The 93,707-nt window shown below is 72.8% G+C and carries 76 protein-coding genes (1 of these 76 only partly in view); 45 read left to right on the forward strand and 31 right to left on the reverse strand.

Features of this window, described 5'->3' with window-relative positions; translation table 11 throughout:
* Together ACIP2X_RS11220 and trxB are read right to left on the reverse strand one after the other, a co-directional pair.
* Window positions 1-1,192 carry the 5' portion of a cation:proton antiporter gene (locus ACIP2X_RS11220; RefSeq protein WP_401670490.1) on the reverse strand. Its footprint begins 98 nt before the window's first position, so only the first 1,192 of its 1,290 coding nucleotides appear in the window; it begins with the start codon at window positions 1,190-1,192; the stop codon falls past the left edge of the window.
* A gap of 237 nt (window positions 1,193-1,429) precedes the next feature.
* Window positions 1,430-2,434, reverse strand: coding sequence for a thioredoxin-disulfide reductase (gene trxB / locus ACIP2X_RS11225; RefSeq protein ID WP_401670492.1), 1,005 nt, complete (start codon window positions 2,432-2,434; stop codon window positions 1,430-1,432).
* Between the two features lie 192 nt (window positions 2,435-2,626).
* Here trxB and msrA point away from each other — a divergent pair, with 192 nt between their 5' ends.
* Window positions 2,627-3,139, forward strand: coding sequence for a peptide-methionine (S)-S-oxide reductase MsrA (gene msrA / locus ACIP2X_RS11230; RefSeq protein WP_401670494.1), 513 nt, complete (start codon window positions 2,627-2,629; stop codon window positions 3,137-3,139).
* 96 nt (window positions 3,140-3,235) lie between these two features.
* On the opposite strand, the gene ACIP2X_RS11235 is transcribed toward msrA, so the two are convergent.
* The 5 genes from ACIP2X_RS11235 to ACIP2X_RS11255 form a co-directional block, all read right to left on the reverse strand.
* Window positions 3,236-4,141 carry an NAD(P)H-binding protein gene (locus tag ACIP2X_RS11235; protein WP_401670497.1) on the reverse strand — a complete coding sequence of 302 codons (906 nt, stop codon included), beginning with the start codon at window positions 4,139-4,141 and terminating at the stop codon, window positions 3,236-3,238.
* 90 nt (window positions 4,142-4,231) lie between these two features.
* Window positions 4,232-4,879, reverse strand: a complete 648-nt coding sequence (locus ACIP2X_RS11240) for an RraA family protein (protein WP_401670499.1) — start codon at window positions 4,877-4,879, stop codon at window positions 4,232-4,234.
* Between the two features lie 10 nt (window positions 4,880-4,889).
* Window positions 4,890-5,162 carry a DUF6510 family protein gene (locus ACIP2X_RS11245; protein WP_401670502.1) on the reverse strand — a complete coding sequence of 91 codons (273 nt, stop codon included), beginning with the start codon at window positions 5,160-5,162 and terminating at the stop codon, window positions 4,890-4,892.
* 75 nt (window positions 5,163-5,237) lie between these two features.
* Window positions 5,238-5,990, reverse strand: coding sequence for a ferredoxin reductase (locus ACIP2X_RS11250; protein WP_401670504.1), 753 nt, complete (start codon window positions 5,988-5,990; stop codon window positions 5,238-5,240).
* Window positions 5,960-6,559 carry a sulfite oxidase-like oxidoreductase gene (locus tag ACIP2X_RS11255; RefSeq protein ID WP_401670507.1) on the reverse strand — a complete coding sequence of 200 codons (600 nt, stop codon included), beginning with the start codon at window positions 6,557-6,559 and terminating at the stop codon, window positions 5,960-5,962. The genes ACIP2X_RS11250 and ACIP2X_RS11255 overlap by 31 nt, the downstream gene beginning before the upstream one ends.
* A gap of 205 nt (window positions 6,560-6,764) precedes the next feature.
* On the opposite strand from ACIP2X_RS11255, the gene ACIP2X_RS11260 reads away from it, so the two are divergent.
* From ACIP2X_RS11260 to ACIP2X_RS11280, 5 genes are all read left to right on the forward strand, one after another.
* Complete coding sequence (locus ACIP2X_RS11260; protein WP_401670509.1) at window positions 6,765-7,565, forward strand: alpha/beta fold hydrolase; 801 nt, start codon at window positions 6,765-6,767, stop codon at window positions 7,563-7,565.
* Window positions 7,565-8,908: a PP2C family protein-serine/threonine phosphatase gene (locus ACIP2X_RS11265; protein ID WP_401670511.1), complete on the forward strand. Its 1,344-nt coding sequence runs from the start codon at window positions 7,565-7,567 to the stop codon at window positions 8,906-8,908. The genes ACIP2X_RS11260 and ACIP2X_RS11265 overlap by 1 nt, the downstream gene beginning before the upstream one ends.
* Window positions 8,905-9,234 (forward strand): STAS domain-containing protein, encoded by a 330-nt coding sequence (locus ACIP2X_RS11270; RefSeq protein ID WP_401670514.1) that lies wholly within the window; start codon window positions 8,905-8,907, stop codon window positions 9,232-9,234. The genes ACIP2X_RS11265 and ACIP2X_RS11270 overlap by 4 nt, the downstream gene beginning before the upstream one ends.
* A 101-nt stretch (window positions 9,235-9,335) precedes the next feature.
* A complete protein-coding gene (gene sigJ, locus ACIP2X_RS11275) occupies window positions 9,336-10,325 on the forward strand; it encodes an RNA polymerase sigma factor SigJ (protein ID WP_401670517.1) in 990 nt (329 codons plus the stop codon).
* Window positions 10,322-10,780, forward strand: coding sequence for a carboxymuconolactone decarboxylase family protein (locus ACIP2X_RS11280; protein ID WP_401670520.1), 459 nt, complete (start codon window positions 10,322-10,324; stop codon window positions 10,778-10,780). Before sigJ ends, ACIP2X_RS11280 begins: the two co-directional genes overlap by 4 nt.
* A gap of 36 nt (window positions 10,781-10,816) precedes the next feature.
* On the opposite strand, the gene ACIP2X_RS11285 is transcribed toward ACIP2X_RS11280, so the two are convergent.
* The 3 genes from ACIP2X_RS11285 to ACIP2X_RS11295 all read right to left on the reverse strand — a co-directional run bounded on the left by ACIP2X_RS11285 (window position 10,817) and on the right by ACIP2X_RS11295 (window position 14,696).
* Window positions 10,817-12,256, reverse strand: coding sequence for a dihydrolipoyl dehydrogenase family protein (locus ACIP2X_RS11285; RefSeq protein ID WP_401670522.1), 1,440 nt, complete (start codon window positions 12,254-12,256; stop codon window positions 10,817-10,819).
* 63 nt (window positions 12,257-12,319) lie between these two features.
* Window positions 12,320-12,763: a VOC family protein gene (locus ACIP2X_RS11290; protein ID WP_401670525.1), complete on the reverse strand. Its 444-nt coding sequence runs from the start codon at window positions 12,761-12,763 to the stop codon at window positions 12,320-12,322.
* Between the two features lie 328 nt (window positions 12,764-13,091).
* The gene (locus tag ACIP2X_RS11295; RefSeq protein WP_401670527.1) at window positions 13,092-14,696 is read right to left on the reverse strand and encodes an FAD-binding oxidoreductase; all 1,605 of its coding nucleotides are present in this window, start codon (window positions 14,694-14,696) and stop codon (window positions 13,092-13,094) included.
* Between the two features lie 70 nt (window positions 14,697-14,766).
* Between ACIP2X_RS11295 and ACIP2X_RS11300 the strand changes: the two genes are divergently transcribed.
* Window positions 14,767-15,420: a TetR/AcrR family transcriptional regulator gene (locus ACIP2X_RS11300; RefSeq protein ID WP_401670530.1), complete on the forward strand. Its 654-nt coding sequence runs from the start codon at window positions 14,767-14,769 to the stop codon at window positions 15,418-15,420.
* Between the two features lie 40 nt (window positions 15,421-15,460).
* Window positions 15,461-16,021, forward strand: a complete 561-nt coding sequence (locus ACIP2X_RS11305) for a DinB family protein (protein ID WP_401670533.1) — start codon at window positions 15,461-15,463, stop codon at window positions 16,019-16,021.
* Between the two features lie 22 nt (window positions 16,022-16,043).
* Here ACIP2X_RS11305 and ACIP2X_RS11310 read toward each other — a convergent pair whose 3' ends face one another.
* The gene (locus tag ACIP2X_RS11310; protein WP_401670537.1) at window positions 16,044-17,234 is read right to left on the reverse strand and encodes an MFS transporter; all 1,191 of its coding nucleotides are present in this window, start codon (window positions 17,232-17,234) and stop codon (window positions 16,044-16,046) included.
* 245 nt (window positions 17,235-17,479) lie between these two features.
* On the opposite strand from ACIP2X_RS11310, the gene ACIP2X_RS11315 reads away from it, so the two are divergent.
* The 4 genes from ACIP2X_RS11315 (at window position 17,480) to ACIP2X_RS11330 (ending at window position 22,566) form a co-directional block, all read left to right on the forward strand.
* On the forward strand, window positions 17,480-19,813 hold the full coding sequence (locus tag ACIP2X_RS11315; protein WP_401670540.1) for an FUSC family protein: 2,334 nt from the start codon (window positions 17,480-17,482) through the stop codon (window positions 19,811-19,813).
* 10 nt (window positions 19,814-19,823) lie between these two features.
* Window positions 19,824-20,939: a PP2C family protein-serine/threonine phosphatase gene (locus ACIP2X_RS11320; protein ID WP_401670542.1), complete on the forward strand. Its 1,116-nt coding sequence runs from the start codon at window positions 19,824-19,826 to the stop codon at window positions 20,937-20,939.
* Between the two features lie 62 nt (window positions 20,940-21,001).
* Window positions 21,002-21,508 (forward strand): SRPBCC family protein, encoded by a 507-nt coding sequence (locus ACIP2X_RS11325; protein ID WP_401670545.1) that lies wholly within the window; start codon window positions 21,002-21,004, stop codon window positions 21,506-21,508.
* Window positions 21,508-22,566 (forward strand): LLM class flavin-dependent oxidoreductase, encoded by a 1,059-nt coding sequence (locus ACIP2X_RS11330; protein WP_401670547.1) that lies wholly within the window; start codon window positions 21,508-21,510, stop codon window positions 22,564-22,566. Before ACIP2X_RS11325 ends, ACIP2X_RS11330 begins: the two co-directional genes overlap by 1 nt.
* Before the next feature lie 7 nt (window positions 22,567-22,573).
* On the opposite strand, the gene ACIP2X_RS11335 is transcribed toward ACIP2X_RS11330, so the two are convergent.
* Complete coding sequence (locus tag ACIP2X_RS11335) at window positions 22,574-23,083, reverse strand: winged helix-turn-helix transcriptional regulator (RefSeq protein ID WP_401670550.1); 510 nt, start codon at window positions 23,081-23,083, stop codon at window positions 22,574-22,576.
* A gap of 82 nt (window positions 23,084-23,165) precedes the next feature.
* Complete coding sequence (locus tag ACIP2X_RS11340) at window positions 23,166-24,836, reverse strand: hypothetical protein (RefSeq protein WP_401670552.1); 1,671 nt, start codon at window positions 24,834-24,836, stop codon at window positions 23,166-23,168.
* A gap of 248 nt (window positions 24,837-25,084) precedes the next feature.
* Between ACIP2X_RS11340 and ACIP2X_RS11345 the strand changes: the two genes are divergently transcribed.
* The 3 genes from ACIP2X_RS11345 (at window position 25,085) to ACIP2X_RS11355 (ending at window position 30,013) form a co-directional block, all read left to right on the forward strand.
* A complete protein-coding gene (locus tag ACIP2X_RS11345) occupies window positions 25,085-26,710 on the forward strand; it encodes a multicopper oxidase family protein (protein ID WP_401670555.1) in 1,626 nt (541 codons plus the stop codon).
* 229 nt (window positions 26,711-26,939) lie between these two features.
* The gene (locus ACIP2X_RS11350) at window positions 26,940-28,511 is read left to right on the forward strand and encodes a GMC family oxidoreductase (RefSeq protein WP_401670557.1); all 1,572 of its coding nucleotides are present in this window, start codon (window positions 26,940-26,942) and stop codon (window positions 28,509-28,511) included.
* Entirely contained in the window at window positions 28,508-30,013 is a 1,506-nt protein-coding gene (locus ACIP2X_RS11355) for an APC family permease (RefSeq protein WP_401670560.1), read from the forward strand. Before ACIP2X_RS11350 ends, ACIP2X_RS11355 begins: the two co-directional genes overlap by 4 nt.
* A 20-nt stretch (window positions 30,014-30,033) precedes the next feature.
* On the opposite strand, the gene ACIP2X_RS11360 is transcribed toward ACIP2X_RS11355, so the two are convergent.
* From ACIP2X_RS11360 to ACIP2X_RS11390, 7 genes are all read right to left on the reverse strand, one after another.
* A complete protein-coding gene (locus tag ACIP2X_RS11360) occupies window positions 30,034-30,576 on the reverse strand; it encodes an SMI1/KNR4 family protein (RefSeq protein WP_401670562.1) in 543 nt (180 codons plus the stop codon).
* A 37-nt stretch (window positions 30,577-30,613) separates the two neighbouring features.
* Complete coding sequence (locus tag ACIP2X_RS11365) at window positions 30,614-41,272, reverse strand: LamG-like jellyroll fold domain-containing protein (protein ID WP_401670564.1); 10,659 nt, start codon at window positions 41,270-41,272, stop codon at window positions 30,614-30,616.
* 99 nt (window positions 41,273-41,371) lie between these two features.
* Window positions 41,372-42,613 carry a glucuronyl hydrolase gene (locus ACIP2X_RS11370; RefSeq protein WP_401670567.1) on the reverse strand — a complete coding sequence of 414 codons (1,242 nt, stop codon included), beginning with the start codon at window positions 42,611-42,613 and terminating at the stop codon, window positions 41,372-41,374.
* Complete coding sequence (locus ACIP2X_RS11375) at window positions 42,610-44,331, reverse strand: glycosyl hydrolase family 28-related protein (RefSeq protein ID WP_401670569.1); 1,722 nt, start codon at window positions 44,329-44,331, stop codon at window positions 42,610-42,612. The genes ACIP2X_RS11370 and ACIP2X_RS11375 overlap by 4 nt, the downstream gene beginning before the upstream one ends.
* Before the next feature lie 202 nt (window positions 44,332-44,533).
* Window positions 44,534-44,959 (reverse strand): peptidase M23, encoded by a 426-nt coding sequence (locus ACIP2X_RS11380; protein ID WP_401670572.1) that lies wholly within the window; start codon window positions 44,957-44,959, stop codon window positions 44,534-44,536.
* A gap of 33 nt (window positions 44,960-44,992) precedes the next feature.
* Entirely contained in the window at window positions 44,993-45,481 is a 489-nt protein-coding gene (locus ACIP2X_RS11385) for a hypothetical protein (protein WP_401670575.1), read from the reverse strand.
* 116 nt (window positions 45,482-45,597) lie between these two features.
* Entirely contained in the window at window positions 45,598-48,819 is a 3,222-nt protein-coding gene (locus ACIP2X_RS11390; RefSeq protein WP_401670577.1) for an AfsR/SARP family transcriptional regulator, read from the reverse strand.
* 265 nt (window positions 48,820-49,084) lie between these two features.
* Between ACIP2X_RS11390 and ACIP2X_RS11395 the strand changes: the two genes are divergently transcribed.
* The 6 genes from ACIP2X_RS11395 (at window position 49,085) to ACIP2X_RS11420 (ending at window position 53,470) form a co-directional block, all read left to right on the forward strand.
* Window positions 49,085-49,483: a hypothetical protein gene (locus ACIP2X_RS11395; RefSeq protein WP_401670580.1), complete on the forward strand. Its 399-nt coding sequence runs from the start codon at window positions 49,085-49,087 to the stop codon at window positions 49,481-49,483.
* 331 nt (window positions 49,484-49,814) lie between these two features.
* Window positions 49,815-50,474, forward strand: a complete 660-nt coding sequence (locus ACIP2X_RS11400; protein ID WP_401670583.1) for a M15 family metallopeptidase — start codon at window positions 49,815-49,817, stop codon at window positions 50,472-50,474.
* 171 nt (window positions 50,475-50,645) lie between these two features.
* The gene (locus ACIP2X_RS11405) at window positions 50,646-51,197 is read left to right on the forward strand and encodes an RNA polymerase sigma factor (protein ID WP_401672304.1); all 552 of its coding nucleotides are present in this window, start codon (window positions 50,646-50,648) and stop codon (window positions 51,195-51,197) included.
* Window positions 51,198-51,352: 155 nt separating this feature from the next.
* Entirely contained in the window at window positions 51,353-52,228 is an 876-nt protein-coding gene (locus ACIP2X_RS11410) for a C40 family peptidase (RefSeq protein WP_401670586.1), read from the forward strand.
* Between the two features lie 67 nt (window positions 52,229-52,295).
* Window positions 52,296-53,069 (forward strand): M23 family metallopeptidase, encoded by a 774-nt coding sequence (locus ACIP2X_RS11415; RefSeq protein WP_401670589.1) that lies wholly within the window; start codon window positions 52,296-52,298, stop codon window positions 53,067-53,069.
* The gene (locus ACIP2X_RS11420; protein ID WP_401670592.1) at window positions 53,063-53,470 is read left to right on the forward strand and encodes a hypothetical protein; all 408 of its coding nucleotides are present in this window, start codon (window positions 53,063-53,065) and stop codon (window positions 53,468-53,470) included. Before ACIP2X_RS11415 ends, ACIP2X_RS11420 begins: the two co-directional genes overlap by 7 nt.
* Before the next feature lie 86 nt (window positions 53,471-53,556).
* On the opposite strand, the gene ACIP2X_RS11425 is transcribed toward ACIP2X_RS11420, so the two are convergent.
* Entirely contained in the window at window positions 53,557-53,949 is a 393-nt protein-coding gene (locus ACIP2X_RS11425) for a hypothetical protein (RefSeq protein WP_401670594.1), read from the reverse strand.
* Window positions 53,950-54,213: 264 nt separating this feature from the next.
* Between ACIP2X_RS11425 and ACIP2X_RS11430 the strand changes: the two genes are divergently transcribed.
* Both ACIP2X_RS11430 and ACIP2X_RS11435 read left to right on the forward strand, forming a co-directional pair.
* Window positions 54,214-55,434 carry a hypothetical protein gene (locus ACIP2X_RS11430; RefSeq protein ID WP_401670596.1) on the forward strand — a complete coding sequence of 407 codons (1,221 nt, stop codon included), beginning with the start codon at window positions 54,214-54,216 and terminating at the stop codon, window positions 55,432-55,434.
* 103 nt (window positions 55,435-55,537) lie between these two features.
* Complete coding sequence (locus tag ACIP2X_RS11435; RefSeq protein ID WP_401670599.1) at window positions 55,538-55,915, forward strand: hypothetical protein; 378 nt, start codon at window positions 55,538-55,540, stop codon at window positions 55,913-55,915.
* Window positions 55,916-55,999: 84 nt separating this feature from the next.
* Here ACIP2X_RS11435 and ACIP2X_RS11440 read toward each other — a convergent pair whose 3' ends face one another.
* The 5 genes from ACIP2X_RS11440 to ACIP2X_RS11460 form a co-directional block, all read right to left on the reverse strand.
* A complete protein-coding gene (locus ACIP2X_RS11440) occupies window positions 56,000-57,232 on the reverse strand; it encodes a cation:proton antiporter (protein ID WP_401670601.1) in 1,233 nt (410 codons plus the stop codon).
* A gap of 89 nt (window positions 57,233-57,321) precedes the next feature.
* On the reverse strand, window positions 57,322-59,232 hold the full coding sequence (locus ACIP2X_RS11445; protein ID WP_401670603.1) for a glycogen debranching N-terminal domain-containing protein: 1,911 nt from the start codon (window positions 59,230-59,232) through the stop codon (window positions 57,322-57,324).
* Window positions 59,229-60,584 carry an MGH1-like glycoside hydrolase domain-containing protein gene (locus ACIP2X_RS11450; protein ID WP_401670605.1) on the reverse strand — a complete coding sequence of 452 codons (1,356 nt, stop codon included), beginning with the start codon at window positions 60,582-60,584 and terminating at the stop codon, window positions 59,229-59,231. The genes ACIP2X_RS11445 and ACIP2X_RS11450 overlap by 4 nt, the downstream gene beginning before the upstream one ends.
* Window positions 60,581-61,381, reverse strand: coding sequence for a sugar phosphate isomerase/epimerase family protein (locus ACIP2X_RS11455; RefSeq protein WP_401670608.1), 801 nt, complete (start codon window positions 61,379-61,381; stop codon window positions 60,581-60,583). The genes ACIP2X_RS11450 and ACIP2X_RS11455 overlap by 4 nt, the downstream gene beginning before the upstream one ends.
* 20 nt (window positions 61,382-61,401) lie before the next feature.
* The gene (locus tag ACIP2X_RS11460) at window positions 61,402-62,448 is read right to left on the reverse strand and encodes a zinc-binding alcohol dehydrogenase (protein ID WP_401670611.1); all 1,047 of its coding nucleotides are present in this window, start codon (window positions 62,446-62,448) and stop codon (window positions 61,402-61,404) included.
* 128 nt (window positions 62,449-62,576) lie between these two features.
* On the opposite strand from ACIP2X_RS11460, the gene ACIP2X_RS11465 reads away from it, so the two are divergent.
* Genes ACIP2X_RS11465 through ACIP2X_RS11490 form a run of 6 tightly spaced genes read left to right on the forward strand, consistent with a single transcriptional unit; the run spans window position 62,577 to window position 68,432 of the window.
* The gene (locus ACIP2X_RS11465; protein WP_401670613.1) at window positions 62,577-63,980 is read left to right on the forward strand and encodes an ABC transporter substrate-binding protein; all 1,404 of its coding nucleotides are present in this window, start codon (window positions 62,577-62,579) and stop codon (window positions 63,978-63,980) included.
* A 31-nt stretch (window positions 63,981-64,011) separates the two neighbouring features.
* Window positions 64,012-65,031 carry a carbohydrate ABC transporter permease gene (locus ACIP2X_RS11470; RefSeq protein WP_401670615.1) on the forward strand — a complete coding sequence of 340 codons (1,020 nt, stop codon included), beginning with the start codon at window positions 64,012-64,014 and terminating at the stop codon, window positions 65,029-65,031.
* 14 nt (window positions 65,032-65,045) lie between these two features.
* A complete protein-coding gene (locus ACIP2X_RS11475; protein ID WP_401672306.1) occupies window positions 65,046-65,912 on the forward strand; it encodes a carbohydrate ABC transporter permease in 867 nt (288 codons plus the stop codon).
* A 19-nt stretch (window positions 65,913-65,931) separates the two neighbouring features.
* Window positions 65,932-67,170 carry an ROK family protein gene (locus tag ACIP2X_RS11480; RefSeq protein ID WP_401670617.1) on the forward strand — a complete coding sequence of 413 codons (1,239 nt, stop codon included), beginning with the start codon at window positions 65,932-65,934 and terminating at the stop codon, window positions 67,168-67,170.
* The gene (locus tag ACIP2X_RS11485) at window positions 67,167-68,060 is read left to right on the forward strand and encodes a Gfo/Idh/MocA family protein (protein ID WP_401670619.1); all 894 of its coding nucleotides are present in this window, start codon (window positions 67,167-67,169) and stop codon (window positions 68,058-68,060) included. Before ACIP2X_RS11480 ends, ACIP2X_RS11485 begins: the two co-directional genes overlap by 4 nt.
* A gap of 21 nt (window positions 68,061-68,081) precedes the next feature.
* A complete protein-coding gene (locus tag ACIP2X_RS11490; RefSeq protein ID WP_401670621.1) occupies window positions 68,082-68,432 on the forward strand; it encodes a hypothetical protein in 351 nt (116 codons plus the stop codon).
* Here the strand turns inward: ACIP2X_RS11490 and ACIP2X_RS11495 are convergent.
* Entirely contained in the window at window positions 68,422-69,627 is a 1,206-nt protein-coding gene (locus tag ACIP2X_RS11495) for a cytochrome P450 (RefSeq protein ID WP_401670622.1), read from the reverse strand. The genes ACIP2X_RS11490 and ACIP2X_RS11495 overlap by 11 nt on opposite strands.
* A 231-nt stretch (window positions 69,628-69,858) precedes the next feature.
* On the opposite strand from ACIP2X_RS11495, the gene ACIP2X_RS11500 reads away from it, so the two are divergent.
* Window positions 69,859-70,392 carry a CGNR zinc finger domain-containing protein gene (locus tag ACIP2X_RS11500; protein WP_401670625.1) on the forward strand — a complete coding sequence of 178 codons (534 nt, stop codon included), beginning with the start codon at window positions 69,859-69,861 and terminating at the stop codon, window positions 70,390-70,392.
* Window positions 70,393-70,416: 24 nt separating this feature from the next.
* Here the strand turns inward: ACIP2X_RS11500 and ACIP2X_RS11505 are convergent, their stop codons facing one another.
* Complete coding sequence (locus tag ACIP2X_RS11505; RefSeq protein WP_401670628.1) at window positions 70,417-71,478, reverse strand: alpha/beta fold hydrolase; 1,062 nt, start codon at window positions 71,476-71,478, stop codon at window positions 70,417-70,419.
* Between the two features lie 392 nt (window positions 71,479-71,870).
* On the opposite strand from ACIP2X_RS11505, the gene ACIP2X_RS11510 reads away from it, so the two are divergent.
* Window positions 71,871-72,296, forward strand: coding sequence for an Ohr family peroxiredoxin (locus ACIP2X_RS11510; protein WP_401670631.1), 426 nt, complete (start codon window positions 71,871-71,873; stop codon window positions 72,294-72,296).
* A 326-nt stretch (window positions 72,297-72,622) separates the two neighbouring features.
* Here ACIP2X_RS11510 and ACIP2X_RS11515 read toward each other — a convergent pair whose 3' ends face one another.
* The gene (locus tag ACIP2X_RS11515) at window positions 72,623-72,802 is read right to left on the reverse strand and encodes a hypothetical protein (protein ID WP_401670634.1); all 180 of its coding nucleotides are present in this window, start codon (window positions 72,800-72,802) and stop codon (window positions 72,623-72,625) included.
* 132 nt (window positions 72,803-72,934) lie between these two features.
* Window positions 72,935-73,498 carry a CGNR zinc finger domain-containing protein gene (locus ACIP2X_RS11520; RefSeq protein WP_401670637.1) on the reverse strand — a complete coding sequence of 188 codons (564 nt, stop codon included), beginning with the start codon at window positions 73,496-73,498 and terminating at the stop codon, window positions 72,935-72,937.
* Window positions 73,499-73,616: 118 nt separating this feature from the next.
* Here ACIP2X_RS11520 and ACIP2X_RS11525 point away from each other — a divergent pair, with 118 nt between their 5' ends.
* From ACIP2X_RS11525 to ACIP2X_RS11560, 8 genes are all read left to right on the forward strand, one after another.
* On the forward strand, window positions 73,617-74,642 hold the full coding sequence (locus ACIP2X_RS11525; RefSeq protein WP_401670639.1) for an alcohol dehydrogenase: 1,026 nt from the start codon (window positions 73,617-73,619) through the stop codon (window positions 74,640-74,642).
* Between the two features lie 168 nt (window positions 74,643-74,810).
* On the forward strand, window positions 74,811-75,665 hold the full coding sequence (locus ACIP2X_RS11530) for a DUF4132 domain-containing protein (RefSeq protein ID WP_401670641.1): 855 nt from the start codon (window positions 74,811-74,813) through the stop codon (window positions 75,663-75,665).
* Window positions 75,662-80,788 carry a hypothetical protein gene (locus tag ACIP2X_RS11535; protein ID WP_401670643.1) on the forward strand — a complete coding sequence of 1,709 codons (5,127 nt, stop codon included), beginning with the start codon at window positions 75,662-75,664 and terminating at the stop codon, window positions 80,786-80,788. The genes ACIP2X_RS11530 and ACIP2X_RS11535 overlap by 4 nt, the downstream gene beginning before the upstream one ends.
* Window positions 80,789-80,823: 35 nt before the next feature.
* A complete protein-coding gene (locus tag ACIP2X_RS11540; protein WP_401672309.1) occupies window positions 80,824-81,993 on the forward strand; it encodes an AAA family ATPase in 1,170 nt (389 codons plus the stop codon).
* A 5-nt stretch (window positions 81,994-81,998) separates the two neighbouring features.
* The gene (locus ACIP2X_RS11545; protein ID WP_401670646.1) at window positions 81,999-85,643 is read left to right on the forward strand and encodes a DUF5682 family protein; all 3,645 of its coding nucleotides are present in this window, start codon (window positions 81,999-82,001) and stop codon (window positions 85,641-85,643) included.
* Window positions 85,640-87,511, forward strand: a complete 1,872-nt coding sequence (locus ACIP2X_RS11550; protein ID WP_401670648.1) for a hypothetical protein — start codon at window positions 85,640-85,642, stop codon at window positions 87,509-87,511. The genes ACIP2X_RS11545 and ACIP2X_RS11550 overlap by 4 nt, the downstream gene beginning before the upstream one ends.
* A gap of 72 nt (window positions 87,512-87,583) precedes the next feature.
* Window positions 87,584-88,144 carry a DinB family protein gene (locus ACIP2X_RS11555; protein WP_401670650.1) on the forward strand — a complete coding sequence of 187 codons (561 nt, stop codon included), beginning with the start codon at window positions 87,584-87,586 and terminating at the stop codon, window positions 88,142-88,144.
* Window positions 88,145-88,307: 163 nt separating this feature from the next.
* Window positions 88,308-89,108, forward strand: a complete 801-nt coding sequence (locus ACIP2X_RS11560) for a thioesterase II family protein (RefSeq protein WP_401670652.1) — start codon at window positions 88,308-88,310, stop codon at window positions 89,106-89,108.
* Between the two features lie 21 nt (window positions 89,109-89,129).
* Here the strand turns inward: ACIP2X_RS11560 and ACIP2X_RS11565 are convergent, their stop codons facing one another.
* Window positions 89,130-89,360: a DUF2945 domain-containing protein gene (locus tag ACIP2X_RS11565; RefSeq protein WP_401670655.1), complete on the reverse strand. Its 231-nt coding sequence runs from the start codon at window positions 89,358-89,360 to the stop codon at window positions 89,130-89,132.
* 130 nt (window positions 89,361-89,490) lie between these two features.
* Between ACIP2X_RS11565 and ACIP2X_RS11570 the strand changes: the two genes are divergently transcribed.
* The 6 genes from ACIP2X_RS11570 to ACIP2X_RS11595 all read left to right on the forward strand — a co-directional run bounded on the left by ACIP2X_RS11570 (window position 89,491) and on the right by ACIP2X_RS11595 (window position 93,565).
* Window positions 89,491-89,790, forward strand: coding sequence for an ArsR/SmtB family transcription factor (locus ACIP2X_RS11570; RefSeq protein ID WP_401670657.1), 300 nt, complete (start codon window positions 89,491-89,493; stop codon window positions 89,788-89,790).
* The gene (locus tag ACIP2X_RS11575) at window positions 89,787-90,179 is read left to right on the forward strand and encodes a VOC family protein (RefSeq protein ID WP_401670659.1); all 393 of its coding nucleotides are present in this window, start codon (window positions 89,787-89,789) and stop codon (window positions 90,177-90,179) included. Before ACIP2X_RS11570 ends, ACIP2X_RS11575 begins: the two co-directional genes overlap by 4 nt.
* Before the next feature lie 114 nt (window positions 90,180-90,293).
* A complete protein-coding gene (locus ACIP2X_RS11580; protein ID WP_401670662.1) occupies window positions 90,294-90,980 on the forward strand; it encodes a hypothetical protein in 687 nt (228 codons plus the stop codon).
* The gene (locus ACIP2X_RS11585; RefSeq protein WP_401670664.1) at window positions 90,977-91,264 is read left to right on the forward strand and encodes a BON domain-containing protein; all 288 of its coding nucleotides are present in this window, start codon (window positions 90,977-90,979) and stop codon (window positions 91,262-91,264) included. Before ACIP2X_RS11580 ends, ACIP2X_RS11585 begins: the two co-directional genes overlap by 4 nt.
* Complete coding sequence (locus ACIP2X_RS11590) at window positions 91,261-91,998, forward strand: metallophosphoesterase (protein ID WP_401670667.1); 738 nt, start codon at window positions 91,261-91,263, stop codon at window positions 91,996-91,998. The genes ACIP2X_RS11585 and ACIP2X_RS11590 overlap by 4 nt, the downstream gene beginning before the upstream one ends.
* 187 nt (window positions 91,999-92,185) lie before the next feature.
* Window positions 92,186-93,565 (forward strand): carbohydrate-binding protein, encoded by a 1,380-nt coding sequence (locus ACIP2X_RS11595; RefSeq protein WP_401670669.1) that lies wholly within the window; start codon window positions 92,186-92,188, stop codon window positions 93,563-93,565.
* The last annotated feature ends 142 nt before the right edge of the window (window positions 93,566-93,707 follow it).

The raw sequence follows: 93,707 nt of genomic DNA on the forward strand, positions 1-93,707 counted from the left end.
TGTCACTCCCCCGGCCGGACGCGAAGGCGCTCGCGGACCGCAGGGCCCGGGCGAGCAGGTGCGCGCGCCCGGCGACCACGGGGCCGAGGACGGCGAGGACGAGGACGTATCCGGCGATGAACGGCGCGAGACGGGCGTCGAGCCCCGCGCCGGCGGCCATCGCGGCCAGGATCAGCGCGAACTCGCCCCGGGCCACCAGCGTCGTGGCGATCTCGGCGGCGATGTCGGTGCCGTAGCGGTAGAGCCGGGCGACCAGGAGGCCCGCCGCGACGTTCATGGAGAGGGTCAGCGCCGCCGCGGCGGCGACCGGCACCGCGACGGACGCGAGGTCGCCCGGGTCGATGGCGAGTCCGAACGCGAAGAAGAAGATCGCCGCGAAGGCGTCGCGCAAGGGATGCACCAGCTCACGGATGCGCGGCCCCGAAGGCGTGCCGGCCAGGATCAGGCCCACCATGAACGCGCCGATGGCATCGGCGACACCGAGCACCTCACAGACCCCCGCGACGAGGACGGCCGCGCCCAGGAAGCTGATGACCAGCAGCTCGTTGTCGCGGGTGACGATCAGCCGGCCGGCCAGCCGGGTGCCGTAGCGGGCGGCGGCGGCCAGCACCAGCAGGAACGCGAACGCCTTGGCCCCCTGGAGGACCATCTCGGTGACGTCCTGGGCACCGCTGATGACGGGCTGGAGGGCGGCGAGATACAGGGCGAGGAAGATGTCCTCCACCACGATGACGCCCAGGATCAGGCGGGTCTCCGGGCGGCCGAGCCGCCCCAGGTCGATCAGGATCTTCGTGACGATCGCCGACGAGGAGATCCCGAGGACACCGGCGAGCACCAGCGCCTCCCGCACGCCCCATCCCAGGGCGAACCCGAACCCGAGTCCGGCGCCGACGTTCAGCAGGAGGTAGACACCGCCCGCGGCCAGCAGCCGTCTGCCCCCGTTCCTGAGGTCGTCGAGATGGAACTCCAAGCCCAGGTAGAACAGCAGCAGGACCAGTCCGAGCGCGGAGAGCATCTCGAAGTCGTGCGCGTCCTCGACGAGGACGAGGCCGGGTGTGTGGGGGCCGAGCAGGATGCCGGCGAGCATGAACAGCGGAATGGTCGGCAGTCCGATCCTGCCGCCGAGGCGGGCGAGGAAGGCGGCGGCCAGGAAGGCGCCGCCCATGGCGAGCAAGGTGTCAGCATGTCCCACGGGTCACCCCCTTCGGCCACACGCCGGGTCGGTCGTTCCTGGACAGACAGGGGTGGATACGTCCTCCTTCGTCGTACGCCGGGCCACCGGTCTCGAGGCGGAGCCGTCCGGCGGCCCGGGCGCGGCGTGGCTCCACGCTCGCAGGTGCCGGGACCGGGGCACCATCGGTGACGGCCCCCAGATCCGCAGGTGGGCGGCACCCAGTACCCCGATCGGGCACGGGCGGCGACGCAGGGTTCAGTGCGCGAGCTCGGCCACGGCCACGGCCTCCAGACGGGCCTCGTCCGGGGACAGGCAGTCGTCCAGCGCGGTGAGGTACCGCTCGGCGTCCAGGGCCGCCGCGCAGCCGGTCCCGGCGGCGGTGACGGCCTGCCGGTAGTCGTGGTCGACGACGTCGCCGCAGGCGAACACGCCGTTGAGGTTGGTGCGCGTGGACCGGCCTTCCACGGCCACGTATCCGGCGTGGTCCAGGGAGACCTGGTCCCTGACCAGGTCGACCCGCGGATCGTGTCCGATGGCGACGAACAATCCGGTGACGGGCATGTCGGTCTGCTGGCCGGTGTTCACGTCACGGGTGCGCACACCGGTGACCCTGTCCTCGCCGAGGACGTCGACCACCTCGTGGTTCCACAGGAAGCGGATCTTCTCGTTGCGTCGTGTCCGCTCCTGCATGATCTTCGAGGCGCGCAGCCGGTCCCGGCGGTGCACCACGGTGACGGTGCGGGCGAACTTGGTGAGGAAGTCGGCCTCCTCCAGCGCGGAGTCGCCGCCGCCCACGACCACGACGTCCTGGTCGCGGTAGAAGAAGCCGTCGCAGGTGGCGCACCAGCTCACCCCGCGCCCGGAGAGCCGCTTCTCGTTGGCGAGCCCCAGCTCGCGGTAGCTGGATCCGGTGGCGAGGACGACCGCCCTGGCCCGGTGGACGACTCCCGCGCTGTCGACGACCTCCTTGACGTCCTGGTCGAGCCGGGCCTCCACGATGTCGTCCGGGACCATCTCGGCACCGAACCGCTCCGCCTGCGTTCTCATCCTCTCCATCAGGTCCGGCCCCAGCACCGCCTCGGGGAACCCCGGGAAGTTCTCCACGTCGGTGGTGTTCATGAGCGCGCCGCCCGCGGAGACGGACCCCTCGAACACCAGTGGGCGCAGCAGTGCGCGGGCGCAGTAGAGCGCGGCGGTGTAGCCGGCCGGCCCGGAGCCGACCACGATCACTTGCCGGACGGTCTCATCCACCTTGATCACCTACCAGAGCCTGGGGAGGGGGAACGCGACCAGCCGGCAGCCGCCTCGCGGAGTCGGACCTGGTCCCGGCAGCGGACGACTCCACCATGCGCTCGTGCGCAGGGGTGCGCATCCCGTCGACGAAACCCGCTGTTCCGTCGCCGTAGGCTGGGGCTGAGGCGTAGCAGCGACGACATCACGCGGAGGACCGAGATGACTGGACAGGCACAGAGAGCCGTTCTCGCAGGAGGGTGCTTCTGGGGCATGCAGGACCTGATCCGGCGGCTTCCCGGGGTGCTGTCGACCCGCGTCGGCTACACCGGCGGAGACGTGCCCGACGCCACGTACCGCAACCACGGCACGCACGCCGAGGCGATCGAGATCACCTACGACCCCGAGCAGACCGACTACCGCGCGCTCCTGGAGTTCTTCTTCCAGATACACGACCCCACGACGAAGAACCGCCAGGGCAACGACATCGGCCTCAGCTACCGCTCGGCGATCTACTACGTGGACGCGGAGCAGAAGGCGACGGCGGAGGACACCATCGCCGACGTCGACGCCTCCGGGCTGTGGCCGGGCAAGGTCGTGACCGAGGTGGAACCGGTCGGCCCCTTCTGGGAGGCCGAGCCCGAGCACCAGGACTACCTGGAGCGCTATCCCGAGGGATACACCTGCCACTTCGTACGTCCGGGCTGGCGGCTCCCCGCCCGCGCCAAGGACTGACGGACCGGCGGTGCCCGGGCGGCCCTGTCCTGCCGTTCGCCGCGGGACGGGCCGACCGCGCGGGCACCCGGTCCCGTACCGGCCGTTCCCGGCGCGCTACCCCGTGTAGAAGTCCCGGCGCGCGGCGACGAACACCTCGACCGACTGGGCCGGGATGCCGGTGACGCCTTCGACGTCGCGGGTGGCACGGTCGTAGCGGTTCTCGCGGTGCAGCCGGGCCATGGTGAGGATGTGCTCCTCGGTGTGCGGGGGCAGGCCCACCTTGGCGAGCACCTCGGCCCGCCATTGGTCCGGCGGCATGTCCACGTACGACACCGGACGCCCGAGGGCCCGGGAGAACTCCTCCGCCATCGCGGTCATGTCCATGGCTCGGGGGCCGGTCAGTTCGTAGACGTGGCCGATGTGCGCGGCGGGCTCGCGCAGCACGGTGGAGACGACCCGGGCCACGTCGGCCACCGCGACCGGGGAGGTGCGGCCGGTGCCGAAGGGCAGCGCGATGGTGCCGTTCTCGCGGATCGACAGGGCCGGCAGCGCGGTGAAGAGCGGGTTGTCCAAAAAGGCCGTCGGCCGGACGTGCACGACCGGCAGGCCCGACCAGTCGAGCACCTGCTCGGCCAGCCAGTGCAGCCGCTGCTGATGCGACTCGGCGGTGCTGGTGGCGGTCATCTGCGACACCGTCATCTGCGACATGCCGACCAGCCCGTCCAGCTGCCCGTACTCGCGGGCCACGCTGGCCACGACGGTCGCCGCCAGCAGATGGTCCGGCGACACCGGCATCGCGAAGTACATCCGCGCGACGCCCTCCAGAGCGCGCGCGACCTTCTCGGGCCGGGTCAGATCCCCCACGACGATCTCCGCGCCGAGCGCGCGCAGCTCGTCCGCGCGCTCGTCGTCACGCCGCACCATGGCGCGCACCGGCACGCCCTGGGCACGCAGATTCTCCAGGACCGCACGGCCGACGCCACCGGTGTGGGCGATGAGTACGAGATTGCTGGTCACCATGGCTCGATCTTCCCCCTAGGTGCCGCGCCCCGCGCGCGTTCCCACGCCCGCCGGGGGGCCGCCGTACGGACCCATGACCGTGGGCGGCGGTCAGGGGCGGGCGGGGGCGTCGGGGTCGACGTCGTCGACGAAGGCCTCCTCGGTCCGGGCGATGCGGCCGGCTTCCTCGAACACCTCGACGACCTGTGCGGCGGGGACGACGACCGCGCCGGAGACGTCCGCGAACACCCAGTCGCCCGGGCGGACCGCCACGCCGGCCACGACGACAGGCCGGTCGGTCTCGTACGGCGTCACCACGTCGCCGCCCCATTTGGCGGTCTGTCCCCGGCAGTAGACCGCGAAGTCGTGGGTCGCGAGTTCGACGAAGTCCCGCAGCCGGCCATCTGCCAGCACTCCGGCCAGACCGTGCGCGGCCACGAGCGAAAGCTTCGATCCCCCTCCGAGGGACACGTCGGGATGCCCGTTGCCGGCCAGGACCAGCACCCGCCCCTCGGCGCCACCCTCGACGGCTTCGGAGAAGAGACGGGTGAAGGTGTAGTGCTCCGCCGGAAGTGCCTTCTCGCACGAGGGGAAGTACGACATCGTCAGCGCGGGTCCCAGAAGGACGCGGCCCGGCGTCGGACTCACCAGGTCGTCGATGTGGCACCGGTGACGGTGCATCCGCCCCATGGCGTCGACGACGTCGGGGGTGCGCACGCGCGAGGCGAGCTCTTGCAGGCGGTCGGTGTTGTCTGCCATGAGGTCAGCCTCACGCGGGTGTCGGGATCCTGAGATGCGCCAGTCCGCCGGCGTCGAGCCAGGTCTCGGAGGGCGTGCGGACGAGGCGCATCAGGACGCCCTCGCAGCCGGGACAGCGCAGCACGGTCCCGGGGCCGTCCAGGTAGGCGTGCGTCTGGGCGAGCAGCATCTGCTCGCCGCAGCCGCGGCAGCGTCCGGAGGCCATGGTCATGTCGGTCCCGAACAGGGTCTGCAGATCCCCCGCGGCGGCGTTGCCGTCCAGGAAGCCGGGCATCTGGGTCATGGGAATTCAGCTCCCTCGGGTCGTGACTGGGGTACGTCGGCCCGCCTGCTCGCCGCGGCCCGATCCGGGCAGGGCCTAGCCGCTGGGTCCGAACCGCTCCGTGCGGATGCGGCCCGGATGGTGGCCGAGTGCCACCAGCAGACCGGCGGCCCGCTCCACGAAGCCGGTGGAGCCGCAGACGTAGCAGGTGGGTTCGAAGTCCGGTGGCCATCCCGCGGTGGACAGGTCCGTGGCGGTGACGTGGCCGAGGGGCCGCGGCCAGTCCGGTGGGGTGGAGCGGGTGTAGAGATACGTCTTGTCGAGGCCCGGGTCGTCCTGCCTCAACTCCGGTACGAACAGCCGGTACTCGGGGCTGCGCACGGAGTACACCAACCGGAAGGGCGTACGGCTGCCGACGGCGCGGCGGGTGCGGATCATCGCCATCAGCGGCACCAGTCCGGAGCCGCCGCCGACGAGCAGGACCGGCTCCGGCTGCTCGGGCCGCCACACGAACCAGCCGCCGATCGGACCGCGCAGCTCCACCGGATCGCCCACGGCGAGGACCTCCGTCAGATACGGCGAGACCTCCCCGTCCTCGACACGCTGGACGGTCAGCTCGACACTCTCCCCGTCGGTCGCGGACGCCAGTGAGTAGCTGCGCTGGGTGCTGTAGCCGTCCTGTGCCGTGAGGCGCAGGTCGATGTGCTGCCCGGCCAGGTGGCCCGGCCAGTCCGGCACGTCGAGGACGAGTGTGTGGGCCACCTCGGACTCGGCGCGCCGATCGGTCAGACGGGCCGTCTTCCAGCGCAGCCGGTCACCTAGTCGCCTTGATACCGCTGCTCCCGCCATGGGTCCCCATAGTTGTGGTAGCCGACGCTCTCCCAGAAGCCGCGCTCCTCCTCGTCGAGCAGCTGGATGCCGCGCACCCACTTGGCGGACTTCCAGAAGTACAGGTGCGGAACCAGCAGCCGGGCGGGGCCGCCGTGCTCCGCCGGGAGTTCGTAGCCGTCGAAGCGGTACGCGATCCACGCCTGCCCGTCGAGGAGGTCCTCCAGGGGCAAGTTGGTGGTGTAGTCGCCGTAGGAGTGCACGAGCGCGTAGTCGGCGCCCGTCTCCACGTCCTCCAGCAGCAGGTCCAGGGAGACTCCCTGCCATCGCGTGTCGAACTTGGACCACTTGGTGACGCAGTGGATGTCGACGGTCGGCGTCTGGCTGGGCAACGCCAGCAGTTGTGCCCAGTTCCAGCTGTGCCGTGCGCCGGTCTCTGTGCGGATGGTGAACTCCCACGCGTCGAGGTCCACCGCGGGGGTCGGTCCCGCCGACAGCACGGGGAAGCCTTCGGTCTCGTACTGTCCTGGCGGCAGTTTGTGCCGCGCATCGCGCGCTCGACCGTGGAATCCGGGTGAGATGATCGGCATGGCGCGCCCCCATTCCCGCGATCTGCGCGCACTCGATTCTCCCGCACATCGCGTACCGCAGCATCTCCGCGACGGCACCCGCACGCCCCTCGCGCGCCCCCACGCGCCCCTCGCCGGGCCCCGCGCGTCACCGTCGTGGGCCGCGGTCACCCCTTGTCGTGACCGCCGTCCGGGCCGGTCCCGAGCGGATGGCAGGATGATCGGTATGGACATCCGCAGCAGGAACAACGTCGTGGTGACCGGGCGTCCCGACGGCCCGGTCGTGGTGCTGGCGCACGGGTTCGGCTGCGACCAGAACATGTGGCGCCTCGTGGTGCCCGCCCTGGCCGAGCACCACCGGGTGGTCCTCTTCGACTACGTCGGCTCAGGGGGCTCCGACCGGTCCGCCTGGACGCAGGAGCGCTACGCCTCCCTCCAGGGCTACGCCCAGGACGTCGTGGACGTCTGTGACGCGCTGGACCTTCGGCGGGCGGTCCTCGTCGGGCACTCGGTCAGCGCCATGGTCGGCGTGCTGGCCGCAAGGGCGGCGCCGGAGCGGATCGGGGCGCTGGTGATGGTGGCGCCCTCGCCCCGGTACATCGACGACGACGGCTACCGCGGCGGGTTCGCCGCCGAGGACATCGACGAGCTGCTGGAGTCGCTGGAGTCGAACTATCTCGGCTGGTCCTCGGCGATGGCCCCGGTCATCATGGGCAACCCCGAGCGGCCCGAGCTCGGCCAGGAGCTCACAGAGAGCTTCTGCGCGACCGACCCGGACATCGCCCGGGTCTTCGCACGGACCACGTTCCTGTCCGACAGCCGCGAGGACCTGGCGGGCGTGCGCGTGCCGACGCTGGTGCTGGAGTGCGCCGAGGACGTCATCGCCCCGCGCGAGGTGGGCGCTTACGTGCACGCGGCGATCCCCTCCTCCAGCCTGGTGACTCTCGACGCGACCGGGCACTGTCCCCAGCTGAGCGCGCCGGGGCCCACGGCGGACGCGATCCTCGACTTCCTCAAGTCCCTGTGATGCGCCCACCCGCCCAGGACCCCGATCCGTCCGGAACCGGGGACGAGACGGACATCAGCGCGGTCTTCACCTCGCTGATGGAGGACAGCGCCGAAGAGCTCTACGAGTCCGCTCCGTGCGGGTATCTCTCGACGCTGATGGACGGCACCGTCGCCAGGATCAACGCCCGGTTGCTCGGCTGGCTGGGCCTGGAACGCGAGGCGGTGGTGGGCCGGCTGCGCTTCACCGATCTGCTCACGGTCGGGGGCAGGCTCTACCACGAGACGCACTTCGCGCCCCTGCTCCGGATGCGAGGGGAGATCACCGGTATCGCCCTGGAGATGAATGTCGCCGGGGGCGGCCGGCTGCCGGTGCTGGTGTCGTCCGTGATCAAGCACAGCGGCGAAGGGGAGCCGCTGCTGATCCGCACCACCGTCTTCGACGCCACCGACCGCCGCGCCTACGAGGCCGAACTCCTGCGCCGCAAGCGGCAGGCCGAACAGGCCCGCGCCGAGGCCGAGCAGGCGCGCGCGGAGGCGGAGGCGGCGCACCGGCGGGCCGAGGCCGACCGGGCGCGGCTGGCCGACGCGCTCGCCGTGCTGCAACAGTCGTTGCTCCCGGCCTCGTTGCCGGCCGTACCCGGCATGGAGACGGCCGTCCACTACCACACCGCCTCCGCCGACCAGCTCGGCGGCGACTTCTACGACCTGTTCCCCCTCGACGGCGCCCGCTGGGGGTTCTTCCTCGGAGACGTGTGCGGCAAGGGCCCCGAAGCCGCTGCCCTGACGTCCCTGACCCGCTACACGCTGCGTGCCGCCGCTCTGCACGACGCGGCGCCGGAGGCCGCGCTGGCCACACTGAACGCGGTGCTGCACGAGCGGTACACGGCCGGCGGCGACCCCCGGTACTGCACCGCCGTCTTCGGCGTCGTCGACACCGGGGCCGACCCCGGGCGTCCCCAGGTGCGCGTCGCCTCGGGCGGCCATCCCCCTGCCCTGGTCCTGCGGTCCACCGGGGAGGTCGAGTACCTCGCCACCCCCGGTGGTCTGCTCGTCGGCGTCCTGCCGGCCGCGCCTTTCGCCACGGCCTCGACCACGCTCGGACCGGGCGACACCCTGCTGCTGTACACCGACGGCCTGACCGAGGCGCGTACCGGACCCGGCCGTGACAGCCTGTACGGCGAGGAGGCCCTGCACGCCTTCGTCGCCGCCCACGCCCCCGCCGGTCCTCAGGAGGTCGTCACCGCGCTGACCGGGCTGCTCGACAGCTTCGGCGACGGCCTCGACGACGACACCGCCCTGCTCGCCCTCGGCGTTCCCGCCGCCCGTCCGCGTCCCCGAACGGCAACGAGTCACGATCGATGAACCCTCTGAACATCACCGAACGCACCACGTCCACCGGTCCCGTCATAGCGGTCGCCGGCGACCTCGACCACGCCCACGCCGCGGACCTGCGCCAACGGGTCGAGTCGCTGGCCCTGCGACCCGGCCAGCGCCTGGTCATCGACCTGGCCGGGCTGACCTTCTGCGACTCCAGCGGCATCACCGCCTTCCTCGCCGCCCGTCAGCACGCCCTCGCCGCGGGGGCCGACGTGGTCCTGACCGCCGTCCCCGCCAACACGCTGCGGGTGCTGACCATCGTGGGCCTCGACCAGGTCTTCACCCTCCACGCCGGCGGCGCCACCGACTGAACGACCCCTTGCCACCGGGCCGTCGGGGAGCCTGGCCGTCGGAAGGCGCCCGGACCAGGACGGCTAAGCTGGAAGCGCGGGTCGAGAGGGAAGCGATGCACATGGGCGACGGGCACGCGCCCGAGCGGTGGCGGCAGGAGGATCTGCTCGGAGCCGAGTGGGAGACGCACCGCCCGGCGGTCTTCGGCGTGGCCTACCGGCTCCTGGGCAGCGTGGCCGATGCCGAGGACGTGACCCAGGACGTCTGGCTGCGGGCGGCCGGCGCGGACCTCCGCGAGGTGAACGACCTGCGGGCCTGGCTGGTGACGGTGAGCGCCCGGCGGTCGTACGACATCCTCAAGAGCGCGCGCCTGCGCCGGGAGACCTACGTCGGGCCCTGGCTGCCGGAACCGCTGCTGACGGGGCCGGACGCGGCCGAACCCGTCCTCGTCGACGAGTCGGTCGGCTCGGCGATGCTTCTGATCATGGAGGAACTGAGCCCGCCCGAGCGGGTCTCGTTCGTCCTGCACGACGTCTTCGGGGTCGCGTTCGCCCGCATCGCGGAGGTGCTCGACGTCTCCGCGCCCGCCGCCCGGCAGCTGGCCTCGCGGGCGCGCCGGCGGGTGGCCAAGGCGAAGGAGTCCGTACCGCAGGCGCCCAGGGCGGAACGTGAGCGGGTGCTGGCGGCGTTCCGTGCCGCCTACGAGGCGGGTGACCTCGCGGGTCTGGTCCGGCTCCTGCATCCGGACGCCGTCTTCGTCACCGACGGCGGGGGCGAGGTCTTCGCGGCCCGCAAACCGCTCCACGGCGGCGAGCGGATCGCCGGGGTCATGGTGCGCCTGGTGCGTCAGTGGCGCCCGGATCGCATCGACGTCGTCGAGGTCGGCGGCGAGCCGGCGCTCGTCCTGCACCGGCGCGGACGCGTCCACTGCGTCGACACGGCAGAGATCACGGACGGTCTGATCACGGTGTACCGCAGGGTGCTCAACCCGGGGAAGTTCTCCTCGCTCCGCCCGTCACACCCGGCGGGGCCGGCTCGTCTCCCTGGTGAGAACCCCGGCCGCGGTGCCCACCGTGGTGCGGGCCACATCGGTGAAGCGAAGGAATCATGACCGAGACCCAGCGCGTCAACATCGGCAAGCAGCACCCCGCCGCCTACCAGGCCCTCCTCGCCCTGTCGGCGGAGGCGGAGAGCGCGACCACGGCGGCGGGCCTCGACCCGCTCCTGGTCGAGCTGCTGAAGATCCGCGCCTCCCAGATCAACGGCTGCGCCTTCTGCCTGCGGATGCACACGCGTGACGCCCTGAAGAAGGGCGAGAACCCCGACCGGATCGCCGTGCTCCCCGCGTGGGCTGAGACCGGGTTGTTCTCCGACGTCGACCGCGCGGCGCTGCGGCTGACCGAGGCGATCACGGGCGTGTCCGACGGCCACGTGAGCGACGAGGACTACGACGCCGCCGCGGACGTCCTCGGCGCGGAGCAGATCTCCGCGGTGGCGTGGCTGGCGACGGTCATGAACGCCTTCAACCGCGTCGCGATCACCAGCCGTTACCCCGTCCGGGGCTGATCCCCCCCGCCGTGGCCCGCCGAGCCGCCGCCCGCCCTACCCGCGGTACGCCTCCAGCAGGCGCAACCACACCTCGCTGATCGTCGGGAAGGGCGGAACGGCGTGCCACAGGCGGGCCACCGGTACCTCGCCGACGACGGCGACGGTCGCGGACTGGAGCAGTTCGGCGACACCCGGTCCCACGAAGGTGACGCCGACGACGGTGCCGCGGTCGAGGTCGACCACCATGCGGGCCTTGCCGCGGTAGCCCTCCGCGTACTGGACGGCGCCGGCCACGCTCAGGAAGTCGTTGTCCACCACCCGGACCCGGCGTCCGGCGCTCTCCGCGGCCCGCGCGGTGAGGCCCACGTGCGCGACCTCGGGGTCGGAGAAGACCACCTGCGGTACGGCCTCGGTGTCGGCGGTCGTGACGTGGGCGCCCCACCGTTCCTCGTCGAGCGGTTCGCCGTGCACGCGGGCTCCGATCACGGCGCCCGCGATCCTCGCCTGGTACTTGCCCTGGTGCGTCAGCAGCGCCCGGTGGTTGACGTCGCCGACGGCGTAGAGCCAGCCGTCCTCGACGGCACCCACCCGGCAGGTGTCGTCGACCGCCAGCCAGTCTCCGGGGGTGAGGCCGACGGTCTCCAGGCCGAGGTCGTCGGTGCGGGGTGCCCGGCCGATCGCGAACAGGATCTCGTCGGTGACGAGTTGCTCGCCGTCCGCCAGGGTGACGCGGGCCTCGCCGTCGGGTCCGCCCTCCCGCGTGACGGATGTGACGGAGGCTCCGAAGCGCACGTCCACGCCCGCCTCGCGCAGTCCCTCCGCGACCAGCTCCCCGGCGAAGGGCTCCCTGCCCGGGAGCAGGACCTGGCCCCGGACGAGCTGGGTCACCTCGGCACCCAGCGCGCGCCAGGCGGTGGCCATCTCGACGGCCACCACGCCACCGCCGACCACGACGAGACGCCCCGGCACGGCGGCGGCGCTGGTGGCGTCGCGACTGGTCCACACCCGTGCCTCGGCCAGGCCGGGGAGGTCCGGCAGCGCGGCGTGGGTGCCGGTGCAGACCGCGACCGCATGGCGTGCGGTCAGGCTCACCGTGCCGCCGTCGGGGGTGGTCACCACGACCTGGCGGGGGCCGTCGAGACGGCCGTGGCCCCGCACGATGTCGACGGCGACCGAGTCGAGCCAGGCGACCTGGTCGTCGTCCTGCCAGTGGAAGACGATGTCGTCGCGGTGCGCGAGGACCGCCGGAACGTCCAGCGGCCCCGCCACCACCTTCTTCAACCCGGGCACTCGGCGCGCGTCCGCACGCGCCAGAACCGGCCGGAGCAGCGCCTTGCTGGGTTCGCACGCCCAGTAGGAGCATTCGCCGCCGAGCAGCTCGCTCTCCACGATCACGGTGCTGAGCCCGGCCGCCTTGGTCCTGTCGGCCACGTTCTCACCGACGGGGCCGGCGCCGATGACGACGACGTCGTAGGTGCGGGAGGTGTCGTCCACTGCTGCTCCTGCGTCTGTGTGCCGCGTGTTCGCGGGTCCGGTCACGGGGCGGCGCCCGCCGGGTCAGCGTCCGGGAAGCCGGGTCGTGACCTCCTGGAGCACCCAGCCGTTGCCGTCCGGGTCGCTGAACGAGGCGAACGAGCCGTAGCTCGCGCGCTCCGGCTCGGGGCCGCCGACACGCCCCTCCTCCCCCGCGTGGTGGAAGACGCCGCCGGCGTCGTGGAACACCTCGCTCATGTCGGCTCCGCGTGCGAGGAGTTCGGCGCGGGCGGCCTCGATGTCGTCGACGATCAGGTGCAGCCCCTCGGCCGAGCCCGGCGCCGCGTTCGACACCCCGTTGCCGAAGAGGACCGAGCACTGCGATCCCGGCGGCGTCAGATGCACCACGCGAAAGCCCTCGTCGCCCTCGTAGTCGACGTCCAGGCGGAAGCCCAGTCCCTCGTAGAAGGCCTTGGCACGGTCGACGTCGGACACGGGGAGGACGACCACTTCCAACTTGAGATCCATCCGGTCATCACCTTCCAGGGTGAGCACGGGCTCGTCTCCCGCCGGGGCGCCGGCCTGCTTCTCCAGGCCGAGGCGCAGCACCGCACCGGTCGCGGCGAGTTGCTACGCGGTACGGCGACCGCGCCCGCAGGACCGCCGTCGCGCGCCGGGCCGGAGCGGCGCGGCCGCCCTTCGCCGAGCGCTGTGCCGGGGGCTTCCACGGCGAGGCGCCAACCGCTCGATCAGGCCATTCCGAGCGTAGCAACATGTCCCGCCGGGTGCCTTCCGGCGAAGGGCGGCACCGCGAACGAGCCGGGACCTGACCGGCACGCGAGGGCCGCCGGCACGGTCAACCGTCCAGGAGCACGCCGGGGTTGAGGATTCCGCCGGGGTCCAGGGTGCGCTTCACGGCGCGCAGGGCCCGGGCGAAGGGCTCGGGGCGCTGGAGGTCGTAGTGGGGGCGGTGGTCGCGGCCGACGGCGTGGTGGTGGGTGACGGTGGCCCGGTGGCGGTGGAGAACCTCCCCCGCGACCGCCTTCAGGTCGTCCCAGACGGCCACCTCGTCGCCGGGCCGTCCCCCGGAGATCACCGTGAAGTAGGGGGCGGCGCCGTCGGGATAGACGTGCGTGAGGCGGCAGTTGACGATCGCCGGGTGCCCCGTCGCCTTGTGCGCGGCGGCGCCGACCTCCGTGCGGACGGCGTCGATCAGGGCGGGCAGCCGGTCCCAGGTGGTGGCCGTCTCGAAGGTCTCGGTGACGGCGCCCATCCGCGCGAGCCCGTCCCGCAGGTAGGGCATCCGCAGGAAGGCGGAACGCCAGGCGCCGACCGCTCCGTCGGCGGGCCCGCCCCGGTCCTGGCCGTCCGCGTCGGCCCGGCCGCCGTGGGCGCGGGCCAGTTCCAGTGCCTGGGAGAGGCGATCGGCCACGGGGCCGGTCGAGGACTCGAAACCGAGGACGAGCACGGCGTGGCCGTCCCGGGAGGCGCCGGAGAGAGCGGCCTCGCCGGCGTCGAGCAGCCGGCAGTTGGCGGGCGCGAGGTCGGACCGGGCCAGGGCGCGCACCGCGAGGAGCGCGGCCTGGAAGTCGGTGAAGGACACCGAGGCGGACGCCTTGTGCCGGGGGCGTTCCTGCACCCGCATCCACGCCTCGGTGATGACACCCAGGGTGCCCTCGGACCCGAGGAAGAGACGGTCCGGCGAGGGGCCCGCACCGGATGCGGGAAGCCGCCAGGAGGTGCTGGTACCGGCGGGGGTGACCACGTGGAGGGACTGGGTGAAGTCGTCGATGTGGGTCCGGCCGGTCGCGTAGTGCCCGCCGGCCCGGGTGGCCAGCCAGCCGCCGAGGGTGGAGAACTCGAAGCTCTGCGGGAAGTGACGCAACGTGAGGCCGTGCGGGCGGAGTCGGTCCTCCAGCGCGGGGCCCAGCACGCCGGCCTGGATGCGGGCGGCGCGGCTGTCGTCGTCGATCTCCAGGACGCGGTCCATGGCGGTCAGGTCCAGGGACAGCACCGCACGATGCGCGTCGCCGCGGTACTCCACGCCACCGACGACCGAGGAGCCGCCGCCGTAGGGAACGACCGCCACGCGCCGCTCACCTGCCCACTCCAGCAGGTCGGCCACGTCCTGGTCACGGGCCGGACGGGCGACCAGGTCGGGAATGCGGCCCGGCCGGCCCCGCAGGGCGCGCGCGACGTCGCGGTAGGCCTTTCCCATGGCGTGCGAGGCGCGCTCCTCGGGGTCGTACGTCACCAGGTGGCCGAGACTGCGCGGTGCCTCGGCGGCGGGCCTGCCGATGTGCAGGTCGGCCACCTCGGGCAGGGGCAGCGGCCGGGCCAGGGTGCCGGGCACGAGGGCGCCCAGCGCGACGCATTCGGCGTCGTCCGGTTGGGCGTCGGCCCACCCCCATCCCCACCACGAACGGTCGCGGGACGTGCGGGCCACGGTCTCGGCGGACATGTGCCGGCTCCTTCGTCGAGCTCACCTCGAACTTACCTGTAGGTAAATTACCTAGTGGTAAATTCTCTCCATGGCAACCCCCTCACCCCGGGCCGGCACCAAAGGCGTCCCGCGTGCCAGGCGCGAGCAGCAGATCCTCGCCGCGGCCACGGAGGAGTTCGGCCGCCGCGGCTACGAGGGCACCTCGCTCGCGACGGTCGCGGCCCGCGTCGGGGTCACCAAGACGCTGCTGCACCAGTACTTCGGCGCGAAGCACGACCTGTACCTCGCGTGCCTGGTCCCGGTCGGCGACCGGATCCTGGCGGCCGTCCGCGCCGCCATGCAGGACTCGGCCGAGGCCGCCGGGGACGGGCGCGACGGGTGGGGGCCGCCCGCACCGCTACGGGTCCTGCGCGGCCTGTTCACCGCGCTGGAGGGGCAGCGGGAGGCCTGGTTCCTGCTCCACGACACCTCGCTCCCGGCCGGCAGCGAGGCCGCCGGCCGGGCGCGCCGCTACCGGGCCGACGTCGACGCGTGCGCGGCACGGGGTACCGCCGACGTCCTGCTGGCGGCCGACTCCTTCGACCCACTGGACGCGGATGCCCTGAGCCACGCCTGGCAGGGCATGGCCACGGCCCTCGTCCGCTGGTGGATCAACCATCCCGAGGAGTCCGTGGATGCCATGACGCGGCGCTGTGCCCGGCTGTTCGCCGCGGCGCGGGACGCACTCGGCGCACCTGAATAATCGTTTGCGCGCCGGGCCGCGGCTCAGCATCGTGGGCCCGATGAGCGACAAGCCGGAGCGATGGACCCAGGCCACCGTCTACGCCGACATGTGGGTGGATCCCGACGAGGATCCCCGCAACAGCGAGGGAGCGAGCCCGGACGGCGAGTTGCCGACGCTGCGGGATTTCCTGGCCGGCTATCGCATGACCCTGCGGATGAAGTGCGACGGGCTGGGTCCGCGGGACCTGGCGCGCCGCTCGGTCCCGCCGTCGACCATGTCCTTGCTGGGACTGGTCCGTCACCTCGCCGAGGTGGAGCGGGACTGGCGCAACTGGATCCGCCCGGAGGACCCCGAACCGAAGCTGTACGGCGCCCGCGACCGCGACTTCGAGGGCGCCGTCGCGGAACAGGCGGTGGTCGACGGCGCGTTCGCCGACCTCGCCCGCGAACAGGCGGCCACCGACGAGGCGCTGCTCGGCTACACCGACCTCGGCGCGCGGGTGGGCAAGGACGGTACCTCCGTCCGTGAGCTGTGGGTCCACCGCATCGAGGAGTACGCCCGCCACTGCGGGCACGCGGATCTGCTGCGCGAGTGCGTCGACGGGCGGGTGGGCCAGTAGGCGGAAGGAGGGCGTAGGGCGCTCACGCCTCCTCGGGGACCGGCCGCCGCAGCAGATAGGCGGCGGCCGACACGACGAGCACGGTCATGCAGCCGATGAACACCAGCCCCGCGCCCTCCAGGCCGATCGGTCCCGTCAGCGCCCCCACCCCGATCACCGGCACCGAGATACCCGCGTAGGCCACCACGAACAGCGTCGAGATCACCGCCGCGCGCCGGTCCGCCGGCGAGGCGTGGGCGACCGCGGCCAGCGCCGCGCGGAACGTCATCCCCTGGCCGCCTCCGCCGACGAGCGCGCTCAGCACCACCAGCGCCAGCTGGTCCCAGTACAGCGCGCCGGCGAGCAGCGCGAGGCCGACGAGGAGCCCGGCGCAGCCCAGCGGCAGCGAACGCCGCACCCCGATCCGTCCGACGCACAGCTGGCCGCCCGTGGAGGCGAAGAAGGCCAGCGCGACGACGAGCCCGCTGACGGCGTGGTTCTGCATGTCCAGGGACTCGGCGAGGAACGCGGGGCTGACCGCCGTGAAGACCCCGAACAGCGCGAACCCCACGAACGAGGCGATCGCCGCGGGCCCGAACACCGCCCGCACCTGCGCGGGCAGAGCGGCCCCCTGGGGCCGTACGGTCCTCAGCGGCTTCCGTTCCCGCACGGTCTCCGGCAGGCGCAGCAGGACCACCACCGAGACGGCCACCAGCGCGAGGTGCACGACGAAGGGCAGCTGGAGGGGCCAGGCGGCGTACTCCGCCAGCACCCCGGCGAGCAGCGGGCCGCAGCCCAGCCCGCCCATGTTGGCGGCCGTCGCGACGAAGGTGGCCCGCGAGGCACCGCCGCGCGGTGCCAGCTCCATCACGTACGCCGTGGCGGCCCCGGTGAACAGCCCCGCGGACACCCCTGACATCAGCCGCCCCGCGTACAGCCAGCCCAGTTCCGTCGCGCACAGGAAGCACACCGCGCTCGCCGCCGCGAATCCCAGACCCCACAGCGTCACGGCGCGCCGCCCCACGGCGTCGGACGCGTTGCCCGCCAGCAGCAGCACGCCGATGACCCCGAAGGCGTACACGGCGTAGACGACGGTCACCGTGAATTCGGAGAACCCGAACTTCTCCTGGTAGAGGGGGTACAGCGGGGTCGGCAGCGTGGTGCCGGCCATGCACACCGCGAACACCGCGCCCGCGAGCGCGCACTCACGCCACCCTTGGCGAACGCCGTCCATGTCACCGACGGTAACCGCACACGGGCGGGAACGGCCCGAACGGCGCGCCTCCGCCGGGCTGCGGTCCGTTCGGGAGCGGCCGACAATGGGGAGCGGGTCGCCTGTCCGCCCGCCCGTGACACCGCGGCGCCGCCCGAGAGGAGCGTGCTGATGCGCGCTGAGGCTTCCCCGGCCGCGCGCAGTGAGGCATTCACCGCGGTCGCGACCGCCTTGTCCCGCGTCACGTGTGTCGAGGGGTGCCCGCCGTGACGGGCGGAGCGCGGCGGACGGAGATCCTGCGCCGGTCGCTGCGGGTGTCGCTGTCCGCCTCCGCGGGCTTCTATCCGTTCCTGTACGGGCTCGACGAACCGGTCGTGGCGCTGTACGCGCTGTTCGGACCGATCTCCCTCGGTCTGCTGTCCTCGATCCCCGGGTCCGGGCGGCAACGGGCCGAGGTCATGCTCAAGGCGCTGCCCGTGGGCCTGGTGCTGGTGACCCTCGGGACCGGGCTGGCGGTGCAGACCTGGTCGGCGGTGGTGGGCATGCTCGTCGTCGGCTTCCTGCTCGCCTTCGCCGCGATCGCGGGCCCCCGGCCGGCCGGGGCGGCGCCCGGCCTCCAGCTCTTCTACATCCTGGCCTGCTTCCCGCCGTACGAACCCGAGACCCTGTGGCTGCGGCTGGGCGGACTCACCTACGGCGTGGTGGTGCTGGCGCTGTGCGAGCGGTTCCTGCTGCCGCAGCCCGCCGGACCTACCTACCGGGAGACCGTCGCGCAGGCGCTCTCGACGGCCGGCGACACGATCTCGGGACGCAGCCGCCTGTCACCCCTCGAACTGCGGGACGCCGGGGCGCGGCTGCGGCTGTCCGACACCCCGCCCGCGGAACGCCCCGCCGGACCGGACCGCGCCGCGCGTGGTCTGTCCCAGGCGGGCTCCGCCACGCGCCGGCTGCTCGAACAGCTCGCCCATCTGGCCGAGTCCGGGGAACTGCGCGCGCTGGTCCGGGACGGCACCGGCGCGGCCCCGGAGCGGGACGAGGAAGCGGACGGGGGCACCGACGGCGCGGGCAGTTGCGACGTGGCGTCCGGGTCGCTGCTGCCTCAGGTGGCGACCCTGTGCCACGAGACGGCCGCGGCCCTGCGGACGGGCCGGGCCGCCCCCGGCTCCCAGCGCATGGACGCGGCGATCGACGGATTCCAGCAGCTACGGATCCGGCAGGTGACCGGGGCGGCCCCCCGGGTTCCGCCGGTGCCGGTGCTGCGCCGGCAGGCGGCACTGCTGGCGATCGCCGAGTCCGTCCGGGTCCTGGAGATCTCCGTCCGGGTCGCGCTCGACGGGCGGCGCACGCCGCCCATCGAGCCACGGGAGCTGTTCTGGTACACCCGGGCCTCCGCTCCCTGTCTCTGGTCGCGCCGGATCCTCGGCAACATGACGCTGCACTCGGTGCAGTTCCAGAACGCCCTGCGGATCGCCGTGGCGCTCGCCGCCGCACGGCTCGTCGCCGGTTCGCTCGACCTGACGCACGGGTTCTGGGTGCTGCTGGCGGTGCTGACGCTGAGCCGCACCACCGTCGGGGAGACCTGGGTCGCCATCCGCAAGGCCGTCGCGGGCAACCTCGTCGGTGCCGTGGCGGCGGGCGCGCTGCTCATCGGCCTCGGCCGGCACACCGAGGCGTACGCCGCGCTGCTGGCGCCGGGCATGCTGATCGCCTTCGCGCTCGGGCCGCTGCTCGGCATCGCCTGGGCCCAGGGGCTGTTCACCCTCGTGGTGGCCACCGCGTTCGCCCAGATCGCCCCCGCCACCTGGCACATCGCCGCGGCCCGGATCGTGGACGTCGTGACCGGCAGCGCCATCGGACTGCTGTGCGCCATGCTCGCCTGGCCGTCCGGCGCCCGCCGGGAGGTGCTGCGGACCATGGCCGGGCTGCTGCGGGAATGCGGCCCGCTGATCAAAGGCACCGTCGCGACACTGGCCGCCGCGCCACCGGGCTCGGCCCCCGCTCCGTCGACGCTCCCCACCCTGCACCGGCTGCGCCTCGCCGAGTCGGCCTACGCCCAGTACCGGAGCGAGCCGGGGAGCAGCAGGCACGCCCACACCGACTGGCACGCCGTGCTCATCGCCGCCAACCACATCCTGCTCGGCGCCCAGTGGCTGCCGCGCGTCGACCTGCCCGTCAAGGCCATGCCGGGCGATGCCGCCGACCACGCGCGGGCCGGCGCGTGCGCACTGGCGAGCACCACCGACCGGCTCGCCGCGCTGTGCGCGGGTGACCTGTCCCAGGGCGAACGGGACGAGCCGTCCCTGGCGGAGCCGGGGCGGGTGGCCTCACCGCTCGACGTCGCCCGGCCGACAGGTGCGGCGCGGCGACCACACCAGGGGCCGGCCGACAGCGGGCCCTCCTCCTCGCGGCCGACACCCGCCCAGCCCGACCCGACGCCGATGCCCGCGCTGGTCGACCTGGACGTCTGGCTCCGCAGCCTCACCGCTCAGCTCGGACGCATCGAGAACAGCCTGCCGGAGGCGGTCCGCCAGGCCGAACGCCGTACGACGACCGCCGGCATCCCCGGGTTCGTGTCCCGCTCCGGCGGGGACGGACGGTAGGGCGGGCGCGGTGACCAGCCGGAGTCTTCGCGCCGCGCTGCGGCCGCCGTCGCCGCGCCGGGGGTGGGTGTGGTGGCTGCCGCTGATCGCGGTGGTGCTCGACGTGGGCGCCGAGTTCCTCGTCCACGGGCGCGAACCGGTGAGCTTCATACTCATCGCCGTCCCCCCGCTGGCCGCGGCGACGCGCGGGCCCCGGGGCACCGCACTGTCGACTCTGGTGTGCTTGGGTCTGGAGATGTGGATGGCCTGGCGCCGCCCCGGCCACTTCGACGAGCAGCACCACATCGCCGTCTACGTCGCGACGTTACTCATCGGCGTCGCCAGCGTCGCGCTGTCCTGGCAGCGGGAGCGGACCCGGCAGCACCTGATCCGCGCCCACTCCGTCGCCGAGGCCATGCAGCGCACCCTGCTGCGCCCGGTACCGCGCCGGCTCGGCCATCTGCGGGCCGCCGGGTTCTACGAGGCCGGCGAGGGCGGCACGATCGTGGGCGGGGATCTGTACGACGTGTGCGAGACGCCCTTCGGGGTGCGGGCCGTCATCGGCGACGTGCGCGGCAAGGGACTGAGCGCGGTCCAGACGGTCGCCGCCGTGCTGGGCAGTTTCCGGGTGTCGGCCCACGAATGGCAGAGCCTGAGCAGCCTGGCGGAGCGGCTGGAGCTGAGCATCGCCCGCAACAGCCCCGCCGGTGACGGCGACGACGGCGACCCCGAGCTCTTCGTGACCGCGCTGCTCCTGGAGTTTCCGCCGGAGGGCGGCGAGGTCCGCGTGGTGGACCGCGGCCACCCGGCGCCGCTGGTGCTCGGGCCCCGGGGCGCCCGGCGCCTGAACACCGCGCCCGCGCTGCCGCTGGGCCTGGGCGGACTGACACGGCAGGGGGTCGACACCACGGTGCACGCGCTCGGTCCCGCGGACGTGCTCGTCGTGTACACCGACGGGGTCAGCGAGGCCCGCGACGCCGACGGCGCCTTCTACCCGGTGCTGGAACGCCTCGACCGGCGCTTCCGCGGCGAACGCCCGCCGCCCCCCGAGACGGTCGTGTCCTTCCTGCGCACCGACTCCCAGCACTGGTCGGCCCGGTCCGACGACGACGACCGCGCCGCCCTGGCCTTCACCCCGCACTCTTGACCTCGTCAGTCTTATTACGCAACTCTACTGGCGGCGGCCTTGTCGACGAGGAGGCGGACACGATGGAGTGGACGGGTGCGCGGTATGCGGACACGCCGACGGTGGAGGTGACGACCTGGGTCGACGCGCCGCCTGAGCGGGTATGGGAGCTGGTCTCGGACGTGGGGCGCATGCCCGGCACGAGCGCGGAGCTGCAATCGGTCCAGTGGGTCGACGGAGCCGCCGGGCCGGGCGTGGGGGCCCGGTTCCTCGGCCGGAGCGCGCATCCGGAACTCGGGGAGTGGGAGACGGTCTCGACCGTCGTCGAGTGCGAACGGCCGAAGGTGTTCGCGTGGGCGGTGGTCGATCCGGAGAACCCCACGGCCGTCTGGCGGTTCCGGCTGACGCCGAGGGACGGCGGGACCGAGGTGTCGCAGTGGGTGCAGATGGGACCGGCCCCCTCGGGGCTGTCCCTGGCGATCGAGGCCATGCCGGACAAGGAGCAGAAGATCGTGTTCGTCCGCATGCGGGAGTTCGAGCGCAACATGACCGCCACGCTGGAGCACATCAAGCAGTGGGCGGAGGCCTGATGCGCACCGCGACGACCGTCGAGGCGTCCGGCTTCGGCACCTGGTCCCGGCAGGCCGACTTCGTCGTCGAGGCGGAGAAGCTCGGCCTGGACATCTGCTGGGTGGCCGAGGCCTGGGGATCCGACGCCCCCTCCGCCCTCGGCTTCTACGCGGCCCGCACCGAACGCATGCTGCTCGGCTCCGGGATCATGCAGGTCGGCACCCGCTCCCCGGTCGCCCTCGCACAGACGGCGATCACCCTGTCCAACCTCTCCGGCGGACGCTTCCTGCTGGGCCTCGGCCCCTCGGGCCCGCAGGTGATGGAGGGGCTGCACGGCGTGCCGTTCGCCCGCCCCCTGGCGCGCGTACGCGAGACCGTCGAGATCGTGCGGCAGGCGATCACGGGCGGCAAGATCTCCCACGCGGGCTCGGAGTTCGCGATCCCGCTCCCCGGCGGGGACGCCGTGCCCATGCGGCTCTCCGTGCGGGCCGAGCATCCGGTCCCCCTGTACCTGGCCGCCCTGTCACCGGCCATGCTCAGGCTCACCGGGCAGGTGGCGGACGGCTGGCTCGGCACCAGCTTCGTCCCCGAGGGCGCGGCGGACGCCTACTTCACACCTCTCCGGGAGGGTCTGGACGCCGCCGGGCGCGACCGCGCCGACATCGACGTGTGCCAGGGCGCGGAGGTCTCCTTCGCGGCGGACGAGGAGGCGCTCGGCGCCCTGGTCGCCGGCCGCAAGAAGGAACTCGCCTTCAGCCTGGGCGGCATGGGCTCGGCGTCGACCAACTTCTACAACCGGGCCTACAGCCGCCAGGGCTGGGCCGAGGTGGCGGCGGAGGTACGGGAGCGCTGGCAGGCCGGTGACCGCGACGGCGCGGCCGCCCTCGTGACCGACGAGATGGTGCTGGCCACCACGCTCATCGGCACCGAGGAGATGGTCCGCGAGCGGCTGCGCGTATGGCGCGACGCCGGCGTGGACACGGTCCGCCTGTACCCGGCGGGCGAGACCCTCCAGGACCGGCTGGACACCCTGGGCAGGGCGATCGAACTGGTCCGCGGGCTCGGCGCCGAGGCGTGAGCCCCCCTCACCCCTGCGGGTCGAGGCCGAAGCGGGCCCGTACATCGGGCCGCTTCAGCAGGCGGTCCGGGTAACCGGGCCCCGTGGTCACGGCCACGTCGGCGTGCCGCAGCGGCTCGCCGCAGGAGGAGCACACCACCTGGGCCTCGGTGTCGTGGCCGCAGCCGGTGTGGCGCATGACGACCGGGACACCCTCCTCGCCGGCGAGCCAGCGGTCGCCCCAGGCGTTGAGCGCGGCCAGCACGCCGAAGAAGTCGCGGCCCTTCTCCGTCGGCAGGTACTCGTGACGGACGGGCTCGGTCCGGTAGACGCGGCGCTCCAGGAGCCCCGCGTCCTCCAGACGCCGCAACCGGTCGGCGAGGGTGTTGCGGGCGATGCCCAGCGACCCGATGAAGCCGTCGAAGCGGGACTCGCCGTAGAAGACCTCCCGCAGGACGAGCAGCGTCCAGCCGTCGCCCAGGATGTCCACCGTCCGCGCGATCGAGCAGGGCCAGCCATCGAAAGACGTCCGTCTCATGGTCCCGACCATAACAGTCTCATGATGAGACGCGGCGGCCGCGCGGGCTCGCGGCAGGTCTCGACGGCGGGGTTCCGCGTCCTCAGCGGTTCTTCAGGGTGACCTTCCCGGCCTTCTTGGTGAACAGGGCACCGCCGACGCTCATCGACACCAGCAGGGTGTACTTCCCGGCCGGCACCCCCGAGACGTCGACCCCGCTTCCCGTCGTGAAGTAGCCGAAGTCGTAGGTGCCGAGGTCTCCGGACAGCTTGTGCGGGCGTACGGCGTCCGGGTTCTTGCGCACCCCCAGGGGGAAGGAGTGGCATTCGCCCTTGCCCTGGAGCACGAGGCAGTAGAAGGCGTGCGTGTCACGGTCGGCGTTGCGTCCGGGCAGGAAGAGCACTCCGTCCGCGTGGATCGTCCGGTCGCGCTCCTCCACCTTCCCGGGCGCGAAGCAGACCCCGGCCGAGTCGTGTCCCACGATGTTCCGCTTGACCAGCTTCAGGCCGCCCTTGCCGCCCCGGAGGAGCAGCTCCGAGTCGCCGCAGGCCTGACGCCGGTCGACCGCGTTCGGGGAGATCAGCCGCGTCCGCCGTTCGATCCCCTCGCCCTCGCTCGTGACGCAGACGGAGACGTCGTACGTGCCCCGCGGAAGGCCGCTGAAGGTCAGCTCGCCCTCCGAGGCGAAACCGCCCATGGCGTACTCGCAGAAGTACTCGTCGAAGTAGTCCCGGTAGAGCCTGATCTCCTTGGTCGACTCCAGCGGGTACGTCCAGGTCTCGCCGTCCTTCTCCAGGACGAGCCGCTTGGTCTCGGCCACCGGGCCGTCCGGCGACACGCCCGGCAGGAAGGCCTGCCCCTTCAGCTTCAGACTCCCCTGCGCGAACTCGGCACGCTGGAGGGTGGCCAGGACGGTGTCACGTGCCCGGAGCCCGGCGAGGTGCTCGGCGGCCGCCGCCGGGTCCTGCGCGTCGGACCCGATCCGGACCTCGCCCCAGCGCGGCGCGGCGCCCTCCGTCAGGGAGTACACGATGCTCAGGATCGACGGCAGCGCCTGCCGTACCACCTCGTCGTGCCGCCGCACCGTGGGCGACTCCACGAAGAGGAAGTTGAAGTTCTCGTACTCCCGCAGGGCGGGGAGGTAGTGCTTGACCTCCTGCTCGTACTGGTAGTCGCCGGGGGACGAGACCACGTATATGTTCCGCTTGAGGTCGGTCCTTCGCGCCAGGACGTCCTTCATGACGGCATCCATCGTCGCGACGTTCTCGTCGGGCTGCCCCTCGCCGAGGACGGCGTCGCCGAGCTGCCCGTGGCCCTTCGAGTAGCTGCCCAGGAAGTACTGCGGCGTCGAGGCCACGATGTTCTTGTAGTCGTACTTCAGTCCGTAGTAGAGCGCGGCGCTCCCGCCCTTGGAGGCGCCGAGGAGAGTCACCTCGTCCCGGGTCACCCGCAGCCGCCGCATGTGGTCCTCGATGAGGGCCTGTATGGAATCCGTGACGGTGAAGTCCATGTTCCTCGCCACGTAGTACGAGGCCGCGCCGTCGAAGTGGTCACGGATCCGGAGGATGTTGCACTTGACGCTCTCCAGCGCGTTGCCGAACCCGTACTTGCTGCCCACGGACGAGAACACGACGAGGAGGTGCGGGTGGTCGCCCTGGGCCGGGCGGAACTGGAACTCGACCGGCCACTTCCCGTGCACCTCCACGCTCTCCTGGTAGGCGCGGTTCCTTTGGGTGGCGTAGTTGGGCGACAGCGGAGGAAGGGCGCTCTTCATGGCGGTATGCGGACTCTCTGGCCAGGTGTCGGACGGGTGGCGTTCCGGCGGAGTATACGGAGTGGCCACCTGACGGCCGAACAGAAGTACGGCGTCGTTCACCGCGGCCCGCGCCCGGTGTCGATCATGTCGCCGTGCGCACCGCACGCCTGAGACCGGCGCCGCTCCCCTCGGGCCGTGCCCGTGATTCGTGAGACGCGCCGCTCCGAATCTCACATATAAGCGCACAAAACAGGTCTTATACATTCATGCAGAAATTTACGCGGCGCACCTTGCTCGGTGCCTCGATCGTGGCCGCCGGATCGGGAACTCTGGCCGCCTGCTCCGGGTCCGGCGAACCATCCGAAGGCGGGGCCACCGGCCACAGGGGCGCCAGGCACAGTGCAGGCAACTTCATCCCCAAGGGACCCAAGGGATACGTCAACCCGTCGGATCCCGAAGTCCTGGCCGCCGAGAAGAAGCGCGGGTCCGGTCCCGTCCGCAAGTACAAGCTCACCGCCACCGAGGCGTCCATCGACCTGGGCGGCCGGACCGTCAGGACCTGGGCCTACGGCGACGCCCTGCCCGGGAAGGAGGTCCGGATCACGGCCGGCGACGTACTCGACCTCACCCTCGCCAACCATCTGCGTGAGGCGACGACGCTGCACTCGCACGGCATCCGGATGCGCTGCGACATGGACGGCGTACCGGGTCTGACGCAACGTTCCATCGACCCCGGCAAGGACTTCACCTACCGCTTCGCGGTGGCCCACCCCGGCACCTACTGGCTGCACTCGCACTCCGGCATGCAGCTCGACCGCGGCCTGTACGCGCCGCTGATCGTCGAGGACCCCAAGGAGCCGCTGTCCTACGACAAGGAGTGGGTCATCGTCCTGGACGACTGGGTGGACGGGGTGTCCGGGTCCACCCCGGACCGCGTGCTCAGTCAGCTGCGGGGCGGCGAGGCCATGCCGATGGACATGGGTGAGGGCGCGCACGGCCCGAACAGCGCCAAGTCCGAGAGACCGCGCCAGTCGGCCTCCGCCAGGGCCGCCGGACCCGACCGCGTTCTGCACGACTCGTACAGCCGCGTCCTTGAGAGCATGGGCGGCAACGTCGACTATCCGCACTACCTCATCAACGGCCGCCTCCCGGGGGCACCCTCGGTCTACGAGGCCCGCCCCGGGGACCGCATCCGGCTGCGCATCATCAACGCCGGCGGCGACACCGCCTTCCGGGTGGCGCTCGGCGGTCACGAGATGACGGTGACCCACACGGACGGCTACCCGGTCGAGCACACGAGGACGGAAGCACTGCTGCTCGGCATGGCCGAGCGCTACGACGTGATGATCACCGCCGGGGACGGGGTGTTCCCGCTGGTCGCGATCGCCGAGGGCAAGGGCGCGCGGGCGATGGCGGTACTGCGCACCAGCAACGGCGCGCTCCCCCCGCCCACCGCGCACCCGGACGAGCTCGACGGCATGCTGGTGCCCGCCAGACGCCTCGTTCCGCACGAGTCCGTCGCCCTCAGCGACGACGAGCCGGACCGGGAGATGCGCATCAAGCTGACCGGCGGCATGGAGAACTTCGACTGGGGCTTCGACCACGAGCCCTACTCCATCGAGAAGCGCATCCCGATCCGGGAGGGCGAACGTATCCGCATCAGCCTCATCAACGCCACCGACATGTGGCACCCGGTGCACCTGCACGGTCACACGTTCGCGATGACCGGCATCGACGCGGTGGGCGCCCGCAAGGACACCGCCCATGTGCTGCCGCACCGCAAGCTCGTCATCGACTTCTACGCCGACAACCCGGGCCTGTGGATGCTGCACTGCCACAACCAGTACCACTCCGAATCCGGCATGATGACGATCCTCGGCTACCGCAAGTGACGATGTCCCGTGCGCGGGACATGAGTTCTCGGTGGCTCCCCATCTCGGGCCCCGGCCGCGTGCCGGGTCCCGGCCGGGGCAGCCGCCCCCCACCGCGCCCGCCCGCAGGTCGCCCCCCGGGTCCCTAGCCCACCCGGGTCCTCCCGACGTCGACGGGGCGGGCGCCACCGAGGCCGACCGCGCGGTGCCCGCCGCTGCCCCATGGACGGCCACCGCAGAAAGGCACCGCATGGCCACCAGCACCGTGCACGGCGCCGAGTCGGCCTACGACTACGTCGTCGTCGGCGGCGGCACCGCCGGCTGCGTGCTCGCCGCCCGCCTCAGCGAGGATCCGCACTGCCGGGTCTGCGTCGTCGAGGGCGGTCCGAGCGACGTCGGCGACGAGCGCATCCTGCGGTTGCGCAACTGGATCAACCTGCTCGGCTCGGAGTTCGACTACGGCTACACCAGCGTGGAACAGCCCCGCGGCAACTCGCACATCCTGCACTCCCGGGCCCGCGTGCTGGGCGGCTGCTCGTCCCACAACACGCTGATCAGCTTCCTGCCGCTGCCGCAGGACCTCGACGACTGGGTCGGCCGGGGCTGCTCCGGCTGGGACCCGGCGACGATCCTCCCCTACCGGGACCGGCTGCTCACCGAGATCGTCCCGGTGGCCGAGGCCGACCGCAATCCCATCGCCGAGGACTTCGTCACGGCGGCCTCCCGTGCCCTCGGCGTCCCCGTGATCGACGACTTCAACGCCCGGCCCTTCGCCGACGGCGCCGGTTTCTTCTCGCTGGCCTACCGGCCGGAGGGCAACCTGCGCTCCTCCGCGTCCGTCGCGTACCTCCACCCCGTCATGGACCGGCCCAACCTCACGCTGCTGCTGGAGACCTGGGCCCATCAGCTGCTCCCCGACGGGGCGGGACGGCTGACCCGGGTCGCCGTCCGCGACAGCGACGGCCGGCCGGCCACCGTGCGCGCCGAGCGCGAACTGCTGCTGTGCGCGGGTGCCGTCGACACTCCTCGTCTGCTGATGCTGTCCGGCGTCGGGCCCGCCGACGCCCTGCGCGAGCTGGGCATCGAGGTACGGGCGGACCTGCCCGGTGTGGGGGAGAACCTGCTGGACCACCCCGAGTCCGTGATCGTCTGGGAGACGGCCGGGCCGCTGCCGCCCAACTCGGCGATGGACTCCGACGCCGGTCTGTTCGTGCGCCGCGACAAGGGCGGGGCACGACCGGACCTGATGTTCCACTTCTACCAGGTGCCGTTCACCGTCAACACCGAACGTCTCGGCCACCCCGTGCCCCGGCACGGCGTGTGCATGACGCCGAACGTGCCGCGCGCCCGCTCCGTCGGCCGCATGTGGCTGCGCAGCGCCGATCCCGCCGAGCATCCGGCCCTGGACTTCCGGTACTTCACGGATCCCGAGGGCCACGACGAGCGCACGATCGTGGACGGCCTGCGGGTGGCCCGTGAGGTCGCCGCGACCGAACCGCTGCGCGACTGGCTCGTCCGCGAGGTCGCGCCCGGCCCGGAGGTCGTCTCCGACACCGACCTCTCGGAGTACGGACGCCGCGCGGCGCACACCGTGTACCACCCGGCGGGCACCTGCCGCATGGGCGCCCCGGACGACCCGATGGCCGTCTGCGACCCCGAGTTGAGGCTGCGCGGGGTCGAGGGCGCGCGGATCGTCGACGCGTCGGTGTTCCCGACGATGCCCACCGTCAACCCCATGGTGACCGTCCTGCTCGCCGCCGAACGGGCCGCCGACCTCGTCACGGGCCGTCCCGGTCCGGCGGACCGGGAGGTGGGACGGTGACCGGCCCGCAGCCCACCGCACCGGCGTCCGGCACCCCCGAGGGCGAGCCGGGCTCGGAGTTCCGCAAGGACATGGGCCCCTGGGCCAACTTCGCCCTGGGCTTCACCTACCTCTCACCGGTGGTGAGCACCTACACCCTCTTCGGGACCGCGCTCGCCACCGGCGGACCCCCGATGATCTGGGCGTTCGTGCTCGCCGGCTGCGGACAGTTCCTGGTCGCCCTGGTCTTCGGCGAGATCGTCGCCCAGTACCCCGTCGCGGGCGGTGTCTACCCGTGGGCCCGGCGGCTGTGGGGCAAGCGCTGGGCGTGGATGACCGGATGGGTATACATGTGGGCGCTGCTGGTGACGATCACCTCCGTGGCCTACGGCGCCGGCCCCTACATCGCCATCCTGTTCGGCTTCGCCCCGACCGTGCACACCACCGTGCTGTGCACTGCGGTCCTCATCGTCGTCGCGGTGCTGATCAACTACGCGGGGACCAAGGCGCTGTCGGCGGCCGCCCTGATCGGCTTCGTGGGCGAGCTCGTCGGCGCCCTCGTCGTCGGCGTGTACCTGCTGGTCACGCACCGCCACCACGGGCTCGGAGTCGTCTTCGACACCTACGGCACCGAGGGGAGCGGCTCCTACCTGCCGGTGTTCCTGGCGGCGGCGATCATCGGCTTTTACCAGTACTACGGCTTCGAGGCGTGCGGCGACACCGCGGAGGAGGTGGCCCGCCCCGGCAACGTCATCCCCCGCGCGATGCGCCGCACCATCTACATCGGCGGTGCCGCGGCGACGTTCACCTGCCTGTCGCTGCTGCTGTCGGTGACCGACTACGAGGCGGTCATCTCGGGTGAGGACCCGGACCCGGTGGTGGGCGTGCTGTTCGACGCCATGGGCGAGTTCGGGGCCCGGGCGGTGATGGCCGTGGTCCTGATCTCCTTCCTGTCCTGCACGATCAGTCTCCAGGCGGCGGCCGGGCGGCTCATCTACTCCTACGCCCGCGACGAGATGATCGTGGGTCACCGGCTGCTGCGGCGGTTCTCCCACGCCCGCGCGGTCCCGGGGTACGCGCTGCTGGTGTCCGCGGCGGTACCCCTGCTCATCGCCTTCGGTTCCCTGGTGTCGCAGGACGCGCTCACCGACATCGTCTCGTTCGCCATCCTCGGCATCTACGGCTGCTTCCAGATGGTCGTCCTGGCGGCGCTGCGCGCGCGGCTCAAGGGGTGGCGTCCGCTGGGCGCGTTCACCCTGGGCCGCTGGGGCCTCCCGGTGAACGCGGTGGCGCTGGCCTACGGCATCTTCGCCATCGTCAACATCGCCTGGCCGCGGAACCCGCAGGATCCGTGGTTCGAAAACTGGATCGTCCTGCTGTGCGGTGCCGTGGTGGTGGTCACCGGCCTGTTGTACATGTTCACCACCCACCACTGCGGCCGCGGCGACGCACCCGCCGGCTGCGCGGTACCCGACGACACGGCCACCACCGCCCCGGACGGACCGCGCCCTGACCGGCGTTGACCCGCCGCGGCCTGCCGCTCCTACGCCGCTCCGCGCCAGCCCGCGAACTCGTGTTGCCGGTCCCCCACCGGGAGCCGTTCGCTGAACGGGTTCACCTCACCGGTCAGGGCCGCCCCGCAGAAGTCGGCCATGCCACGGTCGAACAGCGTCCAGCGGTCCGTCCCGTACGGCGTCTGCCTTCGGAAGACCAGCACCCGCCACCCGTCGGGCTCCCCCTCGCGCACCCAGAACGCGACGTCACCGCTCGCCGTGTCCGCGAAGGGCAGCAAGGGCGGCAGCACATCACGCCTCAGCACGGCGCAGATCCTCTCGCGGTCCTGCTCCGGAAGGGCGGGGTCCTTCCGTTCCAGGAGATCCCCGTACGGCGATCCGGGAACGGGCGGAGTGCTGACCGACAGGTACTCGTCGATCTCGCCGCCCCCGTAGACCTCCACGAACTCCCGGTAGTCCGCCGGAAGCACCAGCCCCGACGACCGCTCGACCTCGTCCCAGTCCACCGCATCGCCCCCGGAGCCGGGCGGCGCAAGCAACTGCCGCAGACGGGTGACGGCGGGGTGGGACATGGAAGGTTCCCTTCGCGCTGGGGACGCCGGGGCGGGTTCACGGCCGCCCCGGCATGGGGACGTCGGCACCGGTGCGGCTGTCGATCGCGGTGCCCAGGTTCTTCCAGCCGCGGCCGGCAGTGTAGATGAGGTTCGAGACGGTGGTGGCGTCGGAGCCGGTGTAGCGCCCCTGGCTGTCCCATGCCGTGTAGGACATCTCGAACTCGTGGGGCACGGTCCGATTGCCGCTGTACACCGGGGTCACCTCGTAGCGGACGACATGCTGGGAGTCGACGAGGGACCGGACGGTGTCCTCGAAGTCGAGCATGCTGTCCATGGGCGGGATCGGCGTCTGGGCCTTTCCGACGTAGGAGTTGGCGTCGGTGCCACAGGTAGCCAGGTTGGCCAGGTCGGTGCCCGAGCCGCTGAGCTGCGCGCCGAGGAGGTGACAGGCGTTGACGTCGCGGGGCCTGCCGCCCAGATAGCCCACGTAGGCACGGGCCCAGTCGTAACCGGGCGGCTTGATTCCCTCTCGGGTCGCGGTGGGTGTGCCGGGGTGGGCGGTCACGTACGCGAGGTCGAGACAGGCCTCCACACCGGTTGCCCGGTTTCCGTGTGCGGCGTCGCGCGGCCCGGGGTCCACCCAGCCGCCGTCCGGCCTGCGGCAGTCGGACGGGTCGTCGTCCCGGGTGCCGGGGCCCGTCGCGGTACCCGGGTCGGTCCCGGGTGCCTCGTACACGTCCGGCGTGTACTGCTCGTTGCCCATCAGGTCGATCACCTTGGCGGCGGTGATGACCAGCTTGACGGCGTCACCGGGCTTCCACTTGCCGCCGCCCGGGTTCCAGTCCGGCTTCGGGGCGGGGCGGTCGGGGGCCGGCTTGGGGTTCTTGCCGTTGTTGGGGTTCTGGTCGATCGGCTTGGGCTTGGGGCGCGGCCGGACGGCGGTCGAGGTACCGCCGGAGTAGCCGTACCCGTAGTGGTGGCCGCCGCCCGAGTAGCTGTAGGAGCCGCCGCTGCCCGAGTGGCCTCCGCCGTAGCCGTATCCGTAGCCGTAGGAGCTGCTGCCGTAGCCGTAGTTGTAGGTGCTCCCGCTGTAGCCGTAGGAGTACGAAGGGCTGTAGCCGCTGGAGTAGGACCAGCTGCCGCTGGGGAAGGCGGGTGCCTGCCAGTTGTAGCCGGCGGCGTAGCCGATCGCGTCCTTCACGCCCGTGAAGAGCGACTCGCAGTGCAGCTTGCACCAGTAGCCGAGCGCCGCGGACGCGGTGGCGGCGACGGCCGCGCTGCCGTACATGACGGCGCAGGACGGGCAGTGTCCGGTCGGGTCCGTGTTGCCCAGGGGGTCGGCGTTGCCGTAGGTGTACCGGTTGGCCTGGACGGACGGGTCGGGATCGAGCTGCCAGGTGTCCCGCGAGGCGAAGGAGCCGGTGTCGGGCTGGTACCAGCGGGCCGCCATGTCGACGTCGCCGGTGGCCGGGTCGGTCCAGCCGGACTGGTAGCCGACGGCGGGTGTCGTGCCGTCGGTGGCGGTCTGGCGGCCGAAGGGGTCGTAGGCGGTGGAGCCGGTGACTCGCGTGCCCTCGACGTCGAGGCCGGCGACCAGGTCGGTGTGCAGGTCGGTCACGGACCACTGGGCGGTGGTGCCGTCCGTGCCGGCCAGCAGTGAGCCGTCGGGGGTGCGGCTGTAGTCGGTGGTGCCGTCCCCGAGCAGCTGGTGGGAGCCGCCGTCGTAGCGGAACGTGGTGGTGCCCTGTGCGGCGAGGCGGTCGAGGGAGTCGTAGGTGGAGGTCCTGCCGCCGTCGGTGATCTTCCGCTCGAAGGCGTCGAAGGCGACGTCCCGGGTCGGGGCGCCGGCCCTGGCTGCCGAGGCGAGGGTGCCGCGCGCGGTGTACGTGTAGTCCGTGGTCCCGTCGGTCAGAAGGCGGTTGCGGGCGTCGTAGGCGGCGGTGGCGGAGCCCGCCTGCGTGCGGTTGCCGGCCTTGTCCCACGCGTAGGCGGTGGTCCGGCCCCCGGTGGTCCAGGAAGTCAGACGGCCCGCCTGGTCGTAGGCGTAGGTGTGGGAGCCCGCACCCGCGGTCCCGGCGGTGTCCTTGCCGGTGAGCCGGTCGTCCAGGTCGTAGGCGTAGGACGTGGACGTGACGACGGTGGACTCGTCGGGGGTGGTGACGAGGTCGTCGGTGAGGCGGCCGAGCGGGTCGTAGCCGTAGCTGCGCCGTGCGGTCTCCCGCCACTCGGTGGAGCCCTCCGGCCTGTTCGCGTACTGCTCCATGACGGGCCGGCCGGCCGCGTCCCATGTGTACCAGATGTCCGCGCCGGTCATCTCGTTCCACAGCCAGTCGAGGCGGCCGGCGGCGTCGTAGCCGTACTCGGTGGTGTTCTCCGGGTCGGTGCGCTGCGTCATGTTGCCGTCGGCGTCGTAGGCGTAGGTCGCGGCGCCGCCGGGGCCGGCGGCGGACAGGAGCTGGCCGCGGTCGTTGTAGGTGTAGGTGTTCGGGGTGAGCGGGACGCCGGAGCCCGCGGACGTCAGGCGTCCCGCCAGGTCGTAGCCGAACGTGCGGTCGGCGGTGGCCGCTTCCGCGCCGCTGCCCGTCTCCCGGGTGAGGCGGCCGAGGCCGTCGTAGGTGCTGTGCCGCTCCACGCCGCCCGGCAGGGTCTCGGCGACCGCCTGGCCGACGGCGTCGTAGACCGTCGTCCAGGTGCGGTCGGCCGCCTCCGGGTGGGCCGTGGTGGCGGGCTCGATCGTGGACTCGGGCAGGCCCCAGGAGTTGTAGGTCTGGACGGTGGTGTTCTCCCGGCCGTCGGTCAGACGGGTCCGGTTGCCCGCCGCGTCGTGCCCGAAGGTGGTGGTGACGGACTCGCCTTCCTCGACCGGCTCGGTCAGCTGTGTCACCCGTCCCAGCGCGTCGTAGGCGTAGGTGGTGCGGGCCTTGGTCTGCGGGGAGACGGTCGCGGTGAGATTGCCCTCGGCGTCGTACTCGGAGGTGGTGGTGCGCAGGGCGGTGGTGCCGCTGCCGAACTCGATGACGGAGGTGATGTCGCCGAGCGCGTCGTAGGCGGTGGTGGTGCGGCGCCCGGTGGCGTCGGTGACCGCCGTGCGGCGGCCGAGTCCGTCGTACTCGTAGCGGGTGGTGCCGACCGCGTCGCTGACGGACAGGACCTCGTCGGCAGGGTTGTGGGTGGCGGTGCTGGTGCGGCCTGCCGGTGTGGTCGAGGCGGTCCGGCGCGAGGCGTCGTCCCAGGTGTAGGTGGTGGTCAGGTTCTGCGGGGTGGGCCGGCGTTCGACGGTGGTAGCGGTCAGCTGCCGGCCGAGTTCGTCGTAGGTGGCCTCGGTGCGCGCGCCGGTCGGGTCGGTGGCCGACAGCCGCAGCCCGGTGGGGGTCCAGCTGTACGTGGTGACGCCGCCGCCGTCCGCCGCCGTGACGGGTCCGACGATCAGGTCGGGGTCGGCCTCGGCCGCGGCGAGGGCGGCGGCCGGGTCGGCCACCGGGTCGGTCCGGGTGACGAGTTGCCCGAACTGGTCGTAGGCGTAGCGGGTGGTGCGGCCCAGCGGGTCGGTCACCGACTGCGGCAGACCGAGCGGGGTGTAGGTGGTGCGGGTGGTCGCTGTCAGCGGCGCGGCGGCGCCCGGCGGGGTGTAGTCGGGCAGGGTGACCGCCGTGGCCCGGCCCAGCGCGTCGACCTCGGTGCGGGTCACCCGGCCGAGGGCGTCCTCGGTCCCGGTGGTGTCGCCGAAGGTGTTGTATCCGGTGCGCACGGTCGGCCGGACCGGCGTGGCCGGCTTGCCGTTCTGCTCCGCGTCGACCTCCGGGGCGGTCTGCGCGGTTCGCCGGCCGAGCGCGTCGTGCCGGTAGGTGGTGGTGTACGCGGCCGGGTCGGCGCCGGCGGCGTTGCCGCGCGGGCCGACCGAGGTCAGCGGCAGGTTGCGGTCGTCGTAGGTGGCGGTCGCCGTGTGGGTGCCGGTGCCGTCGGTGACGCTCTGCCGCACGACGTTGCCCGCGGAGTCGTAGTCCGCCGTGGTCGTCAGCTTCGTGTTCCCGGCGATGTTCTGCGTCCGGCCGGTGACCCGGTCGTCGGCGTCGTAGGCGTAGTCCACGGCCCGGTTCAGGCCGTCGGGGTCCAGCACGCTGCGGGTGGTGCGGCCGAGCGCGTCGACGGCGTGCGTGACGGTTGTCCTGCCGCCTCCGGTGACCTGGCGGACCAGGTTCCCGGCGCCGTCGTAGGTGTCCGCCTCCAGGACGATGTCGTGCCGGCTGCCGTCGGCCCGGGTGATCCCCCGGGCGGTCACGGTGGCGGTCAGGCCGTCGTCGTAATAGGTGTAGGCGGTCGTCGCGCCCATGGCGTCCGTGCTGGTCGCCAGGCGGCCGGCGGGATCGTAGGCCTGCGAGACCAGGGTCAGGTCCCGCACCTCGCCCGAGGGATCGCCGGTCCAGTCCTTCAGGACGGTCGCCGCGTGCCGCCCGCCGGGCGTGTAGCCGTAGGTCACGGTCCTGCCCTCGGCGTCGGTCATCGACGTCACGCGGCCGAGCGCGTCGTACGCGTAGCTGGTCGTGTGCCGGCCGGGGTCGGTGACCGTGTCGTTCAGCCCGTGCGCGTCGTAGTGGTAGGTCGTCGTGCGGGACGGGTCGCCGCCGGTGGTGTCCTCGGTGGTCTCCGACAGCAGACGGCCGTCGGCGTCGTAGGTGTAACCGGTACGGGCGGTGTGCGTGGTGCCGGTGATCTCGTTCTTCGTCCCGGTGCCGGTCCTCGACAGGGTCCGGGACAGCTTGTCGTAGGCGTAGGTCGTGGTCACCCCGGCGGGAAGGGCGTCGGAGACCTCGGTCTCGGCCGTCGGCCGGCCCAGGCCGTCGTAGGTGTACTTGGTGACCAGCCCGGACGGGGCGGTGGACTCCGCCATGTCGCCGCCCGCGTAGTAGCGGTACGCCGTCCTGGCGCCGGCCGGGGTGGTCTCGGTCGCCACCAGTCCGGCCGGGACGGTACCGCCGCCGACGGCCGTTTCGGTGCCCGCCGTGTAGGTGAGGGCGGAGCCGGTGCCGTCGGCGCGCTGCGCCGTCAGCGGCAGGCCCTGCGCGTTGTAGGTGAACCTGGTGACGTAGCGGTCGTCGGCGGGCCCGGAGGAGCGGGCGTCGCGGACGGCAGTGGGCCTGTCGTTGCGCGGATCCAACTCGTCCGCGCTGTTGAGGTAGTAGTCGGTGAAGGCGGTCCAGCAGGAGTCGGCGTCCCGGCATGTCGTGGTCGAGACGGTGTTGCCCCGCTTGTCGTGGCCGGTGACGGTGGCGTGCCCGTTCGGGTCGGTGACGGTGTGCAGGAAGCCGCCCGCGTCGTAGGCGTAGCCGGTGGTGCCGCCGTCGCCGTCGGTGGTGGACACCGTCCGCTGGGCGCGCAGGGCGTCGTAGGTCGCGGACGTGACCGCACCGAGCGGGTCGGTGACCCGGACGGTGGACAGCAGCGCCGAGGTGTCGGACTCCACCGCCGCGCGGTAGTGCGCCGAGACCTGGCCGTCCGTCAGCGGGTGCTGGTAGACGGCGACCTCGTCGACGGATCCGGTGAAGTAGCTGATGTCACCGGGGCTGCTCGGCCAGGCCGCGGCCGCGAAGCCAGCGCCTATGTAGGTGCGGGTGTTGGCCTGATGGCTGACGGCACCCGTGAAGGTGCCCTGCTTCACACCGTCCAGATACAGCGTCTGCGTCGTCCCGGACGCCGACACCACCGCGTGGTGCCACTGGTTGTCGGTGACCGAGGCCGCCGAGTTCAGCGAGGTACCCGTGACCGAGGTGCCGGCGTAGAACTTGCCGTGCAGCTTGTTGTCCGCGCCCACGTAGAGCACCGGGGTCCACGAGCCGCCCACGCCCGCCGGGTCGTCGATCTTCCTGGACTGGTCGCCGACCATGACGCCCGGCTTGCTGGTCTTGAACCACAGCTCCACGGCCAGGTTCTTCGAGGCGTGCAGGATCCCGCCCGGCAGCTCCGCGTATCCGGCGCCGGTGAACTGCGCGGCGGCGCCCTCGCCGGGGCCGAAGGCACCGGTGCCCCCGAGCGTGGCGGAACGGTAGGTGCCGGCGCCGTCGTTGGCCGCGACCGTGCTCCTCGCCGTGGTGCCGGACGTCTCGTCCAGGCGCCAGTAGCCGCCCGGCGCATCCGCCCCGGTGGCACCCCGGTAGCGGGCGGCGTCGCCGGTGACCAGGCCGGTGCGGGCGTGGTGGTGTGCCGCGACGGTCTTGGCGTCCAGCGGGTGCTGGTAGACGGCGACCTCGTCGACGGATCCGGTGAAGTAGCTGATGTCACCGGGGCTGCTCGGCCAGGCCGCGGCCGCGAAGCCCGCGCCAATGTAGGTGCGGGTGTTGGCCTGATGGCTGACGGCACCCGTGAAGGTGCCCTGCTTCACACCGTCCAGATACAGCGTCTGCGTCGTCCCGGACGCCGACACCACCGCGTGGTGCCACTCGTTGTCCGTCACCGTGGCCGCCGAGTTCAGCGAGGTACCCGTGACCGAGGTGCCGGCGTAGAACTTGCCGTGCAGCTTCTTGTCCGCGCCCACGTAGAGCACCGGGGTCCACGAGCCGCCCACGCCCGCCGGGTCGTCGATCTCGCGGGACTGGTCGCCGACCAGCACGCCCGGCTTCTCCGTCCTGAACCACAGCTCGACCGCGACGTCGGTGGAGCCGTGCAGCGCGTCCTCGGGGACCTCGACCCAGCCGCCGGTACCGTCGAAGGAGACGGCCGTGTCGTCGCCGTCGGCGAACGCGCCGGGCTGCGCGAGGGTGGCCCCGTCGCCGTAGGAGCCGTCGGCCCCCTCGGCGAGCGCGTCGGCCGCCGTGGCGCCGCGCCGGTCGCCGAGTCTCCAGTAGCCGGACGGCGAGGCCGACTTCACGGCCGTCTCGTACGCCGCCGAACCCGAGGAGTAGTCGGGGGCGGAGATCCGCCAGGTGCCTCCGGACTCTTCGGTGACCTCGGTGGCACGGTCGGTGGCCGCGTCGTAGGAGATCTCGGCGTCGGTCCGGCCCGAGGGCAGGGTGACGGCGGACATCCGGCCGGCGGTGCCCCGGGCCGCGTGATGCTGGGCCACCGACTGCGGCGACAGCGGCCGGTCGTACACGGCGACCTCGTCGATCACACCGGTGAAGTGCCCATAGGTGTCGGTGGTGTCCAGGGACGGCCAGCCGCCTCCGGTGTATCCGGCGCCGACGTAGGTGTACACCTGGTCGGTGTGGTTGATCGCGCCCGTCAGGGTACCGACCTTCGCTCCGTCCAGGTACAGCGCCTGCGTGGTCCCGGCCCCGGCGAGCACCACGTGGTGCCAGGCGTCGTCGGTGACCGTGCCGGCCGAAGTGATCGGTCCCTTGCCGCCTTCGCGCCAGTACTGTCCGCGCAGCTTGCCGTCGGTGCCGACGTAGAGCGCCGGGGTCCACCAGCCGGGCTTGGCCTCGGTGAGGCGCTCGTCCTGGTAGGAGAAGAGCACGCCGGGCCCGGTCGTCCTGAACCACAGCTCGGTGGACAGGAACGACGACGAGTGCACCGTGCTGTCGGGCAGTTCCACCACGGAGTCGGCGCCGTCGAAGGAGCCGGCCGTGTCCGTGGTGCCGGCGAGCGCGCCGGGCGCGTCGAGGACCACGTCGGTGTACTCGGCGGTGTTCAGTCCGGTCCGAGACGGGGCCTGGCTGCGGGCGGCGGAACCATCCTTCTCCCCCAGCCGCCAGTACGAGACCGGGTTGTCGTCCAGCACCGACGTCCGGTAGAGCGAACCGTCGGTGTAGTCGTAGCGCGTGCACTCGGTGGCCGACGTGGGCGGGCACACCTTCTGCAGCCGGTCACCGTCGTAGGTGTACGACCAGCTCAGACCGGGCTGCCCGGAGTCGACCGGGCTGGTGGTCACCGAGGAGACGTGGTCGCCGGTCCAGGCCAGGTCCAGGTACCGCCCGGACAGCGCGTCGGTCACACGGGTCAGCGGACCGCCGCCCTCCTGCTGGTACTTCAGGCGCTGGCTCCGGCCGGCGCCGTCCGTGATCGAGGCGAGCAGACCGCCCGCGCCGAAGTGGTACGTGACGGCGGAGGCAGTGCGCAGCGCCCAGCCGTCGCCCTCGGGGACGAGGGTGGAGGTCCCGCCGGAGGGACCGGCGTAGCTGCCGTCGGGATTGCGGCCGTAGCGGACCTGTGAGCCGTCGGCCTGGGTGATCAGGAGTGTCCCGGTCTGCGTTTCCTCGGCGAGGCGCATGTCCCAGGGTGTGGACCAGCCGGCGCCGAATGCTCCGTCCGTCCTCGGGTCGAGCGAGTTGTAGGTGCGGTTCACCGCCAGCTCGGGTCCGACCGTGGAGAGCGCGGCGTCGGTCGCGGCGGTGACGTAGTTTCCGGCCCGTGACCCGAAGTCGCGGCCGGCGTCCGCGCCGCCCAGGTGCCGGGTGACGCCGGGCTGCGGGACCTGCGTGGTGAACAGCGCCGGGCCCGGCCGGGCGGAGGTCGCGTTGCCGTCGTACGCGTAGGCGTACCAGGCGTACTGCTTGCCCCACGACAGCCAGCCCGCGGGCACCGCCCACTGCTTGGACGTCGTGCGTGTCCCGCTGCGGCAGTTCTTGCGCGCGTTGCTGCCCTCCACCTCGCAGACCTCGAAGGTGAACTGGAGCGCGGCGCTCGGATAGCGGTCGGCGTCGGTGCCGTTGGCCCAGAGGGTCGGGGTGAGGGAGTCGAACACGGCGCCGCTGCCCGGGGACTCCGCGGTCAGCTGCGGCGGGATGTTCACGGCGGAGATCTTGACGGCCGGACCCGCTATGCCTGCCTGGGTGAACGTACTGGTCCCGTAGTCCGTCATGGTCCACTGGAGTGTGTACGTCGCCGGAGTGAGGGCCGCGATCCTGGCGTCGACCGTCACGGTCTCGTTCGGGGACACGTCCTGCGGCATGTCCGTGTACAGGACGTTGGAGCCGTTGGAGATGTCCTTGCCGGACGCGTCGAACAGGTAGTACCGGAGCTTGTAGTTGCCGCCCTTCGTCCACGTCTCCTGACCGCGGTTGGTGACGGTGACCTTCATGACTCCCTCGGACGTCGCCGTCATCGGGGTGACCAGGGAGCCGAGCTTGTAGGTGGCTCCGTACTTGGTCCAGGTGACGTCCAGGCTGGGCTTGCCGTTCGGGTAGTCGTCGGAGCCGAACTGCTTCCAGCCCTTGGAGTCGGTCGTGGACGCCTTGACCGCGAGGCCGTAGTTCTTCTTCCGGCCGTGCGTCCAGTCGTCGACCAGGGTGCGCCCGGCGGACCCCAACTTGATCGTCTCCCAGGCCGCACCGCAGGACCACGTCGTCGTGCCGCTGGGACGCCAGCCGTGCGCGAAGCTCTTCGAGGCGAGCGACGAACCGGTAGCCGGGCCGGGCCACTTGGTCGTGGTGGTCTCGGCCCAGTCCGAGGTGATCGGGTGGATGGTCACCGGGCGGGCGGTGCACGACTGCGACCAGGTGTTGTAGAGGGCCAGGTTGGCGCTCAGCACCCACGCGTTCTTCAGCGAGGACTCGACACCCGCGAAGCGCAGGAAGGCCGCCGCCTTGTGACCGCCTCCGTCGTACGTGCCCACCTTCAGCACGGTGTCCGAGGCGAAGTTCTGGTTGTACGGCGACTCCACGTACGTGCCGGAGGTCGCGTCGACGGACTTCACCGAGGGGTCGACGCGCACCGGGAAGACCCGCTCCGGGGCGGACAGCCACTTCGCGTCCAGCCCCACCACCAGGACCTGGCGGCCGCCCTCGGTGTCGAGTGCGTAGGTGACGCCGGAGGAGATCGCGCCCTCGCCCGAGTCCGGCGCCAGGTTCGCGTCCTGCATCCAGCCCGGCGGGATCCACGCCCGCTGCTCGCCTGAGGCGTCGCGGAAGGCGACCCCGCCCCGCCCGTCGAGTGCCGCGACCAGGCCCGGGGAGTCCAACGGGAAGCGCCAGGTCGTGGGTGCCTGGGCGGAGTCGAGGACCATGACCTCCTTGACGGAGTCACTGCCCGCCACGAACTCCAGGTCGGCGTGCGGCAGCACCCCGGGGTAGGTCACGACACCGCCGTCCACGTCGGCCGGCACGGCGGCGGCACCCTCCAGCGAGTAGCTGACGGAACGGCTCTGGTCGATCTCCAGTCGCACCAGCGGTTCGGCGTCCGCCCGGCTCGCGAAGGTGATGCCCAGCTCGGTGGCCCGGGTCCGGTACGCGGGGTCGGCGACGTTCATCGTGCGCGTTCCCGCCTGCGCGTCCGCCGGCACCAGCGAGGTGTCGACGGACCGCCAGGTTCCGTCGGACGCACGGAAGTTGACCGCCTCGTCGTAGTACCGGGTGGTGAAGGTGCCGTCCTCGTTGCGGTAGGTGCTGCTCCGCTCGGTGCGGCTCGCGGGCAGTTCCTCGCTCGCCTCGCCGTCGAAGCCGGAGGGCGTCCGCGTACGGGGGGCGGCGACCTGCCGCAGGGAGCCGGTGAGCACCGGGTCGGCGGCGCCGGGCAGTGCGGCGGCGGGCGCCGGGGTCTCGGGGTCCAGCTCGCCGGGGGCGTCGAGGGCTCCGTCCCGGCCGCCTCGGGCCGTCGCGTCGGTGGACGCGGCGGAGGCGTCATGGGAACGGCCGTCCGCCGTGCCCCACGGCTGCCCGGGGACCGGGCCGGCGGAAGCGGTCTCGCCCTCGCTCCCCAGGGCGAGACCCGCCTGTTCGGTGCCGGTGAGCACCGCCAGCACCGTGACCGTCACCAACGCGACGTGACGCAGCCCCCGTGTCACAACCCCACCCCTCACATAAAGATCACAAACGAGAGGAACTTATGTGCAGATGAAGGAGGTTGTCGTGAACACGAAATTAACTATCAGTCAAGAAATGATCTAGGAGGACGGGTTCGGGGGCCCTGACAGGTCGATGGCGTGGGCGATGGCGTCGGGGTGCAGGACGCGCAGGATGCCCTCCAGGAAGTAGTAGTCGGCGTAGGGCAGGGAGATCTCGATGCCGTCCTCGGCGGGGCGGTTGCGTGTGCAGCGGGCCAGCACCGCCTCGGCGCGGGACGACTTCCGCGTCAGGCAGGTCCGCGCCAGTGCCGTGAGCAGGCGCAGGGCGACGTCCCGGTAGGAGAATCGGCCCGTGGCGGCGGCCAGGTCGAGCAGTCCGCATGCCATGATCGCGCCGGCCGAGGCGTCCTTGATGTCGTGGGGCTGCTGGGGCGCGCGGAAGTCCCAGACAGGCACGTCGTCCGCGCCGAGGGCCCCGGTCGCGAAGTCCGCGAGTCGGCGCGCCGTGGTGAGGAAGCGCTGGTCGCCCGTGCGCCGGTACATGGTGGTGAACCCGTAGATTCCCCAGGCCTGTCCACGCGCCCAGCACGAGGTGGCGCTGTAGCCCTGCACCGTGTTCGGGCCGATCGGCGCGCCGGTGGCCGCGTCGAAGTCGTAGACGTGCGGGGTGGAGCCGTCCGGGCGCACGAAGACCCGCTGGGCCGTGATCGCGTGCTGCACGGCGATGTCGAGGTACTTACCGTCGCCCGTCTGCGCGCCGGCGAAGGCGAGGAGATCGAGGTTCATCATCGTGTCGATGATGACCCGGCCGGCGTTGGCCGGGTCGTTCAGCGCTCCCCACGCCCTCAGGAATCGGCCGCGGGGGTTGTACCGCTGGATCAGTGAGTCGGCGGCCCGGACGGCGCCGGTCCGCCAACTGTTCTCGCCCGTCAGGCGCCAGGCGGTGACCCAGGAGGGGTAGAACAGGAAGCCGAGGTCGTGGGTGCCGGTGTCGTACTGGCGGGGCGCCAGTCGCCGCGCCGAGTCGATTGCCAGGGTGCGCAGCCCGTCGTCCCCGCTGTACAAGTGCGCCATCCACAGCGTCCCCGGCCAGAAGCCGCCCACCCAGTCGCCGTTCTGGGAGTACACCCACTTCTCGAACCTGGTCCCCACCGGGAAGGCCCGCACCCCGGGCGCCACCGACGCGATCTTCTCCACCGCGTAGTCGGCCGCGGCACGCAGTTCGTCCACCGTCGACCGCTGTGGACTCCCCTCGACGGCGCCCGCGGCCGGGGCCGGGACACCGGCCGTGGCAGCCGTGCCGACCGCGGTGGCGAGGACCGTACGCCGGGAAGGACTCATGACTGCCTTCTCCTTCGGTCGTCTCGCAGGTCGCGCTGGGCGTCGTACAGGTTGCGTGGGCGCACCACGTCGGTGGTGCCGTACAACTCCAGGCGGGAGCGCAGGTCACCCGTGAAGTCGGGGACGTCGATCTGGTCGAACTCGGTGACCTCGTTGATGCCGACGGTCGCGGAGCGCGGTGCCAGGCCGTCGATCTTCATCAGCCCCGCGCGGCCGTTGGTGACGCGGATGTTCCAGTGGGTGAAGCGCGCGCCGAACAGCGGGCCGGCGCTCGCGTCGCCGCCGTGGCGGCCGTTGTTGTGGACGGTGATGTCGGTGCGGACGTTGGCGAAGGGCATGCCCCGGTGGCTGTCGAAGGTGCCCATCGCCATCCGGCCGCGCGACCACACGTTGTACGAGGACAGGCCCTCGACGTTGATGCCGTGCAGTTGGGTGTTCGCGGGCGCGGGGGTCGTGCGCTCCTCGATGGTGAAGTCCTCGACGAGGTTGTCGTGCGAGCCCTCGCGGCAGTAGTACGGGTGGTGGGTGCCCCGTCCCGCCACCCGCGTGCGGCGCAGCGTGCACGCCGAGGCGGCGACCAGGCCGAAGCCGTTGTCCACGTGGCGCACCGTCACGTCGTCGACCCAGCAGTCGTAGGCACACTGCAGCACGACGCCGTTGTGGCCCTTGTCGAGCAGATGGGGGGCCTGGGGGGTCTCCACCGCCTCCAGGGTCAGGCCCTCGACCCCGGCACCCGTGAGCGGGGTGACGAGTGTGGTGAGCAGCGGCTGCCACTCGGGGCGCACGTCGAGCGGGAGGGGACGCTCCAGGGTGACCTCACGGCCGCGGACGCGTGTGACGCGGACCGGCCACTCGTAGGGCACGTACGAGGTCAGTTTCGTCTTGTCGTCCCAGAAGTACGCCTCCGGGCCGGGGCCGCCGCCCGCCATGTGCTCCAGCAGGGTGTGGCCGGCGTCGTCGGTGAGACGGAGCAGGACGACGGCGCCGGGACGCAGCTGCGAGGGGTCGGCGACGCGCACGGTCCAGGAACCCTGCCGGGCGGGTTCGACCGAGGTGAGGGGACGGAACTCGTCACGGCGGTTGCCGGTCCAGCCCTCGAAGGGCCACTGCCGCGCCCGGATCGCGGTCACCAGCGAGGTCCAACGGGCCTGCGGGGCCATCCAGATGAGGCCGCCCGCCCAGGACCAGGAGGACTTGTCGCCGCCGTACCGGGACCCGTAGGCACCGATCAGCTCGGTGAGGTTCCGCGTCGCGTACAGCGTGGTACGGCCGCTGCCGGCGCCCCGCAGCACGACGCCGGAGTGTCCGACGCGGATCAGGTCGTCGATGCGGAAGGTGCCGGGCGGGATGGTGACCGTGCCACCGCCGGCCTCTCCGGCGGCGGCGATGGCACGGTTGATGGCGGGGGCGGAGTCGACCGTGTCGTCCGCCACGGCTCCGTGGTCGCGTACGTCGGCCACGACCGGGCGGCGGGGCAGGCGTGCGGCTCCCCCGCGAAAGCCCGCGCGGCCGACGTACGGGATCTGCGGGTGGGCATAGGGGTTCCGGACGAACTCCCGCCAGAGGGTGGCCACTTGTCCGCGGTCGGCTCCCCGGTCGGCGGGGGCGGCGCCGACCGTTCCGCCGGCCGCCACGAGCGCGGCACCGGCGATCAGGCCACGTCTGGTGATCCCTCCGACGGGGTGCGCGTCGCTCCCCCGGCGCTCGTCTGCCGTCACGGCCGACTCCCTTCGTGTCCGTCACTCCACGGCCCGCGCCACGATTCACGTACGTGAATCGTGGCGCACAGGGTCCCGACGGGAAGGCTCCCCCGTTGGTGAGCTACAACGGTGGCGTCGACCTCTCTTCCGGTCAAGACTGCGGACGGAACGATGGCTTGGAACATGAACTGAGTTCATGTCCATGAACAATGCGTGCCGGTCACCAGGCGCAGTCGGGCACGCCGGCGATCTTCTCGCCGCCCTGGATGTAGATGTTGTTGACCCAGCCGATCTTTCCGTCCGCCAGTTCGACCAGCGTCCACCAGCGGTTGCTGTAGCCGCTGTCGTGGATGGTCTCCCCCTCACGCTGGCAGTGGCCCTTTGCCGTCGTACGGGACACGGTCGCGACGACGGTGGGGCAGGAGGCGCGCGACGGGTAGAAGACGCAGTCCGCGTCCGCCCCGTCATGACGGACGTTCACGTTCGTCGCCCAGATGTAGACAGACGTCAGGGCCGCCGACGCGTCCGCCCGGACGGTCGTGACGGGGGGCCGTTCCGGCGCCGCCGAGGCGGCCGGGGCCAGGGCCAGGAGCCCGGCCGTCAGGGCCGTGGCGGTCATCGCCTTGACGAGGCGCCCAGTATTCATGCTTCCTCCGGATTACGTCGGATTCCGTGCGGGTCAGGGGTACTCGCAGTCGATGGTCGGGTCGCTGGGGCTGTCGACCGGCGCTCCGGGCACCGGACTGTTGTTGGAGCCGCCGCTGACGTACACCGCCGAGATCCAGCCCAGGGTCCTGGTGCGGGGCGTGATGACCTGGACCCAGTAGGTGTTGGTGTAGGGGCCGTCGGTCACGCGCCCCTCCGCGCCGTTGTCCACCTGGCAGTAGGCCGAGACCCGCACGCGCGTGAGCCGCTCGGTGGTGGCGAGGTCGCAGGTCGTGCTCTGGCAGTTACGCACCCGCACGTCGCTGGCCCACACGTACACGGACCCGGACGGCGGGTGCGCGGCCGCCGGCTGCGCGAACGACAGCAGGATCGAGGCGGCGACCACGAAGAGTCCGGCGAGGGAACGCAGCCCTCTGAAGGCGGAGCGCCGCCCCTGCCCGATCTCGCGGTTCCCGCGGTTCTCGTGCGTGCGTACATCCGTCCCTGGTGACGTCTCCGTCATGGTGGGGTCCTCTCCCGCCGGTGGTCGCGGGCGGCGGGGTGCCGCGCCGTCCACCCCTGCGACGGGGGGAGGCCGTCCGCCGTATGACCACCGGGCCGCGTCGCCCGCGCGAGGCCTCAGCGGGCCGGACCGGCGCCGCCGGGCTCCAGGGGTTCCATGGCCTCCCGGCTGCCGAGTTCGCGGAATATGTGCCGCGCCTCCTCCTCAAGCTCGCGTCCCGCCGCCGGCGCGCCCTTGGCCAGTTCGGCACGGGCGAGGTCGCGCAGGGTGCGGGCACGCCACAGCGGCAGCGCGAGCTTCTCCCACAGGCCGAGCGCCTGCCGCAGGGTCTCTGTCGCGGTCTCCCACTCGGACGCCGCGAGGTGCCACTCCCCCAGCGTGCGCAGGACGAGGGCCTCGCCGAACATGTCCTGGCGCTCGCGGGTGATCTCCAGGCACCGGTCGAGACGGACCCGGGCCTCGGTCAGCCGGCCCTGCCGGAACTCGACCTTGGCCAGCGACTGACTCGCGTACATGACGCCGAAGGCGTCGTCCGTCTCCTCGAAGATGCCCAACGCCCGGCGCAGCAGCGACTCCGCGGCGGGCAGGTCTCCCCGCGCCCGGTGGCACAGGCCTAGGGCCCGCAGTGCCAGTGCCTCACCGTGGCGGTCCCATGCGGTCACGTACAGCCGGTGCGACTGGGAGAGGGCCTCCCAGGCCTCCTCGTGCCGGCCCTGGTCCCGGTGCACGCATCCGATGCCGTAGAGCACATGGGCCATGGACGCGATGTCCTCCGGCTCCCGGTACTGTTCGAGCGCCGAGGTCAGCAGGGTCAACGCCTCCGCGAACCGGGCCTGTTCGCGACGGGCCGCGCCCATGCCGGAGAGTGCTTCCGCGCACCCTCGGCGCACCGCCCGCTCCTCGAACAGCCGCAGTGCCGCGGCGAAGAACGCGTGGGCCTCGTCGAAGCGGTCCTGCTCCAGGCGCAGTTGGCCGAGTCCGCTCAGCAGCCAGGCCTCGCCCTCCACGTCACCGCCCCGGCGTACCGCCTCCAGGGCCACGTCGTGCGAGCGGGACCAGGCGTCGAACTGGTTGTACAGCGCCGCGGAGGCGGCCATGAGGGCGGCGGCGAGTTCACGGGCCGCGTCGGACATGCCGTGCTCCGCGCAGTGCGTGACGGCGGCCAGCAGGCAGCGCTGCTCGGCGGCGAACCAGGCCGTCGGCTCGCCCGCCAGGTCGGCCGGTTCCTGCGTGGCGGTGCCCGGAAGGAGCCGAGAGGCGCCGCCGGGGCCGCGGGCGGCCGCGCTGCGCGCCAGGCCCAGCCAGCTCTCCACGAGTCGTCGGACGGCCGTCTCGCGCTCGTGCGGGTCCTCGTCGGCCAGACAGCGCTCACGGGCGTGCTCGCGCGCCAGGTCGTGGATGCGGTAGCGGGTCCGGCCCGTCTCGTCGGTGCGGACGACCTCCACGAAGTGGCAGTCGACGAGTCGTTCGACCGCGTCCTCCGCCTCGTGCGAGGACACGTCGAGGAGCGGTCCGGCCACCCAGGCGGCGAAGTCGGGCAGGTCCATCAGGGCCAAACGGCGCAGGGCGCGCTGATCCTGGGCGTCGAGGTCGGCGTAGCCGAGTCCGAGGCTCGCGCGCACTTCCAGGTCGCCCGCCTGGAGTTCGTCCAGGCGGCGGCGTTCGTCCTTGAGGCGTGCGGCGAGCCGGGCGGGCGTCCAGTGCGGGCGGGCGGCGAGCCGGGCGCCGGCGACGCGCAGGGCGAGCGGGAGCCGGCCGCACAGGGCGACGATCTCGGCGGCCTGGCCCGGCTCCAAGGTGGGGCGGGTCGGGCCCGCCACGCGGGCCAGCAGGTCCAGCGCCTCCGGTTCGGAGGGCACGCCCAGATCGAGGTGGGTGGCGCCTTCCAGGGCGACCAGCCGGCGACGGCCGGTGATCAGCACCGCCGAGCCGCCGCCCGGCGGCAGCAGGGGCCTCAGCAGCGCCTCGCTGACGGCGTTGTCGAGGATGAGCAGAACCCGGCGGCGCGCGATGTGCGTGCGGTACAGGCCGAGGAGTTCCTCCTCGTCGCGGACCTCGGTGCCCGGGTCGGCACCGAGGGCGCGCAGCAACCGGGTGAGGGCGTCGACGGTCCGTACGGGCTCGGAGTCCGAGGCGCGCAGGTCCACGAAGAGCTGCCCGTCGGGGAAGAGCGCGGCGGTGCGGTGGCCGACGTGGACGGCCAGGGCGGTCTTGCCGGTGCCGGACCGGCCGGAGATGACCCCGACGGGCGGCGCGGTGCGCAGCGGATCGCGTACCTGCTCCAGGAGGGCGGTCGCCCAGGAGATCTGTTCGGTGCGCCCTATGAAATCGGCGACGTCCGGGGGCAGTTGTGAGGGAACGGGGCGTCGTGTGTCGTCGTGGGAGCGCTGCGGGCGGGGCAGGGGCGGCGCGTCCGTGTCCGCGGCCGGGCGGATCGCCGCCGCCTCGGCGGACGCGAATCCCGGCCCGGCGGGGCCGTGTGCGGAGGGGCCGCGTGCGGCAGGACCGTGACCGGCGGGGGCGGTCGCGCCGCGCGCCGGGGACCCGAGCACCGTGATGTCCCCTTGGAGCAGGGCCTGGTGCAGCGCCCGCAGTTCGGGTCCGGGGTCGAGGCCCAGTTCCGTACGGAGCAGCCGGCGGCCCTCGTCGTAGCAGCGCAGCGCGTCGGCCACCCGGCCGGTGCGGAACAAGGCGGTCATCAACTGGCCGCGCGGGCGCTCCCGCAGGGGGTGGGCGGCGACGTGCGCGACCAGTTCGGCTACGAGATCCGTCCGGCGGTCCAGGTCCAGCTCGGCGGCGAAACGGAACTCCTGTGCCTCCAGCCGGAGTTCCGTCAGACGCATCGCCTCGACGCGGGCGAAGCCCTGGCCGAGTCCTTCCAGCGCGTCCTGGCCGCGCCACAGACGCACCGCCCCCTGGAAGATGTCGACGGCTTCCTCGGGGCGCCCGTCGAGAGCCGCGTCCCGGCCGGCGGCGCAGGTGTCCTCGAAACGCCGGGCGTCCACGGCGGAGGGCGGGAACTCGGCGACGTAGCCCGGTGACCGGGTGCGGATCGCGTCGCCGCCCTCCCGTCCGGCGAGGGCTCGGCGCAGCCCGGAGACGTGCGAGGCGACGAGCGCCCGCGCGGTGGCGGGCGGCTCCTCCTCCCAGACCAGGTCCACCAGGCGTTCGGCGGACAGGACTTCGCCCAGGTGCACGACGAGAGCCGCGAGTATCGCTGTCGGTTTCGCACCGTTCAGCGAAATCCGCTGCCCCCCGCTCGACACTTCGACCGGACCCAGAAGGCGAACGTCCACCTTGTCCCCCGAATTCACGTTCCCGCGAGTCAGGGACAACATACCGGCACCTGCGGACAGGCATGCCTCATACCGCACTGCCCTTCTTCTCACGGCAGAGCGGTGGGAACGGAAAGTGGCCAAAAATCGCTGGGTGTCCGGTGAGAATTCCTCCCAATTCGCGGAAGAGACTGTCCGACTTTCCACCAGGGGACGGAACGGACCACCCCTCCGTATGAGCGGTTTTCGAAGTGACGCATACGGGCCGCACCCGGGGGCCGTCATCCGGGCGCAGCGACGACCTCACACCGACCAGACGGAGGACTCCATGACCGGAAAGACGACCAACCGCATCAGCCGACTGCGCCGCACGGCGGCCGCCGCGGCCGTGGCCTGCGGCGCGGGGGTGTCCCTGATCGCGGCCGCGCCGGCCCCCCAGGCCGCGGCCACCACCACGGTCTACGTCTGGGGGACCGACGTGAACATGCGCTCCTGCGCCTCGTTCGACTGCCCGCCCTACAGCGGGATCAAGGTGAGCCGGATGAACGTCACGGCGTACTGCCAGAGCACGGGTGACACCGTCAAGGACGGTCCCTACGAGAACAATTACTGGGTCGCGGTGGACGCCGGCGGGCCCCGCGGCTGGATCAGCGCCGTATACGTGCGTGGGGGCGGCAATTACGAGCCCATTCCCGGAGTTTCCCAGAACTTCGAGGACTGCTTCTGATCGACCCGGGGCACAGGCACGATCGCCAGGCCCACGGGGCGGGCGGTGCGCGGGGCGCGGACGGGCCATTTCGGCCCATGTCGCTCCGCGTGCCGCCCGTTTCGCACGAAAGCGCTCCGCGCTCGGCGGTCCCGGCCCTGCCCGGCTCCTCGCGCGGCGGTCCCAGCCCTGCCCGGCTCCGCGCGCGGCGGTCCCGGCCCTGCCCGGCGACCCGCCCACGGCCCCGCGGACGACCGGACGGAGCTCTGCCCGGGGCTCTGCAGCAGACCATGCATCAGGTCATGCAGCGGATCTGCAGAGCTTCTGCAGAGCCCCCCGCCACGCTGTGAGCGTGACGGACATCATCCTGCTTTCGGACCACCGAGTGGCCGGTACCCAAGTCGCCGACAACGGCGAGCCCTTGGCCGACGTCCGGGAGGTCGACGCGCTGCGGGTCGACACCCGGCAGGCCGACGGCGACGGCTCGTACGCGCATGTCAGGGCCGGCGTCCTGCGCCGGCTCCTGATCGCCCAGGACGCGCTGCCCCCGGGCATCCGCCTGCTGATGGTGGAGGGCTTCCGGCCGGCCGCCCTGCAGCGCCGCTACTTCGACGAGTACGCGACCACCCTGCGCGCCGCCCACCCGGACGCACGGCCGGACCGGATCCGGGAGCTGGCCAGCGCGTACATCTCGCCTCCCGAGGTCGCCCCGCACGTCAGCGGCGGCGCGGTGGACCTGACGCTGTGCACCGCGGACGGCGCCGAACTCCCGCTGGGCACCGAGGTCAACGCCACCCCCGAGGAGAGCGAGGGACGCTGCCGCACCGGCGCGGCGGGCCTCGACGCGGAGGCCCGCGCCAACCGGGCGGTGATGAGCCGTGCGATGACGGCGGCGGGCTTCGTCAACTACCCGACGGAGTGGTGGCACTGGTCCCACGGGGACCGGTACTGGGCGCTGATGACCGCGGCGCCCTCGGCCAAGTACGGGCCCGCCACGCTGCCAAGGCCGTGACGCGGCGGCCCGACGGCAGACACACACCCACCGCCACACCCACCGCAGTACGAGACGGACGGACCCCGGGGGAACACCATGGAAAGCAGCTGCATCGCACCGACGATGACGAACAAGTCGTCCCTGACCGCGCAGACCACGGACACGGGCACGGCGACCCTCGACCAGCACATGACCGCGGCCGAGTTCGACGAGGCCTTCACCGCCGTGATGCCGAGGCTGCGGCGCCGCCTGCTGGCCCTGACCGGCAACCCGCACGACGCCGACGACCTGCTGCAGGAGACGTATCTGAGGCTCTCCCGGCGGGCGCGCGCCCGCACCCTGGTGCGGCAGCAGCAGCCGTACGCCTACACCTGCGCCGCGGCGCTGAACCTGCTGCGCGACCAGTGGCGGCACCCCTCGCGGCAGGAGCGTTCCACCGACCGGCTGCCGGAGCGGAGCTGGGACGGCGGCTTCGCCAGCCGGGAGGCCGAGGCGGTGGCGACCGCGCTGCTGCGCGGGCTCTCCCCGAAGGAGGCGGCCGCCGTGATCCTGGTCGACATCGAGGGTCTGACCCACGACATGGCGGGTGAACGCCTGGGCGCCCACCGAGGCACGGTGCAGCGCAACCGGATGCGCGGACTCGCCAAGATCCGTGCCGCGCTCGACGCATACGAACCGGCCGCGGCGTCCGTCTCCACCACGAAGGCCCGAGGGACCGCGCGGCCCACGCCCACGGCGTGACCGGCGGCCCGAGGCGGACCGACCGACCGCCGGGCCCCGACCGACCCGCCGCGGGCCCGCGGACCCTGGGCTCGTCCCCGGACCGCACGCCCGTACACCACTCGTCCGTACCCGACTCATCCGCACAGCGCCCGAACCACCTCAGGGGGACCCGCATGCGCCGCACCAACCGCACATTGGCGGTGGCAGGAGGACTGCTGCTCGCCACCACGCTGACCTGTACCGGGACGGCGCTGGCCACGTCGTCACCGGCTCCGTCGAAGACCGTGGCCGCCGCCGACTGCCGCGCCCTGGCGGACGCTTCCGCCCAGGCGCAGGCGATCGTCGACGCCGCCTGCTCCCAGATCGGGGTGCCCTACTCGTGGGGCGGCGGCTCCATCCACGGTCCCACGTACGGCCAGGACTACCCCGGCGGCGGGCCCGGCGCCCACGACAGCCAGGTGAAGGGCTTCGACTGCTCGCACCTGGTGCAGTACGCGGCCTGGCAGGGAGCCGGAATCGCCCTGCCCGAGGGTTCCTGGAACCAGGCACAGTGGAGCGGCGCCACCGCGCGGTTCGGCCGCGACGAGGGCCTCGGCCCGTTGCAGCCGGGCGACCTGCTGCTGTGGGGCTCGAACCCGGCGAACCTGGGCAGCGTCCACCACATCGCCATCTACCTCGGTGGCGGCAAGATGGTCGAGGCCCGTGAGTCGGGAACGCTCGTGATGGTCAGCGACGTGCGGCTCAACGCCCAGTACGCGGGCGCCCTGCGGATCGCGGGCGGCGAGCAGCCGCCGGCCGGCACCAAGCGCTTCATGACCTGGGGCACCCAGGTGGGCCTGCGCCCGGAGCCCGGCACCGGAAAGCCTCCCGTGATCCGTCTGCCCGGCCCGACCGCGGTCGACGTGCAGTGCCAGGCGCATGGCGAGATGGTCCACGCCGAGGGCTACAGCAACGACGGCTGGTCGTATCTGCCGAAGTACCGGGCCTGGATCTCCAACATCTACATCGACGCTCCCGAGGCCTGGTTGCCCGGAGTCCCGACCTGCTGATCCACGGGCGCGGCCCGGACCAGTGAACCCAACCCCACCACCCTTTCCGCACGGAGGAGAACTCGTCATGCGCGCACTCAAGCGTCCCAAGTCCCTCGGCATGCTCGTCGCCACGGTCGCCGCGGCCGGGCTGGTCCCGCTCACGGCCGGCGCGGCCGACGCCGCGCCGCCCGCGGCGCCCGCCGCCTACACCGGCTCCTGCCCGACCGCCGGAACCGTCACCCAGGGCTACCACTCCGGTCACGACGGCGTCGACATCGCCAACAACCGCGGTACGCCGATCTACTCCGCCGGTCCCGGTACCGTCATCGTCTCCGGCACCGCCAGCGGCTACGGTCAGTGGATCCGCATCCGGCACGACGACGGCACGGTCACCGAGTACGGCCACATGTACGAGCGCCTGGTCTCCGTGAACCAGCGGGTCGGCGGCGGTCAGTTGATCGCGCGCATGGGCTCCGAGGGCCAGTCCACGGGCCCGCACCTGCACTTCGAGGCGCACAGCTCCACGTCCAGCACCCGCGGCTCGGACCCGGTGGCGTACCTGGCGGCGCGTGGGGTGAGCCTGCCGTGCACGCCGGGCAGCGGCACGCCCGGCACCAACTTCACCACCTGGGGCACCAGTGTCCGGGTGCGGGCCGACGCCCGGCTGAACGCGGCGGTGGTGCGCACGCTGACCGGGCCGACGGCGGTCTTCGTCGAGTGCCAGAAGCGCGGTGACCTGGTCAACGCGGAGGGCTACAGCAACGACGCCTGGTCCTACATCCCCGGCCTCGGTGGCTACGTGAGCAACATCTACATCGACCACCCCGACGCCTGGCTGCCGGGGGTGCGTGCATGCTGACCGGCCTCCGGGCCGGTGGGAAGGGTGTCGCGGCGGTCGTCCTGGCCGCCGCGGCCCTCCTCACGCCCGGCCTCACCACGTCCGCGCAGGCCGCCGACGCGGCGCCCTGCACCCCCGACCCCGACTACCCGGGCACCTACCGGTGCCCGATCTGGGGCTCGAACGTCAATCTGCGCGCCCGGCCCGACCAGCAGGCCGACGTCATCGCCACATCGCCCGACAGCGGGTGGCTGAGGGTGCTGTGCCAGGTCAAGGGCGGCCGCGCGGAGTACGGCGGCTACTGGCACACCTGGTGGGTGAAGACCCCCGCGGTGGGCATGGCGCCGTCGGCCTACATGAGCGAGATCTTCCTCGTCGGGGGCGGGAACGACGAGCGCGACGCGGGTCTGCCGACCTGCTGAGCCTCGCACCCGCCGCACACAGCCGGATGCCCCTGGGACCACGACCGTGGTCCCAGGGGCATCGGCATGCGGTTCCGCACTCGCCGTCAGTTCCGGCAGAGGTCCACGGAGTCGGCCGGGTCCTGGCCGACGTTGACGTTGCCGCCCCAGGCCCAGACGTTCCGGTAGGGGCCCTTGGACAGGTCGACGCCGTCGTGGACGGTGCCGCGGTACCAGACGTCCGTGTGGTAGCCGCCCGCGGTGACCGGCTGGCCGTGCACGTAGCAGACCCCGTCCATGTAATAGCGGTCCCTGGTGGAGCCGGTGTTGAGCACCGGCACGTTCTGTGTGCTGGGCGCCGAGCGGACGTTGCTGTTCGTCTGCAACGAGACGTAGAAGCCGGCGGCGCCCGCGTGGGCGGTGCCGGTGGTGGCGCACAGGGTGAGCGCTGCGCCGGCGGCGAGGCCGGCCGCGGCGAGGCGGGTTCTGCGCTGGGACATGGGTGCTCTCCCGGAGGGGTCGGGCCCGGGCAGGGCCGGATGGGTGCGTGCCGGGCCAGGGGCGCCGTCCCCCGCGGGTGGTGGCGGCCCCCGGCCCGTACCCGGGGGACGGTGGAGGGCGGGTCGTCGTATGAGAGCCGGGGCGGATCGTGGTCTTTCGGCCCCGTCCTGCTCCCGGGGGGCCCGGTCCTCATACGGCGCGGCGCGCGGCGCCGTCCTGCCGATGGTGCGAGCGACGCACCACCACCCGACCTGAGGATGACCATGAAGACTCTGAACAGCGCACGTGGCGGGCGCCTGGCCCGGTCCGCCCGTCGTCGCGTGGTGCACGCCGGTGTGTGTGCCGCCGCCCTGGCGGCGCTCGTGGGCACCACCGCGACCGCCGCCTCCGCCGAGGCCTCCGCGCCGCCCGCGGCGGTCCAGGTCGAGGTGCCGGCCGGGGTGACGGCGGGTGTCGCCGTCTTCGACCGGCAGACCGGCGCGTTCACCGAGCAGTTGAACACCGCGGGGCAGTTCCGGTCGGCGTCCGTGGTGAAGCTGCTGATCGCCCTCGACGTCCTGTGGAACCGCACCCCCGACTCCCTGCCGGCCGCCGACCGGGCGAGGATCGACTCGATGCTGCGCGGCAGCGACGACGCGGCCGCGAGCACGTTCTGGGCGAACAACGGCGGGGGCGCGATCATCGACCGGATGATCCCTCGTCTCGGCCTGACGGACACCGCCCGGCCGCCGGCCACGCACCCCGGTTTCTGGGGCTACACGGCGCTCTCGGCCCGCGACACCGTGAAGATCTACCGCTACCTGCTGGACTCCGCTCCCGCGGCGGTGGGTGACTATCTGCTCGGCAACCTGCGCCAGTCCACACGCTGCGCCACCGACGGCTACGACCAGCACTTCGGCATCGCCGGCTCCTTCAACCGGCCCTGGGCCGTCAAGCAGGGCTGGTCGGGCTTCAGTTCCGGTGGGTGCACGGCACCGGCCGCGGCGGCCGGGACGGCCGCGAAGGAGCCGCACGCCGGTCCGGCGGCGGACCCGGGTGCCCGGACCCCGGCGGGGGCCGACGCCGTCGACCTCGCGCGTCCCGCGCTGCACACGACGGGCGTGGTGGGCGCGGGCGACCGCTCCATCGTGGTCGTCTACACCCTGCACCCGAGCGGTACGTCCTACGGCAAGGCGTATTCGGACGTCGGGCGCCTGACCCGCTCGCTGAACGTTCCCGGCGCCACCCGCCCGGCCGGTACCTGGGTCGGCACCTGGGGTTCGGGGGTCCGTGTCCGCACCCAGGCGACGACCACCTCCGGCCCGCTCACGACGCTGCCGGCCGGCGTCGAGGTCCTGGTCGGCTGCCAGAAGCGCGGCCAGCAGGTCAGCGTGCCGCCCTACGTCAACGACTGGTGGGCCTATCTGCCGCAGTACAACGGCTACATGACCAACATCTACCTCAGCGTGCCGGAGAACCAGGTGCCCGGGGTGCCCGTCTGCTGACCCGCCGAACGGGACGGCGCGCGGCTCATACGACGTGAACCGGCGCGCCGTCCCCCGGGGGAGACGACTTGGCGGGACGACCTTCATGTGAGGGAGAACAGCGATGGGCAAGCGTGTACTCGGAGCCCTGGCCGCGGTGGCGGCTGTCGCGGGTGTGCTGGGCACGGCGCCGGCGGCCTCGGCGGCGCCCAACCCGCCGGGATGCCCCAAGGGCTACTTCTGCATCTACTCCGACATCATGGAGCGGGGCCGGCTGGTGCTGAAGTCGGACGCCAACTGGTCGGGCAGGGCGGTCGGCATGTCCCTCTTCAACAACGGCAACCCGTTCCCCGGCTACGACCACATCCAGGTCGAGTGGGGCTGGGAGGACGGCGGACGCTTCTCCGACTGCCTCCACTTCAACCCCGGGCCGGGCGAATTCTCCCGGAGCTTCGGCGCCAACGCCGTCTTCACCAAGGTGACATGGCGCGGCGAGTGCTGACCTGGCACCGGCCACGGCGGGCCGACGGGCGCGGCCTCCCACAGGGGAGGAGGTCGCGGCCGCCGGCCCGCCGGCCCTCGGGCGTCAGGAGGACCCCGGCGGTCGCCCGCGCCACAGGGCACCGACCCCGCCGGGCCTCGCGTAGAGCCGGGCCACCGGTTCGGAACTCAGACCGTGCAGCACGATGCTGACCAGGACGGTCATCACCATCACCTTGGCGATGACGTCGTCGTAGCGCTCCGGGACGTCGATGATCGCCAGCGATCCGAACACGATGGACGTCACGCCCCGCGGGCCCATCCAGCCGAGGAACAGCTTGTCGGCGGGGTTCATGCCCGTGCCCGCCAGGGCGATCAGCACGGGGACCACGCGCACCAGGGTCACGGCGAGCAGCGCGTAGACGAACACGGAGACCTGAAGGCCGTGCGCGAACACGCTGTTGACGATCTGGCCGAACAGGAACCACAGGGCGAGGGTCAGGAGGGTCACCAGATCCTCGGTCATCTCCACCGCGGTGCCGGGGAGATGCCGCATCGCCGGGGCGAAGCACACGCCCGCCACGAACGAGGCGACGAAGCCGTTCCCTCCCACGGCCACCGAGAAGGCGTAGGCGATCAGGGGGACGGCCAGGACGCCCAGCCTGACGGCCGTCGGTGTGGTCCAGCCGTGCGCCCAGGAGCCGCGCAGCAGCCGACCGCTCGCCCAGCCCACCGCCGCGCCCGTGGCGAGTGCCCAGGCGGATGCCACCACCGCCGTCAGCAGGGCGTCGAGGTAGTCGGCGTCGGCTCCGCGTGACTCGACGCCGATGGCGATGCACAGGAGGAACACCGGTGAGACGACGCCGTCGTTGAGCCCTCCTTCTACGTTCAGGAGGTCCCGCAGCCGGGACGGGATCCTGCGGTCACGGACGACGGCGGCGGCCGGGGCGAGGTCCAGCGGGACCACGACGGTCGCGAGGACGGCGAGCAGCCAGGCCGGCTGGTCCGGGAAGAGGAGGTACCCGGTGAGGAAGGCGGCGCACAGCGTGAGGGGCAGCGCCACGGACAGCAGGCGTACGAACAGCCCCCTCTCCCGCCTGATCACCGACCCGGGCACCTCGACCGCGTCCACGAAGAGAAGCAGGGCGAGGATCACCTCCACCGCGTGCTCGAACACTTCCGTGTCGAGGTCGAAGCGGAGCGGCGGATGCGGCCCGGCGGTCATCGCGACGCCCGCCGCGATCATGGCGAGGGGCGCCGTGATGCTCCAGCGGGAGAGCCGGTGCGCGAGCAGCGACCAGACGAACAGAATCCCCGCGATGACCGCTACGGCGAGCATGGCGCCCCGCCCTCCGACGCTGCGTGTTCCGGTTCCGCAGCGAGCCTAGGGCAAGTGATCCACACCACACGGCAGCCACTTCCGTGGCGTCACGCCTGCTGCAACGCCGTCCGCAGGGCGAGCGGGGTGGCGGCCGCCCATGCCTGGGGTGAGCAGGAGTGGGGGTAGGGCACGGGGCCCGCGGTGCCGGAGCGGGCGTAGCCGGCGATGACCTCGGGCAGGCGGTGGTCGTGCCGGGCCGCCGCCGCGAGGAGTCCCTCGGCGACCGTGGCGACCTCATCGGTGAGCCCGTAGCGGGCCAGCCCGAGGGCGATGACCGCGTTGTCGTGCGGCCAGGCGCTGCCGCGGTGGTAGGACAGCGGGTGGTACGGCTGCTGTCCGGCGGCCAGGGTGCGGATGGCCCAGCCCGAGAAGAAGTCCGCCTCCAGCAGGCGCCGGCCCACGCGGTGGGCGTGGTCCGTGTCGAGGATGCCGGACCACAGCAGGTGTCCCGCGTCGGACGCGAGGGCGTCGACCTGGCGGCCCGCCCCGTCCAGGGCGAGGGCGGGGAAGTCGGCCCCCGGCATCCAGAAGTCCGTCAGGAAGCGGCCGCGCAGCCGGGCGGCGGCCTCCCGCAGGCGGAGCGCGTACGCCTCGTCCCCCCAGACGTCCTGGGCGAGTGCCGCGGTGCGCACGAGTGCGTCGTAGGCGTAGCCCTGGGCCTCCGAGACCGCGATCGGGCCTTCGGCCTGGGTGCCGTCGGTGAAGCAGATCGCGCCCGCGGAGTCCTTCCAGTTCTGGTTGACCAGGCCGCCGGGGTCGGGGGTGTAGACGAGGTAGCCGTGCTTGTCCAGGCCGCCGTCGGTGAGCATCCAGTCGACGGCCCGCCGGGCGTGCTGCTCCAGACGGACGGCCAGGGCGCGGTCGCCGGTCGCCTCGTGGTGGGCGTGCAGGAGGACCAGGAACAGGGGGGTGGCGTCGACGGCGCCGTAGTAGCGGCCGTAGGGGATCTGGCGGAAGTGGGCGAGTTCGCCGTGGCGGGTCTCGTGGACGATCCGTCCGGGCTGCTCGCCGCTGAAGGCGTCGTGGTCCACGCCCTGGGTCGCGGCGAGCGCGCTCAGCGTGGCGGCGGCCGTCTCCGGCCGGTAGGGCAGCAGGAAGTACGACGTCAGCAGGGAGTCGCGGCCGAACAGGGTGAGGAACCACGGGATGCCGGCGGCGGGGACGTACACCTCCTCGCCGTCGACTCCCGTGACCGGGACGGTCAGCAGGTCCACGTCGGCCAGCCCGCGTTCGCAGGTGCGGGTGAAGTCGTCCGCCGGTGCGGCCGTCCGCCGGGGCGGGTCCGACGCGGCCGGGGCGCGGACCGCCGGGCCGTGCGGCTCGGCGCGCACGGTCAGGTGGAGTTCGGCCTGACCGTGGCCGTCCAGTTCCAGGTGCCAGGTCAGGGTGTGCGCGGTGGAGTCCGCGGCCGTCCCCGCGGGCTCCGTGGCGTCGGGGGCCGGGCTGCCCGTGACGGTGGTGCGGGCGTGCCAGTCGCCGCGCCGGTAGTCGAAGCGCAGGCCTTCGCCGGTGGGCCGGGTCTCGTACCGGGCGCCGGGCTTCGGGTAGTGGCGGTCGTCCGCGCGCAGCTCGAACAGGTCGGCGAAGTCGGCGTCGACGGTGAGGTCGACGCGGGCGGTCACCGGGTCGGGGCGGTTGCTCACCAGACGCAGGTGCTCCGTCAGCGTTCCCGCGGCGACGCTCTGCCGCCGGAAGACGGTGAAGGCGGGCGGGTTGTCGCGGGTGCCCTGGGGGGTCAGGACGCCGGTGGCGGTGTCGTCCGTCTCCGCCGTGGCCGGCACCAGGGCCGTGGGCGTGGTGCCGTCGACGGTGAGTTGCCAGCGGCTGAGGTGACGGCCGTCACGCACGAACACGCCGTCGGGCGTCCTGCCGCGGGTGCCGGTGATGCCGCCCTCGCTGTCGAGGCGGGCGAAGGTGGCGTCGCGGACCAGCTGGACGCGGGTGTCGGCCGCGGTCATGAGGTGCTCTCCTCGGGGTCGGCGCACAGCAGGTCGAGGGTAAGGGCGGCGGTCCAGGAGAAGTGCCGGGTCCCGCGCGCGGCGCCGGTGGTCGGGTCGACGTACTCGGCGAACTCGGACTTCCCCGCCTCGGCGAGGAAGCCCTGGCGCAGGCGTTCGGCGTCCGCGTGGTGGCCGTGGACGCGCAGCCCGCGCTCGATCAGCCAGGCCGTGTTGAACCAGGCCGGCCCGCGCCAGTACCGGGTGCGCGCGAAGGCGTGGCCGGTCAGGTCGTAGCTGGGCACCAGCGAGGTGGCCGGCGCCGTGAAGTGCGGGCCGCCGAGCGTCTCGCGCAGGCCGGCGACGACGCCGGGCGGCAGATGCGGGACGACCAGCGGGACGAGCCCGCTGACGCTCCGCTCGTCGATCAGGGTGTCGCTGCCCAGGTCACGCACGCGGAACAGGCCTGCCTCGGCGTCCCAGAGCCGGTCCACCAGCCGCCGGGTAAGTGCCTCGGCCCGCGAGGTGTGGGGTTCGCCGGTGACGCCGAGGTCCCGGGCCATCTCGGCCAGCGCCCACTCGCTCACGATCAGCAGGGCGTTGAAGCCGGGGTCCTCCACGGCGAAGCCGTGCGGGGCCGCGCGGTCGTCGTAGCCCGCCTCCCGGTAGTCGGTCGCGAGGCGGACGTAGCGGCCGTAGTCGAGGTCGGTGGGACGGTCGGCGGGGTGTCCGTGGTCCAGGTCCGCGCGCTGGAAGCTGTCGGGCGGGCTGGGCGTGACGCGTTGCAGGGGCGGGTCCCAGCAGGGGCTGTTGTCCATGCCGGGTTCCCACGGGTGGACGACGGCCGCCAGTCCCCCGCCGCCGAGGTCGCGGCGGGTCAGGAGGTACTCGTGCCACGCGGCGAGCCGGGGGTAGACACGGGCCAGGAAGCCCCGGCGCCGCGACTCGCCGGTGTCCGCCCGGTGCACGAGCCAGGCGGCGAGGGCGTGCACCGGCGGCTGGACGATGCCGGAGGTCTCGGGTGCCGACGGGGCGCCGGCCGCGCGGCCGGCGTGCGAGGACCGCCAGAAGTCGGGGCTCGGGAAGTACGCGTCGTGCGGCAGCGCGGGGTTGAACAGGATGTGGGGGATGCGCCCGTCGGCCCACTGCCCGGCGAGCAGGGACTCCAGCTCCTGCTGCGCGCGGCGCACCGACAGGTGCCGCAGGCCGATGGCGATGAAGGCGGAGTCCCAGCTCCACTGGTGGGGGTAGAGGGTGCGGGAGGGAACGGTGGAGGTACCGGTCCAGTTGTCGATCAGGACCCGCGCCGCACCGCGCCGCAGTGTCAGGTGTGCGGCGGCGGTGGGCGCGGGTCGGTCCAGGAGGGAGCTCACGCGCCGGACCTCTTGAGGAAGGCGGGAACGGAGCGGACGGCGTCGACCGGGTCGCCGGTCAGGCGGCACTCCAGGGCCAGGTAGCCGTCGTAGCCGATGGTGTGCAGGGCGCCGAGCCAGGCGGGCCAGTCGAGGTGTCCGGCGCCGGGCTGGAAGCGGTTGGAGTCGGAGACCTGGGCGTGGCCGATGACGTCGGCGTGGGCGAGGATCGCGGCGGCGGGGTCGCTCTCCTCGATGTTCATGTGGTAGCTGTCGATGCCGATCCGCACGGAGTCCAGACCGGTCGCGCGAATCAGGTCGGCGGCCTGGTCGAGCCGGTTGACCATGTGGTCCTCGTACCGGTTGAGGGGCTCCAGGAAGAGGACGACGCCCTCCTTGCGGGCGTGCTCGCCGAGCTCGGTCAGTCCGGCCAGCAGGACCTCGCGGTCCTCCTCCTCGGTGCGCGGGGGCACGAAGGGCGGCAGGCGGCGCGAGAACATCCCGTACGAGGCGGGGGTCTGGGCGCCCAGGCCGCCGATCTCGGCGATCACGGTGAGCTGGGACTTCATCTGGACGATCGCGTCGCGGCGCTGCGCGTCGTCGAAGGCGCCGAGGAAGTGCAGCATGTCGACGCAGACGGTGGGCATGACCACACCGTCCTTCCGGGCCTGGCGGAGTTCGTCGCGGCGGGCGGCGAAGTCCAGGTCGCCCTTGCCGCGCAGTTCGATGGCGTCGTAGCCGGCCTGCTGGGCGAAGTCCCACTTGGCCTGCAGGGTGTCTCCGGGCAGGAGTTGCTCCTGGACGGCGGTCTTGAGCATGAGGGGGCCTTTCAGAGCTCTCAGAATTCCAGGACGACCTGCAGCGCCTGCGCGGGGCGCTCGTCCAGCAGCACGTACGCGTCGGCGGCCTCGGCGGCCGGGACCACGTGGCTCACCAGGGAGGTGACGTCCACCTGTCCCTCGGCGACCAGCCGCAGGAAGGTCTGCTGCAGACGCTCGACCGTCCAGCGGCCGGACAGCTGCGGGGGCACGCCGCCGATCTGGGAGCAGATGAGCTGTACGCGGTTGTGGTGGAACTCGTCACCCAGGCGCAGGCCGATGCCGTCGCCCTGGTAGAAGCCGGAGGCGACCACGCGGCCGCCGACGGCCACGGAGCGCAGGGCGTCGTGCAGGGCGGGGTAGACACCGCTGATCTCGATGGCGAGGTCGGCGCCGAGTCCGGCGGTGGCCTCGCGGATGCGTTCGGCGACGGCGTCGGTGCGGGCGTTGAGGGTGGTGTGGGCGCCGTACCGCTTGGCGGTCTCCAGGCGGCCGTCGAGCGCGTCGACCGCGGTGACGCGGGCGCCGTTGAGCTGCGCGAGGCGCGTGGTGAGCAGTCCGATGACGCCCTGCCCGAACACGGCGACGTCCTCGCCGACGTGGATGTCTCCGGCGAGCACGGCGTTGTACGCGATGGCGCCGACCCGGGCGAAGGCGCCGGCCAGCGGCTCCAGGCCCGCGGGCAGCGTGTGGCCGATCATGCGCTCGGCCGGGACCACGCCCTCGCTGCGGTGACCCCAGATGCCCCACACCAGGTCGCCGGGCCGGGGCAGCCCGGGGGTGCCCTCCAGCTCCGGGGAGACCTCGACGACCTCGCCCACCTCCGAGTAGCCCCAGCCGGCCACCGGGTACTCGATGCCGGCCGCGCCGTCGCGGAACAGCCGCGCCTCGGGGTCCCAGGTCCGCGTCAGATACGGATTGGTGCCGCGGTAGGCCGTCAGCTCGGTACCGGCGGAGATGCCCGAGTAGCGGGTGCGGACGCGGAGGTGTCCGGGCGGCAGATCGGCTCTGTCGTGCTCGGCAACCTCCACCTGGCGGGGGCCTGTGAATTGAACGACGCGTTCCACGGAGGGCTCCGGAAGAGTTGCGGGTTTTTCGGTTGCGTCGACAATAACCCCAACTTATGTCTTGTCAACAAGCAAAACTGATGCTGTGATGCGTTCTCAGTAGACGTAAGTCGGAACGAGGACACGCAATGCGCACCAAGAGCCGGCGATCGACGACGATCGCGGTGGGCGTCACGGCAGCCCTGGGGATCGGGCTGCTGTCGGGCTGCTCCAGCAGCACCGGGCCGGGGAAGCCGGACCGGGAGATCACGGTCTGGTCCCAGGAGAACCTCCCGGACCGCATCGCCGTGCAAGAGAAGATCATCGACGGGTTCGAGAAGAAGACGGGCGTCAAGGTCCGTCTCGTCGGAGTCGACGAGGGGCAGATGCCCCAGCTGATCATGTCGGCGGCGGCCTCCGGCACGCTGCCGGACGTCATCGGCGCGGCCCCGATGGGCCAGGTCTGGCAGATGTACACCAACGGACTGCTGAACACGAGCATCCCGAAGGAGATCATCGGCGAGCTGGGGCGTGACACCTTCAACGCCAACGCCCTGGACCTGACCTCCGACGGGAGGACCAGCCTCGGAGTGCCCTCCGACGCCTGGCTCCAGCTGCTGGTCTACCGCAAGGACCAGTTCGACAAGAAGCAGCTGGCGGCCCCCGACACCTACGACCGGGCGCTCGAGGCCGGCAAGGCGCTCAACGCCAAGGGCAACGACGGCATGTCGGCCGCCACCGACCCCGGTGACGTCTTCACCTCGCAGAGCTTCGAGAGCGTGGCCCTGGCCAACGACTGCCAGCTGGTCGGCGACGACCACGAGATCGCCCTCGAATCCCCGCAGTGCGAGACCGCGTTCAAGACCTACGACGAGCTGGCGCGCACCTACGGCGCCCCCGGCACCCAGACGGTGGACTCGACCCGGGCCACCTACTTCGCGGGCCGCTCCTCGATGATCATCTGGTCGTCGTTCCTGCTCGACGAGCTCGCCGGCCTGCGCAAGGACGCCCTGCCCAGCTGCCCCGAGTGCCGCAAGGACACGGAGTACCTCTCCTCCCACAGCGGCATCGTCACCGCGATGCAGGGCCCCGACGCCACCGAGGCCGCGCAGTTCGGCGAGATCACCTCCTGGGTGACCACCAAGACCGCCGAGACCGCCGCCTCCCGCGAGTTCATCGAGTACATGATGGGCAGCGGCTACGAGTCCTGGTTCGGCATGGCGCCCGAGGGCAAGATCCCCGTCCGGCAGGGCACGGCCGCCCAGCCCGAGCGCTACATCGAGGCGTGGCGGCACAGCGAGATCGGCGTCGACACCAAGAAGCCCTTCGACGAGGTCTTCCCCGCGAGCCTGCTCAACCAGCTCGCCGACGGCGTCAGCAACATGCGCCGCTGGGGCATCACCCAGGGCGAGGGCGCGCTCGTCGGCGCCACCAACGGTGAACTGCCGGTGCCCAAGGCCATCGGCGCCATGACCAGCGGCCAGGCCTCCCCCGCGGAGGCGGCACGCGAAGCCGGCGACGAGGTCGCCGCCCTCAAGAAGTCCCTGCAGTAGCCGCCCGCCTGCACGTCACGAAGGTCCCCTCATGACTACAGCTCCAGCCGGCGCGCCAGAGCGCCGGGACACCAGCCCCGGGCCCACCGAACGGCCCGCACCGCGGGGCCGCCGCCCGATGACCGCCAGCCGTCGCGAGAACCGCGCCGGACTCGCGTTCGTCTCACCCACGTTCCTCGTGGTCTTCGTGGTGGTCATCCTGCCCATCCTGTGGACCGTGCTCCTGGCGTTCCAGGACGCCAAGCTGGTCGACATCCAGGGCATGGGCCTCTTCGGCAACTGGTCCCTGGACAACTTCGCCCAGGTCTTCGACTCCGCCGGATTCTGGTCCAGCCTGGGCACCACGCTCCTCTACACCGCGGGTGCCACGCTCGGCTCCGTCTCCCTCGGACTCGTCGCCGCGCTCGCGCTGCGCAAGCCCTTCCGCGGCCGCGGTCTGCTGCGCGCGGCGATGCTGCTGCCCTACGTCGCCCCCGTCGTGGCCGTGGCCTTCGTCTGGGAGGTCGCCCTCAGCCCTCAGTACGGCGTGGTGAACGACTGGGGCCGGCGGCTGTTCGGCTGGGACGACCCCATCGCCTTCCTCTCGACCCGCGAGTACGAAGTGCACCTGCTCGGCCTGCACTTCGACATCCCGCTGGCCCTGCTGACCGTCATCGCCTTCGAGTGCTGGCGCTACTTCCCGTTCGCGTTCCTGTTCATCCTGGCCCGGCTCCAGGCGGTGCCGGACGGCCTGGAGGAGGCCGCCCTGGTGGACGGCGCCACCCACAGCCAGCGCTTCCGCCACATCCTGCTGCCCCAGCTGATGCCCGTCATCGCCCTGTTGTGTGTGCTGCGGTTCATCCTCACCTTCAACAAGTTCGACGACGTCTACCTGCTGACCGGTGGTGGCGCGGGCACCGACGTGGCCGCCGTCCGGGTCTACGACTTCCTCACCGCCCGCTACGACGTCGGCGCCGCAGCGGCCCAGGCTCTCGCGCTGGCCGTGGTGCTCATGATCCTGCTCGGCCTCTACTTCAAGTTCTTCGGCAACAAGGTCAAGGAGGAGTCGTGACCCGCAAGGCCGCCATGACCCGGGCACGGTTCGAGGACGGATTCTTCGGAGTCCTGCGGTGGATCGTCATCGCGTTCCTCGCGGTGATCACCGTGGTGCCCTTCTACTACATGCTGCTGCTGTCGCTGAAGCCCATCGACGCGCTGCTGCTCGACCCGGGATCCCTGTGGATCTCGGCCAAGGACTTCACCCTGTCCACCTACCAGGACGTGCTGCGCTCGACCGACGCCGGCGGCCAGGGCTTCTTGAAGTTCCTGCTCAACTCCGCGCTGGTCTCGCTCGGTACGGTCGCCCTGACCATGCTGGCCGCCGTGCCGGGCGCCTACGCCGTGAGCCGGCTGAAGTTCTTCGGCCACCGCCAGGTCAGCGCGATATTCCTGGCCGTCTACATGTTCCCGGCGACGCTGCTGGCCGTGCCCCTGTTCGTGGTCTTCGCGAAACTGGGGCTGTCCTCCAGCCTGGTCGGACTCGCCATCGTCTACGTCGCCCAGACCGTGCCGGTGTCGATCTACATGCTCCGCAACTACCTGGTCACCATTCCCCGTTCCATCGAGGAGGCGGCCGCCCTCGACGGCGCCAGCCGGATGCAGACCGTCCGGAAGGTGATCCTGCCGCTCGCCCTGCCCTCGCTGATGGCGACCGGCCTGTACATCTTCATGATCGCCTGGAACGAGTTCCTGTTCGCGCTGCTCTTCCTGGCCGCCGAGCCCGGCAAGTGGACCGTCCCGCTCGGACTGGCCCAGCTCTCCAACGGCATCGAGGTCTCCAAGACCGTCCTGATGGCCGGTTCGGTGGTCCTGACGATCCCCGTGGTACTTCTGTTCTTCGCCGCGGAGCGCCTGCTCACCGAGGGCCTGACCAGCGGCGCCGACAAGAGCTGACACCGTGAGGGGACATCCGATGACGCCGAACCAGGTCAGCGCGGGCGAGCTGCTGCAACTGATCCGCAGCGGCGGTGCCCACACCCGCGCCGACCTGCAACGCGCCACCGGACTGTCCCGCTCCACCATCGGTCAGCGCCTGGACGTCCTCAACCGCGCGGGGTGGCTGCGGCACACCACCGGTACCTCCACCGGCGGCCGCCCCTCGCACCGCATCGTCTTCGACCCGTCGCACGCGTCGGTCATCGCCGTCGACCTGGAGACGAGGCACGCCCGGGTCGCCGTGCTGGACCTGGCCGGCACGATCCTCGCGGAGCACTCCGGGCCCCTGGACATCACCACGGGCCCGGACCGGGTGCTGGACCAACTCGCCGAATGGCTCCCGGAACTGATCGCCGCCGCCGGCGTCGAACCCGGCCATGTCGCCGGTATCGGCCTGTCGGTCCCCGGCCCCGTGGACTGGGAGACGGGCCAGGTGATCGAACCCCCGATCATGCCGGGCTGGGACCGGTACGCCGTCCGCGAGCGCATGCAGAAGGCGTACGCCGACCATGTCGGCCCCAGCATGGAGGACGGCCCCGTGCCGGTCTTCCTCGACAACGACGCCAACCTCATGGCGCTGGCGGAGCACCAGGCCAACCACGCCGACTGCTCCGCCTTCGTCCTGGTGAAGGTGTCGACCGGCATCGGCGCCGGTGTCGTCGTCGGCAACGACGTCTACCGCGGCGTCGACGGAGGCGCCGGCGACATCGGCCACATCCGGCTGCACGACCGGCCCGACGCCCTGTGCATGTGCGGCTCCTACGGCTGTCTGGCCGCCGTCGCCAGCGGCCGGGCACTGGCCAAGGAACTGTCCGCCCTCGGCATGGACACCACCTCCGGATACGACGTCAAACGCCTCCTCGACGAGGGGCATCCGGACGCCGTCCGGCTCGCCCGGGAGGCCGGCCGACGGGTCGGCGAGGTCCTCGTCACCGTCGTCACCCTGCTCAACCCCGGGGTGCTGATGCTGGCCGGGGACCTCTCGGGCGTCCCCTTCATGACCGGTGTCCGCGAGCTGCTCTACCAGCGCGCCATGCCCCGCACCACCGCCAACCTCCAGATCGTCACCTCACGCCTCGGCGACCACGCCGGGCTGATCGGGGCGACGGCCATGGTCGTCGAGCTGCTCTACGCACCGGCCCGCGCCGACGCCCGCCTCAACCGCCTGACGCTCGCCGAGCACGCGAGCTGTCCCCCGCAGACAGGAACGTCGTGACCAGCACACCCGCCTCCTGGACCCACCGGCCCGTCGAGGTCGGCCTCGTGGGTGCCGGCCCCTGGGCCCGCGCCATGCACGCGCGGATGCTCGCCGCGGGGCCCGAGACCCGGCTGGCCGCCGTCTGGGCCCGCCGCCCCGAGGCCGCCCAGCAGACCGCGGAGCCCTACGGGGCGCACGTGGCCGCCGACTTCGAGGACCTGCTCGACCGCTGCGAGGCCGTCGCCTTCGCGGTCCCGCCCGCCGTCCAGGCCGAGCTCGCCCCGATGGCCGCGAAGCGGGGCAAGGCCGTCCTGCTGGAGAAACCCCTCGGCCCCGACCTGGCGTCCGCGCGCCGGGTCGCCGACGCCGTGGCGGAGGCCGGGGTCGTCTCCCAGCTCGTCCTGACCAAGCGCTATCACCCCACCACCCGGGCCTTCGTGGAGTCCGCCCGGGCGCTCGACGTGACCGGAGCCCGCTCCTGCTACCTGCACGGCGCCTTCCTGGGCGGGGACTTCGCGACCGGCTGGCGGCTGGAACACGGAGCGCTGCTGGACCTGGGGCCGCACCTCATCGACCTCCTGGACGCCGCGATCGGCCCGATCACGCACATCCGCGGCACCGGAGACCCGCGCCGCTGGATCGAGCTGACCATGGAACACGAGAACGGCGCCGTGAGCCAGGCCTCGCTGTCCGGGGCGGTCGAGGTACCGCGCGCCCTGACCCGCATCGAGCTGTTCGGCTCGGGGACGCAGGCCGTCTACGACACGGCGGGCATCGACCACGAGGAGTGCTGGCCCGTCCTGCGGCGCGACTTCGCCACCGCCGTACGCACCGGCACCCCGGCCGAACTGGACGCCCACCGGGGGCTGTACCTGCAGAACCTCATCGAACAGGCCGCACAGCGGTGACGTCGGGCCGATGATTCCCTCATGACGAAGGGCACGCCGACGGCGCGTGCCTTCGGGGGGAAGCTCATGGCTCTGTGGCTGATCACTGCCGAGACCCTCGACACCGACCACGCGACCAGGACGGTCGCCAGGTTCGACGGCACGCGGGAGGAGGCGGAGGCCGCCCTGCGCGACGCGGCGATCACCGGGGAACCGGAGTTCGCGCTCCGCCGGACCGTGCGGCGCGAGATCTTCCGGTACGGCGACGGCGCGTACTACGTCTGCCTCTACGGCCGTTCGGACCAGCCCCGCCACCAACTGGTGTTCCGGCTGGCGGAGCTGGTCCTCGACACGGCGTGGGAGAAGGAAGGAGGGCCCGCCGCTACCAGGTGACGGGGAGTTCGATCGGGAAGCGCCGGATCGTCCCCTTGTCCCAGCGCACCTCCTCGGGCGACACGGCCAGTCGCAGCCCCGGGAAGCGCTGCAGCAGCCGTCCGATGGCCACTTCCAGCTCCGCCATGGCCAGCGGCACGCCGATGCAGCGGTGTCCGCCCCAGCCGAAGGTCATGTGCGGCCGGGCGGGGCGGTCCGGGTCGATGAGGTCGGGGTCCGGGTAGCGCTCGGGGTCGCGGTTCGCCGTCAGGTACGACACATGGACGAAGTCGCCCTTGCGGATCTGCACCCCCTCCATCTCCACGTCCTCCAACGCCACCCGGGGGATGCCGACTCCCTTGCGGAAGGGGATGACGCGGAGCAGTTCGTTGAGGACGTTCGTCAGGTCCTCGGGCCGGCTGTCCAGGCGCTTCATCAGCTCGGGGTTCGTCAGGAGCAGGTAGACGATGTTGCTGATCTGGCAGGTGGCCGTGTCCTGCCCGCTGAGCGTCAGCGTCAGGGCCATGACCGCGATCTCCTGGTCGTCGAGCGTGTCCTCGCCGACCTTGGCCGAGACCAGCGCCCCGATCAGGTCCTTCTGGGGCGTTCTGCGCCGCTGCTGGACCATGTCGATGAAGTACGCCCGCAGATCGGCCTTGGCGGTCGCCGCGGTCGTACGGCTGTCCGGACCGGTGGCGAGCAGATGCTGCAGGTTCTGCCGCATGAGCGGCCAGTCGTGCCGGGGGATGCCGAACAGGTCGAAGATGGTGTGCTGAGGGAGCGGGTCCGACAGGTGGTGGACCAGGTCCGCCCCGGGTCCCTGTGCGGCCATCTCGTCGAGCAGGGTGTCCGCCAGCCGGGTGATCCGCCCGCGCATCGCGTCCACCTGCCGCTGGGTGAACGCCTGTGACGCGAGGCGCCGCAGCCGGCTGCTGTACGGCGGGTCCATCACGTTGATCGACTCGGTGGAGACGATGGGCTCCGGGGTCAGCCGCGGGTAGTCGTACTCCACGATCGCCGCCCGGCTGAACCGGTGGTCCGTGGTCACCCGCCGTACCCCTTCGAAGCCGGTGACGAGCCAGGCGTCGGCGTCGCCGTAGGGCAGCCGGATCCGGGCGATGGTCTCGCGGTCCATCAGCTCGGCCAGGGAGGGGTCGAAGTCCATGCCTTCGCTGAAGTCGAACGGACACGTGATCGCTTCGTCGCCTGGGGTCATGACGCCGTACTCCTCGGTGCCTCGGCTGCTTGCGTTGTTCCATGCATAAGCCACTCCGCGGGGCGCAGCCACCCGGAATACGCCGATGCGTCCCTCCCCCGTAAGATGTGAAAGCCGAAGACATATGTCGGCACGGCCCGTGTCGGCACGCCTGGAGGACAAGGGGGTCGACGTGAGCTGGTCGGCGCTGCGCCGCTACGGCGTCGAGCCCGCGCCCGGAGGGAGGAACTGATGAACACGATCGCCGCGGGCAAGCCGCTCAGGGAGGACCTGCTCGCCGACCCCGCATCCGCCGGGAACTGGCTGCGCGAGGCTCTGTCCCATCTGCCCGAACCGCCGCAGGGCCTCTCCGGGCTCGAACTGGACGCCGCGGAACTGGAAGGCCTGCGCGCATTCCGCGACGACCTGCGGCGCACCGTCGTCACCCCTGACGGCGACCCGGCCGGGACCGACGGACCGGCTCCCACGGCGCTGCCGACCCTCTCCATGGGCATGCGGTGGGACGGGGCGGGGCGTGTGCGTCCGGTCCCCCGCGGGAGCGGCTGGCAGTCGGTGGCCTCACTGGTCGCCGTCGAGGTGTTCAAGGCGCAACTCGACGGCTCCTGGAACCGGATCAAGACCTGCCGCAACTCCCGGTGCGCCGTCGCCTTCTTCGACCGCTCCCGGAACAACAGCGGGGTGTGGCACGACGTCAAGGTGTGCGGCAACGCCGCCAACCTGCGCGCCTACCGCGCCCGTCGGCGGGCGGCCGGCACCACCCCCTGACACCATCGCGCCGGTGCGGGAGGATCAGAAGCCGTGCACGTCGATGACGGCCTGGGCGAAGGCCTCGGGTGCCTCCTGCGGAACGTTGTGGCCGATGCCCTTCAGGGTCCGGTGGGCGTACTTCCCCGTGAACTTGTCGCGGTACGCCGCCCCGTCGCCGGGAGGCGTGAAGGGGTCCACCTCGCCGTCGAGCGTGATCGTCGGGACGCCGATGGCCGGCGCCGCGGCGAGCCTCTTCTCCAGGGCGTCGTAGCGGGGGTCGCCCGCGGCCAGGCTCAGCCGCCAGCGGTAGTTGTGCACGACGATGGCGACGTAGTCGGGATGGGAGAAGGCGGCGGCGGTGCGCTCGAACGTCGCGTCGTCGAAGTCCCAGGTCGGGGAGTTGAACTTCCAGATCAGCCGGGCGAGTTCGTCCCGGTTCTCCTCGAGTCCCAGCACGCCCCTGTCCGTGGCGAAGTAGTACTGGTACCACCACGCCCACTCGGCCTGCGGCGGCAGCGGCCGCTTGTTGGCCTCACGGTTGGTGACGAGGTAACCGGTCACGGACACCAGCGCCTTGCAGCGCTGCGGCCACAGGGCGGCGATGATGTCCGCCGTCCTCGACCCCCAGTCGTAGCCGGCGAGGAGCGCCTTCTCGATCTTCAGGGCGTCCATCAGCGCGATGATGTCCAGGGCGATCACGGACTGCTGGGCGTTGCGGAACGTCTTGGCCGACACGAACCGGGTCGTGCCGTGTCCGCGCAGGTGCGGGACGATGACCCGGTAGCCCTCCGCCGCCAGCAGCGGCACCACGTCGACATAGCTCTGGATGCTGTACGGATAGCCGTGCAGGAGGACGACCACGGGCCCGTGCGCCGGACCGGCCTCGGCGTAGCCGATGTCGAGCACGCCTGCCCGCACGCGCTTGTCGGCGGTCAGGACCGCCGAGGACGCACCGCGTGCCGCCCCGGTCCGCGCGGCGCCCTGCTTCCCCGCGTGGGACGGGGCCGCCGACGCGTGCGCCGTCGCGGGGGCGAAAGCGCCCGCCAAGGACGCCGACCCCACGCCCGTACCGACCGCCTTGCCGAAAGTCCGCCTGCTGATCATGTGAGGCCCCTCTGTTCGCTTCCCAATGTAGGCAGGGGTCCACGCCACTCGCCTGGCATGGAACCGGTGAGCCGGGTGAAGCCTCACAGCACGCACGTCACCTGTCAAACCGGTGACGCACGCATGCGCAGGGGCACGCCTCCGGGACTCGGCATCGACATAATCCAATCTCGTTCACCTATGCCGCTCTGACTCAACGGCGAGCCGCCGAGCGCGCTCCCCCGCCAGGACCCTGTCGCCCCTGCCGGCGCCCGTCCGCACCATGCGGCTACCCGCCCACCGTCACCGGCTTGACTGGTGACGACGAGCGGGTCATGCTTACGTCACCGCTTCAACCGGTGATGCACGCGGCGTCGCCGTGAGGCACCCGGAAACCTGAAAGAGGGATCAGCATGCCTGTCAGCTACACCGGCACCGTCGACGTCATCGGCGAGGGCCGCAACGGCGGCACCGCCCGCTCCACCGACGGCCTGCTGGAACACAGCCTGTCCATTCCCAAGGAACTCGGCGGCGCCGGCGACGCGACCAACCCCGAGCAGCTCTTCGCCGCCGCGTGGGCGGCCTGTTTCCTCGGTGCCGTGCGTCGCGCCGCGGCCCTCCGCGACATCAAGCTGACCAGCACCTCCATCACCGCGGACGTGACGCTCACCCATGGCGACGACGGCGAGTTCAGCCTCTCCGCCGTCCTGAACCCGCGCATCGGGGGTGTCGACGTGAGCACGGCCCGGGAACTCGCCGAGGCCGCGCACCAGATCTGCCCCTACTCCAAGGCCACCCGGGGCAACATCGAGGTCCGCGTCGACGCCACCGCCGAGTAGCGGGCGGGCACGCCGCACACTGCGGGGCCGTGGCACTCGAAAGAGATGCCACGGCCCCGCTTCGGCGCATGGCGAGGCAGCTGACGCGGCACATGAAAAAGCCCCCACGGCACGCTCGTCGCGCTTGCCGTGGGGGCGCACGGAGAAGGCCGGCGAGCACGGGCGCCACCCCGTGCCGCCGGCCTTCTCCGTGTCAGAAGACCTGTGCGAAACAGCCGAACGCGATCGCGACCGCGCCGACGATCGCCGCCGGAACCGCGAGGATCCTGGGCAGACGCATGGCACTCCTTCATCGACTGACGGACGGGGGACTCACGGACAGGTGGTCACAGACAGGTACGCACGAGCCACTCGTCGGGGTTGTACGTGTCCTTCGCGGGATCGGGCAGCACGGCCGGCCGCTCCTCCACCGTGTCCTCCAGGCGGATCCGCTCCGGCAGCTTGCCGAACCGCTCACGGCGCACGGCCTCGGCGCCCGTCGGGTCAACGGTCTCTTCGTATGTCATCTCGCCCTCACGCACGCGTCGGATCGGACAGAACCCTGGCCTTCACGCCCTTTACGTCACCGGCTCAGGTGGTGACGATATTCGCATCACCCCCTGTCACCCGTCAAGGGGGTGACGAAGGCCGGTGAGGCGTCACCGGGAGTCGACCGCCTGGGCCTGCTTCTTGCGCGCGCGGTAGGCCGCCGCCTTCAGCTTGTTCCCGCACGAGTCCATGTCGCACCATTGCCGGCGCATGCCGCGCGACCGGTCGATGTAGACACGCGTGCATTCCGGGTTGCCGCACTCCTTCATCAGCGGCACGTCCGGGCCGCTCAGGAGCTCCACCGCGGTGCGTGCCACGACGGACAGGGCCTCTTCCTGCGTCGCGTCCGTCCATCGCCCGGTCGCGGTGAGCTGCGGCGCGGCCGGCGGCCTGCGGGCCGCGTTGTTGACCACCGCGAGCGCCCCCCTGTCGAAGTCCTCCCCGGCGACACGGGCCGTGACCAGCTCGTAGATCGCCTCGCGCACGGTCACCGCCCGCTCGACGTCGGACGCGCCCGCCGGTGTCACCGCGTCGACGATCCGGGATTCGAGGTACCAGGCGTCCAGCCGGTCACCGGAGACGAACATCTCGAACCGCACCGAGCGCCGGGCGCGCAGCGTAGCCGCGAAGTCGAGGGCGGGATTTCCGCACGGAAAGGCATGCTCCAGATTCACGTCACCATGTTGACAGGTGACGTTTCCTGCTGCAAGGGCGGTCCGGTTGCCCTGCTCCGGGAGCGGTGGTCGGATGGAGGTGCTCCCTCGCGCCGGGCGCGTGATCCAGGAGGCAGAGATGAGCACCTACCGAGTCGCGCAGGTCGCCACCCCGAATGGACCTTTCGAGATCGTCGAGCGTGAGGTGCCGAACCCGGGACCCCGCCATGTGCGCATCGCCGTGGAGGCCTGCGGCATCTGTCACAGCGACGACTTCTTCGTGAGCGGTGGCGTGCCCGGTGTGCGCTTCCCGGTGGTCGCCGGACACGAGGTCGCCGGGCGGGTCGCGGAACTCGGCGAAGGCGCCCAGGACTACGGGTGGAACGTGGGCGACCGCGTGACCGTGGGCTGGTTCGGAGGCAGTTGCGGTCACTGCACTCCTTGCCGGCAGGGCGACTTCATCGTGTGCGAGACCCTGAAGGTTCCCGGCTGGGCCTACGACGGCGGGTTCGCCGAGTCCCTCGTCGCGCCGGTGGACGCGCTGTCCCGCATCCCCGACTCGCTGACGGCCGTCGACGCGGGGCCACTGGCCTGTGCGGGCGTGACCACGTACGACGGCCTGCGGCGCAGTCCCGCCCGGCCGGGCGACCTGGTCGCCGTGCTGGGCATCGGCGGTCTCGGACACCTGGCGGTCCAGTACGCCGTGGCGATGGGCTTCGAGACCGTGGCCATCGCGCGGGGCGCGGGCAAGGCCGATGTCGCCAAGCAACTCGGCGCCCACCACTACGTCGACAGCACCGGCTCGAGGGGCGTCGCGGACGCCCTGCAAGCCCTGGGCGGCGCCAAGGTGGTGCTGGCCACCGCCGGGGCCTCCGACGCCATCGCGGCGACGGTCGACGGACTCTCGCATCGCGGCGAGCTCGTGGTCATCGGGATCGATCCCGCTCCCGTGCCGATCAGCCCCGCCCAACTGATCATGCGGGCCAGGACCATGCGCGGCCACCCGTCCGGAACCGCGCAGGACGTGCAGGAGACCATGGCGTTCAGCGTGTTGCACGGCATCCGCCCCGTGGTGGAGGTCGTGCCCCTCAGCGAGGTCGGCGACGCGTACCAGAAGATGCTCACCGGTCGCGCCCGCTTCCGTATGGTGCTCACGCCCACGTGAGAGGGGCCTGCGCGGGGGACGTCCCGTCCCGCCGAGGGGCGCGGCACCGCACGGTCCGACGGTGACGCCGGCCCGCGGCCACCCCCTGCATGCCGCACCCGCACCGCGTTGTCACAGGCCTGCTCTACAGTTCCCGTCACTTGATCACTGCGGGTGCGGGAGGCACGCATGGGGTGGGTGTCGGCCGGCGACTACGAAGTCGCCCTCGACGACGGCAAGGTGGTGTGCCGCAACGCGGCCGGACGGCGGCTGAAGTCCGTTCCGCCCAAGATCGCCGATGATCCGGCGGTGGTGGGACTGCGTCAGCTCGTCGAGTGGCTGGAGCGGCACGAACGGCAGTGCCTGGCCGACGTGGAGCGGTGGATGGTGCGTTCGCTGCCGGTGCCGTTCGCGGTCCTGGCGCGCGTGTGGCCGGACCCGGCCTGGCAGGCCGCCCTGCGCGACCTGGTGGTCACCGGCGCGGACGGCGTGGTGGCCGGGTTCCTGCGGGACGCCGACCCCGAGCGCGGCCTCGGCCTGGTCGACCTGGACGGCGACACCGTCCGGCTGACCCCCGATCTGGTCCGGCTGCCGCACCCCGTGCTCCTCGACGACCTGGAGGAACTGCGGGAGTTCGCCGTCGAACTCGGCGTCGAGCAGCGCGCCCAGCAGCTCTTCCGCGAGGTCTGGCACCGCCCCGCGGCCCTGGACGCCGAGGCCGCCTCGGTCGAGGAGTACGCGGGCGGCGCCTTCAAGGAACTGCGGTTCCTGCACGGCCGCACGACCCAGCTCGGCTACCGCGTGCGCGGCGGCCACGCCGTGTGCTCCGTGCTGGAGGACGGCCGCGGCGTCGAGGCCCGGGTGTGGATCGGCGACTACGACGGCTACGAGGAGACCGAGACCGGCCCCCTGGTCTTCACCGACCCCGCGGGGCGGACGCTGAAGCTGGGTCAGGTCGGGCCGGTGGCCTGGTCGGAGGGCATGCGCATGGCGGCGGCACTGTACGCCGGGCGCGACATCGAGGACGAGGAGCGTGCGGCATGACGACCTACGACGAGGCCACCGCCGCCGCGCTGCTGGACGCCGGCGCCGTCCTGCCCCCGGGCACCACCGGCCGGGAGGACGCCGACGTCCTCACCGTCCGCACGTACACGCATCCCGCGCTGGACGAGCGCCAGGTCGTCCGGCTCGTGCCGGGCACGCTCGGCGAGGCGGAGGACCTCGCCCTGGACTTCCTCGGACTGGCCCGGGAGCCGGAGGTCCGCGAGGTGGGGCAGGTGCGCCGGGAGACCCTCGGCTTCCCCGCGTGGGCCCTGGTCAACGACCCGGCGAACGGACACCACGCGCTCGCGCTGGTCAAGGACGTCGAGCGGCTCGCGCGGCAGGCCAAGTCCCGCCCCGGCACGGCGAAGGAGGGCTTCGAGGCGCTCGGCGAGCGGCTCGGCCGGGCGGTGCCGCACTTCCTGCCCACCTTCTACGAGCAGGCGGCCCGCGTCTTCCTCCAGCACGACAACACCACCTACGCCGCCGCCTTCTTCGGCAAGGCCCGCGAGGCGGAGCGGGTGCACGCCCTCGCGGTGGACGAGGAGCGGCAGCGGGCCGTGTTCCTGGAGTTCGCCTTCGCCGGGGCACTGACGGTCAAGGCGCTCAAGGAGCACGTGAAGGCCCTCGCGGCGCGCCTCACCGCGGCCGAGGCCTGGGCGCAGTTCCGGCAGCTGACGGTGGAGCGCTGCGCGGCGGGCATGCCGCCGTACGCGTCGCTGCCCCAGGACGCGCGCACCCTGATCAAGGCGGCGGGGCTGTCCCGGGTGACCGAGGAGTGCGCCCTGGTCGCGGATCTGCTCGTCTCGCCCGCGGCGGTCCGTGCACCCGCGTCCTTCTGGAACTCCTACCGGGCCACGCTCGTCGTCCTCGCCGAGGAGCGCCCCGCCGTACGGGTCCGGCTGCTGGAGATCATGCCGGCCGGGCTGGGCCGGTCCGCGCAGGACGACGACTTCTGGCTGGCGCTGCTCGCCGAGACCGGTGCGGACCGGCTGCTCGCGGGCGAGGCCGAGGACGCGGACGGGGTCGACGCTGCGGAGTGGCTGAGCCGGTGGGCGCTGCACCGCAAGCACGGCAGCTCGGTCAGCGGCCGCTCGCCGGCCACCCTCGCCCTCGTCGGGCGCATGGCCGCGCGCCTGCGCGCCGAGGGCCGCCCGGTGGACCTGTTCACGGGCCGCTGGCACGCCGGTGCCGACCTCGACCTGCTGGACCTGTGCGCGGCACAGGATGTGCCACTGACGCTGCCGGGGGCGGACGTCGACGTCTTCCTCCCCGTCAGCCAGTGGCTTCAGGAGACCGGGCCCGGGCGACGGGACCTGACGGCCGTCGCGGCGGACCCACGCCTGAGGCGCCTGCTCCGCTCGGCGATCGGCAATCTGAGCGGCCATCGCCCCGACGCCGGCCTTCAGCAGGGCCTGGCCGGACACCCCGTGCTCGCCGACGTGCTGCGGGAGTGGCTGGAGGACGCCGCCGAGGAACTGGTCGAGGCGGCCGGACTGCCCGCCGCGCGCGCGGCGCTGGAGCGGATGCGCCCGTTCCGCGCGGTTGCGGCCCAGGTCGGCCCGCAGGCGGTCGCCCGGGTCGCCGCGCTCGACGTGGCACCGCTGCTCGGGGTGACGCTGCGCGCCGGCATCCCGGACGAACTGGGCTGGCCGGCCCTGGAGGAGGCGCTGCGGCGGCTGGACGCGGAGACCCGGCACGGCCAGGACGACACGCTCGCCGTCCAGGAGGCCTGGCCGGCGCTGATCCTCTCGCGCCGGCACAAGGCGATCGTCGTGGGCCCGCAGGAGATCCTGCTGGAGCACGACCTGCGGATCCCGGTGGAGCTGGACCGCTGGCAGCGTCCGACGTTCCGGCACACCGACGGCGAGCTGCTGGTGATGTGGCACCACGACGGCAAGCAGTACGGCTACTGGTCGGCCCGCCCCTCCGAGGTGTTCACCCTCGGCGGCGAGAGCGTCCCGCGCTGGTACGGCGGCTCCGGCGACGCGGGCGAGACCTCGATCCCGCTGCCGGGCGGCGGACGGGCCACCGGTGGGCGCGTCCTGCACGCCGGGGACACGGTCCTGCCGCCGGCTCGCCGCATCCTGGGGGACGGGTCCTCGTACTGGCGCCAGGGGCGGCAGGGACGGCAGCAGGTGTGGCTGGAGTACGACCCGGCCACCGGCACGCACGGGCGTGCCTCGCTGCCCGCGTTCCTGCGCTCCGGCATCCGCGAAGGCGCGAGCCTGCTCCAGCACCACTGTGCGGTGCTGCCCCTGCAACCCGGCCTGGAGGGGAGCCCGTTCGGTACGGACGGCACGGTCCTCGGCCGGTGGGTGCGCAGCGAGGGCGAAGGCGACGACGCGCGCGTCACCGTCGGCACGCCCGACGGCCGTACCGTCACGCTGCCGGCGCGGCACGGCGGCCGGACACCCCACGTGCCGCTCGGCGCGTTGCGGCTGCCCGGCGGCGCCGAGCCCCTCGTCGTCGCGCAGTACCGTCAGATAGCCCTGTTCACGCGAGGCGACGGCGGCGACCCCCGGGAGCTGGGACGGCTGACGCCGCTGGAGCAGGGCGGCGAGTACGCCGCCGGCACCCGTCTCGTCCCGCCGGTCGACTTCTGGCACGCCCTGCGTCCGCGCGACGAGAGCGCGTCGGCACTCCTGCGGTCCCTGGACGACGAACGGGCGGGCGCGTTGCTGCGCGCCGGGGCGCAGGCGCTGGCGGAGCGGCAGGCGATGATCGCGGCGGCGGGCGGACCGGCGCAGGTCGCGGCGTCCGGCCACGCGCACACGGCGGCGACGGGGCAGAGCTTCGCGACGGCCATGAGCCCGATGCACCCGGTGTCGGCGCCCCAGCCCCTTTCGTCGGCGGCCGGCCGGACGCGGACGGCGGCTCCCGTCGTTCCCGGTGTCGACGAGGTGCTGCGGGAGGTCGTCTCCCGTGCCCTGCCGGACCTGACACAGCCCGAGATCCTCACCGGTGTCACGGTCCTGGTGCGCGCGGTGCTGCGCCTTGCGGACTCGCTCGCCACGTTCGTGACGCCTCCCGTGGAGCGGCCCAGGGCGGAACGCAAACGTGTCGAGGGCATGTTCGCCGACTACAGCCCCGCGGACGGCGACGACCAGACGCTGCGTGAGGCAGTCTCGGGTCTGGCCAACCTGTACGGAGCATGGGGCGGCGAGACGCGCTGGAGCACGCTGCGGCAGATCCGTGCCGTCAACCACGTGCTGTCCGGCCGGCCGGCCGACGGCAAGCCGCTGTCCGAGGCGTCCGGGCGCACCGGGTCCGCCGGCGGGTGGCACAGCGACGAGTTCACCGTTCCGGGCATCGGCATGGTGTGGCCGTCCGTGCTGGACGTGCTGCGCCCGCTCGCCTACCGGGCCGCCGCACCGACCGTGACGACGGCGCACCGCGAGGCGCTGCTGCTGCTGTTCGAAGCCGTCACGGAGGGTCCGCTGGCGGCGGCCGCGGGTACCGTGCGCGAGATCGTCCTGGGCGAACCGCACGACAGACAGGACCGGGTCGGACAGGTGCTGCGCCGCGAGGGCCGCACGGTCGTCGTCCTCGGCTGCCAGAACGTCGACCGCCAGCACGGGCACGTGTACTGGCTGGCCCTGGACCACGACCCGGCCGGCACGTTCGGCGCGGTCGCGCACTTCACGCTGCACCGGGAGACCGCGCACCCGCCGCTGTTCCCCAAGGAGGCGCTCGCCGCGGTGACCGCGCTGATCCGGGACAAGGGCCCGGCGCCGTGGCAGCCGGAGGCGCCGGCCGCCCTGGCCGCCGCGACGCGGGCCGGGCTGGGAGACCTCCAGGCAAGTCTGCTGCTCGCCGGGAAGCCGTCCCAGCTCACCGACGAGGTGATCGCGGCGACCGGGCTGAAGCCCCGCCAGAAGGAGCTCGGTGACGCCCTGCTGGCCTCGCTGGACAGCGGCGACCGCACGGCCCTCGTCGGCGCCCTGCTGCCGGAGAACGCCGGCGACCTGTGGACGGCCGGACCGGACACGGAGGCGGCGGGCCGGATCTGGACCGAGCGGCTCGGCGCGGTGGTCCGCCTGCCCGAGGACCTCGCCGGGGAGCTCTCCCTGGCCGGGGTGCCCTCGGGTTCCGCCGAGGAGGTGCTCAACCCGGGCCGTACGCCCTGGATCAGCCGCACCACCGTCCAGCGGCCCGGCAAGGACGGCGAACTGGTGCCGGAGGACGCCCGGGCGCTGCCCGGACGGCACGACCTGACGCGTGCCGTGGCCACCCTGGCCGGACTCGCCTACTCCCTGCCCTACGGGCACCCGCTGCGCGCGACGCTCCCGGACGGGCTGGCCGCGCTGCGCCGCCGTGTCGCCGACCCCGGCCTGCTCCTCGACCTCGACCTGGTGTGGACGGAGAAGGGCTCGTCGACGGCCGTGCACCTGCGCAAGGCCTACGGGCTGCCGGCCACCGGCGGTGCCGACGCGCACGGTCTGACCGCGGCCGGCCCGGCGCTGGTGCTGCGCCCCTGGTACGGCGACCAGGAGACCGTCCTGGTCCGCACCGGTGCCCTCGACGGGGCCGACGACCCGGTGTTCGGACTCGTCGAGGGCATCGTCGGGCCCGGGCAGGGCGAGGGCATGCGGGCGGTGCGCACGATCCTGGGCGACGAGCTCAACCGGGCCGTCACCGCCGGGACGGACGCCGCGGTGGCCGCCGGTCACGCCCAGGACCCCTGCTCCAGCGTGCCCGAACTGGTCGCCGAGGTCGCGCGCACCCACGGGCTGGGCGAGGACGCGGCGGCGCTCTACCTCCAGCTGCTGGCCCTGCCCGACCCGTCGGACCGCAACTGCGCCCGCTGGACGGGCTGGAAGCCGGCCCGCGCGAAGAAGGCCCGCGCCGAGCTGGCAGCCACCCCTCTGGTCGTCGAGGCCAAGCGGGCGCGTGCCGGACGGACCCTCTTCCTGCCGTGCGGCTGGCTCGACCTGAAGTCCCCCGCACTGCCGGTGGAGATCTGGAAGCAGGCCCTCTACCCGGTCCGCGACCACGTCCGCGCGATGCCGCTGGTACCGGTGCCGGAGCTGTTCACGCGCGCGTGGGACCGCGTGCGCGCCGGTGACGCCCCGGCGTACGAGGAACTGACCACCCGCGCCACCCGCAAGGGCCGCCGCCGATGACCACCGTCCACCCGCACCTGGAAGACCCCGCACCCATGACCACCACCCTGTCCCCCGCCCCGGCCCGCCAGATCGTCCCGCCCGAGGACCGGCACGCGACCGAACTGGCCTTCCTCGCCGCGTACGACGACGGACCGCGCCCGCCCGCCTGGCGGCTCACCCCGCGCGCGGTCGTCACGTTCGTCATGGGCAGCGAGGGCCGGTCGCTGAAGCTGCCCGACGACGCCGAGGCACCGAAGGGAGTGCCGCGCCGCATGGTGGTCGAGGGCAAGTTCGTCGGCGACCGGGCCCTCGTGGAGCGGTGCGTGGTGACGCTCGCCGGGGAGCGCGGTCTGCTGCTCGTCGGCGAGCCCGGCACCGCCAAGTCGATGCTGTCGGAGCTCCTCTCCGCCGCCGTGTGCGGCACCAGCGGCCTGGTCGTGCAGGGCACCGCCGGCACCACCGAGGACCAGCTCAAGTACGGCTGGAACTACGCGCTGCTGCTGGCGCAGGGCCCCACCCGGCAGGCACTCGTGCCCTCCCCCGTCATGACGGCCATGTCCCGTGGCGCCGTCGCCCGTGTCGAGGAGGTCACCCGCTGCCTGCCCGAAGTCCAGGACTCCCTGGTGTCGTTGCTCTCCGAGCGCCGGATCGCCGTACCGGAACTGGCGGGCACCGAGGACGCGTTGGCGCACGCGGCACCCGGCTTCACCCTGATCGCCACCGCGAACCTGCGCGACAAGGGTGTCTCCGAGATGTCCGCCGCGCTCAAGCGCCGGTTCAACTTCGAGACCGTCGGACCCATCGGCGACCTCGACGCGGAGACCGCGCTGGTGCGCAGCCAGGCCCGGGCCTCCGTGGAGCGGGCCGGGGCGCCGTTCCAGGTCGACGACGCCGTGCTGGAGGCGCTGGTCACCGCCTTCCGGGACCTACGTGAGGGCAGGTCCGCGGAGGGCTGGGAGGTGGAGCGGCCGTCCACGGTGATGAGCACCGCGGAGGCCGTGTCCGTCGCGGGCGCGCTCGCCCTCGCGGCGGCGTACTTCCCGGGCGACCGTGACGTCCTCGGGCTGCTGCCGGGTCATCTGCTGGGTGTGGTCCGCAAGGACGACCCGGCCGACGCGGCCCGGCTGCGCGGCTACTGGGACGGTCCCGTCCGGCGCCGCGCCGAGCAGGGTTCCGCCACCTGGCGCACCCTGTGGGACCTGCGTACGGTCCTGGAGGGCTGACGGCCGTGTCCCGCACCCACAGGGCCGCCCCCGCCGCGGCGGGGGCCCGGGCCGCCACCTCGCCCGAGGAGGCGCTCGCCGCGCTCACCGGCCCGTCCGCGCCGTATCTCGTCGGCGTCCGGCACCACGCGCCGTCCCTGGCCGCGGCCGTGCCCACGCTGCTCGACGCGGCGGGGCCCGACGTGCTGCTGGTCGAACTGCCCGCCGAGATGCAGGAGTGGCTGCCCTGGCTCGGACACGAGGAGACGCGGGCCCCGGTCGCGCTCGCCGCCGCTCCCCGTGACGGCAGCGGCGGCCCGGGCGGCCCGGGCGGTCCGGCGTTCTACCCGTTCGCCGACTTCTCTCCCGAACTGGCCGCCGTGCGCTGGGCGACCCGGCGGGGCGTGCCGGTGGTCGCCTGCGACCTGCCGCTCGCCGACCGCGCGTGGGGCGAGGGGCGGCACCACGCCGACGGGCCGGCGGGCGGCCCCGGTCTCGCCGCCGCGCTGCGCACGCGGCTGACCGGACGTCCCGGGGACGACCTGTGGGACCGGCTCGTCGAGGCGAGCGCCCCGGGCTCCACGCCCGAGGCGCTGCGCCGGGCCGCCCTGCTCACCGGCTGGGCACTGCGCGAGGACGCGGCCGCGGCGGGCGGCGTTGCGGAGCTGGATCTGCGGCGCGAGCGGTGGATGCGGGCCCGGCTGGCCGAGGCCACCGCGCACGGTGAGCGGGCGGCCGTGGTCGTCGGCGCGTTCCACGCCCCCGCGCTCGTACGGCAGGAGGCGGGGACGGATGCCGGGGCGGACGCGTCCGAGGAGACGGCGACGGCGCGCGGGGGCACGGGCGCCGAGGCCGTGCCCCCGCCGCGCGGAGGACAGCCCGGCTGGACGACGTCGTTGATCCCGTACACCTACGCCCTTCTCGACGAGCGTTCCGGATACCCGGCGGGCATCCGGGACCCGGAGTGGCAGGACATGGTCCTGCGGGCGGCTGGGGATCCGGCGGCGCTCCAGGACGCGCTGACGCGCGCCGCCGTCCGCGTCTGCGCCGAACTGCGGGGCCTCGGGCACCCGTCGGGGCCCGCCGACGCGCGCGAGATCAGCCGGCTCGCCTCGGACCTCGCGCGGCTGCGCGGCCTGCCCTCCGCTGGTCGCGGTGAACTCGTCGAGGCCGTCCAGACGGTCCTCACGCAGGGTGAGCCCTATGGGCGTGGGCGGGCCGTCGCCAGGGCGATGGAGCGGGTGCTGGTCGGCACCCGCGAGGGCCGCCCCGCCCCCCAGGCGCCGCGCAGCGGGCTCGTCCCCGCGGTCGAGGCCGAGGTGGCGGGGCTCGGCCTGCCCGGCCCGGCGGACGGCGGCCCCGGTCCCGCACGGGATCTGCGGCTCGATCCGCTGCGGTCCGCTCTCGACCGGCGCAGGGAACTGCTGCTGCGCCGCTTGACCGTGTGCGGGGTCCCCTACGGGGAGGTGAAGGAGGTCGTGGGCGCGGGTGGCGCCGAGGCCCTCACCTCACGGTGGGAGGTGCGCTGGACCCCCGCCACGGCGGCCATGCTGACCGCGGCGGGCGTGCGCGGGGTCACGCCCGCCCAGGCCGCCGAGGGGGTACTGCGCGAACGGCGGCGCGGGGAGCGGGACGAGGGCGGGCCGACCGCCGCCCAGGCCCTCGACGGGCTCGAACAGGCGGCGGAGTGCGGCCTGTCCGCGCTCTGCGGCGAACGGCTCGACGACGTCGCGGACGTCCTGCCGGGGGCCGGCACGCTGCCGGAACTCCTCGCGGGTCTGGCCCTGCTGGACCGGTTGCGGGCCGGTCACGTCCCGGGTCTGGCACCGGAGTCCGGCCGTGGCTCCCGGACGGCGGCCGTCGCGGAACTGCTCACCGCCGCGGCGGTGCGCCAGGTGGACGGCCTGACCGGCTCCGAGGACGTCGCCGACGCCCACGCGCTGCTCGAACTCGCCCATCGCGCCGACCTGCTGGGCGGCATCCGGCTCGCCGATGCCCTCGGCCGGCTCGCCGCCGAAGGCTCCCCGCTCATGCGCGGCGCCGCAGGGGCGGTCCGTGTCCTGCTCGGGCAGGAGGACCCGCGCGTCTTCGGCGACCGCGTGGCCTCCTGGGTCGACGGGGCCACCGACCCCGACTCCCGCGCGGCGCTCACCGCCCGGCTCGGCGGCCTCCTGACCGCCGCGGGTCCGCTGCTGGAGGCCGCGGCACCCGCGCTGGAGCCGTTACTCTCCCGGGTGTCCGAGCTGGCGGACCGGGAGTTCCTGGACCGGCTCCCCGCGCTGCGTGGCGGCTTCGACACGCTCAGCCCCGCCGCCCGTGACCGGCTCCTGGCCGCCGTCGAGGAGCGCCTCGGCACCCCGCGGGTCGCCGAGACGGACGGTACGGATCCGGCGGCGCTCGCCGCCTGGACCCGGGCGGACTTCGCGGCCCGTGAGGCGCTCGGGTCGCTGGGACTGCTGCCCGTCTCCGAGGGCGGCGCCGAAACGCGCGGCGGCACGGCGGAACCCGACCCGGGGCCGGGCCTCGCGCAGGAGAGTCCCGCCGTCGGGCCGGACGCGCCCCGCCTCCTCGCGCCCGCCGATCGCTGGCGCCTGCTCCTCGGCCGACGTACGGACCGACTGCCGCCGTCGGCGGGACCGCTGGCGACCGCGCTGGACGAGCTGTACGGCAGCGGACGCGGTGAGGGCAGCCGGGGCGATCTGACGGGTGCCGGGACGGGCGGCGGACGCGAGGCGCCCTACCCCGGGGTGCGGGAGTGGTCCGAGGAACTGGCGGCGCTCTTCGGTCCGGGCGTCCGGGAGGAAGTGCTGGCCGCCGCGGCCGCGGCGGGCCGTTCGGACGTCCTCGCCGAGCTGGACGCGGACAGCGTGCGGCCCTCCGTGGACCTGCTGCGTTCCGTGCTGCGGCACGCGGGCGGGCTCCCCGAGGCCCGGCTGGCCGCGCTGCGCCCGCTCGTGCGGCGGCTGGTCGAGGCACTGACCCGGGAACTGGCCACCCGGCTGCGTCCCGCCCTGCACGGCACGGCCCTGCCGCGCCCCAGCAGGCGCCCCGGCGGCGGCCTGGACCTGCCCCGCACGCTGCGGGCCAACCTGGCGACCGCCCGACGCGACCCGGACGGCACGGTACGGGTGATCCCCGAGCGGCCGGTCTTCCGTACCCGGGCGCGCAAGGCCGCCGACTGGCGGCTGATCCTGGTCACGGACGTGTCCGGGTCCATGGAGGCCTCGACGGTGTGGGCCGCGCTGACCGCCTCGGTGCTGGCCGGGGTACCGACGCTCTCCACGCACTTCCTGGCGTTCTCCACCGAGGTCATCGACCTCACCGGGCACGTGGAGGACCCGCTGTCGCTCCTGCTGGAGGTCAGCGTGGGCGGCGGCACCCACATCGCGGCCGGCCTGCGGCACGCCCGCGAGCTCGTCACCGTGCCCTCGCGCACCCTCGTCGTGGTCGTCAGCGACTTCGAGGAGGGGTATCCGCTCGGCGGCCTGCTCGCCGAGGTCCGCGCGCTGGTCGGGGCCGGCTGCCACGTGCTGGGGTGCGCGAGCCTCGACGACACGGGCCGCCCCCGCTATTCCACGGGGGTCGCCGGTCAGCTCGTCTCCGCGGGCATGCCCGTCGCCGCCCTCAGTCCGCTCGAACTCGCCCGCTGGGTAGGGGAGAAGATCGCATGAGCCCGGACCTGCCTCCGGTCGACCCGTCCGTCACCGCCGCACTCGTCGGGGCGCTCTCGCCGAGGCTCCGCAAGCGGTTGGACGCGGGCGTCGCCAAACTCGCGGCACGTCCGGCCGTCCGTGACGGCGACACCGTGCGCATCGCCGTCGACGACGAGACCGACGTCGTGCTGTACGCGCCCGGCGGGACGGTCTCCGGCGTGGACGCGATCCGCTGCGGGTGCCTGCTGGCCCCCGACTGTCTGCACCGGGCGGCGGCGGCCTCGGCCGCGCCCGTCGCCGGGCACACCTCGGAAACGCCCGAAGCCCCTGACGATGCCGAGGAGTCGGAGACTCGCGGAACCCCTGACGGCTCCCAGGAGTCGGAGGCACGGCAAGCGCCGACGGCGCACACGCCGCAGGAGACGGGCGCGCGGCAGGAGACGGGCGCGCGGCAGGAGACGGGCGCCGCCGGGGAGGCGGAGCCGGACGGCGCCGGCGAGGCCCGGCGCGCCGCCGCCCGGACCGTGTTCGAGGCGGCCGCCGCCGTGCTCGACGCCGGCACGGACGGCGCGGGCGCGGTGCTCCAGGCGGAGCTCCTGCGCGCCGCGCACACCGCCCGCCTGGCCGGGCTGCCACGGGCCGCGGCCGCGGCGGTCTCCGTGGTGACCGGAGTCCGCGCGGCCCGCTGCGCCGACGCGGGCCACCGCCTCGGGGACCTCGCGGACGCGCTGGCCGACGTCCTCGGCGTCGCCCACCGCCTCCCGGACGCCGCCGGTCCTGAGTTGACGGCGCTGCGGGGCACGGCACGGCAGCCGTACCGCCCGGACGGCTCCCTGCGGCTGTACGGCCTCTTCTCCGAGCCCGTGCTGACGACGACCGGCTACGCCGGCGCGGTCACCTGGACCGCCGGCGCCGACGGCCGCCTGTACACGGTGTCGGACGTGGCACCGGGCGGTCCCGCCCGGGCAACCGGTGCCGCCGACCGGGCCGTGCGGATCGGCGACACCTCCCTGACGCACCGTGAACTGTCGCGCGCGGGCCTGGCGGTGTCCGGGGCCACCGTCTCCCCGACGGGCCGCCTGGGAGCGGGGGCGGGGGTGCGGGCGGTGCGCGCGTCGGGGGCCGCGTGGCGTGAGGAGCCGCTGGACCGGCTGTGGGCCGTACCCGTCGCCGAGCAGGTGGGCCGGGCGCTCGACGGCGGACAGGACCTGCTGTTCCTGGAGGTGACCCTCCTGGGCACCGTCCGGGAGACCTCGGGTGACCGTCTGCTGGCGGACTGCGCCGGCGTCCCCGTGCGGCTGGCGACGGCCCACGACTCCCCGTCGCTCCCCTGCCGCGACAACCTCCGCCTGCTCGCCGCCGCCCGGGGCAGCCGGCTGCGGATCGTCGCACGGCTGGTCCCCGGACCGCTCCCCCGCGCCCTGCTGCTCGCCACCGAGCATCCCACCGACCCCACCGCCCGGGTGGACCTCGGCCTGGACCGCCTCCAGCACGCGGACCTGCCCACCGGTACGCCCGGGCCGGCCGGCGCGGACGTCGCCGCCGGGGACGAGGCCCCGCTGCACCTGCTGCGCCGTCGTCTGCACCAGGCGGTGACCGGGGGCCGGGCCGTCCTGTCCTTCTCGCGGAGCGGACCGGGTGACAGCACCCGGCTGCGCCGTGCGGGTCTCGCCACGGCGGCCGATCTCCTCGACGACCTCCAGGCGGCCGCCGCCGACCGCTCCCGTGACGCCTTCGGCCGACTGCTCCCGGCCGACACGGAACGCTTCGCCCGCGCCTGGCTGGCCGCCGCCGTCTACACCGGCGTGGTCGAACGGGCGTTGTGCGCGCACGCGTGGGGCGCCTCGACGGCGGCCACCGATCCGGCCCGGATCCCGGCCGTTTAGGACAGCACCTGTCCTACAGGGCTCCTAGCGTGGCGCTCGTCCACGGAACACCACCGACGGAAGCCGGAGACGATGACCGCAGCGACGCACGACGCCACCGCCCCGACCCCTCACGCGCCCCGCACCAGCGGCGAGCGTGCCGACCTGTTGGAGGCCCTGGCCCACCATCGCCGGTTCCTGCGTCTGACCACCCGTGACCTGACGGACGAGCAGGCCGGGCTCCGGACCACCGACAGCGAGCTGTGCCTGGGCGGCCTCATCAAGCACGTCACCTCGGTCGAACGCTCCTGGGGCGACTTCATCGAGCGCGGGCCCGAGGCGCTGGGCAACTGGAACGAGATGACCGAGGACGACTGGGCCCGGCGGGCCGACGAGTTCCGGATGCTGCCCGGCGAGACGCTCGCCGGGGTGCTGGAGGCGTACGCCGAGGTGGCCCGCCGCACCGACGAACTGGTCGGATCGGTGCCCGACCTGGACCTGTCCCACCAGCTGCCGCCGGCTCCCTGGCACGAGCCCGGCACCCGCTGGTCGGTCCGCCGGGTCCTGCTGCACATCGTCGGCGAGACGGCCCAGCACGCGGGTCACGCCGACATCATCCGGGAGTCGCTGGACGGCTCCAAGAGCATGGGGTGACGGTCCCTGCCGCACCGGCCGGGAGACGCCGCCGGTGCGGCGTTCCGGTGAATGGCGCGGGTCCCTCGGCGCTGCTCGTTCCCTGCGCTCGGCCCTGCCCGGCACGGTGTTCCTTTCGGCCGCGGGCCGTGTCGGGTGCCGAACCGAGCTGGGAGTGTGCAGGGTGCGGAGCCAGGAACCGGACGGACCTGAACGGATTGTCCTGGGCGAGCGCCCGGAGGCGGCGGTGCGGCTGTACGGACTGCCACCGGCCGGCGCGGGGGCCGACTTCTACCACCGGTGGCTCGCGTATCTGCCGGGGTGGGTGGAGTTGTGCTCGGTGCGCCTGCCCGGGCGGGGCCCCCGGGCCGACCAGCCGTCACTGACCGACCCCTTCGATCTCGCAGCGCGCCTGGCCGGGATCGTCGACGACCCCGACGACGCCCGGCCGTTCGCCGTGTTCGGCCACAGCGTGGGTGCCCTGATGGCGTTCGAGACGATGCGACGGCTCCGGCGGGACGGCGGACGCCTGCCGGTCTGGGCGGGGCTGTCGGCGTTGCGCGGACCGCAGGACCGCGCCTACGCCAAGGGCCTGCTGCCGTTGCTGACCAACGGCACGGAGGGGCTCGCGTCGTTGATGGACGGTCCGGCTCGGTGGGTGCTCGGTGACGCGACCCTGATGGCCGCGCTGGGCACGCCGCTGCTCGCCGACTGCCTGCTGCTGTTGCACCACCGCCACCGTCCGGAACCGCCGCTCGACGTGCCGCTCGGCCTCTACGGCGGCACGCAGGACCCGACCACCGACGCGGAGCAGCTCAGCACCTGGAACAGCCTGTTCACCGAACCGGCCGAGCCGCGGATGTTCCGCGGCTCGCACATGTACACCAACGAGCAGACCGAGGCGCTGGCGCAACAGGTGGTCGCCGACCTCGCGGTGGCCTGCGACAGAGCGGCGGCGGTCCCTCCCTGCCGCGGCCGGAGCTGACCGTACGCGGCCCGCGCCGGCTCACTTCTTCTTCCGCAGGGCCGACGGCTTGTGCACCGCCGTCCTTCCGGACTTGTCGCTGCGCACTTCGTACTGGGGCTCCTCCGACGAGGCGTCCACGGTCCGGCCGGCTGCCTCGGTACGATCGGTGATCTTCTTCTCGACCTTCCCTTCCGCCTTGCCGCCATGGCTGCTCCAGGTGACCTCGTCACCGCGCTTCAGGTTTTCGTCCCGCTTCCTGTCCTTCGCCATGGGGCACTCCTTCGCTCGCGTGCGTTCGGGTCGTCCCGCTTCCACGCTGCGCGCGCCGGAGGGTTCTCGCATCCCGTCGGGTGCCGCCCCCGACTTGATAGGTAAGCGTGGACTTGCCTATGGTGTGGCCGTGGCCGACGACCTCTTCAAAGCCCTGGCCGACCCGACCCGTCGCACGATCCTGGACGAGCTCACGGAGAAGTCCGGACAGACGCTGTTCGAGATCTGCTCGCGGCTGAGCATGAAGCATCAGCTGCGCATCTCCCGTCAGGGGGTCTCCCAGCACCTCGCCGTGCTCGAGGCCGCCGGGCTCGTCGAGACCCGACGGGAAGGCCGCTACAAGTTCCACGACCTCAACACGGCCCCGCTGCGGCAGATCGCCCGGCGCTGGCTCGTTGCCGACACACCCGGACCGGAGAGCACCCCATGAAGATCCACCTGACGAGCGTCTTCGTCGACGACCAGGCCGAGGCGCTGCACTTCTACACCGAGATCCTCGGCTTCGAGAAGAAGCACGACGTCCCGGTCGGGGAGACGGACCGCTGGCTGACCGTGGTCTCGCCCGAGGAGCCCGAGGGCACCGAACTCCTCCTGGAGCCCCTCGGGCACCCGGCCGCCAGGACCTACCGCAACACGCTCGTCAAGGACGGCATCCCGCTCGCCCAGTTCGCCGTCGAGGACGTGCACGCGGAGTACGAACGCCTGCGCGGCCTCGGCGTCCGGTTCCTCCAGGAGCCCCTGGAGATGGGCCCCGTCACCACCGCCGTCCTCGACGACACCTGCGGCAACCTCATCCAACTCGTGACGCAGCCGCGATAGGGCGTCCTGGCGTGCCGTGTCCATGGCGAGAGCAGAGGAGTGCACACGCCGGTACGGGCTGTGTCGAAACGTGCAGGGCGGGTACCCAGGCGTAGCGCGGAGGGAGTGATCTGGATGGTGCAGGACGGCGACGACGCGACGCTCGCCCCACGTGCCGAGGGCAGCGGTCTGCGGCTGGCGGCGCAGCCGCCCCCGGAGCGGTCGGGGCCGGACGAGAGGGCCGGCGACCTGCCCCGGGACCGCAACCAGGCGATCCTCGAAGCCGCCAAACAGGTCGGCACCCTGCTCAAGCGCGGCGGGCACGACTTCGCGCTGGCGGGCAGTGTCGCCGCCTACGCCCACGGGGCCAGTGAGAACCTCCAGCACGACGCCGACTTCTGCATCCGCCCCGAGGACTCGGAGGCCGTCGCGGCGACGTTGCGCGGCGCCGGGCTGCCGGTCATCACCCCGCCCGAGGACTGGCTGCTGAAGTCGACCTGCTTCGGACAGGACATCGACATCATCTTCGAGCTGGCGCACCGCCCCGTGTCGACGGGCATGCTGGACCGGGCGCGCGAGATCCCCGTGGACTCCGTGCGGATGCCCGTGCTGGCACCGACCGACCTGCTCGCCAGCCTGCTCGCCGCCTTCTCGGAGCACCACTGCGACTTCGGCGCCGTGCTGCCGATCGCCCGCGCCCTGCGCGAGAAGGTCGAGTGGGAGCGGATCCGCGAGGACATCGGGGACGAACCGATGGCGGACGCCTTCCTGTTCCTGCTCGAACGCCTGAACGTCATCACGGGACGGGAGGAGCGGCCATGACCGGCCCCGACACACCTGACGCGCCCGGCGCTTCGGCCCCCGAGCATCTGGAGTACCGCGTCGCCCACCTCCGTGACCGCCTCGCGGCCGGGGACCTCGGCGAGCTGGGGGTGCGGATCGAGGTGCGCGGCGAGGCCGTCCTGCTCACCGGCACCGTGCCCTCCGCCCGCTGCCGCGACGACATACGCCGTCTCGCCCAGGAGCACCTGGCCGGGCTGCCGGTGCACTACGACCTCGTCGTCACCGACTCCTCCACACCCGATCACGCGGAGGACCTCACATGATCCGGATCGCCGCCGTCGGGGACATCCACATGGGTCCCGACAGCCAGGGCGTGCTGCGCCCGGCGTTCGACACGCTGCCGGACTGTGCGGACGTGCTGCTGCTGGCCGGGGACCTCACCCGGCACGGCACCCCGGAGGAGGCCCGGGTGGTGGCCCGGGAGATCACCGGCCTCGGCGTGCCCGTCGTCGCGGTGCTGGGCAACCACGACCACCACGACGACCGTCCGCAGGAGGTCACGGCCATCCTGGAGGACGCCGGCGCCCATGTGCTGGAGGGGCGTTCGACGGTCGTGACCGCCGGCGGGAACCGCATCGGGGTGGCCGGGACCAAGGGGTTCGGGGGCGGCTTCGTCGGGCGCAGCGCCGGCGAGTTCGGCGAGCCGCTGATGAAGGAGTTCGTGCGCTACTCGCGCCGGTGCGCCGACGGGCTGCGCACGGCGCTGGAACGGCTGGCCGACGAGGACTGCGACGTGCGGGTCGCGCTGACGCACTTCTCCCCCGTGCCGGAGACGCTGGCCGGGGAGCCGCTGGAGATCTACCCCTTCCTCGGCAGCTATCTGCTGGCCGAGGCGATCGACACCGCGGGCGCGGACCTCGCGGTGCACGGGCACGCGCACGCCGGAACCGAGCACGGCATGACGAGCGGGGGCGTTCGCGTGCGCAACGTGGCGCAGCCGGTGATCGGCCGGGCGTTCCACGTCTACCACGTGCCGGTGGGCGCGCGACTGCCGTAACGGCGGGCGGGCACGGCCGGGGACCTGCCGTCGCGTCGCCGCGCGCGTGCGGCGTACTGCACTTGGCGCCCCTTCGCGTCACCAAAGCGCGAAACACCCGCGGGATGGACATCCCGCGGTCCCTTCCAGGCAAGCCCTAGGGCTTCGGGACGGTTTTCCCCGTACCTGACTGGAAGGAGACCTTCGCATGGTGCACAGACATGCCGTGGCCGGGCGCCGTACGGCTCTGGTCGCGGTCGGCACGTTGATGCTGGGCGGGATCTGTTCGACCGCCGCGACCGGGGCCGAGCCGCCGCCGCTGGCGGGGCCGCTGCCCTCGGCGACGCAGACGCTCGGGGCCGACCGGCCGTCGGCGGAGGTGCTGCACGCGCTGGAGCGTGACCTCGGTCTGACCGGGCAGCAGGCGGCGACGCGACTGGTGAACGAGGCGGAGGCGGGCACCCGTGCGGGCCGCCTGCGCCTGGCGCTGGGCGAGCGGTTCGCCGGCGCCTGGCTGAGCGGGGCCACCTCGGGCACGCTCACCGTCGCCACGACCAGCGACGCGGACGTGACCACCATCCAGGGGCAGGGGGCGAAGGCCGCCGTCGTGGACGCGTCCCTGGCCGAGCTCACCGCGGTCAAGGGCAAGCTGGACCAGGCCGCCTCGCGGGTCAGCACGCGCAACGCGCCGCAGTGGTTCGTCGACGTGCCGCGGAACAAGGTCGTGGTCGAGGCCACGACGAGGTCGGCGGCGACCGCCTTCGCGAAGGCCGCCGGCCTCGCCACCGGGCAGGTCGACGTCAAGATCTCCTCGAAGCGGCCGCACCTGATGGCGGACATCACCGGGGGCGACGCCTACTACATCAACGGCGCGGCACGCTGCTCGGTCGGCTTCTCGGTCACCAAGGGCGCCCAGCAGGGCTTCGCCAGTGCCGGTCACTGCGGCGACCCGGGCGCCCGGACCACCGGCTACGACCAGAGCGAGCAGGGCACCTTCCAGGCCTCCACCTTCCCCGGCGAGGACATGGCGTGGGTCGCGGTCAACGACGACTGGACCGCCACCGCCGGCGTCAAGGGCGAGGAGGGCGAGAACGTGCAGATCGGCGGCTCGGTCGAGGCGCTGGTCGGTGCGTCGGTGTGCCGTTCCGGCTCCACCACGGGCTGGCACTGCGGAACGATCCAGCAGCACGGCACCAGCGTCAGCTACGCCGAGGGCGTCGTCGACGGCCTCACCCGCACCACGGTGTGCGCCGAGCCGGGCGACTCCGGCGGCCCGTACGTCTCCGGCGCCCAGGCGCAGGGGCTCACGTCGGGCGGCACGGGTGACTGCACGCGCGGTGGCACGACGTTCTACCAGCCGATCAACCCGGTCCTCGGTGACTTCGGGCTCACGCTGAAGACGGCCTCCACGGGTGCCGCGCCCGGACAGCAGGACGGCGGCCAGGCCGACGGATGGGCGGCCGGGCGCATCTACCACGCCGGCGCCACGGTGACCATCAACGGCGTCCGCTACCAGTGCCTGCAGGCCCACCAGGCGCAGGGCGCCTGGGCGCCGGCCGCCACGCCGGCACTGTGGCAGCGCGTCTGACGGTCCCTCGGGAGCGGGCGGCGGGGGGCCCCCCCCCCCCCCCCCGCCGGCCCCCCCCCCCCGGCCCGGGCCCCCCCCCCGCCCCCCCCCGCGCCGACGCCCCCGCCGCGCCAGGGGGCCCCCCGCCGGCACCGCCGGGTCA

The organism is Streptomyces sp. NPDC089424 (assembly GCF_044749345.1).
Classification (GTDB): Bacteria; Actinomycetota; Actinomycetes; order Streptomycetales; family Streptomycetaceae; genus Streptomyces.

What these genes read in the sequence shown, in the direction of transcription:
- msrA (WP_401670494.1), top strand. Translation starts at nt 2,627, where the DNA reads ATGACTGGACAGGCACAGAGAGCCGTTCTCGCAGGAGGGTGCTTCTGG.
- ACIP2X_RS11235 (WP_401670497.1), bottom strand. Translation starts at nt 4,141, where the DNA reads ATGGTGACCAGCAATCTCGTACTCATCGCCCACACCGGTGGCGTCGGC.
- ACIP2X_RS11240 (WP_401670499.1), bottom strand. Translation starts at nt 4,879, where the DNA reads ATGGCAGACAACACCGACCGCCTGCAAGAGCTCGCCTCGCGCGTGCGC.
- ACIP2X_RS11245 (WP_401670502.1), bottom strand. Translation starts at nt 5,162, where the DNA reads ATGACCCAGATGCCCGGCTTCCTGGACGGCAACGCCGCCGCGGGGGAT.
- ACIP2X_RS11250 (WP_401670504.1), bottom strand. Translation starts at nt 5,990, where the DNA reads ATGGCGGGAGCAGCGGTATCAAGGCGACTAGGTGACCGGCTGCGCTGG.
- ACIP2X_RS11255 (WP_401670507.1), bottom strand. Translation starts at nt 6,559, where the DNA reads ATGCCGATCATCTCACCCGGATTCCACGGTCGAGCGCGCGATGCGCGG.
- ACIP2X_RS11260 (WP_401670509.1), top strand. Translation starts at nt 6,765, where the DNA reads ATGGACATCCGCAGCAGGAACAACGTCGTGGTGACCGGGCGTCCCGAC.
- ACIP2X_RS11265 (WP_401670511.1), top strand. Translation starts at nt 7,565, where the DNA reads ATGCGCCCACCCGCCCAGGACCCCGATCCGTCCGGAACCGGGGACGAG.
- ACIP2X_RS11270 (WP_401670514.1), top strand. Translation starts at nt 8,905, where the DNA reads ATGAACCCTCTGAACATCACCGAACGCACCACGTCCACCGGTCCCGTC.
- sigJ (WP_401670517.1), top strand. Translation starts at nt 9,336, where the DNA reads ATGGGCGACGGGCACGCGCCCGAGCGGTGGCGGCAGGAGGATCTGCTC.
- ACIP2X_RS11280 (WP_401670520.1), top strand. Translation starts at nt 10,322, where the DNA reads ATGACCGAGACCCAGCGCGTCAACATCGGCAAGCAGCACCCCGCCGCC.
- ACIP2X_RS11290 (WP_401670525.1), bottom strand. Translation starts at nt 12,763, where the DNA reads ATGGATCTCAAGTTGGAAGTGGTCGTCCTCCCCGTGTCCGACGTCGAC.
- ACIP2X_RS11295 (WP_401670527.1), bottom strand. Translation starts at nt 14,696, where the DNA reads ATGTCCGCCGAGACCGTGGCCCGCACGTCCCGCGACCGTTCGTGGTGG.
- ACIP2X_RS11300 (WP_401670530.1), top strand. Translation starts at nt 14,767, where the DNA reads ATGGCAACCCCCTCACCCCGGGCCGGCACCAAAGGCGTCCCGCGTGCC.
- ACIP2X_RS11305 (WP_401670533.1), top strand. Translation starts at nt 15,461, where the DNA reads ATGAGCGACAAGCCGGAGCGATGGACCCAGGCCACCGTCTACGCCGAC.
- ACIP2X_RS11310 (WP_401670537.1), bottom strand. Translation starts at nt 17,234, where the DNA reads ATGGACGGCGTTCGCCAAGGGTGGCGTGAGTGCGCGCTCGCGGGCGCG.
- ACIP2X_RS11325 (WP_401670545.1), top strand. Translation starts at nt 21,002, where the DNA reads ATGGAGTGGACGGGTGCGCGGTATGCGGACACGCCGACGGTGGAGGTG.
- ACIP2X_RS11330 (WP_401670547.1), top strand. Translation starts at nt 21,508, where the DNA reads ATGCGCACCGCGACGACCGTCGAGGCGTCCGGCTTCGGCACCTGGTCC.
- ACIP2X_RS11335 (WP_401670550.1), bottom strand. Translation starts at nt 23,083, where the DNA reads ATGAGACGGACGTCTTTCGATGGCTGGCCCTGCTCGATCGCGCGGACG.
- ACIP2X_RS11340 (WP_401670552.1), bottom strand. Translation starts at nt 24,836, where the DNA reads ATGAAGAGCGCCCTTCCTCCGCTGTCGCCCAACTACGCCACCCAAAGG.
- ACIP2X_RS11345 (WP_401670555.1), top strand. Translation starts at nt 25,085, where the DNA reads ATGCAGAAATTTACGCGGCGCACCTTGCTCGGTGCCTCGATCGTGGCC.
- ACIP2X_RS11350 (WP_401670557.1), top strand. Translation starts at nt 26,940, where the DNA reads ATGGCCACCAGCACCGTGCACGGCGCCGAGTCGGCCTACGACTACGTC.
- ACIP2X_RS11360 (WP_401670562.1), bottom strand. Translation starts at nt 30,576, where the DNA reads ATGTCCCACCCCGCCGTCACCCGTCTGCGGCAGTTGCTTGCGCCGCCC.
- ACIP2X_RS11370 (WP_401670567.1), bottom strand. Translation starts at nt 42,613, where the DNA reads ATGAGTCCTTCCCGGCGTACGGTCCTCGCCACCGCGGTCGGCACGGCT.
- ACIP2X_RS11380 (WP_401670572.1), bottom strand. Translation starts at nt 44,959, where the DNA reads ATGAATACTGGGCGCCTCGTCAAGGCGATGACCGCCACGGCCCTGACG.
- ACIP2X_RS11385 (WP_401670575.1), bottom strand. Translation starts at nt 45,481, where the DNA reads ATGACGGAGACGTCACCAGGGACGGATGTACGCACGCACGAGAACCGC.
- ACIP2X_RS11390 (WP_401670577.1), bottom strand. Translation starts at nt 48,819, where the DNA reads ATGTTGTCCCTGACTCGCGGGAACGTGAATTCGGGGGACAAGGTGGAC.
- ACIP2X_RS11395 (WP_401670580.1), top strand. Translation starts at nt 49,085, where the DNA reads ATGACCGGAAAGACGACCAACCGCATCAGCCGACTGCGCCGCACGGCG.
- ACIP2X_RS11405 (WP_401672304.1), top strand. Translation starts at nt 50,646, where the DNA reads ATGACCGCGGCCGAGTTCGACGAGGCCTTCACCGCCGTGATGCCGAGG.
- ACIP2X_RS11410 (WP_401670586.1), top strand. Translation starts at nt 51,353, where the DNA reads ATGCGCCGCACCAACCGCACATTGGCGGTGGCAGGAGGACTGCTGCTC.
- ACIP2X_RS11415 (WP_401670589.1), top strand. Translation starts at nt 52,296, where the DNA reads ATGCGCGCACTCAAGCGTCCCAAGTCCCTCGGCATGCTCGTCGCCACG.
- ACIP2X_RS11420 (WP_401670592.1), top strand. Translation starts at nt 53,063, where the DNA reads ATGCTGACCGGCCTCCGGGCCGGTGGGAAGGGTGTCGCGGCGGTCGTC.
- ACIP2X_RS11425 (WP_401670594.1), bottom strand. Translation starts at nt 53,949, where the DNA reads ATGTCCCAGCGCAGAACCCGCCTCGCCGCGGCCGGCCTCGCCGCCGGC.
- ACIP2X_RS11430 (WP_401670596.1), top strand. Translation starts at nt 54,214, where the DNA reads ATGAAGACTCTGAACAGCGCACGTGGCGGGCGCCTGGCCCGGTCCGCC.
- ACIP2X_RS11435 (WP_401670599.1), top strand. Translation starts at nt 55,538, where the DNA reads ATGGGCAAGCGTGTACTCGGAGCCCTGGCCGCGGTGGCGGCTGTCGCG.
- ACIP2X_RS11440 (WP_401670601.1), bottom strand. Translation starts at nt 57,232, where the DNA reads ATGCTCGCCGTAGCGGTCATCGCGGGGATTCTGTTCGTCTGGTCGCTG.
- ACIP2X_RS11445 (WP_401670603.1), bottom strand. Translation starts at nt 59,232, where the DNA reads ATGACCGCGGCCGACACCCGCGTCCAGCTGGTCCGCGACGCCACCTTC.
- ACIP2X_RS11455 (WP_401670608.1), bottom strand. Translation starts at nt 61,381, where the DNA reads ATGCTCAAGACCGCCGTCCAGGAGCAACTCCTGCCCGGAGACACCCTG.
- ACIP2X_RS11465 (WP_401670613.1), top strand. Translation starts at nt 62,577, where the DNA reads ATGCGCACCAAGAGCCGGCGATCGACGACGATCGCGGTGGGCGTCACG.
- ACIP2X_RS11470 (WP_401670615.1), top strand. Translation starts at nt 64,012, where the DNA reads ATGACTACAGCTCCAGCCGGCGCGCCAGAGCGCCGGGACACCAGCCCC.
- ACIP2X_RS11475 (WP_401672306.1), top strand. Translation starts at nt 65,046, where the DNA reads ATGACCCGGGCACGGTTCGAGGACGGATTCTTCGGAGTCCTGCGGTGG.
- ACIP2X_RS11480 (WP_401670617.1), top strand. Translation starts at nt 65,932, where the DNA reads ATGACGCCGAACCAGGTCAGCGCGGGCGAGCTGCTGCAACTGATCCGC.
- ACIP2X_RS11490 (WP_401670621.1), top strand. Translation starts at nt 68,082, where the DNA reads ATGACGAAGGGCACGCCGACGGCGCGTGCCTTCGGGGGGAAGCTCATG.
- ACIP2X_RS11495 (WP_401670622.1), bottom strand. Translation starts at nt 69,627, where the DNA reads ATGACCCCAGGCGACGAAGCGATCACGTGTCCGTTCGACTTCAGCGAA.
- ACIP2X_RS11500 (WP_401670625.1), top strand. Translation starts at nt 69,859, where the DNA reads ATGAACACGATCGCCGCGGGCAAGCCGCTCAGGGAGGACCTGCTCGCC.
- ACIP2X_RS11505 (WP_401670628.1), bottom strand. Translation starts at nt 71,478, where the DNA reads ATGATCAGCAGGCGGACTTTCGGCAAGGCGGTCGGTACGGGCGTGGGG.
- ACIP2X_RS11510 (WP_401670631.1), top strand. Translation starts at nt 71,871, where the DNA reads ATGCCTGTCAGCTACACCGGCACCGTCGACGTCATCGGCGAGGGCCGC.
- ACIP2X_RS11515 (WP_401670634.1), bottom strand. Translation starts at nt 72,802, where the DNA reads ATGACATACGAAGAGACCGTTGACCCGACGGGCGCCGAGGCCGTGCGC.
- ACIP2X_RS11525 (WP_401670639.1), top strand. Translation starts at nt 73,617, where the DNA reads ATGAGCACCTACCGAGTCGCGCAGGTCGCCACCCCGAATGGACCTTTC.
- ACIP2X_RS11530 (WP_401670641.1), top strand. Translation starts at nt 74,811, where the DNA reads ATGGGGTGGGTGTCGGCCGGCGACTACGAAGTCGCCCTCGACGACGGC.
- ACIP2X_RS11535 (WP_401670643.1), top strand. Translation starts at nt 75,662, where the DNA reads ATGACGACCTACGACGAGGCCACCGCCGCCGCGCTGCTGGACGCCGGC.
- ACIP2X_RS11540 (WP_401672309.1), top strand. Translation starts at nt 80,824, where the DNA reads ATGACCACCACCCTGTCCCCCGCCCCGGCCCGCCAGATCGTCCCGCCC.
- ACIP2X_RS11550 (WP_401670648.1), top strand. Translation starts at nt 85,640, where the DNA reads ATGAGCCCGGACCTGCCTCCGGTCGACCCGTCCGTCACCGCCGCACTC.
- ACIP2X_RS11555 (WP_401670650.1), top strand. Translation starts at nt 87,584, where the DNA reads ATGACCGCAGCGACGCACGACGCCACCGCCCCGACCCCTCACGCGCCC.
- ACIP2X_RS11565 (WP_401670655.1), bottom strand. Translation starts at nt 89,360, where the DNA reads ATGGCGAAGGACAGGAAGCGGGACGAAAACCTGAAGCGCGGTGACGAG.
- ACIP2X_RS11575 (WP_401670659.1), top strand. Translation starts at nt 89,787, where the DNA reads ATGAAGATCCACCTGACGAGCGTCTTCGTCGACGACCAGGCCGAGGCG.
- ACIP2X_RS11580 (WP_401670662.1), top strand. Translation starts at nt 90,294, where the DNA reads ATGGTGCAGGACGGCGACGACGCGACGCTCGCCCCACGTGCCGAGGGC.
- ACIP2X_RS11585 (WP_401670664.1), top strand. Translation starts at nt 90,977, where the DNA reads ATGACCGGCCCCGACACACCTGACGCGCCCGGCGCTTCGGCCCCCGAG.
- ACIP2X_RS11590 (WP_401670667.1), top strand. Translation starts at nt 91,261, where the DNA reads ATGATCCGGATCGCCGCCGTCGGGGACATCCACATGGGTCCCGACAGC.
- ACIP2X_RS11595 (WP_401670669.1), top strand. Translation starts at nt 92,186, where the DNA reads ATGGTGCACAGACATGCCGTGGCCGGGCGCCGTACGGCTCTGGTCGCG.